Origin of the sequence: Desulfosarcina variabilis str. Montpellier (genome assembly GCF_048565275.1) — a bacterium.
Taxonomy (GTDB): domain Bacteria; phylum Desulfobacterota; class Desulfobacteria; order Desulfobacterales; family Desulfosarcinaceae; genus Desulfosarcina; species Desulfosarcina variabilis.
In genome coordinates, this window is the sequence record NZ_CP159846.1 from 2,481,545 (window position 1) to 2,596,887 (window position 115,343).

100 protein-coding genes (2 of these 100 running past the window's edge) are annotated in these 115,343 nt (G+C 53.6%); 67 read left to right on the forward strand and 33 right to left on the reverse strand.

Annotated elements, in window-relative coordinates:
• On the forward strand, positions 1-502 hold the 3' portion of the coding sequence (locus Dvar_RS11215; protein WP_419661785.1) for an IclR family transcriptional regulator. Its footprint begins 293 nt before the window's first position; the window shows 502 of its 795 coding nt (coding positions 294-795); the start codon falls outside the window, past its left edge; its stop codon occupies positions 500-502.
• Between the two features lie 97 nt (positions 503-599).
• On the opposite strand, the gene Dvar_RS11220 is transcribed toward Dvar_RS11215, so the two are convergent.
• The 5 genes from Dvar_RS11220 to Dvar_RS11240 form a co-directional block, all read right to left on the reverse strand.
• A complete protein-coding gene (locus Dvar_RS11220) occupies positions 600-1,358 on the reverse strand; it encodes an IclR family transcriptional regulator (protein WP_419661786.1) in 759 nt (252 codons plus the stop codon).
• A gap of 177 nt (positions 1,359-1,535) precedes the next feature.
• Positions 1,536-2,324 carry an amidohydrolase family protein gene (locus Dvar_RS11225; protein ID WP_419661787.1) on the reverse strand — a complete coding sequence of 263 codons (789 nt, stop codon included), beginning with the start codon at positions 2,322-2,324 and terminating at the stop codon, positions 1,536-1,538.
• Between the two features lie 139 nt (positions 2,325-2,463).
• The gene (locus Dvar_RS11230) at positions 2,464-3,768 is read right to left on the reverse strand and encodes a TRAP transporter large permease (protein WP_419661788.1); all 1,305 of its coding nucleotides are present in this window, start codon (positions 3,766-3,768) and stop codon (positions 2,464-2,466) included.
• Entirely contained in the window at positions 3,768-4,253 is a 486-nt protein-coding gene (locus tag Dvar_RS11235) for a TRAP transporter small permease (RefSeq protein WP_419661789.1), read from the reverse strand. The genes Dvar_RS11230 and Dvar_RS11235 overlap by 1 nt, the downstream gene beginning before the upstream one ends.
• Positions 4,254-4,314: 61 nt before the next feature.
• Complete coding sequence (locus Dvar_RS11240; protein WP_419661790.1) at positions 4,315-5,373, reverse strand: TRAP transporter substrate-binding protein; 1,059 nt, start codon at positions 5,371-5,373, stop codon at positions 4,315-4,317.
• A 646-nt stretch (positions 5,374-6,019) separates the two neighbouring features.
• Here Dvar_RS11240 and Dvar_RS11245 point away from each other — a divergent pair.
• Together Dvar_RS11245 and Dvar_RS11250 are read left to right on the forward strand one after the other, a co-directional pair.
• Positions 6,020-6,814: an IclR family transcriptional regulator gene (locus tag Dvar_RS11245; protein ID WP_419661791.1), complete on the forward strand. Its 795-nt coding sequence runs from the start codon at positions 6,020-6,022 to the stop codon at positions 6,812-6,814.
• 85 nt (positions 6,815-6,899) lie between these two features.
• Positions 6,900-8,522 carry a benzoate-CoA ligase family protein gene (locus Dvar_RS11250; RefSeq protein WP_419661792.1) on the forward strand — a complete coding sequence of 541 codons (1,623 nt, stop codon included), beginning with the start codon at positions 6,900-6,902 and terminating at the stop codon, positions 8,520-8,522.
• A 282-nt stretch (positions 8,523-8,804) separates the two neighbouring features.
• On the opposite strand, the gene Dvar_RS11255 is transcribed toward Dvar_RS11250, so the two are convergent.
• The 3 genes from Dvar_RS11255 to Dvar_RS11265 form a co-directional block, all read right to left on the reverse strand.
• Complete coding sequence (locus Dvar_RS11255; protein ID WP_419661793.1) at positions 8,805-8,969, reverse strand: cache domain-containing protein; 165 nt, start codon at positions 8,967-8,969, stop codon at positions 8,805-8,807.
• Positions 8,970-9,554: 585 nt separating this feature from the next.
• Positions 9,555-10,469 (reverse strand): hypothetical protein, encoded by a 915-nt coding sequence (locus Dvar_RS11260; RefSeq protein ID WP_419661794.1) that lies wholly within the window; start codon positions 10,467-10,469, stop codon positions 9,555-9,557.
• Positions 10,470-10,680: 211 nt separating this feature from the next.
• Positions 10,681-11,166, reverse strand: a complete 486-nt coding sequence (locus tag Dvar_RS11265; RefSeq protein WP_419661795.1) for a hypothetical protein — start codon at positions 11,164-11,166, stop codon at positions 10,681-10,683.
• 122 nt (positions 11,167-11,288) lie between these two features.
• Here Dvar_RS11265 and Dvar_RS11270 point away from each other — a divergent pair, with 122 nt between their 5' ends.
• A complete protein-coding gene (locus tag Dvar_RS11270) occupies positions 11,289-11,621 on the forward strand; it encodes a GNAT family N-acetyltransferase (RefSeq protein ID WP_419661796.1) in 333 nt (110 codons plus the stop codon).
• Positions 11,560-12,324, forward strand: a complete 765-nt coding sequence (locus Dvar_RS11275) for a YiiX family permuted papain-like enzyme (protein WP_419661797.1) — start codon at positions 11,560-11,562, stop codon at positions 12,322-12,324. Before Dvar_RS11270 ends, Dvar_RS11275 begins: the two co-directional genes overlap by 62 nt.
• A gap of 58 nt (positions 12,325-12,382) precedes the next feature.
• Here the strand turns inward: Dvar_RS11275 and Dvar_RS11280 are convergent, their stop codons facing one another.
• Positions 12,383-12,790 (reverse strand): type II toxin-antitoxin system VapC family toxin, encoded by a 408-nt coding sequence (locus Dvar_RS11280; RefSeq protein ID WP_419661798.1) that lies wholly within the window; start codon positions 12,788-12,790, stop codon positions 12,383-12,385.
• The gene (locus Dvar_RS11285) at positions 12,787-13,029 is read right to left on the reverse strand and encodes a FitA-like ribbon-helix-helix domain-containing protein (protein ID WP_419661799.1); all 243 of its coding nucleotides are present in this window, start codon (positions 13,027-13,029) and stop codon (positions 12,787-12,789) included. The genes Dvar_RS11280 and Dvar_RS11285 overlap by 4 nt, the downstream gene beginning before the upstream one ends.
• Before the next feature lie 91 nt (positions 13,030-13,120).
• Between Dvar_RS11285 and Dvar_RS11290 the strand changes: the two genes are divergently transcribed.
• Together Dvar_RS11290 and Dvar_RS11295 are read left to right on the forward strand one after the other, a co-directional pair.
• Positions 13,121-13,621, forward strand: coding sequence for a hypothetical protein (locus Dvar_RS11290; RefSeq protein ID WP_419661800.1), 501 nt, complete (start codon positions 13,121-13,123; stop codon positions 13,619-13,621).
• Positions 13,622-13,708: 87 nt separating this feature from the next.
• Complete coding sequence (locus tag Dvar_RS11295; protein ID WP_419661801.1) at positions 13,709-14,044, forward strand: ABC transporter substrate binding protein; 336 nt, start codon at positions 13,709-13,711, stop codon at positions 14,042-14,044.
• Between the two features lie 202 nt (positions 14,045-14,246).
• Here Dvar_RS11295 and Dvar_RS11300 read toward each other — a convergent pair whose 3' ends face one another.
• From Dvar_RS11300 to Dvar_RS11310, 3 genes are all read right to left on the reverse strand, one after another.
• The gene (locus Dvar_RS11300; RefSeq protein WP_419661802.1) at positions 14,247-15,053 is read right to left on the reverse strand and encodes an EFR1 family ferrodoxin; all 807 of its coding nucleotides are present in this window, start codon (positions 15,051-15,053) and stop codon (positions 14,247-14,249) included.
• Between the two features lie 597 nt (positions 15,054-15,650).
• Positions 15,651-17,387 carry a sigma 54-interacting transcriptional regulator gene (locus Dvar_RS11305; protein ID WP_419661803.1) on the reverse strand — a complete coding sequence of 579 codons (1,737 nt, stop codon included), beginning with the start codon at positions 17,385-17,387 and terminating at the stop codon, positions 15,651-15,653.
• Positions 17,388-17,522: 135 nt separating this feature from the next.
• On the reverse strand, positions 17,523-19,112 hold the full coding sequence (locus tag Dvar_RS11310; protein ID WP_419661804.1) for a response regulator: 1,590 nt from the start codon (positions 19,110-19,112) through the stop codon (positions 17,523-17,525).
• An 889-nt stretch (positions 19,113-20,001) separates the two neighbouring features.
• Between Dvar_RS11310 and Dvar_RS11315 the strand changes: the two genes are divergently transcribed.
• The 32 genes from Dvar_RS11315 (at position 20,002) to Dvar_RS11470 (ending at position 58,274) form a co-directional block, all read left to right on the forward strand.
• Positions 20,002-21,339 (forward strand): sigma 54-interacting transcriptional regulator, encoded by a 1,338-nt coding sequence (locus Dvar_RS11315; RefSeq protein ID WP_419661805.1) that lies wholly within the window; start codon positions 20,002-20,004, stop codon positions 21,337-21,339.
• A gap of 356 nt (positions 21,340-21,695) precedes the next feature.
• Positions 21,696-21,959, forward strand: a complete 264-nt coding sequence (locus Dvar_RS11320; protein ID WP_419661806.1) for a DUF3467 domain-containing protein — start codon at positions 21,696-21,698, stop codon at positions 21,957-21,959.
• A 118-nt stretch (positions 21,960-22,077) separates the two neighbouring features.
• On the forward strand, positions 22,078-23,838 hold the full coding sequence (locus Dvar_RS11325) for a phage tail sheath family protein (RefSeq protein WP_419661807.1): 1,761 nt from the start codon (positions 22,078-22,080) through the stop codon (positions 23,836-23,838).
• Positions 23,839-23,848: 10 nt separating this feature from the next.
• Positions 23,849-24,379: a phage tail protein gene (locus Dvar_RS11330; RefSeq protein ID WP_419661808.1), complete on the forward strand. Its 531-nt coding sequence runs from the start codon at positions 23,849-23,851 to the stop codon at positions 24,377-24,379.
• 6 nt (positions 24,380-24,385) lie between these two features.
• Entirely contained in the window at positions 24,386-25,156 is a 771-nt protein-coding gene (locus Dvar_RS11335) for a hypothetical protein (RefSeq protein ID WP_419661810.1), read from the forward strand.
• Positions 25,153-26,238: a hypothetical protein gene (locus Dvar_RS11340; protein WP_419661811.1), complete on the forward strand. Its 1,086-nt coding sequence runs from the start codon at positions 25,153-25,155 to the stop codon at positions 26,236-26,238. The genes Dvar_RS11335 and Dvar_RS11340 overlap by 4 nt, the downstream gene beginning before the upstream one ends.
• Entirely contained in the window at positions 26,235-27,530 is a 1,296-nt protein-coding gene (locus tag Dvar_RS11345; RefSeq protein WP_419661812.1) for a DUF4255 domain-containing protein, read from the forward strand. The genes Dvar_RS11340 and Dvar_RS11345 overlap by 4 nt, the downstream gene beginning before the upstream one ends.
• The gene (locus tag Dvar_RS11350) at positions 27,527-29,674 is read left to right on the forward strand and encodes an ATP-binding protein (protein ID WP_419661813.1); all 2,148 of its coding nucleotides are present in this window, start codon (positions 27,527-27,529) and stop codon (positions 29,672-29,674) included. Before Dvar_RS11345 ends, Dvar_RS11350 begins: the two co-directional genes overlap by 4 nt.
• 27 nt (positions 29,675-29,701) lie before the next feature.
• Complete coding sequence (locus Dvar_RS11355; RefSeq protein ID WP_419661814.1) at positions 29,702-32,116, forward strand: S8 family serine peptidase; 2,415 nt, start codon at positions 29,702-29,704, stop codon at positions 32,114-32,116.
• 21 nt (positions 32,117-32,137) lie between these two features.
• A complete protein-coding gene (locus tag Dvar_RS11360; RefSeq protein ID WP_419661815.1) occupies positions 32,138-32,395 on the forward strand; it encodes a hypothetical protein in 258 nt (85 codons plus the stop codon).
• On the forward strand, positions 32,392-34,110 hold the full coding sequence (locus Dvar_RS11365; protein WP_419661816.1) for an eCIS core domain-containing protein: 1,719 nt from the start codon (positions 32,392-32,394) through the stop codon (positions 34,108-34,110). The genes Dvar_RS11360 and Dvar_RS11365 overlap by 4 nt, the downstream gene beginning before the upstream one ends.
• A 144-nt stretch (positions 34,111-34,254) precedes the next feature.
• The gene (locus tag Dvar_RS11370; RefSeq protein ID WP_419661817.1) at positions 34,255-34,929 is read left to right on the forward strand and encodes a hypothetical protein; all 675 of its coding nucleotides are present in this window, start codon (positions 34,255-34,257) and stop codon (positions 34,927-34,929) included.
• A 17-nt stretch (positions 34,930-34,946) separates the two neighbouring features.
• Complete coding sequence (locus Dvar_RS11375) at positions 34,947-35,237, forward strand: LysM domain-containing protein (protein WP_419661818.1); 291 nt, start codon at positions 34,947-34,949, stop codon at positions 35,235-35,237.
• 30 nt (positions 35,238-35,267) lie between these two features.
• Positions 35,268-36,404, forward strand: a complete 1,137-nt coding sequence (locus tag Dvar_RS11380; protein ID WP_419661819.1) for a hypothetical protein — start codon at positions 35,268-35,270, stop codon at positions 36,402-36,404.
• A complete protein-coding gene (locus Dvar_RS11385) occupies positions 36,401-36,910 on the forward strand; it encodes a phage baseplate assembly protein V (RefSeq protein ID WP_419661820.1) in 510 nt (169 codons plus the stop codon). Before Dvar_RS11380 ends, Dvar_RS11385 begins: the two co-directional genes overlap by 4 nt.
• A gap of 33 nt (positions 36,911-36,943) precedes the next feature.
• Entirely contained in the window at positions 36,944-37,228 is a 285-nt protein-coding gene (locus Dvar_RS11390; protein WP_419661821.1) for a hypothetical protein, read from the forward strand.
• On the forward strand, positions 37,228-37,590 hold the full coding sequence (locus Dvar_RS11395; RefSeq protein WP_419661822.1) for a GPW/gp25 family protein: 363 nt from the start codon (positions 37,228-37,230) through the stop codon (positions 37,588-37,590). The genes Dvar_RS11390 and Dvar_RS11395 overlap by 1 nt, the downstream gene beginning before the upstream one ends.
• Positions 37,587-40,295 carry a putative baseplate assembly protein gene (locus Dvar_RS11400; RefSeq protein WP_419661823.1) on the forward strand — a complete coding sequence of 903 codons (2,709 nt, stop codon included), beginning with the start codon at positions 37,587-37,589 and terminating at the stop codon, positions 40,293-40,295. The genes Dvar_RS11395 and Dvar_RS11400 overlap by 4 nt, the downstream gene beginning before the upstream one ends.
• The gene (locus Dvar_RS11405; RefSeq protein ID WP_419661824.1) at positions 40,292-43,282 is read left to right on the forward strand and encodes a putative baseplate assembly protein; all 2,991 of its coding nucleotides are present in this window, start codon (positions 40,292-40,294) and stop codon (positions 43,280-43,282) included. The genes Dvar_RS11400 and Dvar_RS11405 overlap by 4 nt, the downstream gene beginning before the upstream one ends.
• Before the next feature lie 7 nt (positions 43,283-43,289).
• The gene (locus Dvar_RS11410; RefSeq protein ID WP_419661825.1) at positions 43,290-45,524 is read left to right on the forward strand and encodes a hypothetical protein; all 2,235 of its coding nucleotides are present in this window, start codon (positions 43,290-43,292) and stop codon (positions 45,522-45,524) included.
• 18 nt (positions 45,525-45,542) lie between these two features.
• Entirely contained in the window at positions 45,543-47,063 is a 1,521-nt protein-coding gene (locus Dvar_RS11415; protein WP_419661826.1) for a DUF6519 domain-containing protein, read from the forward strand.
• A gap of 130 nt (positions 47,064-47,193) precedes the next feature.
• The gene (locus tag Dvar_RS11420; protein ID WP_419661827.1) at positions 47,194-47,490 is read left to right on the forward strand and encodes a hypothetical protein; all 297 of its coding nucleotides are present in this window, start codon (positions 47,194-47,196) and stop codon (positions 47,488-47,490) included.
• Positions 47,487-47,642: a hypothetical protein gene (locus Dvar_RS11425; protein WP_419661828.1), complete on the forward strand. Its 156-nt coding sequence runs from the start codon at positions 47,487-47,489 to the stop codon at positions 47,640-47,642. The genes Dvar_RS11420 and Dvar_RS11425 overlap by 4 nt, the downstream gene beginning before the upstream one ends.
• A 37-nt stretch (positions 47,643-47,679) precedes the next feature.
• A complete protein-coding gene (locus Dvar_RS11430) occupies positions 47,680-49,629 on the forward strand; it encodes an alpha-amylase family glycosyl hydrolase (protein ID WP_419661829.1) in 1,950 nt (649 codons plus the stop codon).
• Between the two features lie 15 nt (positions 49,630-49,644).
• Positions 49,645-50,637 (forward strand): endonuclease/exonuclease/phosphatase family protein, encoded by a 993-nt coding sequence (locus Dvar_RS11435; protein WP_419661830.1) that lies wholly within the window; start codon positions 49,645-49,647, stop codon positions 50,635-50,637.
• Between the two features lie 275 nt (positions 50,638-50,912).
• Entirely contained in the window at positions 50,913-51,179 is a 267-nt protein-coding gene (locus tag Dvar_RS11440; protein WP_419661831.1) for a CopG family ribbon-helix-helix protein, read from the forward strand.
• Positions 51,180-51,445: 266 nt separating this feature from the next.
• Positions 51,446-52,798, forward strand: coding sequence for a hypothetical protein (locus Dvar_RS11445; RefSeq protein ID WP_419661832.1), 1,353 nt, complete (start codon positions 51,446-51,448; stop codon positions 52,796-52,798).
• A 92-nt stretch (positions 52,799-52,890) separates the two neighbouring features.
• Complete coding sequence (locus tag Dvar_RS11450) at positions 52,891-53,799, forward strand: peptidoglycan-binding protein (RefSeq protein ID WP_419661833.1); 909 nt, start codon at positions 52,891-52,893, stop codon at positions 53,797-53,799.
• A gap of 164 nt (positions 53,800-53,963) precedes the next feature.
• Complete coding sequence (locus tag Dvar_RS11455) at positions 53,964-54,257, forward strand: type II toxin-antitoxin system ParD family antitoxin (protein ID WP_419661834.1); 294 nt, start codon at positions 53,964-53,966, stop codon at positions 54,255-54,257.
• Positions 54,244-54,558 (forward strand): type II toxin-antitoxin system RelE/ParE family toxin, encoded by a 315-nt coding sequence (locus tag Dvar_RS11460; protein WP_419661835.1) that lies wholly within the window; start codon positions 54,244-54,246, stop codon positions 54,556-54,558. Before Dvar_RS11455 ends, Dvar_RS11460 begins: the two co-directional genes overlap by 14 nt.
• A gap of 7 nt (positions 54,559-54,565) precedes the next feature.
• Positions 54,566-56,821, forward strand: a complete 2,256-nt coding sequence (locus tag Dvar_RS11465) for a transglycosylase domain-containing protein (RefSeq protein WP_419661836.1) — start codon at positions 54,566-54,568, stop codon at positions 56,819-56,821.
• 13 nt (positions 56,822-56,834) lie between these two features.
• Positions 56,835-58,274, forward strand: a complete 1,440-nt coding sequence (locus tag Dvar_RS11470) for a hypothetical protein (RefSeq protein ID WP_419661837.1) — start codon at positions 56,835-56,837, stop codon at positions 58,272-58,274.
• A 7-nt stretch (positions 58,275-58,281) separates the two neighbouring features.
• On the opposite strand, the gene Dvar_RS11475 is transcribed toward Dvar_RS11470, so the two are convergent.
• Entirely contained in the window at positions 58,282-59,028 is a 747-nt protein-coding gene (locus tag Dvar_RS11475; RefSeq protein ID WP_419664103.1) for an ISAs1 family transposase, read from the reverse strand.
• The gene (locus tag Dvar_RS11480; protein ID WP_419657124.1) at positions 59,007-60,086 is read right to left on the reverse strand and encodes a Druantia anti-phage system protein DruA; all 1,080 of its coding nucleotides are present in this window, start codon (positions 60,084-60,086) and stop codon (positions 59,007-59,009) included. The genes Dvar_RS11475 and Dvar_RS11480 overlap by 22 nt, the downstream gene beginning before the upstream one ends.
• 677 nt (positions 60,087-60,763) lie before the next feature.
• On the opposite strand from Dvar_RS11480, the gene Dvar_RS11485 reads away from it, so the two are divergent.
• The 4 genes from Dvar_RS11485 (at position 60,764) to Dvar_RS11500 (ending at position 64,153) form a co-directional block, all read left to right on the forward strand.
• Complete coding sequence (locus Dvar_RS11485) at positions 60,764-61,498, forward strand: GntR family transcriptional regulator (protein ID WP_419661838.1); 735 nt, start codon at positions 60,764-60,766, stop codon at positions 61,496-61,498.
• Positions 61,488-62,714: a tryptophan synthase subunit beta gene (trpB, locus tag Dvar_RS11490; RefSeq protein ID WP_419661839.1), complete on the forward strand. Its 1,227-nt coding sequence runs from the start codon at positions 61,488-61,490 to the stop codon at positions 62,712-62,714. The genes Dvar_RS11485 and trpB overlap by 11 nt, the downstream gene beginning before the upstream one ends.
• A complete protein-coding gene (trpA, locus tag Dvar_RS11495; protein WP_419661840.1) occupies positions 62,707-63,474 on the forward strand; it encodes a tryptophan synthase subunit alpha in 768 nt (255 codons plus the stop codon). Before trpB ends, trpA begins: the two co-directional genes overlap by 8 nt.
• Positions 63,475-63,742: 268 nt before the next feature.
• Entirely contained in the window at positions 63,743-64,153 is a 411-nt protein-coding gene (locus Dvar_RS11500) for a hypothetical protein (protein WP_419661841.1), read from the forward strand.
• On the opposite strand, the gene Dvar_RS11505 is transcribed toward Dvar_RS11500, so the two are convergent.
• Together Dvar_RS11505 and Dvar_RS11510 are read right to left on the reverse strand one after the other, a co-directional pair.
• Complete coding sequence (locus Dvar_RS11505; protein ID WP_419661842.1) at positions 64,119-64,496, reverse strand: type II toxin-antitoxin system VapC family toxin; 378 nt, start codon at positions 64,494-64,496, stop codon at positions 64,119-64,121. The two genes, Dvar_RS11500 and Dvar_RS11505, sit on opposite strands and share 35 nt — an antisense overlap.
• The gene (locus Dvar_RS11510) at positions 64,493-64,723 is read right to left on the reverse strand and encodes a type II toxin-antitoxin system Phd/YefM family antitoxin (RefSeq protein ID WP_419661843.1); all 231 of its coding nucleotides are present in this window, start codon (positions 64,721-64,723) and stop codon (positions 64,493-64,495) included. The genes Dvar_RS11505 and Dvar_RS11510 overlap by 4 nt, the downstream gene beginning before the upstream one ends.
• A 316-nt stretch (positions 64,724-65,039) precedes the next feature.
• On the opposite strand from Dvar_RS11510, the gene Dvar_RS11515 reads away from it, so the two are divergent.
• Positions 65,040-66,509 (forward strand): rhomboid family intramembrane serine protease, encoded by a 1,470-nt coding sequence (locus Dvar_RS11515; protein WP_419661844.1) that lies wholly within the window; start codon positions 65,040-65,042, stop codon positions 66,507-66,509.
• A gap of 8 nt (positions 66,510-66,517) precedes the next feature.
• Here Dvar_RS11515 and murJ read toward each other — a convergent pair whose 3' ends face one another.
• On the reverse strand, positions 66,518-68,131 hold the full coding sequence (gene murJ / locus Dvar_RS11520; protein WP_419661845.1) for a murein biosynthesis integral membrane protein MurJ: 1,614 nt from the start codon (positions 68,129-68,131) through the stop codon (positions 66,518-66,520).
• A gap of 142 nt (positions 68,132-68,273) precedes the next feature.
• Positions 68,274-69,716 (reverse strand): tetratricopeptide repeat protein, encoded by a 1,443-nt coding sequence (locus Dvar_RS11525; RefSeq protein ID WP_419661846.1) that lies wholly within the window; start codon positions 69,714-69,716, stop codon positions 68,274-68,276.
• A 258-nt stretch (positions 69,717-69,974) separates the two neighbouring features.
• On the opposite strand from Dvar_RS11525, the gene Dvar_RS11530 reads away from it, so the two are divergent.
• Entirely contained in the window at positions 69,975-71,147 is a 1,173-nt protein-coding gene (locus Dvar_RS11530) for a TIGR03790 family protein (protein WP_419661847.1), read from the forward strand.
• Positions 71,148-71,346: 199 nt separating this feature from the next.
• Here Dvar_RS11530 and Dvar_RS11535 read toward each other — a convergent pair whose 3' ends face one another.
• A complete protein-coding gene (locus Dvar_RS11535) occupies positions 71,347-71,577 on the reverse strand; it encodes a KH domain-containing protein (RefSeq protein ID WP_419661848.1) in 231 nt (76 codons plus the stop codon).
• 492 nt (positions 71,578-72,069) lie between these two features.
• Between Dvar_RS11535 and Dvar_RS11540 the strand changes: the two genes are divergently transcribed.
• From Dvar_RS11540 to Dvar_RS11555, 4 genes are read left to right on the forward strand one after another with little or no spacing between them, the layout of a single operon-like run.
• Complete coding sequence (locus Dvar_RS11540; protein WP_419661849.1) at positions 72,070-73,494, forward strand: efflux transporter outer membrane subunit; 1,425 nt, start codon at positions 72,070-72,072, stop codon at positions 73,492-73,494.
• Position 73,495: 1 nt separating this feature from the next.
• Positions 73,496-74,770, forward strand: coding sequence for an efflux RND transporter periplasmic adaptor subunit (locus tag Dvar_RS11545; RefSeq protein ID WP_419661850.1), 1,275 nt, complete (start codon positions 73,496-73,498; stop codon positions 74,768-74,770).
• On the forward strand, positions 74,742-77,912 hold the full coding sequence (locus Dvar_RS11550; protein ID WP_419661851.1) for an efflux RND transporter permease subunit: 3,171 nt from the start codon (positions 74,742-74,744) through the stop codon (positions 77,910-77,912). The genes Dvar_RS11545 and Dvar_RS11550 overlap by 29 nt, the downstream gene beginning before the upstream one ends.
• Positions 77,912-78,586 (forward strand): YkgJ family cysteine cluster protein, encoded by a 675-nt coding sequence (locus Dvar_RS11555; protein WP_419661852.1) that lies wholly within the window; start codon positions 77,912-77,914, stop codon positions 78,584-78,586. Before Dvar_RS11550 ends, Dvar_RS11555 begins: the two co-directional genes overlap by 1 nt.
• Before the next feature lie 64 nt (positions 78,587-78,650).
• Here Dvar_RS11555 and Dvar_RS11560 read toward each other — a convergent pair whose 3' ends face one another.
• The 8 genes from Dvar_RS11560 to Dvar_RS11595 all read right to left on the reverse strand — a co-directional run bounded on the left by Dvar_RS11560 (position 78,651) and on the right by Dvar_RS11595 (position 88,382).
• A complete protein-coding gene (locus Dvar_RS11560) occupies positions 78,651-79,490 on the reverse strand; it encodes a nitrilase-related carbon-nitrogen hydrolase (protein WP_419661853.1) in 840 nt (279 codons plus the stop codon).
• Positions 79,487-79,879 (reverse strand): secondary thiamine-phosphate synthase enzyme YjbQ, encoded by a 393-nt coding sequence (locus tag Dvar_RS11565; RefSeq protein WP_419661854.1) that lies wholly within the window; start codon positions 79,877-79,879, stop codon positions 79,487-79,489. The genes Dvar_RS11560 and Dvar_RS11565 overlap by 4 nt, the downstream gene beginning before the upstream one ends.
• Before the next feature lie 184 nt (positions 79,880-80,063).
• Positions 80,064-80,381, reverse strand: a complete 318-nt coding sequence (locus Dvar_RS11570) for a TusE/DsrC/DsvC family sulfur relay protein (protein WP_419661856.1) — start codon at positions 80,379-80,381, stop codon at positions 80,064-80,066.
• Between the two features lie 187 nt (positions 80,382-80,568).
• Complete coding sequence (locus Dvar_RS11575) at positions 80,569-81,414, reverse strand: FAD/NAD(P)-binding protein (RefSeq protein WP_419657576.1); 846 nt, start codon at positions 81,412-81,414, stop codon at positions 80,569-80,571.
• Between the two features lie 13 nt (positions 81,415-81,427).
• Complete coding sequence (locus tag Dvar_RS11580; RefSeq protein ID WP_419657577.1) at positions 81,428-82,492, reverse strand: 4Fe-4S dicluster domain-containing protein; 1,065 nt, start codon at positions 82,490-82,492, stop codon at positions 81,428-81,430.
• Between the two features lie 11 nt (positions 82,493-82,503).
• Complete coding sequence (locus Dvar_RS11585; protein WP_419657578.1) at positions 82,504-83,451, reverse strand: 4Fe-4S dicluster domain-containing protein; 948 nt, start codon at positions 83,449-83,451, stop codon at positions 82,504-82,506.
• Between the two features lies 1 nt (position 83,452).
• Positions 83,453-83,884 carry a hydrogenase iron-sulfur subunit gene (locus Dvar_RS11590; RefSeq protein ID WP_419661857.1) on the reverse strand — a complete coding sequence of 144 codons (432 nt, stop codon included), beginning with the start codon at positions 83,882-83,884 and terminating at the stop codon, positions 83,453-83,455.
• 58 nt (positions 83,885-83,942) lie between these two features.
• Entirely contained in the window at positions 83,943-88,382 is a 4,440-nt protein-coding gene (locus tag Dvar_RS11595) for an FAD-dependent oxidoreductase (RefSeq protein ID WP_419661859.1), read from the reverse strand.
• 630 nt (positions 88,383-89,012) lie between these two features.
• On the opposite strand from Dvar_RS11595, the gene Dvar_RS11600 reads away from it, so the two are divergent.
• The 3 genes from Dvar_RS11600 to Dvar_RS11610 are packed head-to-tail and all read left to right on the forward strand — an operon-like array spanning position 89,013 to position 92,511.
• Positions 89,013-90,587: an ATP-binding protein gene (locus tag Dvar_RS11600; protein WP_419661860.1), complete on the forward strand. Its 1,575-nt coding sequence runs from the start codon at positions 89,013-89,015 to the stop codon at positions 90,585-90,587.
• Positions 90,584-91,927 (forward strand): sigma-54-dependent transcriptional regulator, encoded by a 1,344-nt coding sequence (locus Dvar_RS11605; protein ID WP_419661861.1) that lies wholly within the window; start codon positions 90,584-90,586, stop codon positions 91,925-91,927. The genes Dvar_RS11600 and Dvar_RS11605 overlap by 4 nt, the downstream gene beginning before the upstream one ends.
• The gene (locus tag Dvar_RS11610; protein WP_419661862.1) at positions 91,924-92,511 is read left to right on the forward strand and encodes a hypothetical protein; all 588 of its coding nucleotides are present in this window, start codon (positions 91,924-91,926) and stop codon (positions 92,509-92,511) included. The genes Dvar_RS11605 and Dvar_RS11610 overlap by 4 nt, the downstream gene beginning before the upstream one ends.
• Here Dvar_RS11610 and Dvar_RS11615 read toward each other — a convergent pair.
• Positions 92,508-93,428 (reverse strand): glycine cleavage system protein H, encoded by a 921-nt coding sequence (locus tag Dvar_RS11615; RefSeq protein ID WP_419661863.1) that lies wholly within the window; start codon positions 93,426-93,428, stop codon positions 92,508-92,510. The genes Dvar_RS11610 and Dvar_RS11615 overlap by 4 nt on opposite strands.
• Positions 93,429-93,432: 4 nt before the next feature.
• Entirely contained in the window at positions 93,433-94,431 is a 999-nt protein-coding gene (locus Dvar_RS11620) for a glycine cleavage system protein H (protein WP_419661864.1), read from the reverse strand.
• A 454-nt stretch (positions 94,432-94,885) separates the two neighbouring features.
• Between Dvar_RS11620 and Dvar_RS11625 the strand changes: the two genes are divergently transcribed.
• The 4 genes from Dvar_RS11625 to Dvar_RS11640 all read left to right on the forward strand — a co-directional run bounded on the left by Dvar_RS11625 (position 94,886) and on the right by Dvar_RS11640 (position 99,261).
• Positions 94,886-95,353: a ferritin-like domain-containing protein gene (locus Dvar_RS11625; RefSeq protein ID WP_419661865.1), complete on the forward strand. Its 468-nt coding sequence runs from the start codon at positions 94,886-94,888 to the stop codon at positions 95,351-95,353.
• Between the two features lie 17 nt (positions 95,354-95,370).
• Positions 95,371-96,315 carry a tRNA (adenosine(37)-N6)-dimethylallyltransferase MiaA gene (gene miaA, locus Dvar_RS11630; protein ID WP_419661866.1) on the forward strand — a complete coding sequence of 315 codons (945 nt, stop codon included), beginning with the start codon at positions 95,371-95,373 and terminating at the stop codon, positions 96,313-96,315.
• Positions 96,316-96,451: 136 nt separating this feature from the next.
• Positions 96,452-96,838: a response regulator gene (locus tag Dvar_RS11635; RefSeq protein ID WP_419661867.1), complete on the forward strand. Its 387-nt coding sequence runs from the start codon at positions 96,452-96,454 to the stop codon at positions 96,836-96,838.
• A 56-nt stretch (positions 96,839-96,894) separates the two neighbouring features.
• Entirely contained in the window at positions 96,895-99,261 is a 2,367-nt protein-coding gene (locus Dvar_RS11640; protein ID WP_419661869.1) for a hybrid sensor histidine kinase/response regulator, read from the forward strand.
• A 61-nt stretch (positions 99,262-99,322) separates the two neighbouring features.
• Here the strand turns inward: Dvar_RS11640 and Dvar_RS11645 are convergent, their stop codons facing one another.
• Positions 99,323-100,450 (reverse strand): HD domain-containing phosphohydrolase, encoded by a 1,128-nt coding sequence (locus tag Dvar_RS11645; RefSeq protein ID WP_419661870.1) that lies wholly within the window; start codon positions 100,448-100,450, stop codon positions 99,323-99,325.
• Positions 100,451-100,482: 32 nt separating this feature from the next.
• On the opposite strand from Dvar_RS11645, the gene Dvar_RS11650 reads away from it, so the two are divergent.
• Genes Dvar_RS11650 through Dvar_RS11660 form a run of 3 tightly spaced genes read left to right on the forward strand, consistent with a single transcriptional unit; the run spans position 100,483 to position 102,392 of the window.
• The gene (locus Dvar_RS11650; RefSeq protein ID WP_419661871.1) at positions 100,483-100,734 is read left to right on the forward strand and encodes a hypothetical protein; all 252 of its coding nucleotides are present in this window, start codon (positions 100,483-100,485) and stop codon (positions 100,732-100,734) included.
• 9 nt (positions 100,735-100,743) lie between these two features.
• Complete coding sequence (gene mtnA / locus Dvar_RS11655; RefSeq protein ID WP_419661872.1) at positions 100,744-101,844, forward strand: S-methyl-5-thioribose-1-phosphate isomerase; 1,101 nt, start codon at positions 100,744-100,746, stop codon at positions 101,842-101,844.
• A 38-nt stretch (positions 101,845-101,882) separates the two neighbouring features.
• Positions 101,883-102,392, forward strand: coding sequence for an Lrp/AsnC family transcriptional regulator (locus Dvar_RS11660; protein ID WP_419661873.1), 510 nt, complete (start codon positions 101,883-101,885; stop codon positions 102,390-102,392).
• Between the two features lie 69 nt (positions 102,393-102,461).
• On the opposite strand, the gene Dvar_RS11665 is transcribed toward Dvar_RS11660, so the two are convergent.
• Positions 102,462-102,767: a DUF3135 domain-containing protein gene (locus Dvar_RS11665; RefSeq protein ID WP_419664104.1), complete on the reverse strand. Its 306-nt coding sequence runs from the start codon at positions 102,765-102,767 to the stop codon at positions 102,462-102,464.
• A 564-nt stretch (positions 102,768-103,331) separates the two neighbouring features.
• Here Dvar_RS11665 and Dvar_RS11670 point away from each other — a divergent pair.
• The 8 genes from Dvar_RS11670 (at position 103,332) to Dvar_RS11705 (ending at position 114,387) form a co-directional block, all read left to right on the forward strand.
• A complete protein-coding gene (locus tag Dvar_RS11670; RefSeq protein ID WP_419661874.1) occupies positions 103,332-104,915 on the forward strand; it encodes an ATP-binding protein in 1,584 nt (527 codons plus the stop codon).
• Between the two features lie 124 nt (positions 104,916-105,039).
• Entirely contained in the window at positions 105,040-106,434 is a 1,395-nt protein-coding gene (locus Dvar_RS11675; RefSeq protein ID WP_419661875.1) for a sigma-54-dependent transcriptional regulator, read from the forward strand.
• 252 nt (positions 106,435-106,686) lie between these two features.
• Positions 106,687-107,073, forward strand: a complete 387-nt coding sequence (locus Dvar_RS11680) for a hypothetical protein (protein WP_419661876.1) — start codon at positions 106,687-106,689, stop codon at positions 107,071-107,073.
• Between the two features lie 59 nt (positions 107,074-107,132).
• Positions 107,133-108,671 (forward strand): chemotaxis protein CheW, encoded by a 1,539-nt coding sequence (locus Dvar_RS11685; protein ID WP_419661877.1) that lies wholly within the window; start codon positions 107,133-107,135, stop codon positions 108,669-108,671.
• The gene (locus Dvar_RS11690) at positions 108,649-112,143 is read left to right on the forward strand and encodes a PAS domain-containing protein (RefSeq protein ID WP_419661878.1); all 3,495 of its coding nucleotides are present in this window, start codon (positions 108,649-108,651) and stop codon (positions 112,141-112,143) included. The genes Dvar_RS11685 and Dvar_RS11690 overlap by 23 nt, the downstream gene beginning before the upstream one ends.
• A gap of 197 nt (positions 112,144-112,340) precedes the next feature.
• Positions 112,341-112,916 carry a GNAT family N-acetyltransferase gene (locus Dvar_RS11695; protein WP_419661879.1) on the forward strand — a complete coding sequence of 192 codons (576 nt, stop codon included), beginning with the start codon at positions 112,341-112,343 and terminating at the stop codon, positions 112,914-112,916.
• Positions 112,909-113,943, forward strand: a complete 1,035-nt coding sequence (locus tag Dvar_RS11700; protein ID WP_419661880.1) for a histone deacetylase — start codon at positions 112,909-112,911, stop codon at positions 113,941-113,943. The genes Dvar_RS11695 and Dvar_RS11700 overlap by 8 nt, the downstream gene beginning before the upstream one ends.
• A gap of 9 nt (positions 113,944-113,952) precedes the next feature.
• Positions 113,953-114,387, forward strand: a complete 435-nt coding sequence (locus Dvar_RS11705; protein WP_419661881.1) for a YkgJ family cysteine cluster protein — start codon at positions 113,953-113,955, stop codon at positions 114,385-114,387.
• A gap of 113 nt (positions 114,388-114,500) precedes the next feature.
• Here the strand turns inward: Dvar_RS11705 and Dvar_RS11710 are convergent, their stop codons facing one another.
• Positions 114,501-115,343 carry the 3' portion of an FIST signal transduction protein gene (locus tag Dvar_RS11710; protein WP_419661882.1) on the reverse strand. It continues 264 nt past the right edge of the window, so 843 of the gene's 1,107 nt are visible here — the last part of the coding sequence; its start codon lies beyond the right edge, outside the window — the gene reads right to left on this strand; it ends in the stop codon at positions 114,501-114,503.

Sequence of the window (115,343 nt, forward strand, 5' to 3'; positions counted from 1 at the left end):
ACCGATTGATGAATTGCGTAACCAAATCAAGGAAACGGTTGTTTTAGGGGCGCTGATCTGTAACCGCATCATGATTCTGGCTGCGGCGGAATCGACAGATCCGCTAAAGATCTCTGCTTCACCCGGAACGGTTCTGCCTTTGTTTGCGGGAGCATCGGGGAAAGTCCTGCTTGCTGACCAGGATGTCGAAGCCGTGAGACAACTGATTCGTGACCATGGGCTGCCGACCCATACGCCCCGTTCCATCGTGGATGAAGAAATCTATCTGGCTGAGCTTGAAACGGTTCGTGAAAAAGGCTTTTCCGTGGATGATGGGGAGTATCTGACCGGTGTCAGAGCGGCTGCCGTGGCCCTGCATAACCTCAAAGGCCCTCCCATGGGGGTCTGGACGGTCGGCTTGTCCAGCAAAATGGCGGATGAAAAGATTGAGGGCGCTATTTCAGTCATGCGTGCCATGGCTGAAAAGCTGTGTGAGAAGCTCGACAAATCTTTTGCCTTTTAATGGCCCATTGCGGTGTCATGGGCGATGCGTCTGTTAAAAAAACGGGTGCTATGGGGCAGGGCATCATGTACCCAAGGGGCTGCTGCCCTGGCACAAGTTAATGAAAGCGCTGGTTGATTTCTTCGGAAATGCCTTTTAGTAGTGGAAACAGGTGCTGGATGGTGCCTTCCGCCAACTGCTGTTTGAGTCCGACCACCCAAATCGCGGCCTGAACGCTGCGGCCGCTGGTATTGATCGGAATGCCCAGCGCCATCATGCCTTCGATGTATTCTTCACGGTCAAATGCAATCCCTTCTTTGCGGACATTGTCAATTTCGTCCAGGTAGGCGCCCTTTTCGGTAATGCTGTTGGGGGTGTAGCGTTTAAACGTTACATCGGAGATCATTTTATTCAGGTCCTGATTCTCCAACTGGCTCAGCATGGCTTTGATGCCCGCTCCGGCCAGCACCGGCATTTGCATGCCGATCTCAGAAGAAATTTTGATTCCATGGGCCGAATCGACTTTGTCAATGATAACGGATTGCAGGTCCGCCCGGATACCCAAAAAAGCTGACAGGTTTGTTTCAGAATTGATTCTTTGCAAAAAAGGGTGGGCCACACGAATCAATTCGGAGCGATTTCCCGCCGCACTACCCAATACGTAAAAACGAGGCCCGAATCCAAATTTCCCGTCATCCATACCCTCGAGTACGTCCAGATCGATGAGCGTATAGACCATGTTGAAAACCGTGCTTTTATTAAGCTCCAATTGTCTGGAGATGTCACTGATACCGAGGGGCTTATCCTTTTTGGAAAGCAGGTCCAAAATGGCAAAACATTTTTGAACTGCTGGCACGGGTTTGTAAGCGGGTGGCATCCTATGCTCCTATCTGTTCTATATAGAGAAAATAGATTTTATATAGCTAACGGAAGGGTAAAGGTCAAGCAAAATTGAAAGCAGGTTGAGCGGCCATGTGACATTCATTCCTTCGATGGGCGGTCTAGACCTTCTATTTCTATATAAGGTTGGAACTATATAAGGTTGGAAGGAAAACTAAAAGAAAAGCGATGCTGCATTTCCGCCGGCGACTTTTTCTTTTTCCGCAGTCGTCAGAAAAGAAAGGTTCAACAAATATGACAGCTCCCTGGCCTGGTCGGTGAACGGGCTGTCACTGCCGAAAAGAATACGCTCGACCCCGTGTTTACGGAAGAACCGTTTGAGCAGGCCAACGGGCATGATCCTGAGTACAAATGATGTATCGATAAAAATATTTTCCCCAAGCAAAAGGTCTTCGGTTTCCTGGTAATTGTCTTCTCCGCCCATATGGGCCGCAATCATTTTTAAACGGGGAAAGTCCCGGTGAACCTTTATTAAGCCGGATGGCAAGGCATGTACAGGCGGGGGCAGGCCCCGGTCCAGACCGGCATGAAACAGAACCGGCATCCGGGTTGTCTGCGCCGCTTCGTAAAACGGATACATACGGCGGTCGTCTACAAAAAAGCCTTGATAGTCAGGGTGCAGCTTGACGCCTTTGAACCCTTGATTCTTGAGCGCGGCAAGATCACTGGTGGCTACCGGCTGGTCAGGATGAACAGTGGCCAGACTCTGGATGGAAGGGCGCATGCACCTTAAAAGCCATTCATTGACCGCCGTTACATTCTCTTTTTTTGTGGTAATGCGGCTGATCAGGGATATATCGGTCCCGGATTTTTTCATCCCCGCCAGTAATCCGTCAACCGTGCCGTCGCTATAATGGGGGATGCTTTTACGACTTGCCATGTCACCCAGAATTTCAGGCGCTTTGCGGCGGGGGAACACGTGGGTATGCATATCAATCAACATCTGCCTGTTATGGCCCTGAATTCAAATGCATTCAAATCGGCTTATGGACCACAGGGCTGGCTGTCCATCACTTGCCACCGGCACTGAGCATGTCAGCACCGGTGGATAGAACAGCCAGGTGATCTGCGGTTCAAAAACCTTAACTGGACAACAAATTAGGCAACCACATTATCATATCGGGCATGACAAGCACAATAACCAGTAAAATAAACATGGCTACCAGAAAGGGGAAGGTGCCTCTGAATATGTCGGCAATGGGAACATCCGGAACGATGCCTTTGGTTACATATACATTGACCCCCACCGGTGGCGTGACCACGGCGATCTGGCTGATCAACACGATGACAACGCCGAACCATATCGGATCGTAGTTCAATTGCAAAACCACAGGATAGATAATGGGAATGGTCAGCATGATCAGTGCCATGGCGTCCAGGAAACATCCGCCCAGGAAAAACATCAGACAAATCAGCGCAATGATTCCGACCGGCGGCAGCGGCAGCTCCGAGACCCACATGGAAAGGTTGGCCGGGATGGTGGTGACGGCCATGAATTTGCCGAAAACCGAGGCGCCGGCAATCAACATCATGATCATGCAGGCGGTTCGCAAGCCTTCCTTTGAGGCCTGGACGAACTTCTTCCAGGTCAGTTCGCGGTGAATCATTCCAAGAACCAAGGCACCGGCGGCGCCGACACCGGCCGCCTGGTTGGGACTGTACCAACCCAGAAACAATCCGCCGATGGAAAGGATGAACAGCAGGAAGATATCGCTGATGCGCCAAAGGGCTTTGAGTTTGTCTGTCAGCGAACTGGCCTGGCCACTGGGCGCGATGTCCTTGTTTCGAATGGCGACGATAAAAGCGGTAATGACAAAAAACAGGGCCAACACAATGCCGGGGACGATCCCGGCGGCAAACAAGGAACCAATGGATTGCTCGGTGAGGATTCCGTAGACAATGAAAATCGTGGATGGCGGAATCAGAATGCCGATGACACCGGCTGAAGCGATGCAGCCGGTCGATAAACGGCGGCTGTACCCAAAGCGGCGCATTTCCGGAAGGGCCACGCGTCCGATGGTGGCCACGGTTGCGGCCGTTGAACCGCAAATGGCGGCAAAACCACTGCAGGCCATGATGGTCGCCACGGCCAGTCCGGCGGGCATTTTTCCGGATATGGTATTGGCCGATTCATACAGGCGGCTGCTCATACCGGAGGCAAAGGCGAAAGACCCCATCAACACGAAAAGCACAATTACATTGAGCGGGTAATTGGTCAGTTGCGAAAAAATATCGCGAATGAGCAGCGAAATTGCCGCGTCCCAACTCACCAGGTAGCCGAAGCCGGCAAATCCCACAAAGGCCATGGCAAAAGAGACCGGCATGTTGAGCGCAAACAGCAACAGCAGTAAAAAAATACCCAATACACCTACAATCACGGGATCCATCAGGAAAAGGCCTCCTTTGTGGCATTAACGAAGTCGACCAGCATCATCATCGTCACTGGCAGTAGTCCCACAGAAAATGCATAGGCAAAGGGATACAGCGGTATTTGGGCGGTTGCCGTTACCTCACCGACATCCCGATACTCATTGCCCAGACCAATGCCTTCATAGACGAGAACCACGAAAATACAAAGACACAACAACGAAACCAGCATTTTAACAATCGCTTGAATTCGTTTGGGAAAGGAGGTGACAAACATTTCCACGCTGATATGTCCGCCCCTTCGCTGGGTTGCCGCCACAGCAAAAACAATTGTTGCCACCTGGGTCAGACTGACCACTTCAATGCATCCCGGCACCGGAAGCAGGAACAGTTTGGCGCCCACCACATCGACACAGGTGATGACCACCATTACAATGATGCCAAATACGCCGACCCACTCTCCCCAATCGCTCAAGCGATTTGCCCATTGGCTGATTGTGCGCATATACTAACTCCCTTAATAGAAAACGTCCGGGGAGAATCCCCGGACGCCGGTGAAAAATCATCTACTCGACATACGGAAAGGGAATGCCTTTGGTATTTTGCAGTTCGGAAAATTTATCTCTGGTCGTTTTGATGAACTCGATCCTGGCTTGCAGTTCTTCAGCGCTAACACCCTTTTTGGACGTTTCCTGGATGTAGCTGTCGATGACGGGTTTGACGGCATTGTTCCAGCGCTTGGCTTCGTCATCGGAAAGTTGAATGATCTGGCCGCCTTTGCTTTTGAAAAAGTCAGAACCGGCGATGTCGATCTGATTCCATCCCTGGGCGATTTTTTCTTCAAACTCGGTGTTGACTTCTTCGAAGACGGCTTTGATGTTGTCGGGCAGGCGGTTCCATTTTTTCTTATTCATCACTGCATAAAAGGTATAGACATTGCCGACCTGCCAGTTGGCCGTGCAGTATTTGAGCAGTTCACCGAGCCGGAATCCCTTATACGTTTCCAGGGGCAGCATGACACCGGAAATAACGTTGCGTTTGACCGCTTCGTAGGTTTCGCCGATGCCCATGGGCCGAGCCGTTGCGCCCAGTGCAGCCGCCGTATCGGCGATTCGTCCGGTGGCGCGCAGCGTTTGGCCTTTCAATTCTTCCAGAACGCGGACCGGTTTGGTGGTCGTGCCCACTAAATTGGGGCCGCACGCGGAGAAGTAGATTACCTTGACTTTGTCAAACTCTTTGGGTTGATACTTGCGGTAAAATTCCTGAACCACGTGGGATGAGACCCAGGCTGAGGGCATGCCCAGGGGCAGGTCGCACATCTCCATTTCCGGGAACCGGCCGCGGGTATAGGCCAGGTTGCTGAAACCGATATCGGCAATTCCTTGCACAACGCCGTCAAAGACTTTGTCGTTTTGAAGCAGTTGACCGCCGGCGAAGTGTTGAATTTTGACTTCTCCATTGGTCCGTTTTTCTATTTCCTTGCACCATTCGGCCGAAACCTTGGAGGCCATGTGCGTCGGCGGAAAGTAGTTGTTGTAGGTCAATTTGATTTTGGCAGAAGCAACCCCCGTTGAAAAGCCGATAATAAGGATGATGGACACGAAAATGGCAAGCTTAGTTCTCATTGACTCCTCCTCGTTAAATGACCACAGAATGCAGGTGATTATTCCGACGCCATAAACTGCATGGCAGGACCTCCATGGGTAGGGGACGCACCCCTAAATAAAACGGCTCAACTATACTTCGTGTTTCAAAATTTCATCATATAAAAGAACGATACGGTTGGCGCAGGGTATTATGCTGTCAGGGATAATTCTGAAGCATATACGGCGGTTTTTTGCCTGTCTATGACCTGAATCATATTCAGCCGACGGCTGTATCAACCGCTTTTATCGTATAAGCTGTCTTGTTCCCTGCGGCTCAGGCGTCTGACAATGGACGGCGGATCGAAGAAAAACACGTTCAGATTACAGAGGCACCGTCCGCCTGATGGCATCATTGCTGTCGCTTGCAAATACGATATTAACCGTCATTATAAGTTCCGTATTATGAAATGATATAATAATTTTTGGAACGAATGGTTCATTTCTATTCACCTAACGTTCGATTTGTCAAGCGTATAATCTATGTGGAATTTGATTTTTATCTAAAAAAACGAATAATTATCTGAAATTGCAAAAAAAATTAATTAAATTCAATGAATGCCAATTATTTATTGACAAAGAAAATGGTTATGAAATATATAAAAAAACTGAAACCAGGGTTCATAATATGAAACATCATGACGAGACCAAAAAAAATATTTATCGGGTTCAAGCCTTGGAACGGGCGTTGGACATTCTTGACGCGTTTTCATATCAACGGCGCAAGATGAACCTTGCTGATGTGGTGTCGCTATTGGGGTTGAAAAAAACAACGGCCAAACGCCTGCTCGCCAATCTCACCCATCGCGGTTACCTCAAATTGGACCCCGAAACCAAGCAATATGAACTTGGATTGCGCCTTTTCGAATTAGGCGGAGTGGTCCATGCCAGCTTTTCCGTTCGAAAGACAGCGACGGTTCACATGCGATGGCTCAGAGATAAGACCGGGCTCAGTGTACTGATGGGGCAATGTCAGAATGATCACCTGGTCTATGTTGAAAAATTCGACGGCACCAGCGAAATTAAAATCTCTTCTGCCGTGGGCGAACACCGGCCCCTACACTTTGGCATGTTAGGGCAGGTGTTGATGGCCTATATGCCCATTGAGGAAGCACAGCGCATTTTGACCAAAACCCCTTTGCAGGCATACACACCCAACAGCATTACCGATCCGGATGCCTTCTGGTTGCGGTTGGCTGAAATCCGCGAGAAGGGGTTCGTTATTGAAAGCGGCGAAGCCCACCAGGGAATTACGGGTTTTGCCGCACCCATTCACGACTCGTCGCGTAAGGTGGTCGCCGCATTGGGGGCGGCGTTGCCTTTGCCTGATTATGCCAGTGAGAGCCAAATCAATACCTACATGAGTCAGGTTCGCAAGGCAGCTGAAAACATCTCCTCGGAACTGGGCTACCTGAAGATTTAATTTGGTTGCTCTTCCAACTTAGCCACTACACGTCTGACAACAGGACGGTATTTTTCGAATTCATCACTTTTAGGGGGAGGTAAGAATGGATCTAAACAAATTGATGTTACGCCCTTGGGAGAGCGGTTTTGAACTGCCGGATACCTTTAATATGGTCAGTTTGTTGTTGGACCGCCATTTAACGGGGGACCGGGCAAAGCGAACGGCGATTATCTTCCAGGATGATGAATTAAGCTATGCGCAGTTGGGGCGCCTGACGAATAAGATCGGCAACGGCCTGCTGAAATTGGGGGTAAAACCCCAAGACCGCGTCATCATTTTGCTCTATGATCAGCCGGAATTCATGGCCCTTTTTCTGGCAGCCATGAAGATCGGCGCAGTGCCCGTTCCCGTTAATGTCTTGGCCACCACCAAGGATCATGAATATTTTATCACCGACAGCCAGGCGTCAACCATTGTCATGGAAGCCGAATTCCAGGACAAACTGTCGGCGTTTTTGGCTGATGCGCCCCATGTCAACAACATCGTGGTACACGGTGGCGCCAAAGGCAGTGCCGTGGATCTGAACGGGCTCATCGAAGACGCCGATGATGGGCTTGACACCTATCCCACGTCCAAGATGGACCACTCCTACTGGCTGTATACATCGGGAACCACCGGCGCCCCCAAGGCCGTCATGCATCTGCACAAGGATTTGGTGTATGCCGTGGAAACCTGGGGGCACCACGTTGTGGATTTCAAGCCCGATGATCGCGTTTTTTGCATGTCCAAACTGTTTTTCTCCTATGGGCTCAACTACTCGCTTTACCTTCCGCTTTACTACGGCGCGTCGATGATCTTGAATCCGGATCGCCCCACACCGGACACTATTTTATCCATTATCGAAAAATGTCGTCCCACGGGACTGTTTTCCGTGCCGACCGCTTACGGTCAAATGCTCAACTATCTGGAAGAAAGCGATGCCAATCCGGACCTGACCTGCCTGCGCTTTTGCATCTCTGCCGGCGAGGCGCTTCCCGGATCACTGTTCAAACGCTGGCGGGATCGATTCGACATTGAGATTTTCGATGGCCTGGGGTCATCCGAGGCCAGCTTCATTTTTATCAGCAACCGTCCTGGAAAGATCAAGGAAAGTGCCAGTGGCACACCACTGCCGGGCTACACCATTGACGTTCGCGACGAGCAGGGAAATCCAGTACCGCCTTGTGAGGTGGGAGAACTATGGATGAAAAGCAACACGATTTTTCATGGCTACTGGAATCAACCGGAAAAGACGGCCGAGACACTGGTCGATGGCTGGATGAAAACCGGGGACATGGGCTATCTGGATGCGGATGGGTTTTTCTTCTTCTCCGCTCGGGCCAATGATACCATGAAAGTATCCGGGATCTGGATGTCTCCGTTGGAAGTCGAAAATGCCTTGCTCAGTCACCCGGCCGTGGCAGAGTGTGCGGTGGTCGGCCACGAGGATGCCATGGGGTTGGTCAAACCCAAGGGATTTGTCACCCTGAAAGGTGGCTATGAACCCAGCGATGCGCTGGTCAAAGAGCTTCAAGTCCACGTCAAGCAAAACCTGGCGCCGCACAAATATCCCCGCCTGATTGAGTTCGTGGATGACCTGCCCAAAACGTCCACCGGCAAGATCCAGCGCTATAAACTGCGTGAAGCGCCGCAGGTTCCCGATACCTGTGATGCGCCTCAGGTATGATGATACCTATTTTATAAAGAAAACGCGGATTCATGCCGCTTAACAATGAATAAAAAATGGCTTAGCGGTTTCGCCCTTAAGCCATTTTTACAACTATGTTATTTCAATTGATAATGTCTTGGACAGTTATCAGGAAAACGCAAGGCTATGTTCTGAGGGATGCAAGGTGATGCAAGTACAGGATCTGATGATATTTTTCGAGGAATGGCAGATGCATGGACGGGGCAATTGGTGCTGAGATGTCGGTATCAGGTCGTGCAGGCGGATGTCGGGTTTAACGGATCAGTAATATACACTTGGTCCCATGATATAAATTCCAGCACCCACAAAATAGTCGGTATCGGGAACACGGTAAATAAAGGTATGCTTGGGCTTGACGACATCCATCCCCGGCACCGGCCAGTTATATTTTGACCATCCTTTTCCTTTTTCGGCGGTCCGTAACATTCCTTTACAAAAGGTTTTCCATCGGTGTCCATAAGGTCTATCAGCGTGTCCCGCTTGGCAAGGTTCGGATCATGAGGATGGGCCAGCATTTTGCCTTTCAGGTTCATCAAAAACACATAGCTGATACCTTTGTTCCATACGAATAGGCCGTCTTTATTTGAGATCTCTTTTACCGCAGCGTCAATTCCGTGGTTCTTGACATATTCGCTGGCCTCTTTGCATTTGGCGATGCATTCGTCACGCGATCCTGCCAGCGCGGGCATTGTAATTGTCATCACAGTAAAAAAGGCTAGATATGCAATAACATATTTTTTCAAACCATCCCTCCATTGATTCCATTAAAATTCTTCGATTAATCATATGCCGAGGAAAAAGAATCCTCTGCCCGATTTGTGATCCGGGTCGTTGCCCATTTCTTCCATCCGGCACTCACCCCCTTTAAAATAGATTGAATTTTCAGCATTATTATCGGCACTCAAGGAACTAACTTTCGAAAAAAAAGCCTTCCTGAGAAGAAGTCTTTTGGGGCATATAATCAATGGTGCGTAATATGCCGTTTACGGCGTGCCCCTATAACAGGCGGGATTACGAATCCATTTTCTCGAGATCTGATGAAAGCTTCCGGACAGATCGGGTGAATTCGGTCTTGAATTTTTTCTCTTCCTGGCCGGAGAATTTGCTAAAGTCAATCAGTTCCAGGGAGCGGACGACGTTCAGCAGGTCCAGAAGATACGATTCTGCAAGGGAACTGCAGGCTGAAATTCTGTCTTCACTGTTTCCGGTTTGGTCGGGCAGGGAAGCTGTGAATTTTTCTGGATCAGCTTGAAAACGATGCTTCAGAACTGCAGTCAAAAGACGGAACAACGCATCCACACGGTTCGTCTGGATCAGGGTGGGGGAATGGAAAAAGGACTGTTTTTCCTCCACGCTTACATCAGCTTGTTCAAGATATAATACCTTTTCAAACCAGTTTACGGTGTAGGCAATGATGTTTTCCTTGGACCACTTATCCTTTTCCCAGGCATGGGCGCGGACAGCCTTTGTGATCTCTTCAATGCAGATTTCATAGGTTTTATAGTTGAAACTGCCCAGTAAGGCACCTTCCTGGAAAATATCGATGCCCAGCCGGTGTGCATATTCTGAAATTTCTGCACACAGGATACGGCTTTCCTTGCCGGGTCTTTGGATGATGATTTTATAAGACGGCTTATCTTTGTCGATTCTTACCAATTCTTCCATGGCATCGGCAGGGGGAATGATCAGAGCGGCTGCAGAAGGGGGCAAAAAGGCGGCCCATAATCCCGGACTTAAATCTATACTGGCCAGGGCTGACTTGAATTTTGGGATGTCCTGCTCTTCCAGAGGGCTGACAGGTGTCAACTTCCCCTGTTCCAGCCGCGGAATGAAAAGGGTCATGATCTCTTCCAGAGCGGCCTGCCAACGGGCACTTCTTGGGTCTCTGTTTTCCTGTTCAATCCATTGCGTTACTTTTGATGTCATCCGGTCCATTGCGCCGTTCCCGTTTTTTTATCTGTTAAAGAATATTATCTAAAGAATATCATCGGACTCGTTCTCATACCATAAACGCGTTCAGTGGACAATTTTTAAATCAGGATGGTCCAGATAGTAAGAGCAACACAGGCAGGGTTCCAACAGGAAAATTCGTTTTTGACTTTTCAAGACTAGTCCTTTATAGCAATAGTACTATTGCTTATTCCTTTGATTTACCCGGAAGTGGACCGGAACTGATATCGCGCAGTTCTTTGAGCCGATGCTGACTTTTTTCAATGCAATTGCCATCGAGCAGTTTGATCCGTTTTCCCGGCAACAGTGGCGGCATGGTGCCCCCAAGATCACGAATAATGGGTTCTACCTGTTCGATGGCATAGCTTACCAATTGGGCCGATGTGGCAGGTTCGATACCATTGAGTTTGTTATAGACCGAGGCGATGGAAACACCGATGTCTTTTTTTAAGTCCTTGTAGGCGGCACTAACCGAGCGGTAGCTCCCTAAAAACACCAAGCCCATGAGATTAAAGACCGAGGAAAACAAAAGATCCTTTGTGTACTGTTCCTCCGCTGTACGGTCGAACAACTCGTTCAGTTGGTCCGGATTCAATACACGTTCCATAAGGCCCCGGGCCATGACGCAAATCGGGCTTTGTTCCACAAACGGCTCGAACACAGAACTCAACATAATGATCCCTCCAAGTATGATTTTCGGCCATGCTTTATCTCAAACCGAGAGAAATGTTAATCATTATTATGAGTTCTATAATCTCATTAGAGAATTCATAGTACTACCTTGAAAGGGCTGGGTTGCAAAATCCAACGTCTCTAATTGGTCTGATCAGTTTTACTCAAAAAAGCGAATGTATTGGACAGATAGATTATGTACTATCAGAAGAACATTGGAACAAAGGTATCATGACTGAATCAGCTAAATCTTTAATTGATTGGATCTTTAACAATATATCCTCAATAAATGAAATACGATCTTGTGGGCTCGTTGAAAATTCTGCTTCTCTAAGGGTGATGCAAAAAACTGGAATGCGTTGTAGAAAAAACGATTACCGTAAAATAGCTAAATTTGGAGAGCAGCCAAAAGAAGTATCATGCTATTTTATTAAAAAAGAGCAGCCGAACACATAAAAAATCGATGCAAGGGACAACTTACAGCTGGCTCCGCCAGCCGCAAGTTGCCCTTGAGTTCGGTCGTTACACACACGAAGGAAACATGATTAAATCTATTTTCATAAAAAGCATAATTCTGTTGCTCTTAATAATAGGCTGCAAAAGTCATCAGGATTATAAACCGGAAAACGGCGATATTATTTTTCAGACCTCACGTTCATCTCAAAGTTTGGCTATTCAGAAAGCAACGAATTCAAAATATAGCCATATGGGGATAATTTATATCCGAGATGGTAAGCCGTTTGTTTATGAAGCTATCGAACCAGTAAAACTTACGCCTCTCAATGATTGGATTTCACGTGGAAGCGGTAAACACTTCACGGTAAAACGCCTTTCAAACGCAAAAAAAGTTCTCACGCCTGATGCAATCAACAAAATGCTGGAGGTCGGAAAAAAATTCGAAGGGAAACATTACGATCTTTATTTCGAGTGGTCTGACGACCGGATATATTGCTCAGAGTTGGTATGGAAAATCTACAAACGTGCGGTAAATCTTGAAGTTGGAAAACTTCAAATTATGGCTGATTTTGATCTTTCAGATCCTTTAGTGCAATCAAAGATACGAGATCGGTTCGGTGATTCTTTGCCTAAAAATGAAACGGTGATATCTCCCTCTTCCATTTTCGAATCACCACTATTGGTAAAGATATATGAAAAGTAAGGATGTGTAACAATGGCTTTCAGTGGATTCGCTACGCTCACGCGCACTGAAGGCAACGTTAGGATTCTTTCAGAAATAGTTGGAGAGATTTTGCGATCGATGGGAATTCAGAAAGGATTTTTTTGTCAGTAGTAATTAGACTCGTCTTGAGATCTTGAGCTAATGCAACAAATTCACAATCATATGCTGAGCATGAACTTTCATTGACTAAAGTAAGAATGTCTATGGAGCTGACTTTAAATTCATTTTCGGCCATTAATATTTCAGCTTCATTCTGGATTTGGATCGCTTGCCCAAATGAAATGAGTTCCTTGCGAATATATAGAGCGAGGACATTTCGAAACTCGCTACGCCAAAGGTAGGGAGCTCCCCATATCGGTTCTTTAGCAACCAATTCCTCAACGAAAGGTGTAAAATCCGTTGGCAGGTAAAGATAAGCGATTATATTTGTATCAACAATTATCATGGCCTGCCTTCTTCGATAGCACGTTTGATTTCATTTGCGTCAATTTTGCTGATATCTATTTTGTTGCGTATCCGCTTTGCTCTTAGCAATTTTTCGCTAATTGTAAGGCGTTGAGGCATTAGAACGGATTCAAGGCAATTGATCATCTCATTGTTAATACTGCGATGATTCAAAGTCGCAACAATTTTTAACTTATTATATAATTCTTGCGGAATGTTCTTTACGGTGATTGACGGCATACGGCGCTCCTTTCTTTAAGAACGGTTGCATTATGGTTGCGAAATGGTTTTTTGTCAAGAAAAATCCTAACCATGCAGAGGAGGGGACGCGATGAAGCTCAGCATTTTTTCTGGTAATATCGTTGGGGCGCCCCTCACCGGCACGTTAGCCAATGAGAATAGCTGTACAACCAATACTTCAGCCAATCTTTACGCGGTTAAAATGAAAAACTACCAACAATTGAAAAGATTTATTCGAGATACTTTGGGTTGCGGTTGCCCGGAAGAAGTATTTAACAAAATAGAATATGAAAAAAGACAAGATAAACCCTGGGAGATACGGATTAATATAGGTGATAGATTACTGGTTTATGTTATTAGTGCGGATTCCGAAAATGATATAGCAAGTAAAATTGCTATAGCGATGGAATCAGGCGTAACAGAGAGGAACGAAAAAAAATTTAATCGCTTTAGACTTGTTTTAGTTACTGCAAACAATCAAGAAATTAGCAATTCTGCTGAAAAAAACTTTTGTGAGTCAAAATTGTATGACGAAAAGACTCATTTTCATCTTGTTACAGAGGATGACATACAAGCATTTGATTATGCATAACAAGCGGCTCCACAAAGGACCGCTCGTACCTCGCAGCCTGTGAGCCGCCGGGGTAAACCGCTGTGTGATGTGTTGTTTGTACCGAGCATGCATGGCACAAAAGATGACAATGGCTATAATCTTACAGATAAACAGATCCTGCCTAAACTTGCTGACGTGTTCGGCAAGCCTTTAATTGGCGGTAATAAGCTTAGTATTCAATACGGGATGTTGTGTGGAATGGCCCAATCTGTTCAGGAACAGGGATTCACTGCGGCTAAAATGCTTCTCAAGGCTATGCAGGGAACTCCCGTCTCCAGTATCCCGATCACCCGAAACCAACTGGGTAAACCAATTATCAATGTCACTGTGATGAAGGCGTTCGGTATCAAACCGAAACCGATTCTCCTCAAAGGGGTCCAGTTGATTGAAAATGCACCATAGCTTTTTGTAAATTCATGTTTTATCAGCAACAGAAAAATTGTCTTTCCATTCGAAAGCGACTCTGTTTTTAGTGTGTTGGATATCGTCAAACACCTAATAAAAAGATCACCGTGGACAAAAAAAGACGGCTTTTCGCTGCAGGCGCCCATAGCGAAAAGCCGTCTGATACCGTAAATGGGGCAGGATTGCTCAAAAGAGGGTTTCAATTATCGATAAAAAACACTGGCTCTTTTCGCTCTTGGCACGCTTTGTTGAGTCGTATGGCGATGTCCATGACCGGGCCGGCCATCATCGTGCGGGCCTTTTCCGGACAGCCTTTGATACAGGCGCAGCACAAAATGCATTTTTCGCGATCAATAGTCGAGCTGTCTTTCGCATCGATCGCATCAACCGGGCACTCCTGCGCGCAAACGCCGCATTGGGTGCACGCATCGCTGACGGCGATAAAATCGCCAGTGATCTTTCTCATCCCCTCTTTATAAGGAAAGTTGCCGGGTACCTTCAGTTCAGAAATCTGGTCGGCAGACGATAACGAAAGCAGTTTGTCTTTAAGCTTTCGCCCAAACGCTTCGGCATGACCCAAATCCTCGCCATCAGGACGCGCAACGGCAATGGGTGTGTCCGGACCGGAGAATGAATGCTCACCAATGAATGCTGCGCCAGCAATTGGTTTGCATCCGCGTTTTTGCAGAGTGTCTTTAAGCTCAAGCAATGCATCGTCATAATCACGATTTCCATAAACAACAACGCAGACCGCCGGTGTATCGCTGGCCTTTATCTCATTCAGCCAGCCTTGCAATACCGCCGGCACTCTTCCGGCATAAACCGGCACGGCCACCATCAGCAGGTCATCTGGCGATGCATGAAGCGTTTGCTTTCTAAGATCGGGTTTGGTGATATCGATGACTTCCGAGCTGCTGTGATCGATCCCGCGTGCGATGCCTTGGATGATCGCTTTGGTTGTCCCCGTGGGGGAAAAATAGGCAATTTTCAGTGATTGTATATCCATCCGTCCTCCTTTAGATTTTTCGTGTTTGCGACTGCGCGTACAGCGGTCTGATCTACAACGACTTTTTTCCCGGATCAACCTTTTTATTGGGCAAAATCTCAAAAAAAACCAATTTGCCCGGTGTGGCTTCCAGAGATGGTAACTGCATTTGGAGTCAAATCAAGTATATCAACGGCCAGCAGTGTTGGTTGGAGTGGCTTTAATAGAAAAATTGAATGCTATATGGTATGAAAATAAATAAGATTGAACAATGCAAAGAGACGAACCCGCCTATCGAGTATAAATTTACTATGCAAAATATGTGGTCCAGAAAGCTCTTTGCTGCCTTACTGAGGCGTTACAACATAAAGCCGTACAGGTATTATCGTCAACGGTATACTACTGTTATGGCTAAAGTTTCTGAAACGTTTGTGGACAAGACCCTATGGCCCCAGTTTCTCGAACTCGATAAGGAACTTACTGCTCACCTAAACGATACCGCTGAGAAAATAATCAATGAACGAATTCCTGAAAAGAGAATGCGAAAACTGGATCAAATCAGTTTGAACGGGTCTGTTTCCCGGATGCATGCAGTTGCCCAATACCCGCCTCCAACGGTTACCCAATGCCGTACTTTTTCATTTTGCGCCACAAGGTGGTGCGCTCCATGCCCAGTTCGCGGGCTGCTTTAAGGCGATGTCCTCCGGTTTTCTCTAGCGCGTCCAGGATGCGCTGGTGTTCCGCGGTGGGGGAGGTCGCCGGAACGATTTGCGCCGGGGGCTTTTTTTTGGCTGGTTTGCCCTGCCTGACGTAATCCGGCAGATGATCGGGATGGATGACCGCTTCCCGGCAGATGATCAGCGCATGTTCCAGGATATTTTCCAATTCGCGTACGTTGCCCGGGTAGTCGTAGTTGAGTAGAACCTGCATGGCTGCCTTGGAAATCGCCGGTGGGGTGACACCGCGGGCCGCGCAAAGGCTGCGAGCAATGTGACGGATTAAAAGGGGCAGGTCGCCCCGGCGGTCTTTGAGCAGCGGCAGCTCAATGCGCATGACATTGAGCCGGTAGTAAAGATCCTCGCGAAACAGTCCCTGGTCGACCAGCGTCCTGAGCTGCCGGTTGGTGGCCGAGATGATGCGCACGTTGACTTTCTGTGTGCGCCGCGAGCCAAGCGGATAGAACTCGCGATCTTCCAGCACGCGCAGCAGCTTGGCTTGCAGGGAAAGGGGCAGGTCGCCGATCTCATCCAGAAAAATGGTGCCGCCCTCGGCATCGGCAAAGCGTCCGGGTTTGTCGCGATCGGCCCCGGTAAAGGCGCCTTTGGCGTAGCCGAAGATTTCCGATTCGATGAGGTTTTCCGGAATGGCCGCACAGTTGACCTTGACAAACGCACCGGTGGTACGGGTGCTGGCCGAATGGATGACCTTGGCCAGCAGATCTTTGCCGGTCCCGGTGGCGCCTTCCACCAGCACGGTGGCGTCGCTGGGGGCCACAACGGATACCATTTCAAAGACTTTTTGCATGGCCGGTTCCTTGCCGATCATATCGTGGAAGGTGTAGCGATTGCTGATGGCCCGGTTAAGTTGGTGCGCCAGGGTCATGTCATGAAAGGTGGCCAGACCGCCAACGATGATATTTTTCTCATTTTTCAAGGCCATATAGGTGGCACGAATGGGAATGGTTACACCGTCCCTGTCGGTCATATGCCCCTTGCGATTCATACGCGCCTTGCCCGTGGCCATTGAGTTTTTGAGCAGGCAGACGTCTTTGGCCTTTTCTCCAGAGAAAATCCTGGCGCAGGACTGACCCAGCACCTGGTGACGGTCGTAGCCGGAAATCGTTTCAGCAGCACAATTGAAAAAATTAATCAGTCCTCCCCGATTGACGGTAAAGATGCCCACATCCAGATTGTCCAGAATAATCTTGAGCCGCCTCTCTTCATAGTGCAGCCGGTCAATCAACTGGGTGATGGGCGAATGGTCCTGCAGGATGGTCATACACCCCACTACTTCTCCTAAAGGATGATAAATGGGGGTTGCCATGCGGGTGATCAGGTGACGCTGATTCTCTTCGTCGGTGACCTCCATGTCCGGACTGTTGTCACTGGTGCCTTCCGGATGGTCGAGAACACAGGCAACCGTGCATGGGACACCGGTGAACACCTCGCGGCAGTCCCGATCAATCACTTCGGGTTCGCGCAGTCCCAAAAGCGCCTGGGCGCTCAGGTTGATGGCCATGATTTGCCGCCGGCTGTCAGCTACAAAAGCACCGATATTCAATTCGTCTAGAACTTCAAGCCAGTGATCACAGCGTACGCCCAACTGGCGGTGGGAAGGTCTGTTGTCCTTTGTCATGCCATCCTCCTATGGTTGCCGGAAGTGCTCATTTTCAGGTCGCTGTTATCAAAGCCGGAGACAGGCAACTTTACATCCAGAAATCAACCGGTGGGCTTTTATTAATGATAATCAACTATGTGTGTATTTCAATGTTCATGACAATTGGCGATTTTCCTTGATCTTGTTTGGTGACGCCGAGGGCAGTGGCAATCGGATCGTAAAGGTGGTCCCCTGACCCGGCTGACTGTCGACGGTCAACCGACCACCATGCCGCTCGATAATGCCATACGTGGTGGAAAGGCCCAGACCGATTCCATATCCTTCCTCCTTAGTGGTAAAAAAAGGCTCGAACAGGTGTCCCATATCCTTTTTGTCAATCCCATGCCCTGTATCGGTTACCGCTACTACCACCGACGGGGGATCTGTTTCCACGGCAGACTTCAGGGTGAGTGTGCCGCCGCCCGGCATGGCGTCGATAGCATTGAAAATCAGATTGAGCAGGCACTGCTGGAGCTGGTTGGCATCCCCAACGATGGTGGGCAGGCCCTCGGTCGTTTCGAGGGCCAGGGTGATGTTGCCCAGTTCCAGGCGATGCCGGGCCAGAACCGTGCTGCGCGCCACGACGTCATCCATGGCAACGGGCTGCATGGAAACCGGGGATTTGCGTGAAAAGGTGAGCAGGCTGGAGACAATTTTCGAGCAGCGATCGGTTTCGGTTTCCACCAGTGCCAGGTAATCGGTGAACTGCTGCTGCGTGTGGGCCGGCAGCGGGCCCTTTTTGAAGGTGCGCAGCATCAATCGGATGTAGTTGAGAATCCCGGCCAGGGGATTGTTGATCTCATGGGCCACGCTGGCCGCCAGGCGTCCCAGGCTCATCATTTTGTCCTGGTGCAAAAGGCGCGCTTGATCGGCCATTTCCTGCTGCAAGCGGTGAATCCGGCGCAGGTCCCGAAAAAAGCAGACCAGCCCGGCGCGGGTACCGTTTTCCATCAACACGCTGGCGGACAGTTGTACCGGCACGGGGTGTCGATGGCGGTCCAAGAGATTGGTTTCATAAAGCATCAATCGATTGCTGCCACCGTGGCCGGGGGCGGCAAGATCCGACTGAAGCGTTTGGTAGTCGTCGGGGTTGAAAAAATGGTCCATGCCAAGCTTGCCGATCACATGAGCGCGATCGACGCCCACCATTTTTTCCATGGAACGGTTGAAGGTGACGACTCGCCCATCCGCGTCGCAGCCGCAAATCCCGTCCATGGAGCTTTCGATCAGCCGATCCTGGTAAGCTACGGTTTCTTCCAATTGCCGGGTGGTGCGGTCGAGGCCCTTTTCCAGGTGGCGGGTGTAATCCTTGATCTGCTGGCGGGTGGTGTAGCGCTGACGGGCCCGCTGGAGGGCCACCATCATGGCATCGGTGTGAATGGGCTTGGTAATGAAATCCGACGCATCCAGTTGCAGGGCGCGGATGGCGGTTTCCATTTCGCCGAAGGCGGTGGCCACGATCACTTCAGTGTCGGCAGAGCGCTGTTTGACGGCTTCGAGTACTTGGAGGCCGTCCATGCCGGGCATGCGGATATCGGTGATGACGATCTGCGGGCCGAACGCTTCAAGGCGGTCCAGCCCCTCGATGCCGTCGGCGGCGGTTTCCACCCGATATCCGTCATCCATGAGTGTCATACTGGTGACCTCGCGGATATCCGGTTCATCATCGATGATCAGGACGGACCATGGGTCGGGGGTGGTCATGGTGGCCTCATTTTCTGCCTGGCTGTGCGACCGGTGGCTGCGTTTGCAGCCAGTTTGTGTATCCTATATGTTTTAAGCAATTGGGCACAGGGACGATTCAGACCCAATATAGAAAATTCAGTGTGGCAGGTCAATGCATTGCCGTTTTGGCCAGCATTTGTAATTTTGGATGTGTTCAGCGGGAATTTCATCGCTCGATAGTAAAAAATGATGATCGATTACGCGCACGCGCACGAGCACGAAAAAACGCCAATGCCTGTCGTGCTCAGCGAAGCGGTGCTCGTAGTCGTAAAGTTCGACATGGCATAATTACAATGGCCGGAATTCCATCCGGCCTTCAGCCTGCGGCCTAAGAACGAATCTTCGGTCCAGCAGGTTGATTGTAGGAGCGGTCCATGGCCGCGACAATGAAATGACCGGTGATTGGATTGCCGTTTTGGCCGGCTCCTAAAAAAAACGCACATGACCAGGCAAGGCCGTTGGGAAAATGTAAGAGCGGTCCATGCCCGCGAAAAATACAAATCGATCCAAATAAGGTTACATTGATTTTGGCGGAAAAAGCGGCGTGCGATTTCCAAGATCACGCTAACGTGAATGTGCCGAAAAGATATGTTTTTTTTAACCTGTGACACCCATCACATTCTATTTTTGAAAAATGTGAAACAAACATGTCATAGGAGGTTTGATAATATTAGGCAGAGGATGGATTTATATCGCTCTACATGGTATTAAAGGATAATCAATGTGCCTCAAATAATTTATCGTTGATCAATAGTACATGCTATTTTTCTAAAAGTCCGCCGTTGGCAAACCTTCCTATCTGGTTCCGTTACTAATTTTTCTTACCAAGGGGTGCACCGCAGACCCAAACAGAATGGGGGTGCATGTTATGCATCCAATTATTGTATTTGTGTCATGCACCGGCTGTCCGCCGGATTTTATGGCCGATCAACGAATAGCCCACAAGGCCTCGTGGATCCGCACGGCTCCTGGCGCCTCCGCCATGGACACCATTGGTCAACATCAACCCGATCTCGTCGTCGTGCACAGCGGCACGGAATCGGAGTCAGGCGTGTTGAGTACCATTGGCCAAATCAAAAGCCGTTTTTCTTCAACTCCCGTGTTTCTGGTGGCACCAAAAAGCAGCGAATCGCTGGCCATCGGCGCCTTGAAAGCCGGTGTCGACGACTACTTTAAATATCCCCTTTGTGAAAAGGATCTATTGGCAAGCATTCAACAACAGTTATGCACGCACGACGGCTGTAAATCGATAGCAGTATCCGAAGGACAATTTTCCGATAAGTTGGTTGGGAAAAGCAGAACCATGGAAGAACTGAAAGATCTTCTGGATCGGGTCTCTATTGTCGATAGCACGGTGCTGATTACCGGAGAAACCGGCACGGGAAAGGAACTGGCGGCAAGTATTATCCATGAAAACAGTGCTCGTGGCCGAAAGCCCATGATCAGCGTCAACTGTGCCGCACTGCCCGATAGTCTTGTCGAAAGTGAATTGTTCGGCTACCAGCGCGGTGCGTTTACCGGTGCGGTGGATACGACCCGCGGCCGGTTTGAACTGGCCCAGGGGGGAACTGTTTTTTTGGATGAGATCGGCGATATGACGCCCTTTGCCCAGGCTAAAATTCTGAAGGTCATTGAAGATAGAGAGGTCTCTCCACTGGGCGGCGCACATCCCGTCGCTTTGGATTTCAGGTTGATCGCCGCTACCAACCGGCAACCGGAAAGCATCATCGAAGAAGGCGCATTCAGAGACGATCTATTCTATCGGCTCAATGTCGCGAGAATTCACATGCCTAGCATACGAGAGCACCGGGAGGATATTCCACTGTTGGTGGATCATTGCATCAGGAAACTCAACCGGAAATTCAACCGGGATGTTCAGGGCCTGAGTAAGGACGCCATCGATTTGCTGTATCGCTACGACTGGCCCGGGAACGTCCGGGAACTGATCAATGTACTCGAAGGCGCATACGTGAACATGCCGCTGGGAAATATCGATTTTGCCGATCTGCCGGCCTACTTCAAAAATAAATTGATCAAGCACCAGCATGCACCGGTGAATGAGCGCAAACAAATCATATCGGCCCTGCTGGAAACCAATTGGAATAAGACTACCGCCGCCAAAAAACTCAACTGGTCGCGCATGACCCTGTATCGGAAGATCTCCAGGTACCAGATCGTTGAGAAGCGTTCTCATCGTCAGGTGTAACATTGTAACACCTGCCTGTAACATGCTCCTGTGACTGTCATCCGCTCTGCTCAGCCATTTTGAAAATACATTAAATCTGATGATATTTCGCCTCCATTTGTTAAAATTCACCAAAGATTTCTCACCGCTGAGCTATTACTCTTTATCCGGTTTCGATGCTCTACTGTAACAGGCGCGACAGGCGAAAAAGAGGCAAGCCAAATAATCGATTGTTTGATATGTGCGATAATTGAATAATTTCAATTGGATAAGAAAAGTAAAGGTTTGCTTGGCATCATGGCGCTCAAATTGCTTTGAGTACCAGTATAAGCCGCGAACTCAAGTGGCCCAATCTATGGTGGAATATGGAGCCGTACATGCGAGATCAGCACAACTGCCGCGAACCCGAAGCCAGATGGGCCAATCAGTTCAAGACAGGCTTTCGAGAACATGTGATCGAACTGGTCTTTTATCAGAAAACGAATACTGCTGAACAGCGAATTCTCACGAGGATCATTGCCAGCCCCGACGATGCCAAGGAACTGCTACTGAACCTGTCTGGAACCATCGAAAAATATGAAGCGAAGTTCGGGCCGCTCAATGCGAGCGGGGTGGAGCGAACCAGCCCGGATACTCAATGACGACGTTTTTGGTTTGATGCCTACAAAAAATAGAACGGGAATTTACTCTGACACCTAATTTGTCAGTATTTGATTCCTGAGGGTTATCGCTATCAATCAACCAAGAGGAGGATGCTTCATGCCTGTCGCAACTACTTATCCGGGCGTGTATATTGAGGAGATCCCTAGCGGCGTACGTACGATTACAGGTGTTGCCACGTCGATCACCGCATTTTTGGGAAGAACCATCATGGGACCCGCCAATGAACCGGTGACGATTAATAGCTTTGGTGATTTCGAACGCCAGTTTGGTGGGCTTGGTGTCAATTATCCCTTAAGCTATGCCGTGCGCGATTTTTATCTCAACGGCGGCAGCCAGGCCATTATTGTCAGGCTTTACAACGATTCAGATACAAACGGCGATGCCAATGCCAGTTTGACGGTTGACGATCTGGCGTTGACCGCCGCATCTCCTGGACAGTGGGGCAAGAAACTGCGTGCAACCATCGACGTTGAAGTTTCAGATGAAATACGAACACGTTTGGGGCTAAGTGACACCGATGCCCTTTTTAACCTGACTATCCGGTTGGGGAGTAGTGTTGAAAAATTTCTGAATTTGACCGTCACGGACAACGCCGGCCGTGTCGACAGGGTACTTAAGGCCAGATCGAGCCTGGTGGCGTGGAAAGGTGCCTGGCCCAGTGCGGTGCCGGCGATGGGCAAAGTAGCTACGGCACGGGGCAGGCTTAAGGACCTGAACGATGCACTGAATGCCATAGCTGTCGATGATGCAGCCGTTACTGCGGCCAGAGAAGCCTACGAGACCGCCAAACAGGACCTGGACGACGACGCGACCAAGGCTGAAATACAGCTGGCCGCGGCATTGGCGGCTGTACCCCGGGTGGCAGACGACATTGCGGCGGCGCAAGAGGCCCTGTTAGAAGCCGAAGGGGCTATGGGGGGCTCTGATGGTAAAGCGCTCGACCAGCCCGTTTACGAAGGCAGCAAGGAAGACAAAACCGGCATTTACGCATTGGACAAAGCCGATCTGTTCAACCTGCTGTGCATTCCGCCGGACACCCGTGGCGGTGATATCCCGCCGGTCGTCTATCAGACCGCCATGGCCTATTGCGTGGCGCGGCGCGCGATGCTGCTTGTCGATTCGCCCGCCGCCTGGACTGCAAACAAAGATACAGCGGCCGCCAGCGCCAAAAAAGGGCTTTCCGCTCTCGGGTTGTCGGGGGAGGCGGCACGCAACGCCGCGCTCTACTTCCCCCGCGTACTTGAGACCGATCCGCTCCGCGACGGGCAAATCGAAGCCTTTGTCCCCTGCGGCATCATCGCCGGAATCATGGCGCGCACCGATACCGCGCGGGGGGTATGGAAAGCACCGGCTGGGCTGGATGCCGCGATCATCGGCATTCAGGGTCTTAACGTCCCCCTCAACGATGCCGAAAACGGCATGCTCAACCCTCTCGGCATCAACTGCATGCGCGTCTTTCCGGTTAACGGCCGCGTCGTCTGGGGAGCGCGTACGTTGCGGGGGGCGGATCAGTTGGCTGATGAGTATAAGTACGTTCCGGTCCGGCGGCTTGCGCTTTATATCGAGGAAAGTCTTTATCGCGGCATTCAGTGGGTGGTTTTCGAACCCAATGATGAGCCGCTTTGGTCACAGATTCGACTAAACGTCGGGGCATTCATGCACAACCTCTTTCGACAGGGGGCCTTCCAGGGAACGACTCAGCAGGACGCCTACTTCGTCAAATGCGATAAGGAGACGACAACCCAAAATGACATCAATCTCGGGATCGTAAATATCGTCGTCGGCTTTGCGCCACTCAAACCGGCGGAATTCGTTATCATCAAGATTCAGCAGATAGCTGGACAGATCCAAACTTAAGGAGTGAATTATGGCCCAATTCACAGTTAATACAGAACGTTTTGACCCTTATAAGAATTTTAAATTCAGGGTGAAGTGGGATGGCAAATACGTGGCCGGTGTGAGCAAGGTCAGCGCCCTGAAACGCACTACGGAGGTTGTGGAACACCGTGAGGGCGGCGATCCCAGCAGCAGCCGACGGTCACCGGGGCGTACGAAGTACGAACCCATTACATTGGAGAGAGGGGTGACCCACGACAAGGAATTTGAAATTTGGGCAAACAAGGTTTGGAACTATGGTTCCGGACTCGGATCCGAGGTCTCTCTCAAGGATTTCCGGAAACCCATCATCATCGAGATGTACAACGAGGCCGGTCAGCTTGCCATTGCCTATAAGGTTTTCCGCTGCTGGGTATCCGAGTACCAGGCGTTGCCCGATCTGGATGCGAATGCAAATGCCGTCGCCATCCAGACCATCAAACTCGAAAACGAGGGTTGGGAACGGGATTATGTCGTTTCAGAACCGACCGAGCCCACTTTCGATGAACCTTCACCGACGTAATTCGCTATGCATGATCCTACTGAACTAAGACTATTGGATGCTTGGGAAAAGGGGCTTTTACAGCAGGCCGTGAATCGTGCGCTCAGTCTTCTGAAAGTCGGTTACCCTGAGCAGTCAATGAAGACACTGGCAGGGATAACCATCGGCGAGCGGGATGCCCGGCTCTTAATGCTCCGCCAGGCTTTATTTGGATTCCGCATGACCAGCACAACGAAGTGTCCGGCCTGTTCAGAACGGCTGGAGTGGGAGTCAAATGTGAGCGATCTGCTCGTCCGCCAGGTAGACCCCCCTCCAGACTGTGCTTCCGGTGCTTCTCAAAGGGCAGCAGATCTCCTTGAGATTACAGTGGAAAAATATCGCATCAAGTGCCGTCTGCCCAATAGCGATGACCTGTTTTTCTCAGCCGGGCAGACCGATGCCAGGGTGATGCGCAAGCAGTTGATAGAACGTTGCCTGATTGAAGCAACCACGGAAGACGGCGAATCCATGTCTTTTGATCAACTTTCAGAGACCGCGCTGCAGGCTGTGGTTGAGGAGATGGAAACCGCCGATCCCCAGGCGAATCTCCAGATCGATCTTAGCTGCCCCGCTTGCGGGCATTGCTGGGCGGTCGTCTTCGATATTGTTTCCTATTTATGGGCTGAAATCGATGCCTGGGCCCAGCGCATGCTGCGGACCGTGCATCTATTGGCAAAGCGCTACGGCTGGCGGGAAGCGGATATTCTGGCGATGAGTCCGATGCGCAGGCAAATTTATCTGGAAATGGCAAGACAATGATGGATTTTTTAGACTCGCTCATCGATCGACACAGGAATGCACCACCCCGGATCACACCGCGTATTCCTTCGATTTACGAGCCGGAGAACTCTTATTTAAGGGTGGCGCATACTGAGGTCGATGGCCCGATCGGGATGGACGAAACGGCCGTTATGGCGCCCATGGCACCGTTGAAAAAAAATGCAAGAGTACCCGTCGAGCCAACCCATCCCGAATTGCCGGCCTTTCCAGACGCACCGATCCTATCGCCGGCTGTCGCTGAATCGAGGCCGGCCAACCCGGCCCCAGGCGTTGTTTCACCAGCCGTGGAAGAAGAACCGCAACCTACATGGGCGCAGCCTGAGAAGGTACCGTTGTTTCCTTTTGCAACCCAAACAGCGGATGCCGGCCAGGCCGGATCGTCAAATCATGAACCTGCTGTTCCCATCATTGGCGATACCCCCCCAAAGCGCGAAACAGCCCACGACGAACCCGCATCTTTGTATCGTGAGCCAAGGTCGAATAATCGTCCTGTCGATGCTAAGGCCCATACCGGGAATACTCAGCATGTCGATATGGCTGATCGAGATCAGTCCCTGATTCAACTCTGCGATGAAACGAAACCGGTCTGCTCCGGGACCGGACCCCCATCGGCTGTCCGGGTCACCCCTCTCACAGTCAACGTGAGCCATGTGCAGCCGGACGCGCACATAAGTCGGCAAACATCTCACTCAAGGGTAAAGGTGGGCGATCAAGCTTTCCTCAAGGAAGATCGTGCCGCATCTTTACTTTCTCCTCTTGAGACGGAACATACGGCTATTCAGGAACGGCATTCAAAGGGATGTGACCACGACAGACCCGGTTATGCGGATCAGGATGGGGGAATTTTAAAACCGCCTGCCGTCCGGATCACACCGGCCATTCCCAGTGCGCCCCAACCAAGGCCACCAGCACCCGAGCCGGAGCCGGTCATCAATGTCACCATCGGCCGTGTCGAGGTGCGGGCCATGGCCCAGGCAGCGTCAAAACGTCCCCAGCCCAGGCGGCCGGCACCCATGAGTCTGGATGATTATCTCGAACGGCGAAATGGAGGCGCACGATGAGCAACGCCCTGGCCATCGCCACGGTGACCACCGCATTGGCCCAGATCGTACGGACCGCGGCCCAGTCCATGGTGGCTGGCAGCGATGTGGTGACGGGGCCTCCGGATCCCAGCGGCAGCCCGGCAAACCGCATTCACCTGTTTCTCTATCAGGTGTCGCCCAACGGAGCCATGCGCAACAACGATCTGCCCATGCGTTCAGCCGACGGCAAACTGGTCATGCGTCCCACGGCGGCGATTAACCTGCATTATCTGCTGGCCTTTTACGGCAGTGGCAGCGATCTGGAAACCCAACGCATGCTCGGGGCTGTTGTCCGGGATCTGCACGCCAAACCGCTGCTTACGCGCACGGTGATCCAGGATGCGATCAGCAGCCAGACCTTTCTGACCGATTCGAACCTGGCCGACGCAGTGGAGCAGGTGAAATTCAGCCCCCTGGCAGTCTCTCTGGAAGAGATGGCCAAGCTCTGGTCGGTTTTCTTTCAGACGCCCTACGCCCTCTCCCTGGCCTACGAGGCCGCGGTGGTCCTGATCGAAAGCGAATTGCAGACGCAGCCGGCCTTGCCGGTGCTGAAGCGGGGCGATACCGATCAAGGGGTGGATACCCTGCTGGGCCCCTTTGCGGTTCTTGAAAAGGCCTACTTTGGCATGGATCAGGATCCGATTCTGAGGCCGCGTCCAATCTCGCTGCCCGCCGCCCGACTGGGCCTGGCCGTGATCTTGGGCGGCCGCAACTTGAGCGGGGAGGGGGGGCTCCTGCGCTTTCGGCATTCCAGGCTGGACGTGAGCCATGAGCTGTCGCCGGAACCCGCCGATGTTTCCGCCAAGGAGCTCAAAATCCGGTTGCCCGAGCCCGGTTCAGGGACCAGCCAGACCGACTGGGCACCGGGAGTATACACGGTGACCGTGGTGCAGAACCGGCCGGGAACCGACCGCGAATGCACCAGCAATGCTCTGCCCATCCCCCTGTCGCCCATCATCACCGCCATTGAGCCGGGAACCACCATCGCGCGGGATGACGACGGCGCGGCCACCCTGACCATTACCTGTCGGCCGCGGGTGCGTGCGGAGCAGCGGACCGTTCTGCTGGTGGCCGGCCGGGAGATCACGGGCACGATCGATGATGATGATCCGGATAAAATCGTATTTGTCATGGAGGATGCAGAAGCCGTAACCGACGCAATCATCCGTCTGCGGGTGGACGGCATCGAGAGTATGCCTTTCAGCCGGGAGGACGCGCCGCCGCCCCCACATTTTGTGTTTGACCCCAACCAGCGGGTGAGCATCACATGAACGATCTGACCAAATGGCAGACCAACAACGACCGGTATCTGGTGGCGGCCATGGCCTGGCTGCGCCTCGGCCTGAGTCGGCTCGCGAATGGCTCGGCTTCCGATCAGCCGCCGGAGAACAGGAAAACCGAGCCGCCGGCGCCTTTGGTCGATGAAACGCCCAGAGGCTGGTTCGGGATGCGCAAACACACGGCAAACAAACCTGCGCCAGCGGCCGAAAAAGCCCCTGACAATGCCCTGGCAACAGCCGCCGCGGCCATGGCGGAGGCTGCCAAGGCCGAACCGCCGCCGGCCATGATCATTCTCGGACGCTGTCTGGGGCTTTCCACCTTCGAGCAACAGATTCTGCTGCTGTGCGCGGCCATGGAACTCGACACCCGTATCCCGGCCCTCTGCGCCCAGGCCCAGGCGCACCCGAACCGGGCCTATCCCACTTTCGCCCTGGCTCTGGCACTTTTCGACGATCCGGCCTGGGACGCCCTTTCCGCCGACCGGCCCTTACGTTATTGGCGCCTGATCGAGATCAACCAGCCGGGCGCCACACCGCTGACCGCCAGCGCCCTGCGCGCCGACGAACGCATCGTCAACTACCTGAAAGGGCTCAACACGCTGGATGACCGGCTGTCGCCCCTGGTCGATTCTCTTTTCAGGGATGTGGTCGACAGGCCAGTTCTTCCTCCGTCCCAGGAACAACAGGCCCTCGAGATAACGAACCGGTTGCAGGCCTGGGTCAGTGACGGCCGTGCGTCCATCATCGAGCTGTTGGGCCGGGACGGTGAGAGCAAGCGGGCCGTGGCCCGGAGAGCGGCCATTGACCTTGGGCTCCATCTTTATCGTCTTGACCCGGCGGTCCTACCCGCCCAGTGGGCCGACGTCGAGGCGTTCAGTCGGCTGTGGCAGCGGGAGTGCCGGCTGATGCCCCTGGCCCTTTATGTGGACATGGGGGCCGTTATCGGCTCCGGTCCCGGTGAAACCCAGGCGGCGGCGATTGCAAGATTTATCGACCGCGCCCGGGGCGTCTTTTTCCTCGATGTAGCGGAATCCAATCGGATCACTGTTCACCCGGCGGTTTCGGTCCAGGTCCACAAACCAACGCCCCAGGAGCAGCGGTCCCTCTGGCTGCAGGCCTTGGGGGCGGAGGCGGATGCGCTTGCCGGACGGCTGGCCGCCCAGTTCAACATGAATCCACAGGAGATCGGAAAGATCGCCGCCGCCATTACCGTCGAGGAAGAATCGGACGTCAGCCGGGATGAACGCCTGTGGAACGCCTGCCTATCGGCTTCCCGGCCAAAGCTGGACCGGCTGGCGGAGCGGATCGACGCCAAGGCCACCTGGGAAGACATCGTGCTGCCGGCCCAGGAGCGGACGCTGCTCGGCCAGATCGCCCAGCAGGTCCGGCAGCGCAGCCGGGTCTATGAGGATTGGGGGTTCAGTCGCAAAATGAACCGCGGCCTGGGCATCAGCGCTCTTTTCTCAGGGGAAAGCGGCACGGGCAAGACCATGGCCGCCGAGGTCATCGCCAATGAACTGAAACTGCATCTCTACCGCATCGACCTCTCCGCGGTGGTCAACAAGTACATCGGCGAAACCGAGAAGAACCTGCGCCGGGTGTTCGATGCCGCGGAGGACAGCGGGGCGATCCTGTTTTTCGACGAGGCCGACGCCCTTTTCGGCAAGCGCAGCGAAGTCAAGGACAGCCACGACCGCTACGCCAACATCGAGATCAATTACCTGTTGCAGCGCATGGAGGCCTACCGCGGGCTGGCCATCCTGGCCACCAACATGAAGCGCGCCCTGGATGCCGCGTTCATGCGCCGCCTGCGCTTTATCGTGAATTTCCCGTTTCCGGGGCTCAAGGAACGCAAACGCATCTGGCAGAACGTGTTTCCCAAGACGGACGCGTCGTGTGGCCTTTGCGGCGTCCCGGTCGACGGGCTGAACTGTGATCAGTTGGCCAAACTCAATCTGACCGGCGGCAGTATTCATAATATTGCCCTGAACGCCGCATTTCTGGCGGCTCGGACCGGTGCAGCGGTAACCATGGAGGTTGTTCACGATGCTGCCAGAACCGAGTTCCGTAAACTGGAAAAACCCATCAACGAGGCGGATTTCCGTTTGCTGCAATCCGTGGGGAGCAGGGCATGACCATCACCATTCAACAGGAGCAGGAACATGGCTAAAAAAGACAAGCAAAAGGATCTGGGGAACTATCTGTGGCGTGCCGGTGAGCGCGTTGCCGTGTTGCAGGTGCCGGACCGGTTTACAGTACGGCTGAATCGGGGGGTTGCCAAGGAGAAGGTAGCAGCCGACTACCATGCGACCCACCGGAAGGGGCTGCGCCGGCAGAATCTGCAGGAGTACTCGGTGGATGTGGAACAGCGGGATGCGGTCATGGACCGGGTGCGGCAAGGCGGGGATGTGGCCTTCGCATCGCACGTCTACGCACCGGCCGAAGACCCGCTGGCCAAACTTTACCTGACCGATGAAATCACGGTGCAGTTCAAACCGGAAGTCTCCGACGACGACATAGAAAAGATCACAACCAAACTCGGGCTGAAACTGGTCCGTGAAATCCGTGACGTGGCGCGCGCCTTTATCTTCCGGGTCGGCCCGCAGGCTGCCGAGAACCCGATCAAGATCGCCAACCGCCTGGCCCAGAACGACAAGGTGCTGCTCAGCGAGCCGAACATGGCCGTGGCTTCCAAAAGCCACTACACGCCGACCGATACCTTATTCGCCGAACAGTGGCATCTCTTTCATACCGGCGGGCCCTGGCTCGATGCGGCCAGCCACATCGACGCGGTACATGCCTGGGATATCACCCGCGGAGAACGATCGGTGGTCGTTGCCGTAGCCGACGACTCCTGCGACCTCTACCATACCGATTTTGAAGGGGCGGGCAAGATCGTTGCCCCGCGGGATTTTGGCGGGCAGGATTTCGACCCAATGCCCGAGCTGTGGGACGACAATCACGGCACGGCCTGTTGCGGCGTTGCCGTGGCAGAGGAAAACGGTACCGGTGTCGTGGGGGTCGCGCCGGGTTGCGCCCTCATGCCGATCCGTACCAGCGGGATGATTGACGACAACAGCATCGAAGACCTGTGCGACTGGGTCGTCGACCATGGCGCCGGCGTTCTGTCCTGCAGCTGGGGCGTGGCAACGAATTACTTCAGCCTGTCCCTGCGCATGCAAAGCGCCCTGCACCGGCTGGCCACCATGGGGCGCGGCGGAAAAGGCTGCGTGGTGGTTTTTGCCGCCGGCAATGAAAACCGTCCCATCGATGGCACGGTCAACGAGACCGGCTGGCCCAACAACCAGCCCAGCGGCCCGACCCGCTGGCTGGCCGGTTTCGCCGCCCATGATGATGTCATCGCCGTGGCCGCCTGCAGCAGTATGGCGACCAAGGCCGCTTACAGCAACTGGGGACCGGAAGTTTCGGTCTGCGCACCCAGTAACAACGTCGGACCTGGGACCTATCCGCGCGTGACGACCGACGTAAACGGGCGTGGCATTGTTACCACGGACCGCGTCGGACCCAGCGGCTACTCCAGCACCGATTACACCCGGGATTTCGGTGGCACCTCGAGCGCCTGCCCGACGGTGGCCGGCGTCGCCGCCCTGGTTCTCTCGGCCAATCCAAACCTAACGGCCGTCGATGTTCGGGACATCCTGCAATCCACCGCCGACAAGATCGTGGACAACAATCCCGATCCGCAGTTGGGCAACCGTTTCGGTACCTACGATGCCAACGGCCACTCCCAGTGGTTCGGCTTTGGGCGGGTCAACGCATTTCAAGCCGTGACCGAAGCGCGAAGGCGATTGCAGGGGGCCGTCGGGCAAACGGTGCGTCAATCTTCATCTCCGGCACTGGCTATTCCCGACTACGACACCAACGGCGTTCGCGATACCCTGCGCATCAACGATACCGGCAGCCTGGCAGGAATCAACGTGGACGTGGACATCAGCCATACCTACATCGGCGATCTGCGCCTTACCCTGATCGCGCCGTCGGGCCGGCAGGTCGTTCTTCACGAGCGCAACGGCGGCTCGGCCGACAATATCCGGCAACGATACAATGCCGCCACCACGCCCGGCCTTTCCGATCTGGCCGGGGAGTCGATTCAAGGCGACTGGGTGCTGTGGGTGCAGGACCTGGCGCCGGCTGACAAAGGCACGCTGAACCGCTGGGAGGTCGAAATCGCTATGCGGGCCGCAACGGTAATCGAAGTTCAGGAAACACCCGGCATACAGATCCCCGACAACGATCCCACCGGTATCGAACGTACCCTGGCCGTCTCGGAAAGCGGACAGGTTCAGGATCTTGAGGTGTCCGTGGATATCACCCACACCTACATCGGTGATCTGACCGTCACCCTGGTGTCGCCGGCCGACACGCCGGTGGTGCTGCACAACCGCACCGGCGGCTCACAGGACAACCTCGTGCGCAGCTACAGGTTTGCCGACACGCCGGCCCTTCAGGCCCTGCGCGGCCAGTCGGTGCTAGGCGCCTGGAAACTGCAGGTGGCTGATCTGGCAGGGGTGGACAAGGGCAAACTAAATGGCTGGGGAATGAAGATAAGCCGGTGAGGAAAAGATGGTGAAGACGAAATGAACATCAACCTCCATATCAAACGCCTGGTCCTCGACGGTGTCTCGCTGGGGCCAGGCCAGGGGCCGTTGCTGCAGGCGGTGGTGGAAGCGGAATTGACACGGCGTTTGAAAAACGGCGGACTCGGTGATGCGCTACAAACGGGTGGGGCTTTTTACAACTTGCGGAGCGCAGACATTCAGCTGGCAAGCGACGCTGGCCCCGAGCAAGTCGGCAGGCAGATCGCTGGTGCCTTGTATCGGGGGATATGCAAATGAATAGTCAAATAACCAAGCAAACACATCAACAAGAGTCAATCGTGACGCCTTCGGCCGGTGGGTTACTTAAGCGTAAGCATGACTTTGGGGCCCATGCTAACGTAGATGTCGGGTTGAACGAGCATAGCAACAAGAAGGAATTGAGTCTTCAACCCAAACTCAAAGTCAACGAACCGGGGGATATCTACGAACAGGAAGCGGATCGAATTGCCGACCAAGTGATGGCCATGCCGGCAAACGCAAAAGCTGGTAGCCCACCTATGAACATTCAGCGCCTCACTGGGGGACCAGCCAGGCAGAGAAATACAGCGCCTGCTATTGTTGACCAAGCTCTGGCCAGTCCCGGCAGGCCATTGGAATCATCGTTACGGCAGGATATGGAGCAACGCTTCGGTTACGACTTTTCCAGCGTTCGGGTGCATACTGGAGCAGAGGCTGATCGATCAATAAATGAGCTAAATGCCTATGCTTACACTTTAGGACGCGATGTTGTATTAACGTCTGGTCTGTCTTTTTATGGAAGTCAACTAGGACGTAAAGTACTTATTCATGAATTGGCTCATGTTATTCAACAGACGGGGCAACAAGATAGTTATCAAAGACAAAGTTGCGAAGATACGAATTTGGCTTTTCTACCTTCTTTAAATAAATACGCGAAGTCTGGGTTGATAATGCGATTTAGGCGTTCTCTTCCAAGAGAGTGGTCATCCTTAGTGCCTTCTTATATCGATTTTAACTTGAGATATAAATTTATGCGCAATGGACATACGCTTTTGGACAGAGCTTTTACAACATTTAATAATTCGCCACAAGTGAATCTTCCACATGGTGAATATCTTGCAAAAATTCATGGAGAAGTGCGAACTATGCAAGGATGTGATGTTGCTATTCGTGATATTATTTTTGGTGGAAAGTATCGAAATGGACGTTGGAGATGTCGCCTGGAGTGGCCTGTAGTAGTTGACAATCAAGGGGGTGTTACAGTCCAAGACAGAGCGAGGAGTTCGGTTCCCATTGAGGGTGGGGGAGGTAATGGAACGTGGTCTATCGAATTGTTTGAGATTTCAAACAGAGTGGGAGTTCAATTTCGTCTGTCGTCTACAGCAAGCACCACAACAACTATCGGCGGTACAATAGGGGAGGGGGTGCAAGGCTCTATGGGGAGAGAATACGGAGCAGGCGAAACACATATTGGTGAATATCGTCTCGTAGTACAGATTCAAGGCGAACCAGCGCCGAGAGAACCTATAATTGGGGAGGTAGAAATTGGGGAGGTAGAAATGGTTGAAACTGATCGAACTCTCCTTACAATTCAAGGTTTTCCAGAAGGTCGTGCGGAATTTCCGAGTACAGCGAGTGATCATATGTTTGTGTGGTTTTCTAGTCTCCCCCCCGTTCTTAAGGACAGTATTCGAAATGGCAGAACGAGAGTTCGATTTGAAGGTCATGCAAGCACTACCGAAAGTGAAAGCGTAAATATTGATATTTCGCGATCAAGAGCTCTGAATGTTCGAAATCGGTTTTGCAGTACTATATTTAACGAACAAAATATACAAGCAGCAGGACTCGGAGAGGAGGAATCACAATGTCAGGGTAGAGAATGTCCAGAAGAAAGAAGGGTTGATATCGTAGTGATTCTATCAAGAAATGATTTAGGAGACTTGAACGAATTACTTAATCTGAGCCACGAAACTATCAACCTTGAACGACTATGAGATCGATTATTTTCGTTTTTTATAAAGTGAATGCTCATCAAAGGTTTAATTGAAGAAATTAATCATATGAAAGGGTTAGGTGCTGCCGATATGGGACAACCCACAAAAAGGCAATCAGCGTAATTATATCAAGAGGAATAAAACATGACCACATTCCCCAACTCCCCCCGCCTAACCAAAGGCGCCTTAATAGCAATCGACCCGGCAGGCTTTTCGCCGCTCAGTACCATTGTGTTTCAGTACAATCCTGAAAACCTCACCCGAACACTGCAACCCCAGGGGGTGGAAGGGGAAGGCGCCTTGTATGAAACCGAGCGATTGAAAGGCGCGCCCATCGAAACCATTCGGCTGGAGGCGGAGTTCGACGCTACGGACCGGCTCGAGGAGGGGGATGAGACGGCCGAGGAGTATGGGGTTTATCGGCAGTTATCGGCCCTGGAGATGCTGGTCTATCCGAAAACGGCGCTGGTTGCCGCCAATACGACGTCCTTGAGTCTGGGCATGATCGAAGTGATTCCACCCACGGGGCCGCTCACGTTCTTTGTGTGGAACTGGCAGCGCATTCTGCCGGTGCGGTTGACGGAATTGTCGATCACGGAGGAGGCCTTCGGGCGACGGCTCAATCCGATCCGGGCGCGGGTGTCTTTGAGTCTGCGGGTTCTCAGTTATAACGATTTTTCCTGGAAGCACCCGGGATTTACCTTTTTCATGGCCCACCAGACCATCAAGGAGACATTGGCGGCCATGGGCACCGCGGATAACGTTGAAAACATGGCCGCTGAAGAGAATCGTACGATTCTGTTCAGTGCGTCCATTTGAGCAAGGAGAGGCAATTCATGTTTGAACCGACAAGCCGCTATGATGAATTGGAAATGGCCACCTTCACCTTTTCATCGGGTCGTGAAGTGGTCTACAAGCGCCGCCGATTTCTACCTCCTGCAGCAGAAGGGACCTTGCTTGCCGAACACCGGGTGACCCAGGGGGAACGGCTGGATCAGATCACGGCGCGCTATCTTGAAGATCCGGAGCTGTTCTGGCGCTTGTGTGACGGCAATAACGCGATGCATCCGGAAGAACTGACGGCAGCGGTCGGCAAGAAGGTTCGCATTTTTCTTCCGGATACTTAGGCTATGGCAATGAATTTACTCGGAATCCACATGAGTTTAATGATCGGTAGTCGCATGACCGTCCCGCCGATAGCGCCGCCAAGGCTGAGCGAAGCCCTGGAACGGGTGGAAGTGAGCTACAGTGATCAGGGCCGTTCGGGATTCCAGTTGAGCTTTCGTATGGGCCGCGGTTTGAAAGACCTGCTGGATTATTCCCTGGTAACGGAAAGATTGCTGAAACCGATCAATAACCGGGTGGTCATCGTGGTTTATTTCAACGTATCCCGCCATGTCCTGCTGGATGGCATCATCACCAACCATCAGCTTTCGCCGAGCAATGACCCCGGCGCCGCCACCCTGACAGTGACCGGAGAAGATGTCGGGCTGGTCATGAATTTGGAAGAAAAGCGGCAAATGCAACCGTGGTCCGATATTGTGTGCATTGAAAGCATATTGAAAAACTACAGTTATCTGGGCTTCACCTTATGTGACGATAATGTGTCCGATCCGGCAAGACAGGCTCCCAGCGAGACAGCGCAGCAGCCAACCCAGGCCGGTATCACCGACCTTGCATACATCCAGTCCCTTGCCGGCAGGTATGGCTATCGGTTCTACATTACTCCCGGCCCGATTCCGGGAAGCAACAGGGTCTATTGGGGGGGGCAGAACCGCAAGGGACCGTCGCAAAAGGCCTTATCTGCTAACATGGGACCCCATACCAATGTGGATTCCATCAGTTTTCAATATGACGCGCTGGGGCCTTCCCGATTCGGTTATTTTCAAAACGATCAAAAACAAACGCCCATCTCCCAGGGCTCATCGGAGCGGCTGCAAAGTCCCCTGGCCGGTGAGACGGTTCCCGTTCATCGAACCAGCGCCTTGGAAGATACCGGCCTCTACAGTCAAATGGCCGATGAATCCGTTGCCGGAAAGTTGGCCCAGGCCAGGTTCGATACGTTGCTAAATGATCCGATTACCGGCAGCGGCGAACTCGATGCCATGCGCTATGGAGGCATCCTGGAGATTGGAAAACTGGTGGATGTACGCGGTGTAGGCCGCAGCTACGACGGAACCTATTATGTCAAAAGCGTGAACCATCGCATCGATGTGCGCAAGAAAGAATACAAACAGGGCTTCACGCTTACCCGGGACGGATTCGGTCCCGTTAGCCCGAGGGTGAGCGTATGACCGGCGAAAAGCGTTACGGCAAATACCGCGGAATGGTCCAGGACAATGCGGACACCGATAAGAGGGGACGCATCAAGGTCAGCGTACCCACCGTAATGGGAGACGGCGGTTCAAACTGGGCCCTGCCGTGTGTCCCCTATGCCGGCGATGGGGTTGGCTTTTTTGCCATCCCGCCGGTGGGCGCCAATGTCTGGGTGGAGTTTGAGGGCGGGGACCCGGGCCGCCCCATCTGGACCGGCTGCTTCTGGGATGGAGACCAGACCCCGGTGGGATCCGACTACACGGTGGATAAAAAAGTTCTCAAGACTGAGGCCGGCATCATAACCATCGACGAGGGATCGGATTCGGCGGGCATCACCATTGTAACCCGGGACGGCAGCGGCAACGACAAGATGAAGATCATCGTAAACAATGACGGAATCGAGATCGACAACGGCCAGGGCGCAAGCATCAAGCTGGAGAACGGCAAGGTGTCCATCAATGGTACGGCACTGGAGGTGGAGTAAATGGCGGCCTATCTGCTGCACGAAAACGCGACCGTGCTTTGCCAGCACAGCGGCCAGGCCCAGCCGACGACGCCTGATCAGCGGGTAACGGTGAGCGGCAACAAGATCGTGACCCAGTCGTGCCCCTACACGATTTCAGGTTGCACCCTGCCCACGAACGCAGGGGGACCCTGCGCAACAGCGACCTGGACCCGTGCCGCCACCCGCGTCAAGGCCAGCGGATCACCGGTCCTGTTCCAGGACAGCCAGGCCACCTGCACGCCCACCGGCACGGGCTTGACCATCGTTTCACCACAGCATCGGGTAAAGGTGACGTGATGAACATTGACTATCCATTTCATTTCGATAATCGCGGCCGCACGGCCACCACCGGCGATGACGATCACATTCGTGACATGATCGAGCAGTTTCTGTTTACCAATCCCGGTGAGCGGGTCAACCGCCCCGAGTTCGGCAGCGGTTTGCTGGGGCTGGTGTTCGAGCCCAACAGTCCCGAATACGGATCACTTCTCCATCAGGGCATTCAGGCCGGCCTGCAGCGCTGGCTGGGCGATCTCATTGAGGTCCGGTCGCTGCAGGTGACCAGCCAGGAAGCGGCCCTGCGCATCGAGCTCAAGTATGCGGTCCGGCCGAGCGGCGAAGTGCGAATTGAGACCTTTGAACGGCGAGGCATGCAATGACTACCCTGGTTTGCCGGAAAGAGGAACGGCGGGAGACCGTCAGAAACGCACACCTCAACGGCATCGATTATCTCGAGGTGAGTGAAGATCAGTATATGCTGACCGTCTATTTTTTCGGCAAGGCGCCCGAAAAGATTGGCGTTGAGAATGTTGTCATCGACGGCGGCCGGCGGGTGACCGGCATCCGGGTGACCGATATGGATATCTGCCGCATGGTGGAGGATGATCGCGACGATTGCATGCGGGTCTGGGTGGATCGGTTCGGAGATTTTTCCACCTACCGGTTGTGCCTGGTGGCGGTGGACGAAAATGGCAAGCCGGTTGTGGAGACCGACGCGGCGGGAAACCCGAGGCGCGACGCCGAGGGGCGCACGCGCTATCGCCCGATGGCGGGATTCGATCTGCGTTACGCGTGCATCGAATTCAGCTTCAAGGCCGGTTGCCCGAGCCACTTGGACTGTAAACAGAGCCTCGTCTGCCCCCCGGAAGAGCGGGACGTGCCGGAGATCGATTATTTAGCCAAGGACTACGCCAGCTTCCGCCGGCTCATCCTTGACCGCCTGGCCCTTATCATGCCGGACTGGCAGGAAGGGCACGTGCCGGATCTGGGCATCACCCTTGTGGAAATGCTCGCCTATGTCGGTGATCACCTGAGCTACTACCAGGACGCGGTGGCCACCGAAGCCTATCTCGATACCGCCCGGCAGCGCATCTCCGTGCGCCGCCACGCCCGGTTGGTGGATTACCTGCTCCATGAAGGCTGCAACGCCAGAGCATGGGTGGTTTTCCAGGTCTCCCTGGATCTGGCGGGGGAAAACGCACTCAGGCCGGATGATTTCTACCTGATCACGGATCCCGGGATCGTTGCGGCCGGCACTGTTCACGATCATGTTGCGCTGCCGCAAACGCTGCCGCGGCCCTATCTCATTTTCGAACCGCTGGTGGAAGATCGCTTGGCGCCCATCGAGTTCTACCAGGCCCGCAACGAAATCCAGATCTACACCTGGGACGATACCCAGTGCTGTCTGCCCAAGGGCACCACCTCGGCGACCCTCGTCGATCCGGGTAAATCCGATCAGAATCTGGAAGAGACGGAAACGGTAGATGAGAACCAGAATGACGCTGAAGCGGATCAATCCAAACAGGAACCCATTGCGCCACCGCAAGATGAGAAAAATCACACCCTGGGACTCGCGCCCTGTGACATCCTCATCTTCGAGGAGGTGAAAGGGCCGAAAACGGGTAATCCGGCCGACGCCGATCCCGGCCACCGCCACGCGGTCCGGTTGACCGCCGCCACGGCATCAACGGATCCCCTCACCGATACGCTTATCTGGGAGATCGCGTGGGGCGAGGAAGATGCGCTGCCTTTCCCGGTCTGCGTCTCCTCCTTCAAGGAAGTGGATTGCAGCCCGATTGCCGATGTCAGTCTGGTCCGCGGAAATGTGATCCTGGTGGACCACGGGGAATCGGTTGCGGACGATCTCGGACAGGTGCCCGGCATCACACTGCTGCCCGAATGCGGTGATGAATGCATCCCTCGCGAGGCCACGACCTCTCCGGGCCGGTATCGGCCGGTGTTGACCCGGCCCCAGGTCACCTTCAGTGAGCCGCTTCAGCCCTGTGTGCCGGTATCCAGAACGTGTATGCGCAAGCTGACCCCGGCCTCTGCAATGCTCAAACAGGACGTCCGCCGAACCCTGCCGCAGGTTGCCCTGCATGGGATTCCGGCAGCCGTGGCCGATGGCCTCGAGGACCGGCAGGAGATCTGGGAGCCCCGGTTCGACCTGCTGGCCAGCGGACCCGAAGACCGCTATTTCGTCGTGGAGACCGACAATGACCGGCGTTCCCGGCTGCGCTTCGGCGATGGCGAACTGGGGCGAATGCCGGATGCCGCAACGACCTTCCAGGCAGCCTACCGGGTGGGCAGCGGGCCATCCGGCAATGTGGGCGCCGAAGCCATCACTCACATTGTGTTTCGCAACAACCTGCCCAGCGGGATTGACATCCGCCCGCGCAATCCCCTGCCGGCCACCGGCGGGACGGCGCCGGAACCCCTTGCCGAAGCCAGGCTCTTTGCGCCCCACGCCTTTCGCAAGGAACTGCAACGGGCCGTTACCGCGGACGACTATGCGGCAATCGTGATGCGCGACTTCAAGCACAAGGTGCAGCGGGCGGCGGCAAGGTTGCGCTGGACAGGAAGCTGGTACGAGGTCCTGGTGGCCGTGGATCCCCTCGGCCGGGAAGAGGCCGAAGAAGCGCTGTTGTGCGAAATTGCCGGCCATCTCCATCGCTACCGGCGCATGGGGCACGACCTTGTGGTGAGATCGGCAAGCCATGTGCCCCTGGATATCGCCATGAAGATCTGCGTGCTTCCCCATTACCTGAGCGGCCATGTGAAGGCCGAACTGCTGAAGGTTTTCAGCAACCGCACCTTGCCCGACGGCCGCAAGGGGTTTTTCCATCCGGACAATCTGACCTTTGGTGAGGGCGTTTATCTCAGCAAACTGATCGCGGCGGCCCAGGCCGTGACCGGGGTGGAGAGTGTGCGGGTGACGAAACTGGAGCGCCTCCATGAAGGCCCCAACCAGGAAATCGACAATGGAATTCTTCCATTAGGTCCCTTCGAGGTCGCCCGTCTGGACAACGACCCGCGCTTGCCGGAAAACGGGACCCTTGATCTGGTCATGGGAGGTGGACGATGAAACCGACCACAGACATCTGCGGCTGCTGCGAGGGCATTGAAATATTGACGCCGCTCTCCACAACCAACCGACCGGGGCTATCCCAGTTGAGTTATCGCGTGGGGACCCACGCCACTTTCCTCGAGACGATGCTGGCGCGGCTTTCCACCCTCTGTATAGGCAGTGAAGATGAATGCCAGGCGGGAAAGGGGCACCATCCGCTGCAGGATTTAAGGACACGCGAAAGCAGTGATCCGTCCATTGCGTTGCTGGACGCTTGGGCCACCGTGGCCGATGTACTGACCTTCTATCAGGAGCGTATTGCCAACGAAGGGTTTCTGCGCACGGCCACAGAACGCCGGTCCGTGCTCGAACTTTCGCGGCTGGTGGGGTATCAGCCGCGTCCGGGCGTGGCGTCAAGCGTCTTTTTGGCTTACACCCTCGATCACAAATGCACGGACGAGGTCGTCATTCCCAACGGCGCTAGGTCCCAGAGCATGCCGGGGCCGGGTGAGCTGCCGCAGTCCTTTGAGACCAGCGAGGAGCTGAAGGCGCGAGCAGCGTGGAACAATTTAAGACCAAGATTAACACAGCCGCAAACCAGGGAGAGCATTCAATCCGGTGACGGCACCAACCAGCATGTCTATCTGAAGGGCATCAAGACCAACCTGAAACCCAATGATCCGCTGTTGATCGATTTTGGTGATGATGAAGATGAGACGCCGGTTTTTTATCGGGTAAAGGAGATCCAACCGGATGCGGCGACCGATCGCACCTTGGTTGTTTTGCAGGCAAGGGCAGTAGGCAACAATAGTGGTGGCGATACTGATGAAGGCAGGGGGGCAAGCCTGATCGAGGCGCTGACCTTGAAACCTTCTGTGCCGCCGCGCAATGCATTTCGGCTTTCGCGGGAGCTGAATATGCTTTTTACACCTGAAGCTGAGGCAGGGTATACCGCGGCGGGCACTTTTTCGCCGATGCTGCGTCGTATGCTCGCGAAGGCAACGGCGAATGCAAAGACCGAACTGGAAAATCAAATCCAGGTTTATGCTTTAAGAATGACAGCTTCTTTATTTGGAAACAATGCACCAGAGAAACAGTGGAGACTTGATGAGAAGAATAAAATAATCCTGACCACAGAATGGGACTCGGGTGATATAAGAGAAAATGAAGAATTTTTAAAAGATAATGATTGTGCGACGCTATTCCTTGATTCCAGCTACGACAAGATATTGCCGGACAGTTGGATTGTAATCGATACAACCGCAATTGATGATAGTCAACTTGGAAAAGTAACGCTTACAAAAGGAGAAGAAGAATCTATCCTGGTGGCAAAAACAAAAGGTGTGCAAGCTGACATTGGACGTCATGCATATAGCATAAGCGGTAAGACTACGCGAATCGAGCTGGTTGATGCCATTGAATCGGCCGAGCGGAAAGTATGGTTTTCTATTGGTTCTGAAAACGGATCTGCAACGCCTGACAATTTCCAAATAATCCGTCGAACTCTTGTTTATGCCCAAAGCGAAGCGCTGGATCTTGCCGAAGCACCCATCGAAGAAGAGTTGGCCGGCGGTGCGGACGAGCCGCTCGAACTTGACGGCTATTATGAGGGATTGGAATCCGGACGCTGGGTGATTGTCTACGGCGAGCGCTCCGATATTACCGAAACCAGTGGGATAACCGCCGGCGAGGTAGCCATGATCGCCGCGATCAAACAGACGGTTAAAAAAGATGGAAAAAAAGCATTACCGGGCGACAAAATTCACACCTTCATCAACCTGGCGGAAAATCTGAAGTACGGCTTTAAACTCGAAACGGTAACGATCCACGGCAACGTGGTCAAGGCGACCCACGGAGAAACACGAAATGAGACCTTAGGCAGCGGTGACGGGGCCAAGGCGCTGCAAACCTTTACCCTCAAGCAGCCGCCTCTCACCTTTGTATCCGCCCCCAATCCTTCCGGCGTGGACAGCACCCTGGTGGTTACGGTCAACGATGTGAAGTGGCATGAAACCGATTCGCTTGCAGGGCTTTCAGCGACTGAACGAAAATTCATCACCCAAACCGACGATGAGGGGAACACCACGGTCGTCTTCGGCAACGGCCGCGAAGGGGCAAGATTGCCGACCGGAATCCAAAACATCGAAGCGGAATACCGCAACGGCATCGGCAAGCCCGGCAATGTGGCGGCGGGACGGATTTCGATGCTCAGCACCCGACCCCAGGGCGTCAAGGGCGTCATCAATCCGCTGGCGGCTTCCGGCGGGGCGGACAGGGAGACACGCGACCAGGCCCGCAAGCGTGCCCCGTTGGCGGTGCAGGCGCTTGACCGGCTGGTTTGCGTCCAGGACTATGAAGATTTTGCCCGCACCTATGGCGGCGTCGGCAAGGCCTTTGCGGTGGAGATCAGCGACGGCCGCAGGCAGATCGTGCATGTGACCATCGCCGGGGCCGACGACATTTCCATCGATGAGAATTCCGACCTGTATCTGAACCTGCGCCAGGCCCTGCGCGATTTCGGCGATCCATGCCAGGCCGTTCAGCTCGAGATACGGGAACTGGTGCTCATCGCCATCAGCGCCGGGGTGCGCATCCTGCCCGATTACCAGTGGGAATCGGTGGAGCCGATGGTGCGGGCGGCCCTGCTCGATGCGTTCAGCTTCCAGCGGCGGGAGCTGGGACAGGATGTGGTGTTGAGCGAGGTGGTGAGCGTCATTCAAGCCGTCCGGGGCGTGGCCTATGTGGACGTGGATCTTTTCAGGGGGATTCCGGAAAAGATTGCGGACGGCTCCGACCGGCGCCTGCTGACGCCGGAGGAGATTTCCGAACGGGTTGCGGGACCGTTAAAAGATCTGAGTGATAAGTTACTGAAAGGCGTGGATGAGCCGCTTCCCCGTCTTCGCGTCAATCTAACGGGCCGTACAGGTGGTGAGATCGTACCGGCGCAGATTGCCTATTTGACGCCCGATGTGCCGGATACCCTGATCCTGAACCCGAAGTCGTGAGGTGACCATGAGCACAACCATTGATCGTCTTTACGAGCTGATTCCCGATATCTACCGGATACGGGATAATGAAAAGGGTGAGCCGCTACGGGCCCTGTTGCAGGTCATTGCCGAACAGGTCAATCTGGTGGAGGAAGACATCCGGCAGCTTTACGATAACTGGTTTATCGAAACCTGCGAGGATTGGGTGGTGCCGTATATCGGCGACCTGATCGGCTATCAGCCCGTGCACGAGGCCGGCGAGCCGGGAGAGGTGGCCACCGAGCAGGGCCGGGCGCGCAATAAAATCCTGATTCCCCGGCGGGATGTGGCCAACTCCATCCGCTACCGGCGACGGAAAGGAACCCTGGCGTTGCTCGAACTGCTCGCCAATGATGTGGCCGGCTGGCCGGCCCGGGCGGTGGCGTTCCATAAACTGCTCGGCTGGACTCAGGCTCTGAACCACCCACGGCCTGAGCAGGGCCGCACCATGGATCTGCGTGATGGCGACGCGCTGGATCTTCTGGATGGTCCGTTTGACCAGATCGGCCATACGGTGGATGTGCGGCGTATCGGTTCCGCTCACATACCGGGACGGCATAACATCCCATGTGTCGGGCTTTTTGTCTGGCGTCTGAAATCCTATTCAATAACGCATGCGCCGGCGTATTGCGTTGAGAAGGTCGTCGACGTTCATTGTTACACCTTCAGTGCCCTGGGCAACGATATCCCCCTTTACACCCGGCCGGAACAGGAAACCGCGCCGACGACGATCGCCGGCGAATTGAATCTGCCGGTCCCTATCCGCCGACGGGCCTTTGAAGAGCGGGGGATGGAAGCGGGGCGGGGCTACCATCGAGCCTCGTCGGACTACTACGGCCTGGTGGGGGATACCTTCATCGGAAAGAGTTTGGCGATCTGGGCGCCGGATTGGCCCGAAAAGGGGGCGCAACAACCGGTACCAAGAACGTCCATTCTGCCGGCCGATCTCAGTGGCTGGCAATACCAACCGAGGCGTGGCCAACTGGCCGTCGACCCGGTACTGGGTCGCATCAGCTTTCCGCCGCGGCAACCGCCTAAGAAGGGGGTCTGGGTTTCATACCATTACGGATTCAGCGCCGACATGGGCGGCGGAGAGTATGACCGGCCGGTCTCGCAGCCGGACAACAGCGTCATCACCCGGGTCAGCGGACAGAATGAGCTGAGGACTGCCCTGGAGCCCTGGAAGGCCGCCCCAGACGGCGAAGTGCCGGAAGATCAGCCGTTCCATGCAGTCATTGAAATCATGGACAGCGGGGCCTATGTGCTGCCGATCTATATCACCCTGAAACCGGAACACAGCCTGCAGATCCGGGCCGCCACCGGCAAACGGCCGTTGGTCCGTCTTCTGGACTGGCAGACTAATCTCCCGGATTATCTGAGCGTTAGCGGAGGACAGGGAAGCCGCTTTACCCTCGATGGCATGCTCGTTGCTGGTCAGGGGATTCAGGTGGAGGGGGATCCGACAAGTGTCACCATCCGTCATTCCACGCTGGTGCCCGGCTGGTCCCTGGATCCAGATTGTGAACCGTATCGCCCGGCGGAACCCAGCCTGACCGTATTCAATGCCTATCCCTGTATCGTCATCGAGCACAGCATTGTGGGGTCGATTCAAATCAACATCGATGAGGTCACCCGTGATCCCATCCAGATCCGCGTCAGTGACAGCATCATCGACGCCACCGGCGCCGACTGCGACAGTCCTCGGTGCGAGGCGATCGGCGCCGCAGGGTTGGCCTTCGCCCACGCCAGGCTCCAGGTTCTTCGCAGCACGGTCATCGGCAGCGTGCTGACCCATGCCGTCTGTCTTGGAGAGAACAGCATCTTCATGGGCCGGGTTACTGTGGCCCGGCGGCAGATTGGCTGCATGCGCTTCTCCTATGTTACTCCTGGCTCGAGCACTCCGCGACGCTACCATTGCCAGCCCGACCTGGTTAAAAAAATCGCAGAGGATAAGTATCCGACAAAGAACAAGCAGGAGACCGCTAAGGCGAGTGAAGAGCGACGTGTACGACCCCGATTCAGCAGCATGCGTTATGGTCAGCCGACTTACTGCCAGTTGGCGGACTCCTGCGCCGGGGAGATCAAGCGCGGCGCCGACGATGAGTCGGAGATGGGCGCTTTCCACCACCTTTATCAACCACAGCGGGAAGCCAACCTGAGAGCCCGACTTGACGCGTATACTCCGGCGGGCATGGAGCCCGGCATCATCATGGTCACCTAAACAACGGAGGCAATGAACATGAAAGGCGACTTCACCAGGAATACCTTCGATCCGCTCAACAACTTCAGCCGTGTGCTGATGCAGCAGGGGCGGGTGCAGCTGGATGCCGACGTCAATGAACAGGTGTCTATCTTGTTGCGATATATGCGGTTGCTGGCCAGGGATGTGATCGGTTTACCCGGGGGCCCTGAGGGGGCGTGCGGGTTTGAAATTGTCACCACTGACACTTTTAAAGATTTGGGGGAAAAAGAAAAAAAGGATAAGTGGGACGCTATTGAACCTGATAGCATGCTCCGCGAGCCTCTGGAGAAGGCTGTCAATGAAGAAAATGCGGTCATCGGCCCTGGTCGCTATTATGTTGATGGAGTTTTGGTCGAGAACCACCGGGCGATCTTATATACGGAACAGCCCGGTTACGAGGAATTCGACCCAAGTATAAGAATCGAAGCTTTGCAAGACCTGAAAGAGCAGGGAGTCCCCTTTTTAGCCTATCTCGATGTCTGGGAACGGCACATCACCCATATCAATGACGATCAGATTCGCGAGGTGGCGCTCGGCGGGCCGGATACATGCAGCCGCGCACAGGTTGTCTGGCAGGTTAAAGTGTTGCATATGAAAGATATTCAAAATTTCGAAGTCAAAACCGCCAAAGCAAAGGCCGATGACGCTGTCAACATGCTTCCACCGCTTGGAACAGGCCGATTGCGTGCCCGGGCGCGGTTCGACCAGCTCCAGACTGACCCCTGTGTTGCCTCCTCGGAAGCGCGCTATCGCGGCACGGAGAACCAGCTCTATCGAGTCGAAGTTCACCGGGGCGGTAAGGCTGCGACTGGCAATGAAGAAGGCGACAAGGATTGTGCGACATTCAAATGGTCCCGCGACAACGGCTCGGTCGTTTTTCCCATCCGATCGCTCACCGGCAACACTGCTCTGCTTGAGCACCTGGGCAGGGACGTGCGCTTCAGCCTCAATCCAGGAGACTGGGTCGAGATTGTAGACGAGTCGATTGCCATGAGCGGGAATGTCGGGTCGCTGGCTCAGGTAAACGCCGTCGACCGTGACGAGCTGACGGTGACCTTGACGGAACGGGATGACCTTTTTCTGAAGAACTATACTGAAGCGGACGTGATGGCCAAGCATCCCTTGCTGCGCCGCTGGGATCATTCTGGGGATCCAACATTCTTCGGTGCATTGGCCATCAACGGGCAGGACGATATCGATGAAGGCTGGATAGCACTCGAAAATGGCGTTTGGGTCAGATTTGAGGGAGACGACGCCGAGTATCGGGCGGGCGATTACTGGCTGATCCCAGCCCGCGTAGCCACCGGCGACATCGAGTGGACAACGGAACTCGATAAGGACGGCAATGCCATCGGAGTCGCCCTGGAGGCGGAGGGGCCTCGGCACAACTACGCACCGCTGTTCCTCTATCTGCATAAACAGCAAAATAATGATGGACCGACTGAACCCAATGATCAGCCCAATATAATAGATTGCCGTTGCACTATGGCTCCTCTCTGCGGTCAGGGTGGATCATAAAGGGAGACTCCATGCACACCATCAGGGTAGCAAAGCATGTTTGATGGTTCTCCTATAACAATTCCTGATGGCCGCCGACATTGTGTATTATGCTTCTATACCATCGCTCATCTTTGGATGGAGGTGACTTATGTTCAACTCCCAAGTACTCGACGTGGTTGTCGGATTGGTATTTGTCTATTTGCTGCTGAGCATTGTCTGTACGGCAGCCAACGAGATGATCGCCGCCCTTTTTTCCCTACGGGCCCGGAATCTCGCCAGAGGTATCGCCAACCTGCTCGCGGACAAACGGGTCAAAGGGCTGGACGAGCTGTTTTACGACCACCCGCTGATCAAAAGTCTCGCGCGAAGGTCGAAAAAACCATCGTATATTCCATCACAGAGTTTCGTCCTGGCGTTTCTGGACGGTATCGCGCCACTCATATGAAAGAAGAGTGGATAGCCAAGGTTATCGGTCTTTTGATCACGATACTCGCCATCTCACTGGGCGGGCCGTTCTGGTTCGATATCCTCAGCAAGGTGAGCAAAATTCGTGCGACCGGAGCCATTCCGGAAGATACGGCAAAAGAAGATAAATAAAATTCCGAATTTGCAGTACAGGAAGGTAGGTTGCCAGATGGCATCACTCCGATCCCTCTTTGACCAATCGGTAAAAGACGCAGTAAACGACGCCCGCCGCCGTGCAGCGATGTCGGATAAAGAGCTTGAGATGGCCAATCTTAAACGCCCTTTCCCTTCACCGGTGGACTGGCGCGACACCTGTATGTACTTTCTGGTGGTAGACCGCTTCAACAATCCGGACGCGCCTCCGAAGTCGGAGCGTTTCGATCCGGCCATCGGCTGGGATATGCATTTCGCTTCCAGGCAAGGAGGTACCCTAAATGGGATAACCGCGCAGCTTCCTTACCTGCAGCAGCTCGGCATCAATGCCGTCTGGATTTCTCCCTTGGTGCGCAATGTCGCTTCAGCGGATATCATGACTTACCATGGCTACGCGGCTCAGGATTTGCTCGCCATTGATGAGCGATGGGCTTCCAACGGCACGCGAGAAAAAACCGAAGCGGAGCTGATAGCGATGGTGGGACGGGCGCATGATCTCGGCATCTATGTGATTCTCGACATCGTGCTCAATCATTTTGGCATGGTGTTCTGGTATGATCGATTTGGAACCTGGGTGAAGTCCTTTGAGGATAGAGATTTATTGAATCAGTCTCAGGGCGGCGGTGATCTGCCCAGCATTTTATGGACCGAGGGCTACGGCGGCGCACGGGGTGATTGGCGGGACCGGCTCGATAGTGGCGCGGCCACGGGAACCGATGAGGCTGTCTATCCACTCGAGTTTCGCGACCCATCCCTATACCGCAGACGCGGCAGCAAGGTCAGTGACAACTTGTCGGATTATTCCTGGCTGAATTTTATCCCGGGCGATTTCGGCGAGATGCGCCAGCTGGCGATCGAATACATCGCCGGGGAGGATGACCCACTCCGCGCATACAGCCTGACGCCTGCGCTTTCACTGATGCTCCAGGCATACCAATATCTTGTCGCCCGCTACGATTTTGACGGGTTCCGCATTGACACGGTCAAGTATATCCACCCGAAATTCATCCAGCGTTTCGGCAATGCGATGACCGAGTTCGGCTATTCGATAGGCAAGAAGAACTTTTTCACCTTCGGCGAGGTGGCCGACAACAATGCCAATATCGCCTCGTTCGTCGGCCGCAACGGCAGTGCCGGACATGATCCGGAAGGCGGGCTGGGAATCGACGCTGCGCTGGACTTCCCTCTTGCTGACGCCATACGCGATGTCTGCACCGGGCCGATGGAAAACCGTGCCCCGGTCAACCGTCTTCGTGACCTTTATGACGAACGCCGCAAACAGGAAGACGAACTGGTCAGCTCCCACGGCGATGCCTCGAAATTTTTCGTGACCTTTGCCGACAACCACGACAGGCACCAACGCGTGCGCCACCCCGATTCTTTGGATGCAGAGGTGCGATTGTGTCTTGCCTTGCTGTATGTCCTGCCAGGCATTCCTTGCTTGTACTATGGTACCGAGCAGGATCTTAAAGGAACGCACAATGCGGACGGCACGCCGCGTCTTGACAGCTTTGAGTCCGTGCGTGAGGCGCTATGGGGCAAGTTTGTCCATCAAAACGGCGCCTGGCCGATGGATGGGGGCACTTTTCTCATGTTGCAGGCGCTATCCAAGGTTCGCAAAACGCATATGCCGTTGCGCTACGGTCGTTACTACTTCCGGGAAGTCAGCGGAGATGGCCGAAACTTTGGCTGGTCCATGGACCAGGGCGGGGTGTTCACGATTTCCCGGGTGCACTGCGACCAGGAAGTGCTTATTGCGGCCTATCCAAACGTCCATCGGGACTGGCATGGCTGGGTGGAGGTCGATGCCGATCTGTCGGTAGACGGAAGCAATTGGAAGGTCGTTTTCAGCACGCTTGTCAATGATGGTGCCCCGACGACAATCACATGGAACCGGCGACCTTTGCGCCGCGCCATACCAATTGCACTCAAATCGAATGAGTTGCAGATCCTTGTGAAGAAATAAAGGAGGAGATATCCCATGCCTATCAAACTTCGTATTGCCACGTTCAACCTTGAAAACCTTGACGATAAGCCTGATCAAAAACCGACGCTCGGTGAGCGCATAATCCTCATGCGATCTCAACTGTTGCGGCTCAATGCAGATATCCTTTGTTTGCAGGAAGTCAATGGTCAGGAGACCCCAAACCAGCCCCGACGCCTGCTGGCGCTGGAAAATCTGATAGCGGGCACAGCTTACGCCGGTTTCCACCGCGTATCCACCATGACCGGGGACGGCTCGCAGGTGTATGACGAGCGCAACCTCGTGATCCTCAGCCGTTTCGAAATCGTTGAGCATCAGCAGTACAAGCATGACTTCGCAGCGGCGCCATGCTACAAGAAAGTCACGGCGAATCCTGAGGAAACGGAGGCCAAGGCGGTCACCTGGGAACGGCCTCTTCTCCACGCCAGAATGAAACTGGACAACACCAGGACTCTTGACCTTGTCAATGTTCACTTGAAGTCCCGTCTGCCTACAACTGTCGCAGGGCAGAAACTGAACAACTATACCTGGAAGACGGCTTCCGGTTGGGCCGAAGGCTTCTTTCTTTCCTCGATGAAACGAGTCGGTCAGGCGCTGGAAACGCGGATGTTCATCGACACGTTGTTTGATGTCGACGAGGACGCGATGGTCGTGGTCTGCGGTGATTTCAATGCTGATCTGGACGATGTGCCAGTACAGGCGATCCGGGGCGATGTCGAGGATACCGGCAACGACAAATTGGCAAGACGCGTCATGGTCCCCTGCGAGCGGACCATTCCTGAACCCTCCCGGTTTTCGCTCTTCCATCATGGCCGGGGGGTGATGCTCGACCATCTACTGGTATCCAGGTCCCTGCTGGGTTACTACAAGGGTTCCGAGATCCACAACGAGTTGCTGCATGACGAGTCGGTTGCCTTTGGTACCGACGTGAAGTTTCCGGAATCGGACCATGCGCCGGTGGTAGCGCAATTCGAGTTGCCCGATTCCTGAAGCGAATAAAGTCGACACTTTCTATAAAGTTCGGAACTTGGGAATATGAACGGCGGTTGAAGATTTTTATTCTTTGACCGCCGTTTTTTTTGCTTGAGCCGCATGAAAATCCTCGAAATTGGCAGCTATAATGAACCTCGATATATCCGGATTAATCAACAATACAGAATTTGTCGCAACAATTGGTGCTTTCTGAAAACAGATGTTTTTTATTTGAAAGACAAGCGTAATGATTGTATTGTGTGTATACAATCATTACAGATGAGGGTTTTAAAATGGAAACTGTTTCAGTCTCTGGCCGGATAGATAAATCGATTTCAGAACAATTGAATCTTCTGGCGAAGGCAACTGCACGCTCCAGGTCGTTTCTGATCAGCGAGGCGATAAAAGCCTACGTGAACGAGCAGGCCTGGCAAATTGAAGCCATCAAAGAAGGCATCAAACAAGCAGATCAGGGAAAATTCGCATCCAAAGCAAAAGTCCGAGAAACATTTGCCAAATACGGTGTGAATGTTAATTCATATGGCTCAAATCCCCATTAAGCGATCTTTTGTCAAGGTAAATTCAGGGTAACCCCGAATATCCAGGCACTCTATGCACGCACTTTTCTTTTTTGACATTCAACGAATTTGATTCTATGAATTAAAGATACATGATCTGATGTGATCCGAACTACTATTTTATTGAAGTAAAAGAGCAAACGCCATTCGATGTCCATGAATGGATTTCTTTTCGTTGTGCCTGTAACGCTCAAGTTCAGCCGCTCATGGACGCACCACAATCAATGCCAGCAGAGGAGGTGTCATCGATGCGAAGCGTCTTTTTCAACCGCATACGCACAGCCGGCCGGCTGCTTCCGCCCATGCTGCTTTCCCTTTTGTTCTTCGGTGTCGGTCATGCCGAAGATACTGCAACCAAAATCCCAGCGGTCGACTCCAAGTGGATTTATCTGACCGTCGCCGTTCTGTTCCTTGTCTTCGGTGGTGTGATTGGCTTTATGTTCGTTCTGCACAAAAAGTATTTGGAGGCGTGCACGCGCAACCAGCAGATCAACGTCTATTCAAAAAGCCCGGCAGGTCTGCCCGAAGGTACCGTACGGGCAATGATCAGCTTTATTATCATCGCGGTTTCGCTGTATCTTTGTGTGCTGCTCTTTTTTCAAATCGTGGGTGAGGGCTCTACATTCCCCGAAGCACTTTCCAGTCTGCTGGGTGCCGTTGTGGGATTTTACTTCGGTAGCCGCAGCAGTAAAAGTGATGATGGCAAGATGTTGCAGGAGCAGCTCTCCGGTATGGAAAAGGAACGTGATACCGGGCAGTCCGATACCCTGCTCACGAAGATCAACAAGGGTATCGTGATGTCCAGGGCGGTCATCGACGCTTTACCGGAAGAACAGAAGAAGATGTATGGCGAATTGCTGGAGAATCTGGAAAAGGGCTACCAAACGGTCAACGCCATTTCCAGAGGCGGCAATGTGAGCGAGGCGGTGGCCAAGGGCAAAGCGCTTTTTGATCTGTTCAGAAAAGAGAACCCGGTGCGTGACATCTTTTCCAAGGCACTAGAAGCCTTCATCCCCGTGCTGAGCGGATCGGTGCCGGCCTTGGCCGTTATCGCCACGGTTGTAGACTGTGGCGTCAAACTGGTGGGGTCGACCTATGAGAAGTGGAAGAAGCGTATTCTGAATGTGCCCATTACTCCGGCCGTGTTGCCGCTGCAGCCGGTGGATGCCAACACGGGATTCACCCTTTTGCTGAAAAGTCCCATTTTCAAGATGGCATTCAAAGAGAAATTCGAGGCCAATGACCGGCCCTTTATGCGGCAAACCACCGAACTGCTTGTCGCCTCGGATGCGGATGTGGACGAGTGCTGGAACCAATACAAGACGTATTTCGACTCCCGGGAGCAATTCGACCAGGGGCTGCAGCAGTTTCGAAAGGCCGCCCTGGACCGGGAACTGGCGGCAGATACCCAGGATGATCCCGCTCTTTTCAGCCAAGTCGGGGGATTGGGCACATTCATGGACGCTTTGGATCAGATCAACACCGATGCGGATGCACAGGCCGCCTTGCACCAATTGGCCATGGTCGTCGAAACCCTGCACAAGCAGGGCGAGCCCGTACCGGCTATCTTCGAAAAGCTGAAAAAGGAGGAGGAATTATAAAGGGGCGGTTGTATACGCTCACCATCGCCGCTTTAATGGTTGTTAACTGTCCATCGTATCCTATGTCTTTTGCTTCTACAGGAGTGTAAGGGATGATATTCACCCGGTCGCTGAAGTATCAATTTCCCCTCATGAGCGGGGAGGATGTGTACCGTCTTCAACAGCGTCTGCTGGAGTATGGGTTTACGACTGTGGGGCAGCCGGATAGTATTTTCGGCCCCCAGACCGATGCCGCTGTCCGGGCCTTTCAGAAATCACAGAATTTGAAAGTGGATGGCGTTTCAGGTCCACTTACCTGGGAGGCCTTGTTTCAGGATGTGCAGGCAGAACCGGGCCAGGAAAAACTTTTAACGGTGCTGGAGGACCTCAAGCAAGTTCATGGTTTTCGAGACAGCGTGCTGTGGCAGCTCACGGCGGAAGGCATCTGCATCGATGGGAAAAATCCCGAAAACTTCGGCGGTGACCCACAAACCGTACGGCGCGTATGGCGCGATTTTAAAATACCCATCAAAGAATGGTCATTGAAATTCGGCGTTCCGGCTGAACTCATCATCGCCACCATTTGCACCGAAAGTTACGGAAAACCCGAATCCCTGCGAAAGGAGCCGGGCTATATCTCCGACGATGAAACGCCCCAAAAGATATCTCTCGGCCTGATGCAGACACTGCTCTCCACCGCTGCTGCAACGCTCCAACTTGACGGCATTGACCGTAACTGGCTGATTCAGCCGGAGAACTCCATCCGCGCCGGCACCGGATACATTGCCCAGCAGTGGCGGTCCACCCACTTTGATCCACCCAAGGTCGCCTGCGCCTACAACGCCGGCGGTATCTACTACAACAACAGCCCGACGAATCGTTGGAAAATGCGCCAATACCCGATTAGCAGCGCCAAGCATGCTGATCGTTTTGTCAAATGGTTCAACGAATGCTTTCTTATGTTCAAACGGGATCATGTGATTCCGACCGTCAGTTTTTTCCGGCTGCTGGCGACATCTTAGAGGTTTTTGTCCCTGATGATATGATCTGGCTTATCGGTCGGTGCCATCCTTGTCGAAGACATCCAGGCGCCGGAGCCCCATCACCCTTATCCTACATGAAATCTGGTTGATCTTGCCCGTTATTAAGCGTATGATTTAATCATACTCTTAATGGGGGATTGACGATGCAAACAGAAAAAGCCGAAAGAATTACCATCACTTTACCGCCGGACATGTTGGCCGCCATAAAAAAACAGGTTAGCTCCGGTTCTTATGGCTCGACCAGTGAAGTGATTCGGGAAGCCATGAGATTGTGGCAACAAAAAGAAGAGGAGCGCCAGGTGAGGCTTGCCTTAATCCGTGAACGTTTGACACGATCAGCACAGAGTGGGGAACCTGTTCCACTTGATGTTGCTTTCTCTCGAATCGAAAGGCAGCACATGACAAGAATGGAACAGGAGGCCAATGAAAAAATATGATGTCTATTTGATGCCTGACGCTATCAGCGATCTTGAATATATTTATAATTATATTGCGGAACAAAGTGGTTTTCCAAAGAGAGCATGGCGATACATGGATAAGCTTCACCGCAAATGTCAGGAGCTAAAAACAGCCCCTATAAGGGGCCAGCAAAGAGACGATATAATGAAAGGCCTAAGAATTTACCCCCTTGATAAGCAGACAGTGGCCGCATTTGTCGTTGATGAAGAAAATTCGACAGTCAGGATTTTGAATATTTTTTATGGTGGTAGAGATTACGAAACGTTTTTATCCACCTAAAAGAATTTTGCCTATCATCTATCTTCTGCTCTGCCTGGCGCTTCTAACCGGGGCCGGGAAATTCGCATTCTATATCCGCGATCTGAGCCGGCTGGCGGATGAGCGATTTCCGGTGCAGTCATCGGGCCTTTCGCCTTGCATCTACGCTCGCCCGTTGGTGATTCATCCCGGGCTGGATCTCTTGCCTGAAGATCTGGCTCTGGAACTGGATTTTCTTGAATTTCAGAAAAAAGAATTCCCTGACCGGCCGGGCAGTTATTCGCGGACCGGCGGGACGTTTATATTGTATGATCGGAAACCGGCTTTTTCAGACGAGTCCAGGCAGCCTTCACGGGTTCGGGTAAAGATCCGCAACCAAAAGGTGATCTCCCTTTCCGGCCTGGACTTCGGACGTTCCCTGCGCCGCTTTGTTCTGGGACCTTTGAAAATCGGCGATCTCGATCCTAAAGTCGAGGCGGGCCGGGATCCTGTAACCATCGAGGCGGTTCCCGAGCCGCTGATTCTTTCCATCCTGGCTGTGGAAGACCGGCGGTTTTATTCCCATGGCGGGGTCGATTTTTCAGCGGTGTTCCGGGTCCTGGCCGCCAATGCCCGGGAAGGGCATATCGTCCAGGGAGCCTCCACCATTACCCAGCAGGTGGCCAAGATTTTGTTTTTTTCGGGCGAAGATGCCTTGAAACGAAAAATGAGCGAATGGCTCATGGCTTGGGTTCTGGAGTGGAAATTCACCAAGGATGAGATCCTGGAGGCTTATATTAACAGTGTTTACCTGGGCCGCAGCGAACGCGGGCCGGTGATCGGGTTTGGCGCGGCCGGCCGGTATTATTTTGGAAAAAATCTCGCCGAGCTGGATTGGGGCGAAATGGCCTTGCTTTCCGGCATGCTCAAGGCCCCGTCCGGGTATGATCCCGTCCGGAACGCCGAGCGGGCCAAGGCGCGCCGGGACCAGGTGCTGGCGATCCTGGCCGAGCAGGGGCTCCTTCGGTCCGAGGAGGCCGCATCCGCGAAAGAAGCAAAACTGCATGTGGTCCCCAACGCGCCCGCTCCCAGGGACCGGTTTCCCGTGTTTTCCCGATTCATCCGGGGGATCGTGGATGATAAAAAAAGCGTGGCGGGGCAGGGGACTGACGTTTTCACGTTCATGGATCCCGTTGTCCAGGTCCGGGCCCAAGCGGCCGCGACCTCCGGGCTCGATTTTTTGGAGGCCCGGCGCCTTCTGGAGAAAGGCAGCCTGGAAACCGGCGTGGTGGTTCTGTCCCTGCCCCGGGGCGAGCTGATCGCCATGGTCGGGGGAAGGGACCCGGGCCGCCCCTGGTTCAACCGGGCCGTTTCCGCCCGCCGTCAGGTGGGATCATTGATCAAGCCGGCCGTGTTTCTGGCGGCCTTGGAAGATTCGCCAAACTATCACCTGATGACACGGCTTGACGATTCCGTGGTCCGAATCGAAAACAAAGACGGCACAATCTGGTCACCAGCCAATTTCGACGGGGTCCATCACAAAGCGGTGCCGCTATACCAGGCGCTTTCCCGTTCCTACAATGCGGCCTGCGTCCGCCTGGGCATGGAGCTGGGGCTGGACCGGCTGGAAGGGCTCCTGGGCCGGCTCGGTGTGGGAGGCAAGATGGATTTTTATCCATCGTCTTTTCTCGGCACCATGACCATGTCCCCCATGGAGGTGGCCGGAATGTACCGGACACTGGCCACCGGCGGCATGGTTTCGCCCATCCGGTACATCCGTGAAACCGGATTGGACGGCACCGGCAGGCCGCGGCCCGGGGTGCAGAATTTCGATCCCGTGCCGGTCTACCTGCTCAACATGGCCTTGAAAATGGTGATATCCGAAGGTACGGCCCGATCCGAGGCGAATCAGGTGATCGGGGACCTTTGCGCGGCCGGGAAGACCGGCACCACCGACGGGCTAAGGGATTCCTGGTTTGCGGGATTTACCGGCGACCTTCTCGTAGTGGTCTGGGTGGGAAGGGACGACGGCGCCCCTTGCAAGCTGACCGGAGCGGACGGGGCCTTTTATATCTGGCAGAAAATTGTTACCCAGGTATCCAAAAAAGCGTTTGCGCCCGGCCCGCCCGAATTGGTGAAATGGATTACGGTCGATCCGAATACCGGGCGGCAGGTCCTGGAACTGGACTGCCCCTGGGCTGTGGCCTTGCCCTTTGCGGCAGGGACGGAGCCGACTGAAGCGGTTTCCTGCAGGGGCCTGATGCCGGAAGAAACCGATCCATCCTGGCTAAGAACATTATTCTAAGAAGAGCTTCAATATGAAAAAATGGACCATGCCGCTTTTAGTTGCATTGTTTTGGGGCGGAATCACCGCCGCCATGGCATCTTCAATTCCAGGGGATGAATACGCGCCGCACTCCATCTCCATGACCTGGGAGACGTTCATGGATTTGTGGGACCGGTCTCGGGCGCCTGATCCGCAAAGAAACCGCGAGTACGCCTATGGCCGGGTCATTTACACCGGCAAGGCCGAGATCGATAAGCAGCAGTACTATATCCGGTTTGTGTCCATGACCCGGATTACGGCGTTTGAGGCGCGAAAATGTCTGGTCCCGGTCCTCTCATCCAGCCTCAATCCGGAATCGGTTTTCGTGAACGGCCAGCCTGCCGGGTGGACCGTGAAAAATGGGTACTGCCAGGTCATGATCCAGGGACCTGGCGATTTCGAGGTCAAGACCGCGTTCACCGTCACCATCGATCGCCGTCGCTGGCCCCGGAACCTGACCCTGCCCCTGGCGCCCGTGGCCAGGACCGAAATTGACATCCATGTGCCGGATGGGGACATCGAGGCCAGGTTCGATCCCGGGGTGGCCCTCGATACCGGCGGCGACCGGGTGCACGGGCTGGTTCCCGCGGCGTCCAGTGTCGCTATCCGCTGGCTGAAGCGGGGGGAGAAAAAAGAGAGCATTCCCTTGAAAATGGGGGCCGTGGTCCATACCTACGTGTCCTTGGGAGAAAACGGGGCCGGGCTGAAAAGTGAGGTAGCCTTCCAGATCCTCCAGGGCCAGACCCATTACTTTAGGATCCGGGTTCCGGATTCCATCGACATCCTGGATGTAACCGCCGACGGCAAAGGCGGTGAGGAGACCATTTCCCAGTGGTATACCGAGGATATCGGGGCCGGGGCGGATGGCAACGGCAAGGACGGGCGCGGGGCACGGCTGGTCCACATTTACGCATCTTACCGGCACAAGCAAAAATTCAAGGTCCGCTTGGATTGCGAGCGGACCGAGACGCGCTCGGACTACCGGTTTGCAGTGCCCCGCATCGAACCGGAAGCGGTGGAGCGCTACGAAAACCTCGTGGCCGTGGGCGCTGAGGCCAACGTGGAAATCGAGGAAGGCGCCATCGAACGGGCCGAAGGCCGGGACGTGCGGTTTCTGCCCGATGAAATCCAGGCCTTTGCCCAAGGCAGGGCCTTGTTCTACTATAAAATCCTCGATCCCGGCTTTGTCCTCGACTTTGCCGTCAAGAGCCACGACAAGGCGTCCGTGCTCAAGACCCGAATCGAACGGGTGGACGCCGACAGTGTCGTGACCGAGGCCGGGACCGTCATGACCAAGGCGGCCTTCCAGGTGAAAAACAACCAGGCCCAGTTTCTGCGGCTGCGTCTGCCCGACGGCGCCAAGCTGCTTTCCGCCTTTACCAGCGGCAAGGAAATCCAGCCGGCCCGGGAAGGGGGCGTCTTTTCACGGTAAATTTGTTCTAATGGCTTAATTTGCATGGCATGGCATTTTTAGTCATGCGGAGAAAGTCAAATACCGCTCGGATGTTGCGATTAAGTTGCTGCATTTTTTGAGAGACACTGCGTACCCCTTTGGATTTGATGAGCCCTACAGCAAAACGGCGTAAGCGGGATACGTTTTCGGGGCCATAGCCGGTACGAATACGGCTTCGGTCCTCGTCAAAATTCCAATCGATGATGTAATGGCAACTGTTCTCGATACTCCAGTGACCACGATTAGTTTCAAGGACTTTTTGGGGGGATGCTTGTTCCGGGGGTTGACTAGTGATGCCGTATGCAATGTCATGAGAGACGTTGCCAGTTTTTTTGGTTGTGGATTCTCTCTCAATGACAAACGCTTGCCGGACATAAGGGAATTTTAAATACCCGTTGAGTTCGGTTGTTATCCAGATTTTTCGGATTTCAATGCGGCCATGGTCTGGCGGATCACAAATTATAAAATCGGGTTCTTCTCGATCGTCAAAGTACAAGGCGATGTCTTGAAAAAGTCCTGGCTGATTGTTTTTAACGGTAAAATGGTAGTGGGCGTGGCGTTCTTCGACCAAGTAAGTGGCGACTTTGCGTTGGGTCAATAAAGCATCCGTGGTGATGTTCTTGCCTTGGATGTTGATGGCATCCAACATAGGGATGATCGTATTGATTTCATTAGTACGTTTTACGGTGTCATCGTTTCCCGGCAGAGTGCCTACTTTTTTTGGGTATAGCAGTTTTTACTCTGATGCCCGATGGCGCTTAAGATATGGGTGCGATATCCATCGGCATCAATCGCATTGCACATTGTTTTGCCATCGATAGCCAGGCTTTCGTCATCTTGTGCATGCGCTGCATTCCACTGCCCCAATGCGCGATCAAGATGGACGGGATCGACGCGGATGAGTACATCACGGATGATACTCAGGCTAGGGACAAGGAACTTTCCGTTAACTTTACGGCAACCAAATCGGCGTCGCGCTCTTTGGCCGAGGTCTTTGGCCCAATCCGCAATGGCCTGGTATCCGTGCATCCCACAAAGCGTTGCAGCAGCGGCAATAGCCAAAATCGTTGTCAGTCGATGTCGCCGGCCTTGGGCACGGCGCGGATCAGGAATCTCGGTAAAAAAGTCTGGTAAGGTTCGCATATGCTGTGCCGTGAGCATCATTTTAGTACCTCCGATACGATAGTCTGGATGAAGGGATGGTTGAGATAATCGTATTTGCGCGTGGGAAGTTAACGGCTTAACAAAAACCATTTTCGGTGAGTTGTCTTTGGCGCTATAACCTTCTCGAGTTCGTCGGAAGCCTTTGGTTTCGCCTAAATAAATCCAGTTGGTGGCTTTATAGATGGTGCCGTGAAATCGCTGTGGGTCGACAAATGTCTCCAGCAGTAATAAAGGGTGACCAAACCTTTTCTGCCAGTCGTCCGGTAGTCTTTTTTGGCACAATGATAATACCCGGGAGGCCAAGTTTGGCAAATGCCAATCGGGAAGGATTAAAAAACGACTGTTATTGGTGATCAGTTTTAGGCGACCGTATTGATAACGAAGATCCCAACCGATCCAACGGTCCCTGACTGAGCATTTTAAAGCTGAGGCGGAAAAAGTAAGTAACGCAACCCAGGCGTCACCACAAGTGGCAATGTACCAGATAGTTTCACTGATTTTGGGTAAAGATCCCAGATAATGGTGGGACTGCATCAGGTGTTTGAAACGATGCTCTTCAGACGGAACAGCAGGACGGACAATGATTTCGCTTAAATCAGACACTACGGCCTCTGAATGAAATGTCATAATGACTGCTTAAATACCTCATTTAGAGGGGATTGTCCATATATGCATACAAAATTTTGTTAATTCGGATATTTTTACATCAGAACAAAATCACCGTGAGGGTCAGATTTTGTGACATTGACAATCAATGGCTGCCATGAAATACTCACCCGCCAACAATTAAAGTTCCTATTCTTATAATACTCACCGAGTATCATTTTCTTGGTTGTAAACAGCCTCTTTTGCGGTGGAGGATATAGCATGAAACATGTATGGACAGGAATTTCCATTTTGTTTTTTATATTGGTAAACTGGAATCCGTCATTTGCATTTCGCTGCGACGGGAAAATCATCGATAAAAAACTCAATAAATCCGAAATACTGGATTTTTGCGGAGAAACCCACCCGGACCGACGAATGGGAGGAGGAACGGATTATCGGCAATTGCTCCGAAAGGGCTTTCACTGACTGCCGTATTGTTCATATCAAAATTGAGAAATGGTTTTATAATTTGGGTCCAAAAAATTAACCCGGACCCTGGTTTTTGAAAACAGTCGTCTGGTCCGCATTCGGACGGGGAGCTATGGACACTAACTAAATTGTTCCGTTGTATTATTTATTCAAAAAAGGACGTATTTGTTAATTTGTCTTGACAACTTTACAGATCGATGGCAAATATCAGGCTAAAGGAATAAGATATGCTAAACCCCCAATCCCCCATACCGCTCTACCACCAACTGGCCGATATTCTGATGGAAGCTATCCGTACCGGTGACTATCCACCCGGGTCACGGATTCCATCCGAGCCGCAGCTGGCCAAGGATTACGGCATTGGACGGCCCACGGTACGCCAGGCCATCGATTTGTTGGCGCGCCGGGCAATGGTCCGCCGGCGGCGCGGGTCAGGGACCTATGTATGTGAGCCGGGGCAGGAAATCGATCTGTTCTCCCTGGCCGGCACCAGTTCGGCGTTTCAAAAAAAAGGGATTGATGTGGATATAAAGTTGCTCCAGCCGCCGCAAAAGATGCGGGTGGCCGACGGCGCGGAAAATCCCTTTGACGGTGGCACGGCCTTTTTCCTCTCACGGCTCAACCGGGTGGACGCCAAACCGGTGCTTCTGGAAGAGATCTATCTTCATCCCATGCTGTTCAAGGGCATCGACGCCATGGATCTGGGTGGGCGGTCGCTCGCCCAGGTGGTGGAAACTGATTTTTACATGCGGCCCACTGGCGGTCGGCAGACCTTTCGCATCGGTTATCTGGAGGACCAGCGAGCCGCGGCCATGGATGTGGGACCGCGCTCGCCTGTTTTGATCGTCCATCGCTATCTTAATTTCAAACCGGCGGACAACGCCGTTTTCTCGATACTTTACTGCAACACGGCAAACTTTGTTTTCGCTCAGCAGATTGGAGGCTTGAACCATGAAGAATAGGGGCTACTTCGGCAACTTCGGCGGGGCGTTTCTGCCTGAGATCCTGGTTGCCACCTTTGACGAGCTGGAAGAGATGTACGAGGCGGTCAGACATGATCCAACCTTCTGGCAGGAATACGAGCAGCTGATGGCCAGCTACTCCTGTAGGCCCACGCCGGTTACCTACGCGGAAAACTTGACCCGTCATTTCGGCGGCGCACGGATCTTCATCAAGCGCGAGGACCTCAATCATACCGGTGCCCATAAGGCCAATAACGTGATGGGCCAGGGGCTTCTGGTACGCCGCATGGGCAAAACCCGCGTGATTGCGGAAACCGGAGCCGGCCAGCACGGCGTGGCCACGGCCACCATGGCGGCGCGCTTCGGGTTTGACTGCACCATTTACATGGGCGAGGTGGATGTAGAGCGTCAGCGACCCAATGTTTTCTGGATGGAGCAGCTAGGCGCCACGGTGGTGCCGGTAAAAGACGGCACACGCATTTTAAAAGATGCCATCAATTCCGCTTTTAGAGATTGGGTGACCAAAATGGATTCCACCCACTATGTCCTGGGCACCGCCTGCGGGCCGCACCCGTTTCCCGAGATGGTGGCCTGGTTTCAGTCCATCGTGGGCAAGGAGGCGCGGCGGCAACTCATGGAACGGGAAGGGCGGTTGCCGACCCGGGTTTACGCCTGCGTGGGCGGTGGGTCCAATGCCATGGGGGTGTTCAGCGGCTTTTTTGATGATGATGTTGAACTGATCGGCGTGGAAGCTGCCGGTCGAGGCCTGGATTCGGGCGAGCATGCGGCGCGGCTGTGCTCGGACGATGCCAGTGTGGGCGTGGCCCAGGGGTACAAGACCTATTTCCTGCAGGATGATAACGGCCAGATGCGTGAGACCCACTCCATTGCCGCCGGCCTGGATTATGTGGGCGTCAGCCCGATCCTTTCCGATTTAAAGGAAAAAGGACGGGTACGTTTCGAGGGCGCCACCGACCAGGAGGTCATTGAGGCGGTGCGCCTGACCATGAGAAAAGAAGGCGTCATACCGGCCCTGGAATCGGCCCATGCCTTTGCACGCGCGTTCAAGGAAGCACCGACCCTGTCCAGTGAGGATATCATTCTGATCAATCAGTCCGGCCGAGGCGACAAAGACATCTTTACCATTGCCGATGCCTTTGACGATCCCAAATGGAAACAATTCATCATCGAAAAAGCGAGACAATACCATGCTTGAATCCTATATCCGTTCACGGCTAAAAGAGAAGAAGATTCTGCTGATGACCCACATTGTCATCGGCTATCCATCTCTGGATGAATCACTGGCCATCGTACGCACCATGGTGGAGGCCGGGGTGGACCTGATGGAACTCCAGATCCCCTTTTCCGAGCCCATTGCCGACGGCCCGGTGATTTTAAAGGCCAACCAGGATGCCCTGGCAGATGGGGTGACGGTGCCCCAATGCCTGGAATTCGGTCAGACGGTGGCCGGCCAGTTCTCCATTCCTTTTCTCTACATGACGTACTACAATATTCTCTTCAAATACGGGGTGGATCGGTTTGCCGACCACATGCGGGATGCCGGACTCAAAGGGGCCATCGTGCCTGACCTGCCGCCTGAAGAGGCCGATGACTACCTGAGCGCAATGGGGCGTTGCGGGCTCAGCCCGATTTTCATTTTCTCCCCCACCACCAAGGCCGCGCGTCTGCAGACCATCGCCAGCGTAGCTGATGGATTTGTCTACTGTGTGGCCCGCAAAGGGGTGACCGGCGGCCAGACTGCTTTTTCCAGGCAATTGGATGAGTACCTGGGCGCCTGCAGGCAGGCCACCGACTTGCCGTTGGCGCTGGGTTTCGGGGTCAAGGATCGGGACGACATCAAGTTTCTGGAAGGCAAGGCGGACATCGCCGTTATCGGTACCCAGGCCTTGCGAGTGATCGAATCGCAGGGTATTGATGCCCTGGGCGATTTCATTCGCGGACTTCAGCGGCCCTGAACAACTGGTCGTCGATCTTCATTCAATCCCGGCCTGGCCCAAAAGCTAAAATTTGCCTTTATCGGTGAGATCGATAAGCGGCGCCGTGCCGTAATCGCTTCCACCTAAATGGATGGGATGGCCATCAATCGCCAGTCACCGGCAGTATTGTGGACAATGGAACCTTGCATCAAGCGGGCATGCGCCAAGCACGTTCCACCGTCACTTCCGGCATGGGGTAGTGTTTGGTGTTGAGGGTAAAGATACAGCCACCTCCTGGGAATGGCGCATGGCCTTTTTTATGGACCGGACCGTCTCGGCGGTATCCTCATCACGCTTCCAGCATCCAGATGTATGTTCCAGAACGTCAATCCGCATTTCAGATTCAATTTTCTCGGCATATAGCAAAATGGCCTTTTCCAGCACCGCTTTTTTAGATGTCCCCAATATTTTTTCCAGGCAAATGGGCGATTATCTGAGAGTCTGCAGCTATGCCACCGGCCTACTGACACTGGGTTTCGGCATCAAGGATCGGGACGACATCAAGTTTCTACAAGGCAAGGCGGATATCGCCGTCATCGGCACCCAGGCCATAGGGCTGATGGAGAGTAAGGGTATCAGTGGGTTGGGGGCCGTTTATCCGAGGCCTCCAAAATTGAGTAGATTTACCATAACGCCTGCTGATAATGCTCAAGAATAATACGATCTTTTGTGATTAATCCACTTAATGTAATTGCTGCCTGCGCGGTGATTAACCGGTCAAATGGATCGCGTGTCCATTTTTCATGTACAGCCGCTTTGCAAACCCGTTCAAAGCGCTTGTCGCAAACCTCCAAACCGATTTTCTGGTTCAGATAGGTACGGACCCGATTCGAATCGACCCTAATTTTTTCAATTTCATAAAGAAAATCGAGTTCCAGCAGTACCATGGGGGAAATTAGCAACGCAGGTGTTTCTTCGATTGCTTGCCGGGCATTTGGGCTAATCAAATCGAGTCTACCGGCAAACAGCCATATGACAACGTGTGTGTCGAGGTAGATCATAGGTTTGGGTTCCAATTGTCGGACCAGTCCAGGTGAACCAGTTCCTCCGGGTCACCGACGATACAATCGGGATGTTCTGCCAATTTTGCTAACTTTGATACTGGCTCGGAAGGGACAATTTTTAACTTTTTTCCTTTTCGCTTGATCTCTATGGGTATCCCCGTTTCCAAAACTTGATCGAGCAAGTTATAAATATTTTTTCTAAGCTCGGATGGGCTGACTTCCATGATGTTTACCCTCCAACGACAATATTTAACACAATAACGTACGTTGAATATACAATGATGCGTACGTCTCGTCAATATTAAATTTCCGGACTTACCGCTGCAGCTGGGCTTCGGGGTCAAGGACCGGGACGACATCAAGTTTCTCCGAGGCAAAGCCGATATTGCCCTTATTGGTACGCAAGGCCCTGCGGCTGATCGAAAGTGAAGGAATCGACGCCCTGGGGTCATTTTTCAGATATCTTCAAACATAAGCGTTTGTTTGGAAACACGGCCGGGTGGTTAAAGGTTTTTAAATGAGCGCGAAGCGATTGTATTCATGCTCATTGTTCCCCTTTCCAAAAAAATCGGCTGGAAAAATCCGCCGCTGGTAACCCTGGCCCTGATTATCATCAATTGCCTGGTTTTTTTCCTGTTTCAGACCGACGACGACAAGTCCCGGATGGAGGCCGAAACCTTTTATATGGAATCGGGCCTGGCCCGGATCGAGGTGCCGCGCTACGCCCATTACCTGGCCGGGAAACAGACTCTCGAGCAAACGGCCGATCCCATTGACCTTGCCGACGACGATGCCGTGTTTCACTACCACCTGAAAATGGAGGCTGATGCAAATTTTATCCGGGCCTTGATGGCGGATCGGATCATTACCCCGGATGATCCGGTTTACGATAACTGGCGCCAACTGCGCTTGGATTACGATGCCCAAAAGGACCGCAGTGTTGCCTTTGCCCATGGCCTGCGGCCGGCCTTTCCACAGGTAACCAACTTCTTCACCTATATGTTTTTACATGGTGGTATCGGCCACTTGGTGGGCAACATGGTGTTTTTGTGGATTCTGGGTTGCATGCTGGAGATCGGTGCCGGCAGGGTGCTATTTTCGGGTATCTACCTGATCAGTGGGCTGCTTGCTGCCGGTCTGTTTTACCTGGTTTACCCGTCGAGCACCATCCCCCTGGTGGGTGCTTCCGGCGCCATTGCCGGTCTCATGGGGGCTTACACGGTGCTCTATGGCCGCAAGCGGGTAAGTGTTTTTTACTCGTTGGGGGTTTACTTCAACACCGCCCGGATACCAGCCATCGCCCTGCTGCCGGTCTGGCTGGGCAATGAGGCGTACCAGTTGTTTTTAAGTGGTGCCAGCCACGTGGCCTACGTGGCCCACATCGGCGGTCTGGCCGGCGGAGCGCTGCTTGCCGGCGTCGGTCAACGGCTGGTGGGAAGTGTGGACCGGGACAGCTTTGAAGCGGCTCCCGAAGACAAAATCAGCCCCCTCATGGATCAGGCTGTGGAGCACATGGGAAACCTGGAGATGGACCCGGCCCGGAAGCTGTTTGAAGAGGTGCTGGTGCTTTCGCCGAACCATCCCGACGCCCTGCATCACCTGTTCAACATCCACAAACTCAATCCTGATTCAACACCCTTTCACAAGACCGCCCGGCAGCTTTTAGAGCAGCGGTTGAGACATCCTGGTACCCATTCCCAGGCGCTTGCGCTGTATCGGACCTATATCGGACTGACGCAGCGTCCTACGCTTTCCATTGCGCTGTACCTGCAGATTGCCGGCATCATGGCCGCCAGCGGGGATACCGGCGATGCCGAAAAGATCGTTCTATCCATTTTCAAGAAAAAACCCCACACGCCGGGGCTGCCTTCCAGCCTGATCAAACTGGCCAGGGCTTTTCGTGAAAGCGGGCAACTGGACCGCTGGAAGCGCTACCGCCAGCTGGTGTGCAAGCAATTCCCCGATTCGGCGGAGGCAGCGATCGTCCTGCGTTCAGAGACCACCCGTTGAAACAGGATTTATGATTTAACCCGCTGAAAAACGCTGCTGATCTTCCGGGCCAGGGGGAACGATGCCATGCGCGTGGCCAGGTAATGGACGGCTTCGATTTCAAAGAACCGGCCCCATAGTCCGGTCAGCAACACGAATACCGCCGAGACGCTGCCGATAATGACCAGGTCGGTCCAAAGGGTCGGGGTGTCGATATACAGGCGCAGCGCCCGGTGGGCCGGATAGATGAGCACTCCCATGGCGAGTCCGGCGACGGCCGCCTTGGCATACGCGCGGTAGACTGTGGCGGCGCCTTGGTTGTCACTGCGCCGGTTCCAGACCGCGAACAGCAGGATCGTCTGGATCAGGGCCGACGTGGAAATGGCCAGACCGACCCCGGCCACCCCCAGAAGTTTCAGCCCTGCCCAGTACACCGGCAGGCTTGCCAACACGGCCAGGGTGCCGAACACGGCCGGTAGCAGGGTGTTCTGGGTCGCATAGAAACCGCGATTGACCACTGTCTGGGAGACGAAGGCGATGGCACCGACCATCAGGCAGGCCAGTGTCAAGGCTGTCATTTGCGTATCCACCGCGCCAAACTGGCCCCGCTGGAACAGCACGCGCACGATTTCATGGCGCAACACGACAACCAGGACGGATACCGGAACCACCACCGACAGGTAACGCAGGACTTTGTTGATGGTTTCGTTCAGATCCCCAATGCGTCCCTGAACGGCCAGTTGCGCCATGAACGGATATGAGGCTACCCCTACGGCCTGCCCGAAAAAGCCTACCAGGATCAGCATCACGCGCATGGCGTAATCGATCCAGGCAATGGCCCCGGCCGGCAGGAAACTGCCGAAAAATTTTGAGAACAACTCCGTCGAAAACACCATCGTGAGCCCGATCATCAAAGGCAGGGTCAAAAAGACATAGCGCCTTAGATCCGGATGGTAAAAATCAAAAATGGGGCGAAACCGCATGCCGATTCTAAGCGCCCCGATCAACTGAACGGCAAAACTGCCGATGGCGGCGCCGGCCAAGGCCCCCCAGCAGAAACCAGCGACGCCCAGCCGGCCGGACAACAGCACCCCGCCGGCGATGATTCCTATATTGTAAACCAGGGGCGCCAGGGCCGGAAACAGAAACCGCTTTTGGGCATACTGCACGGCCATGAGCATGCCGCCGGCGAAAAAGAAAAATTGGGCCGGCAGGGTGATGCGGGTCATGTTTACGGCCAGGGCGATGAAATGCGGATCCTTTCTTCCGGCTGCCAGAAGGGGCACGATGGCAGGGGCCAGCACCATACCCGCCAGGACGAGAATCAGAAGCAACCCGCCGAATATGGTCATGATCGTGGAAAACGTCCGCCATCCCTCGCTTTCCCGTCCATCGGCAAGGTGACGGGAGAAAATGGGGATGAAGGTAACCGATAGAAACCCGCTGGCCAGGATATGATTGAGAATTTCGGGCAGGACGAACGCCACACGGTAGGCATCGACCTCAACGCCGGCGCCGACCAGGTCGGCAAGCGCCATTTCCCGGACGACGCCGGTGATGCGGCTTAAGAAAATACTGGCCATCATGATGATGGTGGCCATGCCGATCTTGTCAAGCACGGCCGCTTGTTGGTGATCGTTCATACTGAAGATTCGATGCGTTTAAAGGTTTTTCACGGGTTGCATTGCCCGGGCCATGAACGGATGCCGAAAAAAGGTCAGGCCGCCCGATGCCGGACGGCCTTTCTCTCTTGCCAGATTTGGACGTCATCATCAAGAAAAACAATCAGCCCAGATCTGTCAGGTAGCGCTCCACAAAAGGGGTGATGTCGTGGTCAGGGAATTTTTTGATCAGCCCTTTGAGAATGGTTTTGGCCTTTTCGGGCTTCATCAGGCGTTCGTTGAAGATCTGGGCGGCCCGGAAATAGGATTTGGGGACCAAGGGATCCTGGGGGTAGGTTTGGGTCAGCCGGTTGAAGGCACCGATGGCGGCCTGGTCGTTTCCGGATTCGTTCAGCCAGCTGCCCACCTTGAACAGGGTCGCGGCACCGGGGGCAAAATCCGGTTGTGCTGCCAGGCATTCGCGATAAACGTCCACCGCTGCATCTTTACTTCCGGATTGCACCAAATGCGCCAGGTGGTTGCTTCCATGGGCGACCATTTTATCGGTCGCCCCGGTGATTTTAAGCAGGGTGTAATAACGCTCCGATAGCACTGGATCCGTTATGGCGGACTGAGCGGTTTCGTTTTCAATAAGGGCACTGGCCCCCTTGTGATCGCCGTCCTTGATCAGCTGATTGACCCGTCTGAGCAGCCGACCCTCGGGTGTGTCGGTATCCTGTGCGGCCTGAAGGCTATCCGTTTCTTCATCCTTGAAATCATCGAAATCGACCCGGTAGCCGATGTCCTCATGATATTGGAGAATTACGTATCCCATGAGATGATAGGAGATAAACGTGTAGTAGATTTTGATTAAGGTGAAAAGGAATAGCTGTAAAATGGGAGGCAGGTGCTGGATCAGATGCTGACCCAACAGGGCCGGCGCAGCACCTAAAAGTGAACAGAAAAAATACATCAACAGGTATCCCCAGCCGATGCGGTAGGCCAGGGTGACGAACATCATCGGATTGATCGCCTGGATCAATGATTCGGTGGTGACCAAAAGGATGATCATGGCCGGTAAAAAGAGCGTTGCCGCCACTAAAAAAAGCGAGCTGACGAGCAGTCCCAAATGGGAAAGGACAAAAGCCCCCGCAAAAAAAAAGGCGACGTAGATGCCCACCTGCTTGGCCACCGGGCTGAAATTTTCAAAAAGGGTTTTGGCGTTCAGTTCAGGGGCAATCAAGTTGCCGCTGGCCGTGTACTGTAAGATGGCGTATGCGTACTTGAACGTGACGCCCCAGATCAGGATCTGAGTCACCAAACCGATGATACCGGGCCTGACGGCAAGCGCCGTAATGATCGACAGGACCACCATGAGAACCAGGGGACGTGTGCCAAGCGGATAGAGAAAAAAACGATACATACGCTTCCAGAATGGATCAATGATGTTACCCACACCCAGCCACTGAACCTGACGGTTGCAGTGCGGGCAGAAATGCAGCTTTTCACCCTGGTGATATCCCTGCATGTCTCTGACCTCGACGCATTGCGGGCAAAGCAGTCGGTTGCACGTGTCACAATACCAGTGGGCCGGCTGGGTCGGGTGGTAGTGGCAAAACCGTTTCATCTGTTTTTATTCCTTATTTTTCCAGGGCCCTTCACCTCCTGGGCCATGTTGCGGCGTTGACAGAGCTATCGCCGGGTTTTGACTTTTCTAAAGGTTTTAAGTAGCATTGCTCGCATATCCACCTACCGCTTGAAACGAAAGGCGCTTGATGCAAAATGCATTTTTGAGATGAAACAGATAAAACAGATAAATTCGATGCGAATTCTGCGGCCGTTCCTATGGGGCGTTTTAATCGTCTTTGTCTGTCCCTTGGATGGGATGAGCCTCGAACCCACGGAAATTATGATTATCGCCAACCGGCAGTCGCCCGAGGGCGTCAGGCTGGCACATTATTATGCTCAACAACGCGGCATTCCACAAACCCATCTGTTGCTGGTAAATCTGTCGACCGAAGAGACGTGTGGGCGGGACGAATACAACCAGCGGATTGCGGTTCCGGTGAGGGATTGTTTGATGGCCGTCAAGCCGCCCAGGCGCATCCGCTGCATCGTTTTGGTTTATGGTATCCCGCTGAGAGTCAGATCCGCCAAAAGGGATGACGCCAAAACGCTCGGGGATTTAAAGGCCAGGCAACAGTTGCTGCAAAAACGCATCGAGAATCAAGGTGAAAAAGATACCCCCGACTATTTAACGATTGCCGAGGAACTCGAATCCATCCGCAGTCAGTTGAAAGTGGCCAGAGATACGGTGGCGTCGGTGGACTCGGAACTCGCTCTGGTCAAGTGGGCCGATGCACCGGTTGGGGGGTGGATTAAAAACCCGTTTTACATTGGTTTTCGAGAGAGTCCCGAGACGGTTGCCCGTGAGGATGTGTTAATGGTCAGCCGCTTGGACGGACCGACCCCGGCCAGTGTTCGGAGAATGATTGACGATACCATCGCCACGGAAAAACAAGGCCTGGTCGGCAGCGCCTATTTTGATGCCCGTTGGCCGATCGACTCATCCGCCATGCAATCCGGCTACAAACTATACGATCGTTCCATCCATGAGGCGGCCAAGCAGATTCAAAAACACAGAAACCTACCCGTGCATCTCGACCAGTCGCCGGCCTTGTTTCAACCCGGCCAGTGTCCGGACGCAGCTCTTTATTGCGGATGGTACAGCCTGGCCAACTATGTGGATGCGTTTAAATGGCAAAAGGGAGCGATCGGCTATCATATTGCAAGCAGCGAATGTACGACATTGAAAAAGAAAAACAGCCAGGTCTGGTGTAAACGCATGATCGAAGAAGGGGTGTGTGCCACCGTTGGTCCGGTTGCCGAACCTTATGTACAGGCATTTCCAATGCCTGAAGTGTTCTTCGGATTTCTCAGTGAAGGCATTCTGTCCCTTGCCGAATGTTATATGGTCAGCCTTCCGTTTCTTTCCTGGAAGATGGTGTTGATCGGTGATCCGCTCTATCATCCGTTTTTAGCACTGTCGTCCAACTAAGGGTGCAGGCAAGTGAAAATTATCCATCTGCTTTTCAACCCCAACGCTCCTTTCCCAGGCTGGAAAAAGAGCGTTGAGTTTGGAAATATTCAGTGGAATTGGATTTTCCACGACTATGATCGGTAAGGAAAATAATACTAAGGTCAGCTACGCGTTGTCAGACGATCAATACGCTGCCTATGCTTGGAAGCTTATTTTATTACTCGATGATTTCGAGGACGGTACGTTTTTTCACTTTTGAGGATACAGCGCTTAGGATGGTCCGCATGGCTTGGGCGGTGCGGCCCTGCTTGCCAATCACCTTGCCAAGATCTTCTTTCGCCACGGTGAGTTCTAACACGGTCGTCTGATTTCCCTCAACTTCCGCTACGGTGACATCCTCAGGTCGATCAACCAATGACCTAGCGATATAGGTAACAAGTTCTTTCATGGTACAATTCCTTTCAGTGGCTCCATCCGTTGTGTATGTTAACATTTCGCATCGTTACAATAGGGTATGGATACTTGCTTACGAGGCAAAGTGGCATATTATATCAATTGTAAGGTGTTTTTTGATGTAAAGGGGAACATATAATGAGTCGATTATATTAAAGTTCTGACAAATCACAATACTAAAATAATTCGTAAATACTACTTGGTAAAAACAAGTGGTGTGTGACAGGCACATCTGCTGGTGGTTTTTTCAAGCAGCCGAAGGGATACAAAAGGGATCATTCAAATAATTTATCTTTCACAATGGGTAGACGATATTCCTATAAGGGTTTGCGCTTGTGTGCAATATCCTGGAGTGATAATTCATATCCAATGATGATAATGGCAAAACCAAACAGCTATTATCATATCTGGGGAAAAAGTGAATCAAAAAATATATCCTACACCTGATTCATGCTTACACTGCGCCGTTAAGGGACATCGCCCGTCATTGACTGTTTTTTTCCGGTATTACCTGTTGCTCACCGGTATTATTCTGGGACTGGTTGCGTGCAGCCCTTTTACGCCCCGAGAGATTTCCGGTGCGGCCGGATCACTGCCTGAAACGTTTGCGCTGTACAACGGGTCCCCGGACATGTCGACGCCGTGGTGGGAATCGGTTGGATCTGCTGAACTCAACCGGTTGATCGGTGATGCATTGGCTGAGAATTTTACCTTGAAAGAGGCGTGGGCCAGGTTGCAGCAGTCCCGGGCCCTGGCGGTTCAGGCCGGAGCGGATCGCTTTCCGTATCTGGAAGGGTTTGCCGCCACGGATCTGTCTCAGCGCCGCATCCCATCTGCCGGTGTGGACGGTAGTGAAACCTATGCGCTGGGTCTTTTTACCAGCTACGAAATTGATCTGTGGGGGCGGATTCGCAGCCAGCGCGAAGCAGCCCTTGAGACCATGGCCGCCACGGGTGCCGACTTTCAGACCGCCAGAATGACCATCGCCGCCGAGGTGGCCGACCGCTGGGTGCAGCTGCTTTCCAGGCGGTTGCAGATACAACTGCTGGAAAGACAGCTGGAAAACAACCTGATCTTTCTGGACTTGATCGAACTGCGGTTTCGCAAGGCAATGGTATCGGCGCTGGATGTTTACCAGCAGAAACAGGTGGTGGAAAATGTCCGCGCCAGGATACCGCTGGTCGAGGCCCAGCGGCAATTGTTGCATCATGAACTGGCCGTTTTGTTGGGACGACCGCCCAGGAGCCAGCTAAAGCTGTCGCAAACCGCGTTGCCGGTGATAGGCCTGTTGCCGGCCGTCGGGTTGCCGGCCGATTTGCTGGCCAATCGTCCGGATGTGCGGGCGGCCGGCATGCGTCTTACGGCCTCCCAATGGCAGGTGGCGGCCGCTCGGGCCAACCGCCTGCCGTCCCTTCAGTTGACCGCCGGAGCCCAATATGGGGCCAGTGCAATGGATGCGCTTTTTGATACCTGGCTGCTGAATCTAGCAGCCGACCTGACTGCGCCGCTGTTTGACGGTGGGCGCCGGACGGCGGAAGTGGACCGCACGCGGGCCCAGGTGGATGAGAACCTGTGGATATACCGTCAGGCGGTGTTGACCGCCATCAAGGAGGTTGAGGATGCCCTGGAGAGCGAAACCCGCCAACGGGAGCATATCGAAGGCCTTGACGCCGTGATGATGGCGGCCCGCAAAGGACTGGAGGAGGCCATCCAGCGCTACCGAAGGGGACTCAGCGATTATCTGCCGGTGCTCACGCAATTGATCGCCGTGCAGGATCTGGAGCGGGATTTGATCGAACAACAGGAAACGTTGATTCGTTATCGCATTGCGCTTTACCGGTCGCTTGGCGGAGCATGGATAGAAGACGGCATCAGATCAACAGAGCCTGATCAAAGCAAAAAACGGGGCTGACATGAATACGACCCATCAACCACAGCATCCATCCCAAGAATCGGTATCCCATCCGCCGCACCGCCCGCACAAGCTGCGCACGCTGATCGTTTGCCTGATTATCATCGGTTTGGGCATTGCCGGTGCAACCTACGTCAAACGGACGGCTCCCCAGGCAAGAAAACGGCCGCCGGAGCGAATCACGCCCCTGGTCGAGACAACGCGTCTGGTTACCACCACCCACCAGGTTGTGCTGACCGCCATGGGATCGGTTGTCCCGGCCCGGGAAATGATTTTAAAAACACGCGTGTCCGGACAGATCCAATCCGTTCATCCTGAGTTTATCGAAGGCGGACTGCTTACTGCCGGTGAGAAAATTTTGAAAATTGACCCCACGGATTACGAGCTGGCCATGGCCCGGGCAAAAAGCGATGTGGCCAATGCCGAGTACCAACTCAAAGTGGAGATGGGGTATCAGGATGTGGCTCGCCGTGAATGGGCCTTGCTGGGGCCAAAACAGGCGGCCGACACCCAGGAAGCGGAACTGGCGTTGCGCAAACCGCACCTGGCCAAAGCCCAATCAGATCTGGCCGCGGCACAGGCAGACCTGGAGCAGGCCCGCCTGGATCTTGGGCGAACGCAGATCACCGCGCCCTTTAACGCCATTGTGCGCAGAAAAAATGTGGTGGTGGGCTCACAGGTGACCGTCCAGGATGAGTTGGCCGAACTGGTGGGCACCGATGAATACTGGATCCAGGTGTCGCTTCCCGTGGAACGGCTGTCCTGGATCCGGATTCCGAGAACCAATCATGAAAAAGGGGCCGAGGCCACGATTTTTTATCGCGGCAACCAGCGGCAGGGCAGGGTGGCCAGACTGCTCAGTGACCTGGAAACCGAAGGTCGCATGGCGCGCGTGCTGGTCACGGTAAAAGACCCCTTGCGACTGGCCGCCGGTGACCGGGAAAGCGGCCCGCCCCTGTTGATCGGTGAGTATGTACGTGTAGACATTCAGGGACAGCAGCTCAAGGATGTGTATCGTATCCCTCGAGGTGCGCTGCGTGATGGCGGCAACATCTGGACCCTGACCGATGCGAAGACCTTAAAGATCGTACCGGTCAAGACCGTCTGGCGCGATGCCGATGCGGTGCTGGTCAGAAACGGTTTCGCATCCGATCAGCGTATCATTGTATCCGACCTGCCTGTGGCCGTGGACGGAATGGCGGTAAGGCAAGCCGGTGCGATGCCACCCAAAGAAAGATCCACGCCCAATGAACGAAGCGGACAAACAAACAGATAATCCCATGAAAAGACCCATGCTGCGGGTGGATCGTCGCAACCGTGGCCCGATTGCCTGGATGGCGGGGCATACGGTGGCGGCCAACCTGCTGATGGTTGTTCTTTTGGTGGGGGGCTTGATTTTCGCGGGACAGATCAAAAAGGAGGTGTTTCCCGATTTCGAACTGGACATTGTCGAGGTTTCCGTGCCTTACCCGGGCGCCAGTCCCGAGGAGGTGGAACGGGGCACGATTCTGGCCATTGAGGAAGCGGTCCAGGGACTCGACGGGGTCAAACAGGTGACGGCCGAGGCCAAAGAAGGCATGGGGCTAGTGACCATCGAGATCATGGAAGGCAAGAACATTCAGCGGGTCGCTCAGGATGTCCAGAGTGAGGTGGACCGGATTAGCTCCTTTCCGGATGAGGCCGAGGATCCCGAGGTGATCATTGCCCAGCGGCGGCGTTATGTGGTGTCGCTGGCGCTTTTTGGTGATGTGGGCGAATCCATTTTAAGGGAAACTGCCGAACGGGTGCGCGACCGCCTGCTGCAGGACCCGGGGATCACCCAGGTGGACCTGAACGGGATTCGCGATTATGAGATCAGTATCAGCGTATCCCAGTCCACCCTCAGGGCCTATGGGTTGAGCCTGGAAGGCATCGCCCAGACCATCCGGCGGGCCGCCGTGGAACTGCCCGGCGGGTCCATTAAGACCGAAAGTGGTGATGTGCTGGTGCGCATGACCGAACGGCGGGATTTTGGTCCCGAGTTCGGCCGTATCCCCATCATCACCACCAATGATGGCACTCAGGTGCTCCTGTCGGATATCGCCGACGTCAATGACGGGTTTGAAGAAACGGACAATTTTGCCAGCTACAACGGGCATCCGGCCATTCTCGTCGATGTTTACCGGGTCGGCGACCAGACGCCCTTGGATGTTTCCCAGACCGTCAGCGCGCGCCTTGAGGAGATTCGCCCCGATCTGCCGCCGGGCATCGACCTGATTTCCCACAATGACCGATCCGACATTTACCGTCAGCGCATGGATCTGATGCTGCGCAACGGGTATCTCGGGCTTTCATTGGTGTTTGTTCTGCTGGCCATTTTTCTTGAACCACGCCTTGCGTTTTGGGTCAGCCTGGGGATTCCCATCTCCATCCTCGGATCGCTTTATTTCCTGCCTGCGGCCGGGGTCAGCATCAACGTCATTTCCATGTTTGCTTTTATTGTTACCCTGGGGATTGTGGTCGATGATGCCATTGTGGCCGGAGAGAACATGTACCACCATCATCAGGCCGGCAAACCCTGGTTGCATGCCGCGGTGTCCGGCACACGCGAAATCTCCATGCCGGTGATCTTCAGCGTGCTGACCAACATTGTCGCCTTTTCCCCGTTGTTGTTTGTTTCCGGTTTCATGGGCAAGGTGTTCCGGCAGATACCGATTGTGGTCGTTGCCGTATTCACCGTTAGCCTGATCGAGAGCCTGTTGATCCTGCCCGCCCATATCGGCCACCGCCGATCCCGTCCGGACACCGGTCTGTTGGGATGGATCCTGCGCCAGCAGCGGCGCTTCAGTGATTGGTTTTCCCGTTTCATCCACACCCGCTACGGGCCGCTGCTGGGTTATGCCTTAAATCGCCGCTATATTGTGCTTAGTGTGGGTGTCGTTGTCCTGATGCTGACAGTCAGCTACGTGAAAAGCGGTCGCATGGGATTTGAACTGTTCCCCAAAATCGAGTCTGATTATGCCCAGGCAACAGCGGTTTTGCCCTATGGCTCATCGGTGCGAAAGACCCAGGCCGTCCAGCAGACCCTGGTGGCGGCGGCCCAGCGGTTGATTGCCGAGCATGGGGGCGATACCCCATTGGCCCAGGGGATTTTTGCCGAAATCGAGGGCAATAAAACAGAGGTCCGCGTATACCTGGTTCCTCCGGATGTGCGTCCGCTGTCCACGGCCCAGCTGACCGCCCTATGGCGGGAGCAGGTGGGGCCGCTGCCCGGATTGGAGTCCCTCAAGTTTGAGTCGGATGCGGGCGGGCCCGGTCGCGGCGCAGCCTTATCCGTGGAACTGAGTCACCGCAATGTTCAGATCCTGGCCCAGGCAGGTGCCGACGTGGCGGCGGCCTTGGAATTTTACCCCAATGTGTCGGACATTGACGACGGCTATTCGCCGGGAAAAAGGCAACTGGATTTTAAGATTCGTCCCGAAGCGCGCAGCCTGGGCTTAAGAGCCGAAGACGTGGCCCGGCAACTTCGGCATGCCTATTACGGCGCCGAGGCGCTGCGTCAACAACGGGGGCGCAACGAAGTGAAAGTCATGGTGCGCTTGCCCAAAGATGAACGGGTGTCTGAGCATCATCTGGAGACCATGATTTTGCGCACGCCGGCAGGCAAGGAAATTCCGCTTTTGGAAGCGGTTGACATTCAACGGGGACGCGCCTATACGTCCATTGACCGGCGCAGTGGCCGGCGGGTGATTACGGTCAGTGCCGATGTGCGTCCGCGCAGCCAGGCCGACCGGGTGCTGGCTTCCCTGACCCAGGAGATTCTGCCCACGCTCAAGGATACCTACCCGGGGCTGACCTACAGCTTCGAAGGTCGCCAGGCCGACCGGCGGGAAAGCATGCACAGTCTGATGATGGGGCTGATGTTCGCGGTGCTTGTGATTTATGCCATGCTGGCGATTCCGTTCAACAGTTTCGTCCAGCCCTTTATCATCATGCTCTCGATTCCGTTTGGTATTGTCGGGGCGGTCATCGGCCATATGATCATGGGCTATAGCCTCAGTGTGATGAGCATGTTTGGGGTGGTGGCCCTGTCCGGTGTGGTGATCAACGACTCACTGGTGCTGATCGATTTTGCCAACCGGCGGCGGCGGGTCGGGGAAACCAGCGTGGATGCCATTCATCATGCGGGCATTCATCGTTTTCGGCCCATTTTGCTGACCACCCTGACCACGTTTGGCGGGCTAGCGCCGATGATTTTTGAAACGTCCCGCCAGGCGCGGTTTCTCATTCCCATGGCCCTTTCATTGGGATTCGGAATTCTTTTCGCCACGGTAATTACCTTGATCCTGGTGCCTTGTTTTTTTCTGGTCGTTGAGGATTTGAAAAAGGTGATCGGGCGGGCTGACCATCAAGTCATATATAAATCGGGAGCTTCATAGTGGACTGTCAGCGATGCGGTACCTGTTGCGAAAAAGGAGGACCTGCACTTCACCAGGCGGATCAACCGTTGGTGGAGGCGGGACACATACCGGGCCATTGTCTGTTTACCATCCGGTGCGGCGAACTGGCACGGGACAACATCCAGGATGCCCTGGTGCCAATGACCGACGAGGTGATCAAAATCAAAGGCCAAAAGGGACGCTGGACTTGCTGGTTTTACGATTACGAAAATCGGGCCTGCGGCATTTATGCCCATCGTCCCCTGGAGTGCCGGGTACTGAATTGTCGGGATACCCGCAAAATCGAAGCCGTGTACGCCACCGAGCGCTTGACCCGCAAGGATCTGTTGGCGCAGATGCAAGGGGTGTGGGAACTGGTCGTGGAGCATGAATCGCGCTGCAGTTACGACCACTTGCGCCATCTGGTGGAAAAGGGAGCCGTGGGAAAGCAGTTGAAAATGGAGGCTGCCATCCTTGAAATAATGCGTTATGATGCCCACCTGAGGCAACTGACGACAGAAAAAGGGGGCTTGGATGCCGGGATGCTTGATTTTATTTTCGGCCGCCCGCTTGACCAAACGATCGGCATGTTTGACCTGCGCCTGGTCAAGGAAAACGGCCGCTACCGGTTGGTGCCGACGGCTAAGTTTTCTGGGCTGGGCGATCAGCCATAAAACTTACAGCTTAAAGCTAAGAGCTTACAGCCAACAGCTAACCGCTACGATGTAATAGCCCATCCTAATTGCCAAGGTCGGTCAGAACCGTCTTACGCTGATAAAGGCCTGGGCGGCGGTTGGGGAAAAAATAGCGCATGCGGTGGCCGCGCACATAGTGGATCTGATCGGCTTTCAGGTCGACGATCAACATGCCGGACCTGCCCGATAGACGGGTGCTCATGATTTCACCGGACGGCGAGAAGGCCACGGCATTGCCGGGAAAAACCAGCCCGTTCTGATTATCTCCGGTTTGGTTGCAGGCCACCACAAAGAGCCCGTTATCATATGCACGGGCCGGCAGATGGCGCATCCAGGACTGATGTTTGGTGGATGCCTGACCACGGGGGGATGCATGGGGAATGAAAATGACATCGGCTTGGGCGTCGGCCATGATCGTGGAAAGCTCGGGGAAATGCGCATCGTAACATAACTGAATGCCAAAACGCATCCCTTTCCAGTCGAATATGGGAAGGGCCGCTCCAGGGCTGAAATGATCGGTTTCAGGCGGGGCCAGATGAATTTTCCGGTAAAGCGCGGTTCGGCCCCGGGGTGTGATCACCATGTGGCTGGCATATATCGCGCCGTTTTCCGCCTGTTCGGCAAAACCGACGAGCAGTGCGATGCGAAGGTCGTCGGCCAGCTTGACCAGACTGTCGATTGTCTTGCTGTTGGCGGAAATGGCGTGGGCCTTGATTTCATCGCGGTTGCTGTAGCCGGTGAGGTTCATTTCAGGAAAACAGACCATGGTGGCATCCTGGTTTTTGGCCTGATTCACCCAGTGGCGGGTACGCTCCACGTTGTGAGACAACCGGCCCACGGGACATCGGCAAACCACAGCGGCAATGCGAAGGTCATCCATCATGCAGGAATCAGCCGTATATCCAGTTTGCGGTTGCGCGGGCCGTCAAATTCACAGAAAAAGATGCCTTGCCAGGTGCCCAGCACCAACTGCCCGTTCTCCACACCAATCACTTCAGAGGACCCCACAAGCGTTGTTTTCAGGTGTGCCGGTGAGTTGCCTTCCATATGACGGTAGGCCTCTTTCCACGGTACAATTTTATTGAGCACCATGAGGATGTCCTGCTTGACCGCCGGGTCGGCACTCTCGTTGATCGTCACCGCAGCAGTGGTATGGGGAACGAAGACCATGCAAAGACCATTTTCCATCCCGCTGTCAGTCACCTGCTTTTGGACTTCCCCCGTGACATCGATCATTTCGGTTTGGGCGTGGGTTTTAACTTTCAGGCGCATTTAAAAACCTCAAAATAGGCTATTAGGTGGATAGCCGGAAGGCTGAAGGGGTAGGGGAATGGTATTGGTGACGGTTTGTTCGTCCCCCATCTAAAGACCTTCAGTCTTCAGCCTAAAAAGCTAAAAAAATGCCCCGCCTGAATTATTCAGGCGAGGCATTTTTATAAATCAAATCTCGATGTGATTAGACACATCCGGTGGGTTTCGGCAGACCCGCCATCTTACAGGCTCCTTTACCCGGTCCTGAGGGGAAGAGCTCGTAGATGTGTTTCAGTTTGAAACCGGTTACTTTGGAGAGTACGCGCACCATGGGAGCGATGCCGTTTTTCTCATAGTACTCGCGAAGTACGGTAACGACTTTTTTGTGTTCATCGTTCAGTTCATCGATACCTTCTTCTTTTTTTACATACTGGACCCATTCCTCAGACCAGTTATTGTAGTCATCGATGAAACCGTCTTCATCCACCGTAAACGATTTTCCACCAAATTCGATTGTCGGCATGTTGTTCTGTCCTCCTTTAACTTTTGTTAGTAATTCCGGCACACTGCCGTTTAGATTCGAAATATTGAACTAAAGTTAGTAACGGATTAACGGCTTAATGTCAATACGAAATACTAACGATTTCATTTGACTTTCCCAACCTATTAGATCGGAAAAGAAAGGTTAGCCGCCATGGCAATCGCAAGGATCAGTATTCCCTCGGGGTCTGATTGATCTGATCCAGGGTGAATACCGGCCCGTCCTTGCAGACCAGTTCCTTGCCGATACCGCAGCGGCCGCACATGCCGAACCCGCATTTCATGCGGTTTTCCAGGCTCATGATGATGTGATCGTGGGCGTAGCCCAGTTTTTCCAGCACCGGCTGGGTGAACTTGATCATGATCGGCGGACCGCACACGATGGCATAGGTATCCGGTCCGCCCGGCGGGGCCTTTTGCTCGGTGATGGGCGGTACGAATCCGACATTGTATTTCCAGTCCGGATCATCAGTACCGTCAACGGTGATGTGCATGTTGATGTCATCGCGTTTTTCCCATTCCACCAACTCGTCTTTGTACAGCAGCATGCCCGGGCTGCGGGCCCCGTAGACCACATCGATATTGCCGAACTTGGACCGGTTGGCCGGATCGAGCATGTAGACGATGGACGAGCGCAGGGTGGTGAAAGCGAACCCACCGCCTACGATCAGAATGTTCTTGCCTTCCATAAGATCCCATGGGTAACAGTTGCCCAAGGGGCCTCTGAGGCCCATCAGATCGCCTTCGCGCATGTTGTGCAGGTGAGTGGTGACCACCCCGGCGCGGTTGACGGTGAACTTGACGAACCCTTTTTCCACCGGAGATGAGGCAATGCCGATGGGAATTTCGCCCTTGCCGGGAATGGACAGCTCGGCGAACTGACCGGCCCGGTAGGCGAACTTTTCTTCGTCACCCTCATTGAGAAAAACGAATTTAAACGTCTTCAGGCTTTTATCTTCGGCCTCGACCGTAATGTCATCGATGCGGACCGGATAGGGTATATATGGATTTTGCATTTTCCTCCCTCCATCAACCTTGCGCGGCGCAGGCATCAGCTGGTTTGAAGCTGTTCATCAACGCGCACACCCGGCGGATATCGATATTGACCGGGCACTGGCGAACACATCGCCCGCAGCCCACGCACATGATACCGGTCTGATATTTGTCTACAAAGTACTTGAGCTTGTGCATGAAGCGCTGGCGGACCCGTTGGGTCTTGGTCTCCCGGGGATTATGACCGGTGGTGTGCACGGTAAAGATCGGGAACATACAGCTGTCCCAGTTCTTCATGCGCACCCCGGACTTGCCGTGGACCTCGTCCTGAAGATCGAAACACCAGCAGGTCGGACAGGAGAAGGTACAGGTCCCGCAGTTCAGGCAGGCAAAGGCCACATCGTCCCAAAAGGACGCGCCGTGCAGTTCCAACAGGTCCGTGTCGGCCAGGTTGTCGGTGCTGATCGTACTGACGATTTTCGCCTCGGCCGCGTCCTTGGCGGCCATGAACGCGTCAGCCGCCTCGGGCGTGGCCTGATTCCAGCCGGCTGCATCGGCAAAGGCCTGGCCTTTGTCGGTAAGGACTTTGGCCAGATAATTCTCGCCATGGTCCATCATAAGGATGTCCAGGCCGTCGGCGTTGTAAGGCCCGCAACCGGCGCTGGTGCAAAAGCAGGTCGACAGCGGTGCATCGCAGGCCATGCCGATGAACGTCGTGGCCTCATACGCCCGCAGCCAGTAGGGATCTTTTACGTCAGGCGCATCGAAGTTGAGCTTGACCAGCTGGGTGGCCTTGGCATCGCAGGGCCGGATGCCCACCACGGCCCGGGGAGAATAGTCCTTGGCCGCTTCTTTCATGATATGATGATCGGCCTGGGATTCGTCCAGGGAGTATTCGATGATCGTTTCGGATTGGGGAAAGATCAGGTCTTTGGGGGACAAGCGGGTATTGACCAGGTCCAGATCCGGCACCTGGCCTTTGGTAAGGGCCTTGAACTGGTGCTGGTCCTTGTCTTTTACCGGCCCGAACAGCTGGTACTGATCGGCCGCAGCCGTGAGCCCCTTCGTCCAGTTTTGTTTGTCGATAGTTAGAAGCGTCATTTTGTTATCCTTTATTTAATGAAGGCTTCCGGATCATTGGTCTGGTAGACATCCAGGGCCGGGCGACTATCCAGGGAGAGTCCGGCTTCCCAGCCAAACTGCTCCTGGCAGTCCTTTTCCAATTTTCTCGTCAACAGGCGCATGTCAATGCCCACCGGACAGGCCCGCTGGCAGGCCCCGCAGTCCGTACAGCGGCCCGCACAGTGATAGGCCCGCAGGAAATGAAAGGTCCGGATATCGATGGGATCCTGGCCCTTGCCCACCCACTGGGGTTTGGACTCGTCCACAAAACAGGTCGGACAATAGCACAGCGGACAGGCGTTGCGGCAGGCGTAGCAGCGGATGCACGGCGCGAGCAGATCCTCGAAAAACTGCCATTTCTCCTCATCGCCCATTTCCTCGATCTTGCGCACGTCGGCATAGCGGTCGATGTCGGTCTGCTCTTCGACCGGATCGGCCAACATCTCATCCGAGATGACCGGATTGCGGTGAATGCAAAGGGCGCAGTTGTTTTGCAGCACCTCTTTTTTATCCAAAAGGGTCTCGGCCTCGGCGGTGCGCACCTTGACGGTTTCTTCGGTTTCGGTTACCTTGAGGATCTCGCCGTCCACCATGCCGTGTATCTTGCGTTTGTCGATCATCCCCGTGCAGGGCACGCCGATGATGTGCAGCTGATCGCGCTGGATCTTGTTCTCCACGATGTGATTGACGATATTGCGTGAATCGCAGCCCTTGGCGAAAACGGCGATCTTCTCTTTTCTGTTGGTCAGGTAGTTTGCCAGGTTGATCCCGCAGTTGCTGTCCCAGACCAGGGAGTCTGCATCCTCAGGCGCGGTGACAAAGCACGGCTCGTTCATCATGGGCATGGTCCCTTTACGAAAACCGATGACCATTTCCACTGTGCAGTCTTTCAGCAGCCGGCCGGCAATCTGCCTCATCTTCTCTGTGTATTCAGACATATCACGCTACCTTTGCCTGTTGTTTGACAAAATGGGTGTTCGGACCAAGCTTGCGAACCGCTTCGGTCACCTGGGTCACGACGTCGATAAACTTGGTGGCTTCAGCCGACGAAACCCAGGACATGTGAATCCGATCCCGCTCAATCCCCATGTATTCCATCAGGTTGGTGAACAATGCAAATTTTCTCCGGGCGTAGTAATTACCTTCCAGGTAATGGCAGTCTCCCGGATGTCACCCGGACACCCAAACGCCGTCGGCACCGTTGCGAAGGGCCGCCAGGGCAAATTTAGGACTCATTCGACCGGTGCAGGGGATGCGGATAATCCGCACATTGGCCGGGTACTGCATCCGGCTGACACCGGCCAGATCCGCAGCACCGTAACTGCACCAGTTGCACAGAAAGGCTACGATTTTGGGTTCCCACTCAGACATGGTATTTCTCCTTATTTTAAGGCCTGCCTAAAAAATGAGATTTCGGGCAGGCTTGTAATTAGATGGCATCCAGCATGGCAAATATCTGGTTGTTGTCAAATCCGCTCAGGTGAATGGCTCCGGACCGGCATGAGGCTACACACAGGCCGCATCCCTTGCACAGGGCAGCATTGATGGTCGCCCGGCCGGCGAACATGCGCGCATCCTCCGGGATAAAGCTGGGCGCGGAGTAGGGACAGATGGATACACACACCCCGCAGCTGGAGCACATTTGCGGATCCACCGATGCGACTTCACCGCTGGTGAAGATGTTCTCCTGGGCCAGCAGGGTCACTGCACGGGATGCAGCCGCCTTGCCTTGAGAGATGGCCTCGTCAATGGATTTGGGATAGTGGGCCAATCCGCAGAGGAAAACACCGTCGGTGGCGAATTCGCAAGGACCGAGCTTGGCGTGTTTCTCAACAAAAAAGCCGTCATCATTGAGCGGAATCTTGAAGAACTGGGCCAGCCGTTCGTCGGCATGGGGCACGATGGCCGATGCCAAGGTCAACAGATCCGTGGAAATTTCCATGGGCAGACCCAGGACATGGTCGGTCACGCGCACGGCCAGCCGATCCCCGTCACGAACCACCTGAGGTTTGTTTTCAAGATCGTAGCGGATGAAAATAACCCCGGCGCCACGGGCTTTTTTATACAGGGTTTCCCGTTCTCCATAGGTACGGATGTCACGATAGAGAATGTATACATTCGCCTCGGGATTGCGCTTTTTAATCGCCAGGGCGCTTTCAATGGAATGGGTGCAGCAAACCCGTGAGCAGTAGGGACGCTCCGGTTCCCTGGATCCCACACACTGAACGAAGACCGCCGAATTGACACCGGCCAGCATGGGGTCGTCGGCCAGCATTTTCTCATCCAGCTCCAGACTGGTCATGATGCGCGGATCATCACCGTAGCTGTACTCATTGGGTTTGAGTTCGCTGGCACCGGTAGCCACCACGGCAACGCCGTGGTCAATGGTGGTTTCTCCATCACCGTTTTTAATCATCGTCTTGAAATTACCGACAAACCCGTCCACACCGCTAAGCTCAGTGTTCATATGCACATGCAGCCGTTTCTCGGCATTCACCTTATCGATCAGATCGGCAAGGCCGGCTTTAATGCTTTCGCCTTTCCAGGTCTGATAGAGGCTATTGGCCTGTCCGCCCAGACGATCGGAACGTTCCACCAAATGGGTTTCGTACCCCTGCTTGGCCAGGGAGAGGGCCGCCGTCATGCCGGCGATTCCGCCACCAATGACCAGGGTGGTCTGGCCGACGGTCAGTTCGGTTTCCACGAGCGGTTCTTTCAGGGCCGCCTTGTTAACGGCCATGCGCACCAGATCTTTGGCCTTCTGGGTGGCGATATCAGGATTGTTTTTATGCACCCAGGAATCCTGGTTGCGGATGTTGACCATTTCAAACAGATATTTGTTGAGTCCTGCATTGATCAGGGTCTCCTGGAACAGCGGCTCATGGGTTTTGGGGGTACAGGCCGCCACCACCACCCGGTTGAGATTCTTCTCACGGATGATGGCCGTCATGCTGTCCTGGGTGTCCTGGGAGCAGGTGTACATGTTGTCGGTCACATACTCCACGTAGGGCAGGGATGCTGCATAATCGCGCACGGCGGGTACGTCTACCACGCCGGCAATGTTGATGCCGCAGTTGCAGACGAAAACGCCCACCCGCGGACGATCGCCGCGTACATTGATCTCGGGGATGACTTCGGCCGTACGGGTTTGCGTATTTCTGGCTTCACTGAGCAGTTCGCCGGCAGCCGCTGCCGAAGCGCTGGCGTCCACCACGGCCTGAGGAATATCCTTGGGCCCCTGGAAGGCACCGCAGACGTAAACGCCGCCTTTTGTGGTGGTTACCGGAGCAAATGTCGTGGTTTCACAGAAGTTGCTCGGGGTGAGGCCTACATCTAAAGACTCGGCCAGTTGGATCACCTCGGGAGCGGTTTCCAGGCCTACGGAAAGAACGACCAGATCGAAGGTTTCTGTCTGCATCTCACCACTTTCGGTGACGTAGCGGATGGACAGATCGTCACTGCCCGTAATACTGTCGATGGTGTGCACCTTGGAGCGCAGGAAACGCACGCCCTGGGCCTTGGCCCCTTCGTAGTAACGCTCGAAGTCTTTGCCGTAGGTGCGCATATCCATGAAGAACACAGCGCAGTCCAATTCCTCGCCGGCATGTTCTTTGGCGATCACGGCTTCCTTGATGGCGTACATGCAGCACACCGAGGAGCAGTACTCGTTGTTGCAGCGGTTCTGATCGCGGGAACCTACGCACTGGAACCAGGCGATTTTTTTTGGATCCTTGTGATCCGAGGGGCGCGCCACATGGCCGCCAGTGGGACCGGAGGCGGAAAGCAGGCGTTCGAACTGCATGCTGGTGATCACATTGGGATGTCTTCCGAATCCGTAGAAATCCAGTTTTGAAGGATCATAGGGTGTAAAACCGGGCGCCAGGATCACCGACCCCACGTTCAGTTCCAACATCTCGCGTTGTTCCTGATGGGTCTCCAATGTCACGGCACCAGCCCCGCAGGCCTCCACGCACTGGTAGCACTCGCAGCAGTAGCCGCAGTTCAGGCAGCGTGCCGCTTCGGCCTTGCCGTCCTCTTCACTCAGGCCCAGCTCGACTTCATTGAAATTGCCTTTGCGGGCCGCCGGTTCCAGCTCACGCACCTTGGCGCGGGCTTTTGCCGGTTCACCCTCAGGGACCGGACGATAGACCGGCTCGGGCCGTTCGATAGGCTCGCGGCCGTCGGCCATGTCCGCGCCGTCCAGATAGCGTTCGATGGATTCGGCGGCTTCCTTGCCTGCCGCGATGGCGCCGATGGCTACCCAGGGACCGCTTTGCAGGTCGCCGCCGGCAAACACCCCGGCACGGCCGGTGGCATAGGTCACCGGATCCACTTCCGTGGTGCTCCAGCGGGTGAATTCCAGTCCGTCCACGTCATCGATGGACGACAGGTCCGGGCGTTGGCCAATGGCCGGGATGATCTGATCCACCTCAAGGTCGTATTCGCTGCCCGGCACCGGCACGGGACGACGACGGCCGGAAGAATCCGGTTCGCCCAGTTCCATGCGGATGCAGCGCAGGCCGGTGACTTTCCCGCCCTCGACGATGACCTCTTGGGGCGCGGCCAGGTAGGTCAGTTCCACGCCTTCGGTCTCGGCCGCCTGGATTTCCTCTTCCCAGGCCGGCATTTCGGCACGGGTCCGGCGGTAGATGATCTGCACACTCTCGGCGCCCAGACGCACAGCCGAGCGCGACACGTCGATGGCCACGTTGCCGCCGCCGATGATGGCCACATGCTTGCCCACCGGGGCCTTGCCGGTCAGGTTGACTTCACGCAGAAAATCCACGCCCTGGCGCACGCCCTCGGCATCCTCGCCGGGAACGCCCAGGGTAATGCCCTTGTGGGCGCCCAGGGCCAGGTAGACGGCCTTGAAGCCCTGGTCGAACAGGCTGTCCACGGTCAGATCGCCGCCCAGGGGGGTGTCGGTCAAAAGCTCCACACCCATGTTGGTGATGATCTCGATCTCCTGATCCAAAATCGCTGGTGGCAGACGATGGTCGGGGATGCCCACCCGCAGCATGCCGCCGGCCTGGGGCAGGGCCTCGTAGATCGTGCTCAAAATGCCCCGGCGGGCCAGATGATAGGCCGCACTTAGCCCGGCCGGACCACTGCCGATGATGGCCACGCGCTCTTCACGCTTTTCTGCCATGGGAATCTCGATGGTGCGCGGATCCACCTGATCGGCGGCCAGACGCTTGAGCTCACGGATGGCTACGGGCTGATCCACCTCGCAGCGCCGGCAGGCGTCTTCACAGCCGTGGGGGCAGATGCGCCCCAGCACACCGGGCAGGGGCAGATCGTCCATGATAATCTTCAGGGCCTCGGCATATTTGCCCTGGCCCACCATCTGCACGTAGCCCTGCACGTTGATGCCCGCCGGACAGGCCAGGCGACAGGGTGCCTTGTCGGCCTTCTGGATGGCAAATGCGCCGGGAATGGCCTGGGCGTACCTTTTATATGTAGCCTTGCGGTTGCTTAGTCCCTGATTGTATTCATCGGGCAGGGAAACAGGGCAGGCTTCAGCGCAATCTCCACAGGAGGTGCATTTGGCAGGATCAATAAATCGGGGACCTTTATCGACGGTAACGGTAAAATTGCCTTCCGTTCCTTGAATTTCTTTTACTTGTGCACAGGTGATCAGATTGATGTTGAGATGCCGGCCGAACTCGACCAGTTTGGGGGAGATAATTCACATTGCGCAGTCATTGGTGGGGAAGGTCTTGTCCAGTTCACTCATTACCCCGCCGATAGCCGGGGATTTTTCAATTACGTGGACGAGATATCCGGAATCGGCCAAATCCAGGGCCGCCTGCATTCCGGAGATACCGCCACCTACAACTAAAACGGAACCCACTGTGTTCGTTGCCATAATACGTCTCCTGATTGCGAATGAAACACATGCTGGTAAGGTTATAATAACGTTAATGTATTAAGTAATAATAATGGGTTAGGGTTGTTTTCTCAAGGAAACATTCCTATATGGGCAAAAGCGGCTTGTCAACAGATTTTGCCGCAACTGTCCGGTTTTGTCCAACTTCCATTTTTTGTGTATATGCCCCAAAAAAAGAATGGAATCAAGTCTGATCTGTTTTCCAAAGGGTTTCGGGGCTGCTTCGCAAAAGGCCTACTCATTTCAGGCCAATCATCCAAATAAAGCCCTTCCATCAATATGCGGGCCAATTCGGACTTAATCATTGTTCAATTATTGGCATTTTTCGATAACAAACTGATAATATAGTCATAAAATTTTTTGGATCGATTTTTCTGGTGCGCCTGCAGTGGGACAATTTGACACGACTAGAAAAAAAGTATTGGGTCGAAATGACTCAAAACTGTTTGGCGACCGATCTATCATACTATCAAAACAGTCTCAACAGGTTTTAAAATCGGCTTGATCGATAAATTGGGAGCATGTTACCATAGTTCAAAAAATTCTGAATATTTAGTTGCTGATTGGTTTTTATTGACTTGGGCGGAGGTGAGGGTGAAGGACGGTGCGATGATTATTAACATTGCCTTGATCGGTGGAGGGCGCTTTTGCGAAGCGGTTCTGAAGATGACCACGCTCTCTTTTCTCCAGGATCAGGTTAATTCACGCATTGTCGCCGTGGCCGATGCGGATGAAAATGCCCCCGGCGTTCGCCTGGCCGGCCGGCTGGGATTGAAGATTGTTGCCAACTATCAGGAATTATACGATCCTGCCTGTAATATCCATCTTTTCATTCTTCTCGATCCGGATTCAACGCTGCTGCATAAGGTTTTGGAAACCAAACCCAGACGGCTTCGGGTACTTGCCTACCAGGCTTTTGACCTTTTCTGGAAGGCATTTAAATCCAGGGAAATCCTGCTTCAGCAACGCAGTGAGGAGATTCAGACCATTCTCAACGGGATTCAGGATCTGATTCTGGTATTTACGCCGGATCAGGAAATTGTCGAAGCCAACGACGCCTTTCTCAAATACATGGGCTATGAAAAAGAGGATGTTATCGGTAGAAAATGCTATGAAGTGTATCAACAGACCGATCAACCCTGTCACGGAGAAAAAAACGGATGCCCGCTCAAAACCGTCATCCGCAATCGCATGGCAGCGGAAACGGTTCGTACGCGAATAGGGCCTGATGGCAAAGTTCGTTACATGGAAGTGTCCATTCATCCGATCTGGGAAAAGGATGGCAAAATATCACGGTTGATCGAGATCAGTCATGATTTCACCGAACGCCGCCTGCAGGAGGAAGAGAATCGGCGCCGACTGGAACAGATGGTCGAAGAACGCACCCGTCAACTGCAGGACACCCACGCCAAGCTGCTTCACCAGGATAAAATGGCCTCATTGGGAAAACTTGCCGCGTCCGTGGTTCATGAAATCAACAATCCCATTGCCGGTATTTTAAACCTCTCGCTTTTAATGAAGCGAATCTTGAAGGAGGAGGGGGGCCTGTTAAAAAGAGTTGAGCCCTTTGACCGCTATCTGTCGCTGATGGAGACAGAAACCCGCAGGATCAGTCGGATTGTCTCCAACCTCTTGACCTTTTCGCGGCAATCCAAAATGGAACTGGGCAGCCAGGATATCAACCGGCTGATTGAACGGACCCTGGTACTCAATGATAATCTGCTTAAGATCAGTAATGTAAAAATCAATAAAGAATTGGATCCAGCCCTGCCGCAGGTCATCGGATCTGCCGATCAGATCCAGCAGGTGTTCATGAACATGATTTCCAATGCCGCCGAAGCCATGGAAGGCAAAGGCGGCGGCGTGTTGACGGTAAGGACATGGTGTGGCCATGCCAAGAATTTTATCTGCATTGCCTTTGCCGATAATGGGGTGGGGATTTCCATCGACAATCTGGATAAATTGTTCGAACCCTTCTATACGACCAAAAAGAAAGGTAAAGGGGTAGGATTGGGACTCAGCGTCGTTTACGGCATCATCAAGGCCCACAACGGTCGTATCACCGTTGACACCGAGCCCGGGCAAGGCGCGACGTTTACGATTCAGTTGCCCCTGTCGCCTGAACGACCAAAGAAGAATACGGTAAACACCGACAATAATGCGTGCGTGGTGGAGGAGCGATGAGCAAAACCCGGATTATGGTGGTGGACGACGAAATGATCATCCGAGAATCATTGGCCGGGTGGCTGGAGCGGGACGGATATCAGGTGGACACCGCCGATAGTGGGGAAAAGGCATTGGAGATGCTGGCTGCCAAACCATACGATATCATGCTGGTGGATATCAAGATGGAAGGCATGAGCGGACTTGAACTGCTTAAAATTGTCAACGACCGTGAACTGGATACGGCCGTGGTGATGATTACCGCTTATGGCTCCATTTCCAGTGCTATCGAAGCCATGAAGTGCGGGGCCGTGGAGTATTTACTCAAACCCTTTGATCCGGAAGAAATCGGCCTGTTGATCGAGAAAATTATCGATCGCCGGGATCAGGAAAAAGAAAATGCATACCTGCGCAGCGAGGTGAAGCAACGAACACGCTTTGAGAGTATGATCGGACAGTCCCAGGCCATGCAGCAGGTTTTCGATTTAATCAATGATGTGGCCCCCACCGATTCGACGGTCTTGATCACCGGTGAAACCGGAACGGGTAAGGGATTGGCGGCCAAAGCCATTCATACCTGCGGCCGGCGCAGCCGGGGACCGTTTGTGGCCGTTAACTGCGGGGCGATTCCTGAGCATCTGATGGAGAGTGAGCTGTTCGGCCATCAAAAGGGAGCTTTTACGGATGCGCGGCAAACCAAGAAAGGCCGCCTGGAAATTGCGGATGGGGGAACCCTTTTTCTGGATGAGATTGGCGAGATCAGCATGCGCATGCAGATTGATCTATTGCGGGTTCTGGAAGACCGGGTTTTTTACCGGGTGGGCGGAACGCAGCCCATGGAAGCGGATTTTCGTGTGGTTGCCGCGACCAACAGCGATTTAAAAGAAGCGATTGCCCAGGGGACGTTCAGAGAGGATTTGTTCTACCGTCTGAATGTGATTTCACTGACCATGCCGCCTTTGAGGACGCGCAAGGAAGACATCCCGCTGTTATGCGATCATTTTCTTCAACGTTTCAGCCAGGAAACCAACAAACCGATCCAGAAAATATCACGGCCGGCCATGGATGAAATGATGCTCTATGATTGGCCCGGAAATATACGGGAGCTTGAAAATGCCATCGAACGTGCCGTGGTGGTCGGCAAGACCCTTCAAGTCATGCCCGAGGATCTACCCATTGCCTGCATTCCCCAGCATGACCAGCCATCGGACCACAGCCTGAAATCCATTGAGAAGTATCATATCGAGAAGGTGCTTGTTGAAAATGACTGGAACATTTCGACCAGTGCCCGGATTTTGGGGATCGACCGCTCAACCCTCTACAGCAAGATCAAACGCTATCAGCTGCAGGCGCCCGCTTGACCGCCACCTCCCAACGCGCCATCATCATTTCTCCCATCGGCGACTTTGATGCCGACATTCTGAGCGCTATCGAACAGATGGTCGTGGACCGCTTTGGGCTGCCCTGTCGTATCCAATCCCTGATTCATACTATTGATTTTTCATGGGATGCTAAGCGCCGGCAATTTCACTCCACGGCAATTCTTGACCGGCTGACCGAAAAGGCCCCATCTGACACGCTCAAGTTGATTGCACTGACCGACCGCGACCTGTTTATCCCGATTCTCACCCACGTTTATGGGGAGGCCCAGCTAGGCGGGCTCAGCTGCATTGTGTCCACCCATCGGCTGACCGACGGGATTTCTTCCGTTGGCGAACGTCCCCGCTATCTGGAGCGGATTGTCAAGGAAAGCGCCCACGAACTGGGGCACACCTTTGATCTGCGTCACTGCAAGGACAACCAATGCCTCATGCATTACTGCCGCAGTATTGGCGATGTCGATCACAAGGAAAACCAGTTATGCCGCTACTGCCGGGTACTGCTGGGCGATGCCCTGAAAGCCCTTAAGGTCCAGCCGGTCCATCCCCCATTTTCCGTTCACTAACTTTTAAGAATCTGCCGGGTAATCGTCTTCCAGGCTGATGGCGGCAAACACCCGAGGATATCATCGGCCAGTTGCCCGCCATCAGCGGCCAGTGGCCCCAGGTGGGGTTCCACGGCCTGGTGCAGTCCGGTGATTTCATGTTTGATAAAATCCGCGACCTCATCTTCGCCCATCTTCAGCCGGGACAGTTCTTGGCGCAGGTGGGTCGGCTGCACCATCAACATCCAGCCGTCGCCATACGGATCATCCGCCAGTGACTCAGGGTGCTTGGCAACCCGTGGATTGAATGCGGTGACCACGCCGCTGACCGGTGCCAACAAATCGGCCGCAACCCCTTGACGGTGCATGGTGATCCCTTTTTGATCCTGTTTCAAGGGCTTGCCCAAAAGCGGCAAGTCGATATGATCCATGGGACCCAGCATGCGGGCGGCGAAATCATTCAATCCAATCCGTACCTGACCATCCGAGGCCATGGCTACCCATGTATGGCCGGGGTGTATATAGATGCCCTGGGGTACCCTGAACCCCTCGATGGTCTGCAGATCAATTGGCCTGAGTATCGTATGTACCAGAAACTGGTCCTGAAAATACTGGTCGAAGTCACAATTGTGGCACACGTAATCGTTGGTGCAGGGCCTGAAGGTGATGCGGCGCTTGAGGTAATGCAGGCAGGGCCGCCGGTGAGGCGGTAATTCCCTGAGTTTAAAGGCCCAGTAGATAATCCGGCCGCGCCGGCCTGCGACCGGATGGCCGGCCGCCGCCTGTTCTCGATTTTCTCGCGCGAGTCGCCTTAAGACCCGGTCAAAGCGGCAGCCGGTGCAATGATAGTCCCTTTTGCAGGTTTTGGTTTTCACCACACCGGCCTGCATCCAGATACAAGGATGGTCCATGTTCTGTTGATGTTGATCATGTGTCATGACGTCAACCTGTTTTCAGAAAGGTACGGGCCAGTTGATTCCAGTCCAGGCCCGGCAGGTTCCCGTAAATGTCCGATCCAAATGTCCCACCGTCTGCGGCAAGCGGCCCGGCCACGTCGGTGACCATCTCTTCCAGAACTGCGACTTCGCTGTTGATCCAGGTTACACTGGCATCTTCACTCATCAGTCGCTTGGCAGCTTTTTTAATGCTCGGTGTGTGCACGACAAACAGCCATCCGTCACCATACGGATCACGATTGGCCAGTCCCGGATCTTTCATGACACGGGTATTGACTTCCATGATGACGCCATCAATGGGCGAACGGACATCGGCCAGGTGATGTTTTCGTTTGAGCCCCCATCCCACCTGGTCATGATCCAGCTGTTTGCCCATCAGGGGCAGTTCAAGCCCGTCGGCCTGACCAAATACTTTCTGGCTGAAATCATCCAGACCGACTCTTAAGGTTCCACCGCTTTCGATGCGTGCCCAGGTGTGGCCATTGTGGAAATGATAATAGCGGGGAACGTCAAACCCTTTGATGCTGGTTACGGCTGTGGGGGCGTTACGGGTTTTGGCGGCCAGGACATCTTCGAAGTACTGATCGAAATCACATTTTTCACAGTGGAAATCATAGGCGCAGCTGCGATGACCAATTCGTCCGGTCAGGCTGTGCCTGCAGGTCCGTGCCAATGCCGGTTGACGCCGCATGGTATCCTGCCAGCTGACTTGTTTGCCCAGCGAAACCTTGGTTTGCATGGCATGGTCATAGCGGCAGGTGGTGCAGTCGTAAAAATTGTTGCAGGTTTTGTACTTGACCGCACCGGCTTGCATCCATAGACATGGATTTTCCGGCAGCGCTTTGTGGTCCGGATGAATGACCCATTTCTGGCCGCCCAATACGGATTCGATACCGGCGCCACCGTCCGTCTCTCTTAGCTGAACACGATGATAGGATGATCCATAACCGATATGGCTTCTTGGCGTGGTTTTTTTCTTACTCATTTTATTCTCCTTTATATGCGGGGGGTGACGGATCGGTTGATAACCCATTGCCGGAAATCCAAGCCACCTGCGTAGCGGGTGGTCGTTGACTCATATCGACCGGGTATGATAGGGGTCGATGGTGTCGGCAACGAACGAATTTGTGTTTAACCTTGCCTCCATATTCAGCAAACGATGTGCCATGTTTTTAACATCTCGAAATTGTAGTGAAAAATATGTTTTTCGGATGCTTCTCCCAAGATCCGTTACAGGGATTGTTGGATTATCCAACATGTGGCGCTATGATCTTGAACCCAACTTCCGGGCAAGTGACTGTTTTCTTTATTTTTTCCCTTTTATTGATGACCTGTTGGAATTTGCTACAGGGTGAGTTGGGGTTCTCTACAGTCGAAGGTCTTGCCGTTTTGGTATCTTGTCTATTTATTTCAAATCATCAGGGAAAGGATGGAGCTTAATGGATTTCGATAACTTGCAGTCAATAATTTCCTTCGCCATCGAAAAAGAAAAAGAGGCCGCCGAGTTTTATGAAGAAAACAGCGCTTCAGAAAAGATGGCCGGGAAGAAGGAAATGCTGCTCGAATTTGCCGCCGAAGAGCGCAAACATCAAAAAATGCTTGAAGACTATTTGGCCACCGGGGTTGCCGAGAAGCTTGACGATTACGCGTTCAAGTGGATTGCAGATATTAAGCGCAGCGATTATGTGGTGCCCATGGAATACAAACCCGGCATGGCCTACAATGAATTGTTAATGCTGGCCATGAAGCGCGAAGAGGCTGCTCTCAAGCTTTATAATACCTTGCTGGACCAAGCCGAAGATGAAGGCGCGAAAACGCTTTTTAAAATGCTTTGCCAGGAAGAGGCCAAACACAAACTCGGCCTGGAAACCATGTACGACGATTATATGGCCAAAATGGGTGACTGATTTTCGTGGGGGGGCCGTTGCCCAAAAAAAAGATTGTCATTATCTGTGGCCCGACCGGTGCCGGAAAAACCGGTTTTGCCATCGATCTGGCCCGGCGATTCGGTGCTGAAATCATCGGCGCCGATTCCATGCAGATCTATCGTTACATGGACATTGGCACGGCCAAACCCACGGCATCGGAACAAGCGGCCGCTGTCCACCACCTGATCGATGTGGTCGATCCGGATGAGGATTTTGATGCGGCCGCTTATGCCACCATGGCCACAACCATTATCAAAAAGGTCATCGCGCGCGGAAACATTCCGCTTGTGGTGGGGGGCACCGGGTTCTATATCAAAGCCCTTTTGTATGGACTTTTTGAACGGGGTGGGGCGGATGAGACGATTCGAGAACAGTTGAACCAGCGGGCGGAAACAGAAGGGTCTGCGGCCTTGCACCGGCAGCTGACGCGTATCGACCCTGCCTCCGCCGCTCGGATTCATGTCAATGATACCTATCGTATTGTCCGCGCCCTGGAAGTCCATGCGGTAACCGGAGAGCCCCTTTCGGTTTTTCAAAAGCGCCACGGATTTTGCGAGCCCCGTTTCGATGCCCTGGAAATCGGGCTCGCCTGGCCCCGTCCGGTACTGTACGATCGGATAAACCGACGTGTCGATGCGATGATGGACCAGGGTTTTTTGGAAGAGGTGCGGCAATTATTGGCCCGTGGATACCACCGGCATCTGAAATCCATGCAGAGTCTGGGGTACCGGCATTTGACCGGGGTTGTTATGGGCGACCTGACCATGGAATCGGCCGTGACAACCTTGAAACGGGACCACCGCCGGTACGCCAAACGGCAGCTTACCTGGTTCCATGCGCGTCCCTTTGTGCATTGGCTATACCCGACCCAAGCAGATCGGGCAGAAAAATTGATACGCGCATTTTTTGCCGAACAGCGTCTTTCGGCCCCCCGTCAATAAGCATCGTGCAGCGTCCCATAACAGTGTTGTCGATCCATAAAGATATCAGGCAGGCTGCCGATAATTAAATATTATCTAAATTTTATCGTGGCCGGCAGTGGGATGAACCATTGCGATCCGGCAGCGTGGAGGTAAAATGCCGTCCCAGACCCGTGTTTTGATTGTCGATGATGAACCCGCCATCCGTAACAGCCTGGTGGAATTTCTGGAAGATTGCCAGTTTGATCTATACTCTGCGGATAGCGCCGAACATGCATTGGACCTGATCGCACGGATTCCCATCGATGTTGCGGTGGTGGACATTCGCCTGCCTAAGCTGGATGGTGATTCACTGATCATGCAGGCCCATCTGTTGCGTCCCAACATTCGTTTTCTCATTCACACCGGCTCGGTTGAGTATAAGCTTCCCGAGGAACTGAGAAATCTTGGCGTCACCCCGGAGCACGTTTTTCACAAGCCCCAAATGGATTTGAGTGTCTTCGAAACTGCCATCAATCAACTCATGCATTCAGATGCTGATTGATGCTTGATTAAAACCCATACGATTGATTTGCGATAATAGTCGACGCGGAGACCCGTTTGGCCTCAAATTTTCCTCATGATCCGCTATCACCTGCATCAATCTGTCCGGTCACCGGACTTCCTGTTAAGTCCCGGTCGGAATGGAAAAATCGCGCGTTTGGAAGCAATTATCGGTTCACCATCCGTTTGATTGGCGATCGCATTATCCTGAACCAACCCTCCGGCGTTGCCGAATTGGAAGATATTATTGGATCACTCGAGTTAACCGATGCAGTGCTCCGGGAGCATATCGATCGCTCGATGGGTTACCTTCATCTCTCCGACTATTCCGGCATGCAGGGCATCACCCGCGATGCCCGTAAGTACTATATCGACTATATGGAAAAGCGGGATTCGATGTTGGCATTGATTTACTTTAATGCCAACACCTTGTTCAAGGTGATGATCAAACTGGCCAAGCGCTCCAGCACGGGTAAATTCGGCGTCCAGGTCGTCGATGACTATAAGGCGGCCATGACCTTGGCGGTGCACCTTCTCGACGATCAGACGAACGTGCCCGATAGGGGCAATTTGCCCCGGGATTTAAACGCCGGGACGACGCCTCCGGATCAACCCGGCACGATCAGCAACACGGCTGCCAATAAAAACAGACCGCAACCGTCTGCCGTCCAGGATGCGAATTTTGTCGTTCATGAACTGCTGCGCTTTATTGGTGATATTGACTGGGAGCGCCATGGCGCGGCAAGTCCCAGCCCCGTGGACAAGGCCCATCCGTTTCGTTCGGTATTTGATGCCATTGCTTTGATTAAAGAAGAACTGGATGCCATCCTTGAAAAACGCCGTCTGGCTGAAAAGGCACTGCTGGAAAGCCAACAATGCTTCGACGAGGTCCTCAAGCACTCCCGGGATGTCCTGTTTAAACGGGATCTTCGAACGGGGGCGTATGAATACATGAGTGATGCCGTCAGTGAGATGATGGGCGTTTGTGCCGAATCCGTCTGCCGAAAAGGACTGAAAGGCATCAAAGCGTTCATTCACCCGGAAGACCTGCCGCGGTTTCTTGCTTTTCATAAAAAACTGCTGGAAAGTGACGATCCAAAATCCACCGACCACTTGGTGCAGTACCGTATGCGCGACAGTGAGGGAAAATATCATTGGCTCAGCGAAACCGCTGCCGTGATTCGGGATGCTGAGGGCGACCCTGCTTTTGTGATTGGTAGCAACCGCGATGTATCCCGCATTAAAGCACTTGAGATGGAACGTCAGCAAATGACCGAACAATTGTTGCGTTCACGTAAGCTGGAAGCGGTTAGCACCCTGGCCGGGGGGGTGGCCCATAATTTCAATAACCTGCTGATGATTGTACTGGGGAACCTGGAACTGATGCGCATGGACGTACCCCCGGGTGATATCTTGCACCGGCACATTGATGCCGCTGAAAAATCAGCCCAACGCGCTGCAAATTTGAGCACGTTGATGCTCACTTACGTGGGACAGACCAAGATCAGCCCCAAGGCCATTGATTTGAACCATGCCATATCGGAAATGGTTGACGTGTTGAAGACAACGATGGCCAACAACGCAACAATAACCCTTGAACCCGGTCCGGACGCGGCCTGGATTCATGCCGATAGCGGAAAGCTGTTCCAAATGCTCAGCAATCTGGTTGCCAATGCGGTCGAATCTTCCGGTGACCCGCCCCTTGAAATCAAAATCCGGATTGGATTGCAGTATTTCATGGCTGCTGAACTGTCGCGTTTACTGCCTGGTGAGCACCTGCCCGAAGGCGGTTATGTGTCATTGCAGGTCGCTGACAACGGCTGTGGGATGGACCCGGAAACCATCGATAAAGTGTTCGATCCCTTTTTTACCACCAAATTTACCGGGCGCGGGTTGGGGATGGCCGCCGTCATGGGAATTATGCGCGCCCATCATGGGGGCGCGCATATCGATAGCCGCATCAATGGTGGCACGACGGTTACCGTTTATTTCCCGGCGCATTCACAGCGAACCGCCATGCCGACGCCCACACCTGCAACCGAGGGCTATCAACGAACGGTTCTTTTGGTGGACGATGAACCCTTGGTCCTGGAATTGGGCAAACAGATGCTCCGCCGGTTGGGGTGTGACGTGCTTACCGCTGTAGACGGCTTTGAAGCGTTGTCCGTCTTTGAAGCCAATCGTGACCGGATTCATCTGGCGGTGCTCGATATTGAAATGCCTCGCATGGACGGTCGGCAAACACTGGTGCGTTTACGAGAACGTGGAGCGCGGTGTCCCGTTTTGGTGGCCAGTGGATTTATCGAGGCCCAGGCCCGAGAAAAATTAAGGGATGTTCAAGTGGATGGATTTATTCAAAAACCCTTTCATGTAAACCAGCTGCACGAAAAAATTGCCCCTCTTTTTCAATTGTCAAAAAAATAAGTGTCTATGCAGAAATAACCATGCCGGCCTTGGTTCCCCATTGATCCTTATGACGGCACATTCAGACAGGATTTAGATCACGTTCACTGAGGATCAAACTGCCTGCCTGCTCCTGGACCAGCCCGGGAACCTCTTTTTTGATCGAAAGAATCGTATCGATGTTGTCCAAAAAGAGATCAAATAGATAGGGGTCAAATTGACGGCCCTTTTCCTTTTTCATGATCTCGATGGACAGCTCCAGCGGGTAGGCGGGTTTGTAAGGCCGGCGGCTGCTCAGGGCATCGAAGGTGTCGGCGATGGCGACGATCCGGCCGGTGATGGGGATCGCTTCACCTTTCAATCCCTGCGGGTAGCCCCTACCGTCCCAGCGCTCATGATGGGAAATGGCGATCTCCTGTGCACAGCGAATGACGTCCGATTTTGAATTGGCCAGTATTTTGGCGCCGATGTTGGTATGCTTTTTCATCTTGTCAAATTCTTCATCCGTCAATTTATCGGGTTTGAGCAGAATTTGATCAGGGATGCCGATCTTGCCGATGTCATGCATTGGGGCGGCATACCCGGTATTTTCAACCTCTTTTTCGGTCAGACCCGATTGCCGGGCGAGCAGGGTACAGAAACGGCCGATGCGCACGATGTGATCCCCGGTATCCTCGTCCTTGTACTCTGCTGCTAACACCAGGCGGTGGATCGTGTCCAGATAGGAGGATTGAAGTGCCGCATGGGCCTTGAGGAGTTTTTGGTGCGCGGAATGGGCCTCGGTTCGATAGCAGCGTTCACGCAGCACACGGTTCAAACGGGTGCTCATTTCAGATGGCATGATGGGCTTTTGCACAAAATCGCTGGCCCCCATGGTAAGGATTTCGGAATAGGACAGATTGGGGGCAAAGCCGGTCATGATGATCACGTCACTGTTGCACTTCGCCTTGACCCGTTTAAGCAGTTCGATGCCGTCCATCTTAGGCATATCTATATCACTGATGACCACATCCGGTTCATCTTTTTCGATCAGGTCAAGCGCCATTTCGCCATCGGTGGCGACCTGGCAGTGATGTCCTTCTACCTCGACAATAGTCTGCAGGATTTCCCGGATATCCGGGTCGTCATCGACGATCAGGACATGACAGTCCGAAAAGTGAAATCCATGAACAGAGGTGTTGTCCTTGTTTAAACGTTGGGTGATCTTCATTTTGTTTCCTTACCGATTGGCTGGTCCGGTGTGTGCAAAAAAAGTTGATCTCGGCCGCTTTTGGGGTGGTCGCCGATTTGAAAACCGTATCAGATGAAACTATCGGAATCTGGCGACGAAGCTTAAGAATTATATTGCAAGGACGTGAAGAAGAGATTCCTGGCGGTGGTGGTGATTCTTTTCAAGAAAGAGAATTTGTGGTAATCACAGCGGGAACTGATGATCGAAAACCACCAAACCGCCATTGCCAGGCAGGCACATTGGCGGATTTTTCAGGGAGTTGATAATACGACATGAAAGTTGATGGTAAACAGGTACGTCCCATCTGGTTGGATGAAGACGGCACAGCGGTGAAGGTTATTGACCAGCGGCAACTGCCCCACCGTTTTGTGGTGGCTGAACTGAAAACCGTGGATGAGGTCATCCACGCCATCCGTGAGATGTTTGTCAGAGGGGCACCGCTGATTGGCGCCACTGGTGCCTATGGCGTGATGATTGCCGCGATCGGCAATGAATCCACAAGCGATCCTTTAGCGGCCATTGATGCCGACTGCAGGCGGCTTAAAGCCGCTCGCCCCACGGCGGTGAATCTGGCCTGGGCTGTGGACCGGGTATGGGAAAAGGTGCGGGCCGTGGAACAGCCGGCCGCGCGCATTCAGGTGGCCCGCGATGAAGCAGGTGTCATTACCGAGGAGGAGGCGGAAAATTGCCGCCTGATCGGTGTCCACGGTGCCGGCTTGATCGAGGCTATTGGCCAGCGTAAAAAAGGCGCCACGGTCAATGTGCTGACCCATTGCAACGCCGGATGGCTGGCCTGCATCGAGTACGGAACGGCCACGGCGCCCATTTACGAGGCATTTGGTCGTGGCGTGGATCTGCATGTCTGGGTGGACGAGACCCGGCCGCTCAACCAGGGCTCTCGACTGACCGCCTGGGAACTGGGCAAACACGGGGTGCCCCACACGGTGATTACGGATAACGCCGGCGGCCATCTGATGCAACATGGGCGGGTGGACATGGTGATTGTGGGCACCGACCGTTCTACCCATACCGGTGATGTGGCCAACAAAATCGGCACCTACCTCAAAGCGCTGGCGGCCCGGGACAACAATATCCCGTTTTATGTTGCCTTGCCGTCTTCCACGTTTGACTGGACCATGACCGATGGTGTCAAGCAGATTCCCATTGAAGAGCGCAGCCCGGACGAGGTGCGTTACATCCAAGGGCTGGCCGACGGACAAATCGTCAAGGTTCTTGTGCCCCCAGAGCAAAGCCCGGCCGCGGATTTTGCCTTTGATGTCACCCCGGCCCGCCTGGTAACAGGGTTTATTACCGAAAGAGGCGTCTGCGGCGCCAGTGAAACTGAAATTCATCGGCTTTTTCCAGAGCGCTGACCATCTGCCAGGCGCCCAACAGGATCGGATAATTATTCATGACACTGCCCGTATTAACTGATTTGGAAAAGAAAGTGATCGCTTCCATTCAAGGGGATATCCCCATCGTATCCCGCCCGTATCAACGGTTGGCCGAAAACATCGGTATTTCCGAAGAGCGGTTTATCGAGGTCCTGCAACACCTGACTGAACTGGGCGTGATCCGCCGTTTTGGGGCAACCTTACGCCACCAAAAATCTGGTTATCAGGCCAATGCCATGACGGCCTGGCAGGTGGAGGAGGATCGAATCGAAGAAGTGGGGCAGATCATGGCCTCATTTCGCGCTGTGTCCCATTGCTATCGGCGTGATCCAGCCGACGGGTGGCCCTATAACCTATACACCATGATTCATGGCAAGAGCGAGGCGGATTGTCGGGAAACTGCTCGAAAAATTTCCGAAAAATCGCGGGTTGAAACATATCAATTGCTATTCAGCCGAAAGGAACTGAAAAAAATATCCATGACCTATTTTCCGGAGGCGCTGTCGACATCGAAAAACAAAAAATAACCCCAACGCTGCGGCGTTGGGGTTGGTGCCTGCCCATTTCAGGATGGACGGTGATGGCTTGGCGAATGATCACCCATCAGCATTAGCATCGTTTGCAAGAACGGCGGTCAGTGTACAAAGTTCTTTTTGAAGCTCCAAGAGCTTGCCTTGCATCAGCGTGGCTAAAACAGCCATCCGTCCCTGGCTGTTTCCGGAGTTGTCCAATAACCGATCGATTTCCGCTTGGTACGATTGCAGACGGGGATTTTGCTTCAGAAATTGTTCCCGATCCTTTAACGCTTTCTGTAACAGATCGTTTTTGGTGATCTTTTTTTCAGCTGATGAATCGCTTCCTTTGGCCACATATTCTGTTCTTCTTCCGCATCTCTCTTCCATTTTCAATTTCCGCCTCATCATCTGTCAGTTGTAAGCAAAAGCCTTGATTTGGAATAAGCATTGGCTCGCCGTGTTTTTCTTTGATCAAGCAAGACGTACGCCAGAACCTAAACATAATTGATAAAATAATATTTTCATTGGGTTAAGGTGAACGCGAGGAATATTGGATCCATTTTTACGGAAAAAAAATTCCTACAATTATTAGACATCTTATTTAATTATAGGAATAATTTTTCATATATTTTCGGTAATGAACTTCCCAAGCCGTTGTCCTGACTACTTTTACATTCGCTCATCGCACTGAATGAGTTGATCACAGGGAGGGGATAAAAAAATGTGTGTAGAGGAAACAACTTGAAAAAATAGGAAAAATCATTTTATATGAATAGCAACAACCTATTTTCTGCATGGCTTTCTTGTACCTCCATTACTTCCGGCGTCACCAGCGAAGACCATTCGGCTCCCACAGCACATGCCCTGACTGATCGTTGCGGTTGCAAACATCCACTGTCGCTTCCTTGCAATCCATAGCACCCGTTTTAATTCAACTGAGGAATCCCAATCATGGCATGCAAAGGACTTGATCACATCGGCAAGACAGAATCCACCCAAACCACTGGCGGACCATACCGGCTGCTTTACGAGCAGTCCACCGATGCCATTTTTATCGTTGATAAATCCACCGGTCGCTGTGTGGATGCCAATACCGCCGCCCATACGCTTACCGGTTATCCGCCGGCCGCGCTGAACAGATTGCCTTTGATGAAAATTATCCAAATGGATGCGCAACAATGGCTTCATGCGGCTCGTCGATCAACATCCATGGCTGATTTGGGTGAAGTCGAGTGTTTACGATCCGATGGTTCGAAGCGCAGTGCCGGCCTCAGCCTGCTGCCCTTGGACGATGAAACTGTTTTTGCCATTGTCCGTGACATCACGCGCCAAAAACATGATGACGCCAAATTAAAAACCGGTGAACAGCGTTTTCGTCAACTTTTCGATAACATGGGGGCTGCTGTTGCCATCTGTTACAGTCTGGATAACGGCGAATCCTTTCTCTTCAGGGATGCCAACCACGCCTGTTTGAGTTACATCCAGGGCAGCAAGGATGCCGTTATCGGCCGGGACATCCAGGATCTGTTTCCAGGCATCAAAACAATGGGGCTGTTGGATGTCTTCAAGCGCGTCTGGGCCTCAGGCACGCCTGAACGGGTGTCCGGCAGGAAGTACGCGGATCAACGGACTGAAGCATGGGTTGAAAGCTATGTTTGTAAACTGCCATCGGGAGAACTGGCGGTGATTTGTGAAGATATCACCGCCAAGCGTCAGTCCCAGGAAGACCAGGCCAGATTGGAAAAACAGATCCAGGAGGCCCAGAAGCTGGAATCCATCGGCGTTTTCGCCGGTGGTATCGCCCATGACTTCAATAACATTCTTTTTCCGATCACCGGCATGGCCGAACTGCTGATGGAGGATCTGCCCGAAGGCAGCCTGGAACATGAAAGTGCGAGTGAAATACACCAGGCGGCCAAACGGGCAGGAGATCTGGTCAAACAGATTCTTTCCTTCAGCTGCCGAGCCGAGCATAAGAAGATCGCTACCCACATTCAGCAGATGCTCAAGGAAATCGACAAACTGGTTCGCTCAACCATTCCTTCGACCATTGATATCGTCTATGAGATTGAAAAGGATTGTGGGCCGGTCATGGCGGATCCCACCCAACTGCATCAGATTGCGATGAATCTGATCACTAACGCCTATCATGCCATGGAAACCACAGGCGGACGAATAACGGTAGGCCTGAAACAAATTACGCTGGATGAGGCTGAAAAATCCGACGTTGCGCTGCCACCCGGTCAATATGCCCGGTTTTCTGTTGCGGATACCGGCTGTGGGATTGATCCGGCGGTCATGGATAATATTTTTGAGCCCTATTTTACGACAAAGGCTCATGGAAAAGGGACTGGTTTGGGGCTTTCCGTTGTTTACGGCATCGTCAAGGACCATCAGGGCGATGTCCGGGTAACCAGCTGTTTGGGCCAAGGAACCACAATGGATATCTTCTTTCCAATCCTGGATGGTGCCTCACTTGATGAAACCGATCAGCCGTTCGGAAATGATTCGCGTGGTGCGTCAGGTACTCGATGATGGAAGGCGTGCAACGAACTGATATATTAGGATCAGGATACAATACCGGCGGGTAACATTGTGCCTGAAGTTTTCTGCCTGTCTGTCGATAATCGTTACTATACCATTCGCAGGAGACCCAATCATGGCCCATATTTTGATCATTGACGATGATGCCGCGTTATGCCGTACACTGGCGCGTATCGTCACCAGAATGGGGCATACGGTTAATTCAACCCACACGCTAAAGGACGGTTTGGCGCAAGGCGGCGCCGAGCCGCCGGATATTGTACTGCTCGATGTTCATCTTCCGGATGCCAATGGCATCGAAGCCATGAATCAGGTTCACCACCTGCCTTCAAAGCCCGAAATTATTATTTTTACCGGGGCCGGTGATCCCGATGGGGCCGAACTGGCCATCAAGGGCGGTGCCTGGGACTATATCGAAAAATCTTCATCGGTTAAGGCCATGACCCTGCCGCTGATGCGGGCATTGGAATACCGATCTGAAAAATGTGCCAAAATACCGGTGTTTTTAGATCGGCGACGGATTGTGGGCAACAGTTCCAAAATGACCGCCTGCCTGGATCTGGTTGCCCAGGCGGCTGCCGGGGATACAAATGTTTTGATCACCGGTGAAACCGGGACCGGCAAGGAACTGTTTGCTGATGCCATCCATATCAACAGCAAACGGGCGGACAACAATTTTGTGGTTGTGGATTGTGCGGCACTGCCGCATGAGCTGGTGGAAAGTATTTTGTTCGGTCATGAAAAAGGGGCCTTTACCGGTGCGGAACAATCCCGTACCGGTTTGGTCAAGCAGGCCGATGGGGGTACCCTCTTTCTCGACGAAATTGGCGAACTTCCCCTTGATCTGCAAAAGACATTTTTAAGGGTTTTAGAGGAGCATTGTTTCAGGCCGGTCGGCAGCCAAAAGCAGATTTCCAGCGACTTCCGGCTGGTGGCGGCGACCAATCGGGATCTGGACGCCATGGTGGCTGCCGGGACGTTCCGTCAGGATCTTTTGTTCAGAATTCGTACATTGGTAATCGACCTTCCACCACTCAGAGAGCGCGCCCGCGATATCCGTGACCTGGCCATCTATTTTGCCGATACGATCTGTGACAAAACCGGTCAAGCGGCCAAACGTTTCGCCGAGGATTTTTTTGATGGCCTGCAAAGTTATGCCTGGCCTGGAAACGTTCGTGAACTGCTGCATGCCATGGAGCATGCCCTTTCCGTGGCTGGTCTTGAACACACCATCTTTATCCGGCATCTGCCAAGCCCGATCCGCGTTTATCTGGCGCGCCAAGGCCTTAAAGCCAACTGCAACAATGACCGCACACCTATCCATGGATGTATCAATAAGCCAATCAGCAAGGTGCGTGAGGCGGCCATTGCCGAGGCTGAAAAGGGGTATCTCCAAACACTGCTGACGGCGGTGAACGGTGATGTTCAAGAGGCCTGCCGAATTTCCGGCTTATCCCGTTCCCGGCTGTACCATCTGATGAAGACCTATGGTCTGCAACGTTCGAATTAGCCTCTCATCTGCTCAGATCTTTAATCCTTTCATTCCGTCAATCCTCTTTTTTCCTGTTGCACAGGATTATGTCCCGCACGGCAAGACATCTTGCCCCCCATCGTCGAAATAGAATGCGCCAAAGTTTTCTTAACCTATTAAAATAAAAACTGATAATTATTTCCTGAAGGATTGGCACGGATGTTGTTTAAGCGTCTTTCGATACGCCCTAACGTTACACCAAGGGATAGAATTTCGATAAAGGAAACACCCATGCATATTGCCATCTATGCAGATGCCTATAGCAAATCCTTCAATCGGCTTCACCAGGCCATTACGCTGGCGGAATTAGGCCGGCCACCGGAGGTTCATAGTGATGTCAGTCGGTTTTGCGAGTGCTTCCGAGCGCTGGTCTACCATCCGGATGTAATCATCATGATGCCCACATCTTATGCAGAGCTAAAGGACCTGGTCGCCGTTCGCGATCTTTTTGCCAATGCCCGAACGATTCTCATTTTGCCGGAACGGGATGCTTCTGTGGTGTCCATGGGACATCTATTTCATCCTAGTTTTATCACGTTCAATGACGAAGACTTTCAGGATGTGGCGGCGATATTGAAACATTTGTGCAAGCATCGGCGATGCCGGATGGATGGGTAAGCAAAATGATGGGCGCACGGACACTAAACCATAGCAGTATTCACGGATTGGAGCGTTAAATGGATCCTAATAATCATCGTGAGCAACGATTCGCGACATTTCTCATTGATGGTGAAAAGACCGTCGAATTTGCCATCCGGGCTGAGGATGTGTTGGAAGCGACACCGGTGGGGGATGCGATTCAGCCCTTACCGTCCAGTGTTGACCACCTTGAAGGGTATATGCACCTTCGTGAGGATGCCATTCCGGTGATTAACATGAAAAAACGCCTCGGGTTCCCAGAGACGGGATTCGCTGCCCAGGCCAAGGTCGCCGTGGTGGCCATTCATGGATTTCGATTGGGACTGCTTTTTGATGATATCAAAGATGTGCTGGTTGTGGACATTGATACGATCGATGCTGTTCATCCCGCACTTCAAAGCACTGATAGTATCATTTCCGATTTGATCAAACTGGAAAGCGGTCGTCGTACTGTGGAACTGCTCGATCTGAAGCGCCTGCTCGGTGGGGCGGATGCGATTGAGCAGCTGAAAGATATCGACACGCAATTAAAAAGCGGCCGTGAGACAGTCCAGCAAACCTACTCGCGGTTTGTGGTCTTTTCTACCGCCGGGCAGGATTATGGCGTACCCGTCGAAAAAGTTCAGGAAATTACTTTCCTCAGCAAAATTGACGATGCATTTAAAAATGATTCCATCGAAGGGGCGGTTCAGCTGCGTGGTCATGCCATTCCCGTCATTAATGCGGCGCGGCTGTTTCGGGCCGATCAAGAGGGCTTGTCCACCAGTGAAAATACCCGGGTGTTGATATTAAATGCGCAAGGGTTCCAATATGGCCTGATTGTCGACGATGTGCGGGAAATCATTTCCATTCCCGACACGGCCATTATGCCACTGCCACGCACCGGCAACGGCACCGTCAGCGGTATCTATGAGCGAGAAGCGGGTGGCAATATCATGTTGATTCGGTTCGAAAGGCTGATCGACAGTCAGCAGCATGAGCTACGTTCCGTCGCCCGTCTGAAATCCGACCATGCAGACACCGGCGTCCACGACAAGTGTACCCAGGCGCGTCACCTGATTACGGCCAATTGCTATTTGGTATTTTCCATCGGCAGAAATTTCGCCATCGAACTTGCCGATGTACAGGAGATTATTGAACACCACGCGCTGATGGATCTACCGGGAACGTCAGGATTTGATGGACGGGTGTTGAACCTTCGGGGCCAGATTTTACCAGTGATCAACCTGGCGGGGTTTTACGGTTTGCCGGAAGCGGATCAGGCACAGGATAAAAAACTGATCATTGCCAGAAATCAGCGACGCACCATTGCGTTAGCGGTAGACCGCATCCTGACGATTTTCAAACAGGAGCAGTATCAACAGACACCCTCTTTGAATCCTCAATTGAGCGGGAAAAAAGACACCCTCGATCGCTTGATCGAATTTATCGGCGATACCGGGGTCAAAGAGCATGTGCTAGTCATCAATGTTCAGGCAATGATGGATAATCACCTGGATATGAATACCACTTTAACGGTTGAAGATAATAATATCGAAATCAAGGAGAACAATCATGGCAACCCCGCAGCGGACTAACAATCGCAGTAAACAATCGGAAAATAGCAGTCAGGTAGCCCCCTTGGAAGGGGCATCGGTGAACACCATGGTTCTGGAACAATTGAGTGATGCGAGTTTCATTGTCACCAAGGATAACCGGATCTCGTGGGCCAATGCGTCTTTTTTGCGCACCTTTGGCCTTAAACCCAAAGATGTGTTGAACAAAATGACCTGCGAGGAAGCCTGCGGGACCCCCTTATGCGGAACCAACAATTGTCCACGCGACAAGGCGGGCCGGATTGGTAAACCCGCCGATGCGGAAATGGTAAAACCCAATGGAAACGGGGAACTCCTTTATTTCCAGACAAGGGCCATTCCCATGGATGATGAGGATCAAGCCGCGCTCATCACCCTGAAGGACATATCCGACAAAAAACAGCTGGAAGCCAGGCTTCGGCAACTGGAAACGGATCTGAACGTCATTCCCACGCCGATTATGGAGATCGACGCTCAATTTAATGTGACTTACATGAACCCGACCGGTGCGTCGGTGGTGGGGCTGACACCGGACGAGGTGATTGGCAGAAAGTGCTATGACCTGTTTAAAACCCCCCACTGCAAAACCGAGAAGTGTGCCTGCGCCCGGGCCATGAAGACCGATAGTGTGGTTGCCGAGCAGACCATTGCCCGGCCCGCGGATGGCGTGATTGTGCCCATCAAATACACTGGTGCGCCGATCAAGGACGCCAAAGGCAATATCAAAGGCGCCCTCGAGTATATCCAAGATGTCACCGAAGAGGCTCGCCAGCAACAGGCCGCAAATGAGAAGATCGAGAACCTGAACACGATTCCGACCCCGATCATGGCCATCGATACGGATTACACGGTAACGTTCATGAATCCGGCTGGTGCATCGGTGGTGGGCATGACACCAGACGAGGTGGAAGGCAAGAAATGTTACGATTTGTTCAAGACCCCCCACTGCCAGACCGAAAAGTGTGCCTGCGCCCGGGCCATGAAGACCGATAGCGTGATCACCGAGCAGACCATTGCCCGGCCCGCCGAAGGGGTGATCGTGCCCATCAAATACACCGGTTCACCGATCAAGGACGCCAAGGGCAACATCAAGGGGGCCCTGGAATATGTTCTGGATGTCACCGAAGAGGCCCGCCAGCAGCAGCTGGCCAATGAGAAGATCGAGAACCTGAACACGATCCCGACCCCGATCATGGCCATTGATACGGATTACACGGTAACCTTCATGAACCCGGCCGGTGCATCGGTGGTGGGCATGACGCCGGATGAGGTGGAGGGCAAGAAATGCTACGATTTGTTCAAAACGCCCCACTGCCAGACCGAAAAGTGTGCCTGCGCCCGGGCCATGAAGACCGACAGCGTGATTACCGAGCAGACCATTGCCAGGCCAGCCGAAGGGGTGATCGTGCCCATCAAATACACGGGATCACCGATCAAGGACGCCAAGGGCAACATCAAGGGGGCCCTGGAATATGTTCTGGATGTGACCGAAGAGGTTCGCCAACAACAGATGGCCAATGAGAAAATCGAAAACCTGAATGCCATCCCGACGCCTATCATGGCCATTGACAGTGAATTCACGGTGACCTACATGAACCCGGCCGGCGCCGCGGTGGTCGGCCTGACGCCAGACGAGGTGGAGGGCAAGAAATGCTACGATTTGTTCAAAACACCCCACTGCCAGACGGAAAAATGCGCCTGCGCCCGAGCCATGAAAGGTGATGAAATTGTTTCCGAAGAGACCATTGCCCGTCCTGCGGACGGTGTGATCATGCCCATCAAATATACCGGTGCGCCGATCAAGGACGCCAAGGGCAATATCAAGGGGGCGCTGGAATTCGTCATGGACATAACCGAGGAAGCCAAGCAGCGCCAGGCGGCCATTGAAAAAATAGAAAACCTGAACGCCATCCCCACACCGATTTTTTCCATTGATACGGATTATAACGTAACCTACATGAACCCGGCCGGTGCCGCGGTCGTCGGCCTGACCCAGGAAGAAGTGGAAGGCAGAAAATGTTACGATATGTTCAAGACGCCGCATTGCCGTACGGAAAAGTGTGCCTGTAACCGGGCCATGCAGGGCGATACGATTGTGTCCGAAGAGACCATCGCCCGACCGACTGAAGGGGTGATCATGCCCATCAAATACACCGGTGCGCCGATCAAGGACGCCAAGGGCAACATCAAGGGGGCCCTGGAATTCGTCATGGACATTACCGAGGAAGTCAGCCAGCGCCAGATGGCCAATGAGAAGATCGAAAATCTGAATGCCATCCCGACGCCCATTCACGCGGTTGATACCAATCACACGATTACTTACATCAACCCGGCGGGTGCGTCCATGGCCAACACCACGGTCGAGGAAGCCATCGGTAAAAAATGCTGGGATCTTTTCTGCATGGAAAGCTGCCGTACGGAGAACTGCGGCGTGACGCGGGCCATGCAGGAGGATGCGATCAATCAGGGACAGACCGTGGCCAGCATTCAAGGCAAGGACATCCCCGTCAAGACCACCAGTGTCAGCATCAAGGACGCCAAGGGCAATATCAAGGGCGGACTCGAGTATATGGTTGATGTGACCGCCGAGGCCCAGGTGGAAAAACTGATCAACAGCGCCAGTGAACAAGTGGCCGCGTTGGTCAAGGATTCCAGCAACCAGATGGACCAGAGTTCCAGCGCCATGGATGAGATGATGAAAGCCCTCGAAACCGAGGTGACCTTGCTCGATACGTCGGCGGCGACGGTCCACGGGATGCTCGGATCTGCCGAGGACATGCTTAAAATGGCCCAGGAGGCGGCAAAGATGACCGGCCGAGTATCCGAGGATGCTGAAAACGGGAAGAAAGCCGGTACTGAGGCAGGCAAAAAGCTGCAACGCATTAACGAATCCATGCAGTCCAACAATGAGATGGTGGCCAACCTCGTAGCCCAGCTTGAGAAAATCAGCGGCTTTGTGGATATTATCAAGGATATCGCATCACAGACCAATCTGTTGGCCTTCAATGCCGCCATCGAAGCGGCCCGGGCGGGGGATGCCGGTCGCGGCTTTGCCGTGGTGGCCGACGAGGTGCGCAAGCTGGCCGAAAACAGCTCCAAGTCGGCCGTGGACATCTCCAACATTGTCAAACGGGTTGAAAATGAATCCAAGGATACCATTACCGCCATGAAGGATGGGATGAAAATGCTCAGCGAAGGTGGCGATGTGATCAATACGGCCCTGGATGCCATGGAACAGATCTCATCGGAGATCAACAGTATCGCCGGCAGTGTGGAAAAAGTCAGCCTAAATGCCGACGAGCTTCGCGAAAAGGGCAAGGACGTGACCCAGCAGATCGAAAAGGTGGTTGGCACCTCCAAGGATAATAGCCAGTCATCCCATCGGGTCAAGTCCAGCATCAGTGATACGGTTCAGGTCCTTGAGCAGTTGATGGCCTCGAGTAGATCACTGGAGGATGCCATCCGCAACCGTTAGAGCCTGTTTGATAAATCCGTCTAAGGCCCGCTAACGGCGTTGGAAAGTGTCTCAAAATGCTCACATATTATATATATGCTCCGCTTTTGAGCCACTTTCCGCCTTGTTATCGGGCCTGATCCAGACTTCTCAGACAGGCTCTGAGGATTGACCCATCTGTTGTAATAAAATGGGGTTATTGATGGTAATGTTTAAACGTGGGATTAACCCAAGTGCTTGGTGAAAAAATATATACATGCCGGCTGACCATGCGACGGATCAGCGAGGATGATCTCCCGCTGATCCTCAAATGGAGCAACAGCGAAGAAGCCTTTGGCCCGTATTTGACACCCGAGCGGTATACCCCAAAGCGACTGAATGAGCAATTTGCCGGAGGCGCATTGTGGAGAAATGGCGATAAAACGTTTTTTATCGAAAAACGGGAGTGTGCGACACCCATTGGAACCATCCATTATTGGCAGCGGCAAACCCAGCCGGATACGGCCATGTTAGCCGTAAAAATCGCCGAGCCGGCGCAACGGGACAAGGGATACGGGACAGAGGCCCAGAAATTTTTGATTATCCATCTGTTTGAGCAGGCGGGGATAAAAAACGTTGAAATGGTTACAGACATCAACAACGCCGCGCAGCAACGCTGTTTAAGCAAACTGGGGTTTACCATCATCGATTCCCAGACCTATGACGACCACCAGGTGGTTCGAACCGGATACCTGTTTCAGCTAGGCTATCAAGACTACCAGCAAAAAGCCATATACCGTTTCCATTATGAATAGAAAAAAACCCGGCATCTTCTATGACACCCGGTTGTTCAGGCATGTGATCGATCAGCATACTCCGGAAAATCCACAACGCCTGCGATCCCTTTACCATCAGCTGGCAACACCGGCATATCAAAGCCAGTTCCTGCGCATTGAGGCTGATGGCATCGATATAGAAGCGGTCGAGGCGGTTCATCCGCGCTTTTATCTCGATCAGATCAGATGTCACAGCCAATCCGGAAAGCCGTTCGGTTATGACAAAGATACCTATGTCATGGCCAACACACTGGACAGCGCCCTGTTGGCCGCGGGCGGTTGTCTGCAGATGGCCGGGGCCATCATGTCTGGAACGATCGACAAAGGCTTTGCCCTGATCCGTCCGCCCGGTCACCATGCCGAACCCGGCCGGGGAATGGGGTTTTGTGTGCTCAACAACATTGCCATCACCGCAACATGGCTGCGTCGGGTATATGGGTTGAGCCGCATATTGATTTTTGATTTCGATGTCCATCACGGCAACGGTACCCAGGAAGCCTTCTACAGCACCCCTGAGGTGCTGGTGTGCTCGTTCCACCAGCACGACCTGTTCCCTTTTACTGGTTCGGCCAAAGAACTCGGAGAGGAAAAGGGGCTGGGCTACACAGTGAATATCCCGGTTTATCCGCAATACGGGGACGTTGAGTATACTTATCTTGCCGGACAGGTGTTGCAGAATATTGTTGAGCAACACATGCCCCAGATCATCCTTGTTTCTGCCGGTTTTGATGGTCATCAAAATGATCCGATCAGCAAAACCCACCTGACGACCCAATGGTTCGCCACGGTTACCGCCATGCTCAAACGAATGGCGGATGAAACCTGTGACGGACGACTGCTGATGGTGCTGGAAGGGGGGTACAATCCACAGTCCCTTCACGAATCCGTGCTTGCTGTATTAAAAACCCTGGTGGATGAGAACTGCCAACGTGTCGGCATCCTGCCTTCTCGTCGGGCCGCCACCCTGCTTGCCGATCATCCGGCCAAACAATTCTGGACGTTTTAGGAAAAATCAATGTCAACCAATCCTCCGCCGTTGAATGCCGAAGCACTTAAAACGCTGTTTGATGAATGCCGTCAATGCGGCAGCTGTTGCAAAAAATATCGTAAAATCCGGCTACATGCCGATGAAGTCGACTTTATTCGTAAAATGGGCGGCCACGTCGGTGTCAGCGCCTCGCTTGCCCAGCTGCGTGAGAAACCACTTGAAACGCTGATTGAAGAAGGCAAGGCCAGCGGACGCGTCTACATGATCCACCCGGATGACAAGGGCTGTATTTTTCTTCAGAAGCGCAACGGAAAATACGCATGCAAAATCTACAATTATCGCCCGCGAACCTGCCGCGGATTCCGCTGCAACATGGCCGATAACACGTTTATGGATGTCTTTGGCCAGGATGCAACGGTCCTTTTGGGGATGGATTCGTTCGGCCTGCCCTTGAAACGCTAAGAGCCTGTTTGATAAGTCCGTCTAAGGCTCTTAGGCGTATAACCGATAAACGCTTAGACAGTGCCGGACTCGTCATGCCGGACTTGATCCGGCATCTGTGCTACGGAACCTCGCTAACTAAAGACGAGCATGGTTGCCGTCTGATTGATATGCCCGAGGAACGCTTCTCCATACGTGCTGAATCCAATGGTCGGGATATCCGTAAAGATATCTGCATAAGCGTCGGTCATCCCCTTTTTTTCCAGCTCTAATGTCCGCAATATGCAGTTAAAATTGATGATGCCGGAAATCCGCGGCAATTCTTTTCTTTTGTTTTCAACAGCCTCGCGGGTGTCCTGGATGATATCCGACGCTTCCAGCAGATTGAGCGCCATGCCTTCCATCACATTGCAGTAAAAATACATTTCATCGCCCTCGATGCGCTGGGGGCTGCGCACAAAGGGCTCATCATCGATGACCAAGCCGACGGGATTGGACATGAAATAATTTTCGATCTGGTCAACGGGTGCACCGATCGCCTCGGCGTAGGCCACGCGGGCGGGTTGGCTGTTGAACTCAATGACCTTTCTTTCTTCTGGATTGACCTTGGTCGCCACGAGTGTTGACGGACAAGGCTTAAAACTCTGTGTTTTTATGAAGCTAAAGTCGACCTTGGGTTTAAACAAGGCCAGTACGGCTGCATTCGTATAGGATTTACCGTTTGCATAGACCCAGGTTTGATTGAATTTGAGGTCATCACCGGAAGATCCGCCGATAAAAATAATATTGCTGCGTTCTCCGATATAATCCATCAGATTCTCTTCTGATTTGCTGAGCCCATCCGCCAAAATGATGCCCACATATTCATTCAGGTCCATGTTCGATGGATCTGTCGAGAAGTAATTTTTGAATTTTTTGAATGCTTTATCGACATGATTCATTGTGCGAATGTCCGGCACGACCTGAAGATTCATCTC

Coding starts and splice junctions, on each gene's coding strand:
- Dvar_RS11220 (WP_419661786.1), bottom strand. CDS start 1,358: ATGCCACCCGCTTACAAACCCGTGCCAGCAGTTCAAAAATGTTTTGCC.
- Dvar_RS11225 (WP_419661787.1), bottom strand. CDS start 2,324: ATGTTGATTGATATGCATACCCACGTGTTCCCCCGCCGCAAAGCGCCT.
- Dvar_RS11230 (WP_419661788.1), bottom strand. CDS start 3,768: ATGGATCCCGTGATTGTAGGTGTATTGGGTATTTTTTTACTGCTGTTG.
- Dvar_RS11235 (WP_419661789.1), bottom strand. CDS start 4,253: ATGCGCACAATCAGCCAATGGGCAAATCGCTTGAGCGATTGGGGAGAG.
- Dvar_RS11240 (WP_419661790.1), bottom strand. CDS start 5,373: ATGAGAACTAAGCTTGCCATTTTCGTGTCCATCATCCTTATTATCGGC.
- Dvar_RS11245 (WP_419661791.1), top strand. CDS start 6,020: ATGAAACATCATGACGAGACCAAAAAAAATATTTATCGGGTTCAAGCC.
- Dvar_RS11250 (WP_419661792.1), top strand. CDS start 6,900: ATGGATCTAAACAAATTGATGTTACGCCCTTGGGAGAGCGGTTTTGAA.
- Dvar_RS11255 (WP_419661793.1), bottom strand. CDS start 8,969: ATGTTACGGACCGCCGAAAAAGGAAAAGGATGGTCAAAATATAACTGG.
- Dvar_RS11260 (WP_419661794.1), bottom strand. CDS start 10,469: ATGACATCAAAAGTAACGCAATGGATTGAACAGGAAAACAGAGACCCA.
- Dvar_RS11265 (WP_419661795.1), bottom strand. CDS start 11,166: ATGTTGAGTTCTGTGTTCGAGCCGTTTGTGGAACAAAGCCCGATTTGC.
- Dvar_RS11280 (WP_419661798.1), bottom strand. CDS start 12,790: ATGATAATTGTTGATACAAATATAATCGCTTATCTTTACCTGCCAACG.
- Dvar_RS11285 (WP_419661799.1), bottom strand. CDS start 13,029: ATGCCGTCAATCACCGTAAAGAACATTCCGCAAGAATTATATAATAAG.
- Dvar_RS11290 (WP_419661800.1), top strand. CDS start 13,121: ATGAAGCTCAGCATTTTTTCTGGTAATATCGTTGGGGCGCCCCTCACC.
- Dvar_RS11295 (WP_419661801.1), top strand. CDS start 13,709: ATGCATGGCACAAAAGATGACAATGGCTATAATCTTACAGATAAACAG.
- Dvar_RS11300 (WP_419661802.1), bottom strand. CDS start 15,053: ATGGATATACAATCACTGAAAATTGCCTATTTTTCCCCCACGGGGACA.
- Dvar_RS11305 (WP_419661803.1), bottom strand. CDS start 17,387: ATGACAAAGGACAACAGACCTTCCCACCGCCAGTTGGGCGTACGCTGT.
- Dvar_RS11310 (WP_419661804.1), bottom strand. CDS start 19,112: ATGACCACCCCCGACCCATGGTCCGTCCTGATCATCGATGATGAACCG.
- Dvar_RS11315 (WP_419661805.1), top strand. CDS start 20,002: ATGCATCCAATTATTGTATTTGTGTCATGCACCGGCTGTCCGCCGGAT.
- Dvar_RS11320 (WP_419661806.1), top strand. CDS start 21,696: ATGCGAGATCAGCACAACTGCCGCGAACCCGAAGCCAGATGGGCCAAT.
- Dvar_RS11325 (WP_419661807.1), top strand. CDS start 22,078: ATGCCTGTCGCAACTACTTATCCGGGCGTGTATATTGAGGAGATCCCT.
- Dvar_RS11330 (WP_419661808.1), top strand. CDS start 23,849: ATGGCCCAATTCACAGTTAATACAGAACGTTTTGACCCTTATAAGAAT.
- Dvar_RS11335 (WP_419661810.1), top strand. CDS start 24,386: ATGCATGATCCTACTGAACTAAGACTATTGGATGCTTGGGAAAAGGGG.
- Dvar_RS11340 (WP_419661811.1), top strand. CDS start 25,153: ATGATGGATTTTTTAGACTCGCTCATCGATCGACACAGGAATGCACCA.
- Dvar_RS11345 (WP_419661812.1), top strand. CDS start 26,235: ATGAGCAACGCCCTGGCCATCGCCACGGTGACCACCGCATTGGCCCAG.
- Dvar_RS11350 (WP_419661813.1), top strand. CDS start 27,527: ATGAACGATCTGACCAAATGGCAGACCAACAACGACCGGTATCTGGTG.
- Dvar_RS11355 (WP_419661814.1), top strand. CDS start 29,702: ATGGCTAAAAAAGACAAGCAAAAGGATCTGGGGAACTATCTGTGGCGT.
- Dvar_RS11360 (WP_419661815.1), top strand. CDS start 32,138: ATGAACATCAACCTCCATATCAAACGCCTGGTCCTCGACGGTGTCTCG.
- Dvar_RS11365 (WP_419661816.1), top strand. CDS start 32,392: ATGAATAGTCAAATAACCAAGCAAACACATCAACAAGAGTCAATCGTG.
- Dvar_RS11370 (WP_419661817.1), top strand. CDS start 34,255: ATGACCACATTCCCCAACTCCCCCCGCCTAACCAAAGGCGCCTTAATA.
- Dvar_RS11375 (WP_419661818.1), top strand. CDS start 34,947: ATGTTTGAACCGACAAGCCGCTATGATGAATTGGAAATGGCCACCTTC.
- Dvar_RS11380 (WP_419661819.1), top strand. CDS start 35,268: ATGAGTTTAATGATCGGTAGTCGCATGACCGTCCCGCCGATAGCGCCG.
- Dvar_RS11385 (WP_419661820.1), top strand. CDS start 36,401: ATGACCGGCGAAAAGCGTTACGGCAAATACCGCGGAATGGTCCAGGAC.
- Dvar_RS11395 (WP_419661822.1), top strand. CDS start 37,228: ATGAACATTGACTATCCATTTCATTTCGATAATCGCGGCCGCACGGCC.
- Dvar_RS11400 (WP_419661823.1), top strand. CDS start 37,587: ATGACTACCCTGGTTTGCCGGAAAGAGGAACGGCGGGAGACCGTCAGA.
- Dvar_RS11405 (WP_419661824.1), top strand. CDS start 40,292: ATGAAACCGACCACAGACATCTGCGGCTGCTGCGAGGGCATTGAAATA.
- Dvar_RS11410 (WP_419661825.1), top strand. CDS start 43,290: ATGAGCACAACCATTGATCGTCTTTACGAGCTGATTCCCGATATCTAC.
- Dvar_RS11415 (WP_419661826.1), top strand. CDS start 45,543: ATGAAAGGCGACTTCACCAGGAATACCTTCGATCCGCTCAACAACTTC.
- Dvar_RS11420 (WP_419661827.1), top strand. CDS start 47,194: ATGTTCAACTCCCAAGTACTCGACGTGGTTGTCGGATTGGTATTTGTC.
- Dvar_RS11425 (WP_419661828.1), top strand. CDS start 47,487: ATGAAAGAAGAGTGGATAGCCAAGGTTATCGGTCTTTTGATCACGATA.
- Dvar_RS11430 (WP_419661829.1), top strand. CDS start 47,680: ATGGCATCACTCCGATCCCTCTTTGACCAATCGGTAAAAGACGCAGTA.
- Dvar_RS11435 (WP_419661830.1), top strand. CDS start 49,645: ATGCCTATCAAACTTCGTATTGCCACGTTCAACCTTGAAAACCTTGAC.
- Dvar_RS11440 (WP_419661831.1), top strand. CDS start 50,913: ATGGAAACTGTTTCAGTCTCTGGCCGGATAGATAAATCGATTTCAGAA.
- Dvar_RS11445 (WP_419661832.1), top strand. CDS start 51,446: ATGCGAAGCGTCTTTTTCAACCGCATACGCACAGCCGGCCGGCTGCTT.
- Dvar_RS11450 (WP_419661833.1), top strand. CDS start 52,891: ATGATATTCACCCGGTCGCTGAAGTATCAATTTCCCCTCATGAGCGGG.
- Dvar_RS11455 (WP_419661834.1), top strand. CDS start 53,964: ATGCAAACAGAAAAAGCCGAAAGAATTACCATCACTTTACCGCCGGAC.
- Dvar_RS11460 (WP_419661835.1), top strand. CDS start 54,244: ATGAAAAAATATGATGTCTATTTGATGCCTGACGCTATCAGCGATCTT.
- Dvar_RS11470 (WP_419661837.1), top strand. CDS start 56,835: ATGAAAAAATGGACCATGCCGCTTTTAGTTGCATTGTTTTGGGGCGGA.
- Dvar_RS11480 (WP_419657124.1), bottom strand. CDS start 60,086: ATGACATTTCATTCAGAGGCCGTAGTGTCTGATTTAAGCGAAATCATT.
- Dvar_RS11485 (WP_419661838.1), top strand. CDS start 60,764: ATGCTAAACCCCCAATCCCCCATACCGCTCTACCACCAACTGGCCGAT.
- trpB (WP_419661839.1), top strand. CDS start 61,488: ATGAAGAATAGGGGCTACTTCGGCAACTTCGGCGGGGCGTTTCTGCCT.
- trpA (WP_419661840.1), top strand. CDS start 62,707: ATGCTTGAATCCTATATCCGTTCACGGCTAAAAGAGAAGAAGATTCTG.
- Dvar_RS11500 (WP_419661841.1), top strand. CDS start 63,743: ATGGCCTTTTTTATGGACCGGACCGTCTCGGCGGTATCCTCATCACGC.
- Dvar_RS11505 (WP_419661842.1), bottom strand. CDS start 64,496: ATGATCTACCTCGACACACACGTTGTCATATGGCTGTTTGCCGGTAGA.
- Dvar_RS11510 (WP_419661843.1), bottom strand. CDS start 64,723: ATGGAAGTCAGCCCATCCGAGCTTAGAAAAAATATTTATAACTTGCTC.
- Dvar_RS11515 (WP_419661844.1), top strand. CDS start 65,040: ATGCTCATTGTTCCCCTTTCCAAAAAAATCGGCTGGAAAAATCCGCCG.
- murJ (WP_419661845.1), bottom strand. CDS start 68,131: ATGAACGATCACCAACAAGCGGCCGTGCTTGACAAGATCGGCATGGCC.
- Dvar_RS11525 (WP_419661846.1), bottom strand. CDS start 69,716: ATGAAACGGTTTTGCCACTACCACCCGACCCAGCCGGCCCACTGGTAT.
- Dvar_RS11530 (WP_419661847.1), top strand. CDS start 69,975: ATGAGCCTCGAACCCACGGAAATTATGATTATCGCCAACCGGCAGTCG.
- Dvar_RS11535 (WP_419661848.1), bottom strand. CDS start 71,577: ATGAAAGAACTTGTTACCTATATCGCTAGGTCATTGGTTGATCGACCT.
- Dvar_RS11545 (WP_419661850.1), top strand. CDS start 73,496: ATGAATACGACCCATCAACCACAGCATCCATCCCAAGAATCGGTATCC.
- Dvar_RS11550 (WP_419661851.1), top strand. CDS start 74,742: ATGAACGAAGCGGACAAACAAACAGATAATCCCATGAAAAGACCCATG.
- Dvar_RS11560 (WP_419661853.1), bottom strand. CDS start 79,490: ATGATGGATGACCTTCGCATTGCCGCTGTGGTTTGCCGATGTCCCGTG.
- Dvar_RS11565 (WP_419661854.1), bottom strand. CDS start 79,879: ATGCGCCTGAAAGTTAAAACCCACGCCCAAACCGAAATGATCGATGTC.
- Dvar_RS11570 (WP_419661856.1), bottom strand. CDS start 80,381: ATGCCGACAATCGAATTTGGTGGAAAATCGTTTACGGTGGATGAAGAC.
- Dvar_RS11575 (WP_419657576.1), bottom strand. CDS start 81,414: ATGCAAAATCCATATATACCCTATCCGGTCCGCATCGATGACATTACG.
- Dvar_RS11580 (WP_419657577.1), bottom strand. CDS start 82,492: ATGACGCTTCTAACTATCGACAAACAAAACTGGACGAAGGGGCTCACG.
- Dvar_RS11585 (WP_419657578.1), bottom strand. CDS start 83,451: ATGTCTGAATACACAGAGAAGATGAGGCAGATTGCCGGCCGGCTGCTG.
- Dvar_RS11600 (WP_419661860.1), top strand. CDS start 89,013: ATGATTATTAACATTGCCTTGATCGGTGGAGGGCGCTTTTGCGAAGCG.
- Dvar_RS11605 (WP_419661861.1), top strand. CDS start 90,584: ATGAGCAAAACCCGGATTATGGTGGTGGACGACGAAATGATCATCCGA.
- Dvar_RS11615 (WP_419661863.1), bottom strand. CDS start 93,428: ATGACACATGATCAACATCAACAGAACATGGACCATCCTTGTATCTGG.
- Dvar_RS11620 (WP_419661864.1), bottom strand. CDS start 94,431: ATGAGTAAGAAAAAAACCACGCCAAGAAGCCATATCGGTTATGGATCA.
- Dvar_RS11625 (WP_419661865.1), top strand. CDS start 94,886: ATGGATTTCGATAACTTGCAGTCAATAATTTCCTTCGCCATCGAAAAA.
- Dvar_RS11635 (WP_419661867.1), top strand. CDS start 96,452: ATGCCGTCCCAGACCCGTGTTTTGATTGTCGATGATGAACCCGCCATC.
- Dvar_RS11645 (WP_419661870.1), bottom strand. CDS start 100,450: ATGAAGATCACCCAACGTTTAAACAAGGACAACACCTCTGTTCATGGA.
- mtnA (WP_419661872.1), top strand. CDS start 100,744: ATGAAAGTTGATGGTAAACAGGTACGTCCCATCTGGTTGGATGAAGAC.
- Dvar_RS11660 (WP_419661873.1), top strand. CDS start 101,883: ATGACACTGCCCGTATTAACTGATTTGGAAAAGAAAGTGATCGCTTCC.
- Dvar_RS11665 (WP_419664104.1), bottom strand. CDS start 102,767: ATGGAAGAGAGATGCGGAAGAAGAACAGAATATGTGGCCAAAGGAAGC.
- Dvar_RS11670 (WP_419661874.1), top strand. CDS start 103,332: ATGGCATGCAAAGGACTTGATCACATCGGCAAGACAGAATCCACCCAA.
- Dvar_RS11675 (WP_419661875.1), top strand. CDS start 105,040: ATGGCCCATATTTTGATCATTGACGATGATGCCGCGTTATGCCGTACA.
- Dvar_RS11680 (WP_419661876.1), top strand. CDS start 106,687: ATGCATATTGCCATCTATGCAGATGCCTATAGCAAATCCTTCAATCGG.
- Dvar_RS11685 (WP_419661877.1), top strand. CDS start 107,133: ATGGATCCTAATAATCATCGTGAGCAACGATTCGCGACATTTCTCATT.
- Dvar_RS11690 (WP_419661878.1), top strand. CDS start 108,649: ATGGCAACCCCGCAGCGGACTAACAATCGCAGTAAACAATCGGAAAAT.
- Dvar_RS11700 (WP_419661880.1), top strand. CDS start 112,909: ATGAATAGAAAAAAACCCGGCATCTTCTATGACACCCGGTTGTTCAGG.
- Dvar_RS11705 (WP_419661881.1), top strand. CDS start 113,953: ATGTCAACCAATCCTCCGCCGTTGAATGCCGAAGCACTTAAAACGCTG.